Origin of the sequence: Streptosporangium sp. NBC_01755, from assembly GCF_035917995.1 — a bacterium.
GTDB lineage: Bacteria > Actinomycetota > Actinomycetes > Streptosporangiales > Streptosporangiaceae > Streptosporangium.
In genome coordinates this window covers 3,084,017-3,199,359 of sequence record NZ_CP109131.1, presented here as the reverse complement: position 1 = coordinate 3,199,359, position 115,343 = coordinate 3,084,017, and the positions used below count along the sequence as shown (strand labels likewise).

Genomic DNA, 115,343 nt, shown 5'->3' with positions numbered 1-115,343 from the left:
CCTTCGTCAGCATGAACCGCGGCGCCTCCCCCGAGGAGATGCTGGAGGCCGGTCGCGAGGCCGCCGAATTCGCGCTGAACGGCCTCCGCGCCGCCTTCCCGCCCGTCTCCTGACGGCCCCCACGGGCGAGGCCGGAGTGCTTTCAGTCCTGGCCGAGCCAGAGGTCGGGAACGTTTTCAGTCCTGGCCGAGCCAGAGGTCGGGAACGTTTTCAGTCCTGGCCGAGCCAGAGGTCGGGGCCGAAGACCTCGTAGTGGACGTCGCGGGCGGGCACCCCGTGGCGGAGCAGGTCCGCGCGCACGCCGCGCATGAACGGCACCGGGCCGCACAGGTAGGCGACGAGGCCCGCCGGCAGGTCGATCGCGCCGAGGTCGGCGTACCCGATGCGGGGCGCGGGGTCGCAGGAGCAGGTGCCCGCCTCCTCGTACCAGCGGTGCAGGGTCGCGCCGGGCAGCTCGGCGACCAGCCGGACGAGCTCCTCGCGGTGGGCGTGGTCGGCGGGGCTCCGGTCGGCGTGGACGACGACCACCTGGCGGGTGGAGCCGGTGGCCACGAGGTGGTCGAGCATCGACAGCATGGGGGTGACCCCGATCCCGGCGGAGGCGAGCAGCAGCGGGGCGTCACCCGGAGCCAGGGTCAGGTCGCCGTACGGTGCCGAGATGGTGAGCTCGTCCCCGGCCTGGACGTTGGCGTGCAGCCACCCGGAGACCTCGCCGTCGGGCCCCGAGCCGCGGGCCCACCTGACGGTGATCCGCCAGTCGCCGCGCTCGGGGGCGCTCGACAGGCTGTACTGCCGGATCTGCCGTGCCCCGTCGGGCAGGGTGACCCCGACGCTGACGTACTGCCCGGGGGTGAAGGCGAGCGGGGCCGACGGGGCGAGGGTGAAGGAGACGGTGTCCGGTGTCTGGCGTCGCCGCTCCAGGACCGTGGCGCGCAGCCAGGGGTCGCCGGGCTCGCGCAGCAGCCGCGCCTCCAGCGCGATCAGCGCGTTGGCCATCAGCCAGTAGACCTCGTCCCAGGCCGCCGCGACCTCGGGGGTGACGGCGTCGCCGAGCACGTCGGCGATGGCGGCGAGGAGGTATTTGTGCACGATCTGGTACTGGTCGGGGGTGACCCCGAGCGAGGCGTGCTTGTGCGCGATGCGGGAGAGCATCGCGTCGGGCCGCTCGTCCGGCCGGTCGAGCAGGAGGGTGGCGAAGGCGGCGATCGACCCGGCCAGTGCCTGGCGCTGCGTCCCGCTGGCCTGGTTGCCCCGGTTGAAGAGGTTCCCCAGCAGGTCCGGGTTGTCGGCGAACATCGTCGCGTAGAACCGTCCGGTGATCTCCTCCAGGGCTTGCTGGACGACGGGCAGGGTGGCCCGGACGGTCGCCGCCGATTCATGAGAGAGCATGCCTTCTCCAAATTGGTAAATGATCTTCATATTAAAGTGTGCGATGACGGGAGGGGTTCGGGAAAGGACGATCAGGGCCGGGTGGACGAGAGGGCGATCAGCACGGGGCCGGTCGGCGAGGTGACCAGATCGTCCACGGTGAGCGGGTCGAGCGCCGCGTAGAAAGCCCGCTGGGCGTCGCGCAGCGCACCGCGCAGACGGCAGGCCGCCCGCAAAGGACACGGTGTTTCGCCCTCGCAGGCGACCACCTCCTCCTCTCCCTCCAGCTCGCGGACCAACCATCCCAGCGAGGCCTTGCGGCCGAAGCCGGTCAGTTCCAAGCCGCCGCCGCGCCCCCGGCGGGCGTCCACCACCCCCAGATGCTGCAGGCGTGCGATGGCCTTGGCCGTGTGGGTGTAGGGGATGGCCATGGCGTCGGCCACCTCCCGGGTGGTGAGGATCGTCCCGGGTTCGGTGACCGCCAGCCGCATGGTCACCCGGAGTGCCAGATCCGTGAACTTCGTCAACCGCACGATAGGACCGTAGCAAACATGAATGTCAGGTACCAATTCAGGGGTGCCTACAGAGAAGGGGGAAATGGTGAATCGCGTTCCGGCAGGCGTACGACCCGTACTGGAGGACGGGGGGCGGCTCGGCTAGGTTCGGGGAGATGACCCCCCTCGACGAACTCGCCGCTCGGGCCCGCTCTCTCGTACGGGAGGGGCGCCGCGCGCTGCTGGGCATCACCGGCGGTCCGGGGGCCGGCAAGACCACCCTCGCCGAACACCTGGTCGCGATGCTGCGCCCGGCGCCTCCCGAGGGGCTGCCGGCGCGGGAGTGGGTGGCGTACGTGCCGATGGACGGCTTCCACCTCGCCGACGTCGAGCTCGACAGGCTCGGGCGCCGCGACCGCAAGGGGGCCCCCGACACCTTCGACGCCGCCGGCTACGCGGCGCTCCTCCGCCGCCTGCGTGAGGACGAGGACGACGTGGTCTACGCGCCCGCCTTCGAGCGCGACCTGGAGCAGCCGGTCGCCGGCAGCATTCCGGTCCCGCGCGCCGCCAGGCTCGTCGTCACCGAGGGGAACTACCTGCTGCTCGGCCAGGGGGACTGGTCGAGCGTGCGGCCGCATCTCCACGAGGTCTGGTACTGCGACCTCGGCCCCGACGAGCGGGTGCGCCGTCTCGTCTCCCGCCACGAGCACTTCGGCAAGGACCGCGACGACGCCGTCGCCTGGGTGCTGGGCATCGACCAGCGCAACGCCGACCTCGTCGCCACCACCCGCTCCCGCGCCGACCTCGTCATCCCCGACGCCATCATCCGCTCGATCGGCTCCCCCGAGGCGACGGCCGGCTGACGGCCGTGGCTCCCGGCCTTTCTCGCCGGGATGAACGGCCTCGCACCGGAGCGGGCGTGCCGAATGCGAATCGGCCAGATTCTTGATCATCGGCGTGGTTCTCTTTGCCTTATATCAGGCAATATCCCCGCTGTACCGTTTATGTCTTTTGGGGGAGCAAATGTCTATTTCCCGCTGTCTCGTCACCGCCGCTCTGGCCGCTTCGGCGGTAGCGCTCGCCACACCGGTCGCGTACGCCGACCCCGTTCCGCCCTGGTCCCCCGAGTCGCCGTACTACGATCCCGCCGGCACGCTGACCCTCACGGACGGTGGCCGTACGGAGACCTGGACCTGGGAGCCCGGCCACCAGAGCTACCGGAGCAGCGAGAGCAACTCCGGGACGATCGAGCACGGGTAGCCTCCGGCAGGCCCGCCGAATAATGAAGAGCGTCAGCCAGGGCGGCGGGTTTGTGGTCGGCGGGCCGGCAGCAGGGCGCAGTCACCGCACATGCCGCCGCCGGGCAGGCGGTAGTACAGGCAGCAGCTGCGACGGACGAAGAAGAGACGGCCGGGTGCGGGCTCGGTCAGTTCGCCCGTGTCGCGCAGGAGATCCCGGTTCAGCAGTTCGCGGCCCAGCCTCACGGCCTTCGCGGTGAGGTCAGGCCGCCGGTGGGTGAAGGCGCCGATGGTTCCGACCAGTGCGGAGGCCGCATTGCCCCACAACAGCCCTGGCGCGATCTTCACGATCCGCCGGACCGCCTCCGCGAGCGGTTCCAGCATCTCGGTCATGATGTCGCGGTAGACCGGTCCGGCGATCCGCGTGGGGTCGCGGATGTCCCAGCCGGACAGCCGGGTGGCTCGCAGCGGCAGCGGGTCGGGGGCCGGCCGCCAGTACAGGTGCCCGGGGGCCAGGTCGATGAGCAGGTCGTGCGCGACCACGGCGCCGATGGACGGTGACCACAGGCGGGCGGCCAGGCCCTGGAACAGGATCGAGGCGGCCACCCGGTGCTCGGTGGTGCCCAGCCGTCCGGCCATGTCGTGGATTCTTGCCTCCAGGACGCCCGGATCCGTCCACAGATCGGGGAACGGCCGCCATCCGGCCTCGGCCTCGCCTGTCTCGATCTCGAAGTAGCCGCCGATGGTGCGGACGTCGGCGATCGCTCCGAAGACCGCAGCCGGGGCAGCGGGCAGCAGTCCGGGCGGAGCGCCGGCACGTGAGTCGCACGGCATGACGATCGCCTTCCTCTCCTCTCCCAGACTAAGGAAGCCACCGTTTCCGGCGGCGCGCTTTTCACCGTGTACCGGCGATATCTTGCTGAAAACGCATACGCCGTCTCGCGTGCTCCCCTAGCCTCTGCTAGGTCGTACCATCCGCACCTCAAAGGAAAACGGCATGGCACAGTCGTGGGCCGAGTTGCCGACGTGCCGTGTTGTGTGGGTGCGCGGAGTGAATTCCGCAGCCGTCACGTCGCGAACCGACGCATTACCCGAAGGCTTCCCCGCGATATTCGGCTACCTCGCGGTCAGGGGACGGACTGTGGCGGAAACGGTCGCCGATGTGCTTCACGAGCTGGAAAGAACCGTCGTTGATCTTTTCCCGGCCTGGCTCCCCGGTGCGGAGGGTATCGACGGTCCGGGGGGCGGCGCCGTGGCCGCCGTACGCGAACTCGCGAGGCGGGCGGCGTCCGGTCATCGGCACCTTGCCCCTTTCATGGCGGATCTCGCCGCGCGGTCCCTGACCGGTGAGGTGTCCCGTGGCCACCTGGGCGCGACCGAGGTGCGCGCCGCCGGGCTGGCCCTGGCATTCGCCACGAGTCTCGGCCGCCCTCGTACGTCGATTCTCGTCCAGATGCCGGAGGGTCTCTCCCCCGCCGAGGAGGAGACGCTGGTGGCGGCCGGTGAGTGGCTTGTCCAGCGCGGTGGGCTCGGTGTCTGGCTCACCGGCGCCGCGCCGGTCGCCGTCGACCGGATCCAGACGGTGGCCGTACGGCCTGAGCCGCAGGTAGGGCCCGCGCCGCAGGTAGGGCCCGAGTCGCAGGTAGGGCCCGAGTCGCAGGTAGGGCCCGAGTCGCAGGTAGGGCCCGCGCCGCTACGGCGCGTCTCCGGTTCCTCGGCCACGGCGGGGCTTCCGCATCCGTTCAGCCCCGTGGAGTCCGCGCTGGAGCGGGCACTCAGCTCTCATGGGTGGGCCGCGGGGCGGGCCTGGAACCAGACCTACCAACCGCACCCGCTGGCCAACCCCATCCGGGTGGATCTGCTCTGGCCGGATGAGCGCTGTGTCGTCGAGCTCGACGGTCCGGAGCATCGTCACCCGGGCAGGCTCGCCGACGACCTGGTGCGGGACACGCGGCTGGGAAAAGACGGTTACGCGGTCCTGCGCTTCACCAATGAGCGCGTCATGGCCGACATGCCGGCCGTGCTCCGCGAGCTGAAGCGATTTCTTCAAACCCACCGCACGCGCGAAGGACAGGGATATGCCGGGAACAGAACTCACGCTCTCCGAGACAGCGGTGCTGGTGGTGTTGATGGTCGAGGTGGATGAGATCTCCAACCCCGAGCTCAAGGCGCGCCATGGCCTGACCCTTGACGGGAAATCACGCCTGAAACTGAACGAGCTCAAGCTCGTCGAGAGCCGAAAGGTAGGCCGGGCGTTCGTCCATCTCCTGACCGAAGACGGCTGGGCCAGAATGGCCGAGGAGATCCAGTCCGGCATTCCCGTGCCCAGTGGTGCGGCCGGTGCGATGAATCGTGCCCTGCTGTTCTGGCTGCGTGGGTTTCTGATGCAGACCGGTCAGAGCCTGGCCGACATCTTCTCCCTCAAGAGCGATCCGGTCGAGGCCGGTGATGTCACCGCGCGTATCCCGGTCGAGGCCGGTGATGTCACCGCGCGTATCCCGGTCGAGGCCGGTGATGTCACCGCGCGTATCCCGGTCGAGGCCGGTGATGTCACCGCGCGTATCCGCGCCGCATACGCCGAGCTGGCCGCCGAGCCCGGTGCCTTGGTCAGCCTGGCGCGGCTGCGACCGCTGCTCGGCGAGTTCGCGAGAGCAGAGGTGGACGGTGCGCTCAAGGGGATGATCCATCTGCCGGGGGTGAGCATCGTGCCCGCGAACAACCAGAAACTTCTCAGCGCTGAGGCCAGGGCGGCGGCGGTGACCATCGGCGACCAGGACAAGCACCTGATCTCGATCGAGGTGCCATGAACAACGAACTGAAAGCCCTTCAGGCGCTCAGGTTCAACTGGGCCGAGGGGCCGGAAGACGTGTGGAGCCCCTCGCCCTTCCACGTGGAGGGCCTGAACCCGCACGTGGAACGCGGCATTCTCAGCGGGCTCGCCGACGTGGTCGCCGGGGGCGCCACCAGCCCGATCGGCCTGGTCCTGCGCGGGCAGCGAGGTTCGGGCAAGACCCACCTGCTCGGCTGGACCAGGGAAAGGATCCAGTGGGAGAGCGGCTACTTCTTCCTGGTCAGCCTGCTGGACGCGCGGACCTTCTGGGAGAGCACGCTGATCTCCATACTCGACGGCCTGCTGCGGGACGGCAGCGAGGGGGAGAGCCAGCTCAAGATCCTGCTGCGGCGGCTGGCGGAACTGGCCAACGTGCCGCGCTGGGCGCAGCGCGAAGTGATCGGGAACCGTCTGGTAACGCCTGAGGGGCTCGATGCCTTCGCCGCCGGTCTGCGCGAGTTCAACCCCCAGGTCGGCAAGGACGCCAGGGACACCCTGCGCGCGCTCGTGCTCTATGCCAGCGCCGACCACGGCATGCAGGACGTCGGCGACGGGTTCCTCTCCGCGCTCCGCGAAGAGGACCCGGGCGAGCGCGCGGCCTGGGGGATCCGGCAGTTCCCGAAGACGCCGCAGGAGATCGTCAAGGACGTCTCCCGCCTCCTTGCGCTGACCGGGCCGTCCGTCATCGCCGTCGACCAGATAGACGTACTCGTGGCGCAGTCTCCGGTCCCCGATGAGGGCACAGCCGTGCACGACTGGCGTGACCTGATCGTGGTCGACCAGGTGGCCGGTGGCCTGATGGCGCTGCGTGAGATCACCCGCAGGACCCTGACGGTCGTCTCCTGTCTACAGCACACCTGGACCCTCATCGAGAAGTTCGCCACCGACACCGCGCGCGACCGGTTCCGGTCGATGCCCGACCTCCAACCGCTCCCCAACGCCGGGGCCGCTCACGCTCTGATCGAGAAGCGGTTCGCCACCCGGTTCGCCGAACTCGGCTTCGAGCCGCCCTACCCGACCTGGCCGGTACGGGAGGCCGTGTTCGGCGATGCCGACGAGTTCACCCCGCGACAGCTCCTGATGAGGATCGACGCGCACATCGAGGCATGCCTGAACGACGGAGAAGTACGGGAACTGAAGCGCCTCGGCCAGATTGCCGATCCGAGTCCTAAGCCTGCCCTCGATGACCTACGCTTCCGCGCCATCGACTCCCGCTTCGCCGAACTCCGGCAGAAGGCGCAGGTGACCGACGCCCTGGACGCCACCGTCGAGGACGCCGTGATGCCCGCCCTGCTGGCGGCGGGGTTGTCGGCCTGGATCGACGGGCTCGGTGACGCCGGACGCGAGTTCAGCGTCGACCCGCCACCCGGCAAGAAGCCTCCGCTGCACGCCCGCCTGCGGCACACCCTGGACGAGGAGACCGAGGACGAGGCGCACTGGGCGTTCCGCGCCATCGCCGCCACGAATGCGATCGCCGCGTTGAGTCGCCTGCGGACCGCCTCGGTGGCGGCCGGACTGGACTCCAGGGTCCCCAGGCGGAGGCTGTTCGTACTCCGTACGGAGCCCTGGTCGAAGGGACCCCGAACGATCGAGGCCGTCGCCGAGTTCGAGCGGGCGGGCGGCAGGGTGCTCGCGGTGAGTGAGGAGGATCTCAGCGTCCTGGCCGCGCTGCGGGAGCTGTACGCGGAGAACCCGCCGAACCTGCGGGCCTGGATCGCCGCGCGGCGACCGGTGGGCGAGGTCACGCTGCTGCGCGAGGCCCTCACTGACATCGACACCGCACAAGTCGGGCACTCGGCCACCGAGCCCGTACTCACCGACACCGGCACCGCACAAGCCGAGCCCTTGGCCACCGAGCCCGTGCTCACCGACATCGACACCGCACAAGTCGGGCACTCGGCCACCGAGCCCGTGCTCACCGACCCCGTGGCCGTCGAGGTGACGAGCGGCACGCCGTACATCCCCCTTGGCGACACCGTTCCCGGCGGGCAACCCATCGGAATCGAATTGGAGGCGCTGAGAAAGCACGCCGTGATCTTCGCTGGTACCGGGTCGGGGAAGACGGTCCTCATCCGCCGCCTGGTCGAGGAGTGCGCGCTCCAAGGAGTCTCGGCGATCGTGCTCGACCCGAACAACGACCTGGCACGGCTCGGGGACGGCTGGCCGGAGCAGCCCTCGGAGTGGGGCCCCGGTGATCAGGAGAAGGCCGCCGACTACCTGGCAGCCACCGATGTCGTCATCTGGACACCCCGCCGTGTAGCCGGACGACCGCTCAGTTTCCAGCCACTGCCCGACTTCACGGGCCTCGCCGCGGACCCCGATGAGTTCGGCGCGGCGGTGGACACCGCCGTCGCCTCGCTCGTGCCGCGTGCCAAACTCGATTCCAAGATGGTCAAGGCCCAGCGCGGGCAGGCCGTGCTCAGGGAGGCCGTCGCGTACTACGGGCGCGCGGGCGGACAGGGAGTGCCGGGTCTCATCGGGCTGCTGGCCGCCCTGCCGGACGGGGTGAGCGGGCTCGACAAGGCCGAGCAGATCGCCGCCGACCTGGCGCAGACCCTGAAGGCGGCGATGGTCAACGACCCCCTGTTCGCCGGTACCGGAACTCCCGCGGACCCCGGTGTCCTGCTCACCCCGTCACCGGGCAAACGGGCACGGGTCTCGGTGATCAGCTTCGTCGGCCTGCCCTCGGATGAGCAGCGCCAGAGCTTCGTCAACCAGTTGCAGATGGCGCTGTTCGCCTGGATCAGGAGGCATCCCGCCGGTGACCGCCCGCTGGGCGGCCTGTTCGTGATGGACGAGGCGCAGACCTTCGCGCCGTCCGGTGCGATGACCGCCTGCACGCAGAGCACGCTGATGCTGGCCGCCCAGGCGCGCAAGTACGGCCTCGGCCTGGTGTTCGCCACCCAGGCTCCCAAGGGGCTGCACAACATGATCCCGGGAAACGCGGCGACCCAGTTCTTCGGCCTGCTCAACGCTCCCGCCCAGATCGAGGCGGCCAAGGAGGTGGCCCGGGTCAAGGGCGGCCGGGTCGACGACGTCTCCCGGTTGACGGCCGGTCAGTTCTACCTGGCCGCCGAGGGGACCGCTTTCACCAAGACCCGGGTGCCGCTCTGCCTGACCCACCATCCCAGGGCTCCTCTTACGGCGGAGGAGGTCGTCAGCAGGGCGGGCATCTGAGAGGAATTACCTTCGGTCGGATCGACGTGCCCGTGGGAGGTCAGGGGAGGCAGCCGACGTAGGCGAGGGCCTGCTTCAGCAGAGTGCCCTGACCGCCGAGCATCTCCTGCTGTACCAGCGGTGACGCGGCCTCCTCTGGAGTGAACCAGACAAGGTCGAGGGCGTCCTGCCGGGGGCGGCAGTCACCCGCGACCGGGACGACGTAGGCGAGGGAGACCGCGTGCTGCCGGGGGTCGTGATAGGGCGTGACGCCCTGCGTCGGGAAGTACTCGGCGATGGTGAACGGCTGCGGAGAGGCGGGGACGTTGGGCAGCGCCGTCGGGCCGAGGTCCTTCTCCAGATGGCGGATGAGCGCGTCACGGACCCGCTCATGGTGAAGCACCCGGCCGGAGACGAGGGCGCGGCTGACCGTCCCGTCCGCTCCGATGCGCAGCAGCAGGCCGACATGCGTGACCACTCCGGCCTCGTCGACTCGCACCGGCACGGCGTCGACGTAGAGGATCGGCATTCGTGCGCGGGTAGACTCCAGCTCGTCGGGAGAGAGCCAGCCGGGCGTGGTTTCGGTCATTTCGGTCATTGATCGATCGTACTTCGCGGCGGGCTCGGAAACGTGTTTCTCCTCGGACGACCTGCCGAAAGTCGGGGCCGGTGTACGTCGATCGGCGGATGGGCCGGACGTGCCGTCGGTGCCGCGCCCGCCACTAGACTTGAGCCCGTGGACGACGAGCCCGAGGTAGAGATCGGTGCACCGCTCCCCGCCACCGCCTACATGGTTCTGGGCGTTCTGTCGGTCCTCGACGAGGAGCTGTCCGCCGCTGAGATCAAGGTCCGGTGCGACCACACGCTGCGCTGGTTCTACTGGTCCCCCGCCATCAGCCACATTCGCCGGGAGCTGCGGAGACTGGGGGACCTGGGGCTGGTGACCGAGCGCGAGGTGACAATCGGCAGGGTCAGGCGGAGCACCCTGTACCAGACCACGGAGCGCGGTGAGGAGGTGCTCCGGCAGTGGGTCTCAAGCCCGCCGGTCGACGAGCCGGTGATGCTGAAGAACCCCGCGCTGCTCCGGGTCTACCTCGGCAGGTTCACCGAGCCCTACGAGCTCGTCAAGATCCTCGACGACCGGCTGGAGGAGTTGGAGGAGCAGATCAAGGACCTCGTCTGGGGCAGGAGGCGCAGCCAGGAGCTCGGCCTCGACGAGGAGGAGCGTGTCCAGTACGGGACCGCGCTCGGTGACTACCTGCTGCGCGCCGCCCACTTCGAGTACGGCAACGTGCGCCAGCTGCGCGATCGCATCGCCGACTACGACCCCGACCATCCGGAGCTGAAGGTCACCCGCCCGAAGGGCCTGCTCCGGCGCCGCCTGCGCCAGCACGACGCGCCGCCGGAGGACCTGCCCGACCAGTGACGTGGCGGAGACGGCGGGCACGCCGGAAGCCACCGACCTCGCCGAGACGGTCGGTGGCCCGGTGCGGCGGTGCGTTCCCGCGAGGGGCGGACGGTCAGTTCTCCTCCGAGACCACCCCCAGGTACGTCCCGTAGACACCGAGCCGCTCGCCGTCACGCTCGATCTCCCCGAGCAGCCGGCTGCGCGGGGAGATCTCGCCGCCCAGCGGGAGTACGCTGAACCGGACGTGGACGGGCCGGGAGGTCTCGGGGTCGGGAATCCGTTCCCAGCGGGCTCCGGGGATGAGCGCGGCGAGTTCCGCCGCCCCTTTGAAATCGCCGGTGAAGGAGTGCATCCGCAGCGTGCGTACCGAGGGCCGACGCCCGTGCGGCACGGCTGTCACGTCGGCCGTCCCGCTCACAGGCCCGCCGGCCGGGTACCGATCACCTTCTCCTCGGCCAGGACCCGGATCTCGTCCTCGCTCATCCCGAGGATGCCGGTGAGGATCTCCTCGTTGTGCTGGCCCAGCAGGGGCGCCGGGGTGCGGAACCACGGCTCGGTGACACTGGCGAGGCGGAACGGCAGCCCGGCGGTCAGGAACTCCCCGGTCGTCGGATGTGCCGACGGCTCCCAGAACCCGCGGGCGGTGAGTTGCGCGTCGGTCAGCAGGTCGGCCGCGGGACTCACCCGCGCGGTGGCGACCCCGGCCGCCCGGAGCCGGTCCACCGCGTCACCCACCTCGACGTGTGCGATCCACGAGTCGATCGCCTCGTCCAGTTCGTCGGCCGACGCCCGCCGGCCCGGTTCGTGGGCGAGGTCGGCGCGGCCGGCCAGATCCTCCCGGCCCAGCAGCCGCGCGAGCGCGGGCCAGGCGTCGTCGTCGAGCAGGGCCAGGGCCACCCACTCGTCGTCCCCGGCGCAGCGGTAGACCCCCTGCGGGCCGGCGCCCGGGCCGCGGTTGCCGTCGCGCCGCAGCTCCCGGCCGTTGACGCTCGCCTCCAGGAGTGCCTCGGCCGCGACGTTGAGCGCGGCCTCGACCATCGTCGACTCGACCTGCATGCCTACCCCTGTGGCGTCGCGTACCTCGAAGGCGGCGATCGAGGCGAACGCGGCGTGCAGCCCGGCGAGCTGGCCGCCCGCGTTCATGTCCCGGACCCGCTCGTCGACGTTGAAGCAGCCGGGCCGCATCTCGTCGTAGCTGCTGGCGTCGATGTTGTACATCTCGCGCGGCTTGCCGGCCACCGCGTTGAGGCCCATGTTCCGGCCGCGCAGGTCACCGTAGTACCACTGCTGGACCCCGTTCTCCTCGATGATCACCCGAAGAGCCTGGTCCTTGTACCGCTCCGGGACATGGGCGTGGAACATGTCCGCGGGTTCGGCGATGTGGTCGTCGACACTGATCAGGATCAGATCGTCCTTGTTCATTTCAACCTCCGTTGGCTGGTCCTGCCTGGCAGGACGGATGAGGGGATGCGGTCCGGACCCTCTTTTCGGGGACGAGTTTTCGGGCGCGAGCCGGGATCGATCGAGAAGCGCGAGCGGGATGAGCCGTCGCGACGAGGCGGGACGGTCGAGGCGGGACGGGGTGGTCGAAGCGGGACGGGCGGGGCGGTCGAGGCGAGGCGGGGCGGGGCGGTCGAAGCGGGACGAGGCGGGGCGAGGCGGGGCGAGGCGGGGCGGTCGAAGCGGGGCGAGGCGGGGCGAGGCGGGGCGAGGCGGGGCGGTCGAGGGCTCAGGCCCGTTCCCGTACCGGCCGCCACGTGGCGAGGAGCAGGACGGCCGCGCCACCCACGCCGACGAGAAGGGCGACCGCCAGCCCGGCCCATCCGTCGGCGAGGGCGTCGATTCCCAGCACCGCGTCGAGCGAGACTCCGCCCGGACCGGCGAGGGCGATTGCGAGGCAGGGCACCGCGAGCAGCAGCACGTACTCGTAGCCGTCCTTGAACACGAAGAAGCCGTTGCGGGCGTGGGCGGTGAGCCCGGCGACGACCGCGACACCGACCAGCACGCCGGCCGCCACCGGTGTCAGCAGTCCCAGCGTGAGCGCCGCGCCCGCCACGACCTCCACCGCGACCGACATGACGGCCTGCAGCCTGGGATGGCGCATGCCCAGGCCCGCGAACCAGCGGGCCGTTCCGGAGAGCTTCCCGCCGCCGAAGGCGTGGTTGAGACCGTGCACGATGAAGATCACTCCAACCGCGACACGGACGAGGAGGACGGCGCCGTCCGTCGATCCCATGCGGATCCCCTTTCCTCGGGTCCGGCCGGCTCAGTCGCTGGCCGGGAGCGGCTTGGCAGTCCTCCCTCGAATCCCCAAGGTGCGCAACTTCCGTGGCTACGCCGAGGCCGGACGGAAGCTTGCCGACCTGCACATCCACTATGAGCAGGCCGAGCCATACAAGGGCATCGTGGAGAAGGTCTCCGGCAATGCGGCCACCTCGCCTCACGAGCTGTACCACGTCGAGAAGATGAAGATCCCCAAGACAAAGGGGAAGGCGGACCGCTCGACCATCGTCTACAACAACCGGATGACCCTTACCAACATCCCGGAAGAGGCGTACCGCTACCAGCTCGGTGCCCGCTCCGCGATTGAGTGGATCATCGACCGGTACCAGATAAAGGTCGACAAGGACTCCGGCATCATCAACGACCCCAACGACTGGTCCGACGACCCGCGCTACGTCATCGACCTTCTCAAGCGAATCGTGACGGTCAGCCTGGAAACGATGAAGATCGTGGACCACCTCCCACCCCTGGGTATTTTGGAGTGGTCACTCATCCGCGAACCAGCACAACGTAGGAGTAGCCTCGCTCCGGCCCTCCCGCAGCCTGGGTGTGCTCGGGGTCTCATGGCAATAAAAAACAGAGTGCTCCTGGCGTTCCAGGAGCACTCTGTGTCAAGCGGTCGTGCATCACTTACGGTTTCATGATGGACGATTCTTCTGCCGACGTGGGGGAGGGATAATCAACCGTTCCTCTCCCGCACTGTCATCGGTTTCAGAGGTATCTTCGGAGTTGCGGAAGGTCAGCTCGATGCCAAAGATTGGACTCTTGACTGCGACTTTCTCAACATTGCACTCGTTCCCCTTGGACATTAGTCCTCGGATACCCATAAACGAGAGCACGATGATTAGGCCTAAGAAAAGGGCTCCAAGAAAGGGACTGCTGACCAATATGTTGGCCAGTGTCCCCATGGCTTCTAGCTAACCTTGTTCAGGCTCGCGATTTTCACCGACACCTGCCCTTTCGTTGGTTGAGCCTATCTAGGGGCAAGGGTGACGTCGCTTTTAACGTCTCTGCTGTCTGTTCTTTGTGTGGGCTCACAAAACCAGAGCAGCAGGCGCAGTCCGCTTGAAAAGCTCACGCTCGGTCAACACCGAGACGTTTACTAGCCGGAGGCGGTCCGTCTGGACCGTCTGAGGATGGACCGAGAGCCCCGACTCTCAGGCCGTCTTCAGGCGGACCAGACAGATAAGAAACGCTCACCCAACGCCTTCAAGGAAGACGCCCTGCCTGGCCGTCTGAAGGTGACCCAAGGAACAGAAGGTTGGGTCACCTTCAGACGGCCAGGCAAGGACCCCAGTCTAGCAACTCAGAACGTCCGGCCAGATTCTCTTAATGGCAGCTCTAATAATGCCTTTTAATGCAAGCCTAAAATGAAGCCGGTCGTGCGGCCTTTTGCCTGGGAACGCGATGCCTCCGAAGCCTGGGAACGCTCTCCGCGAGGCCAAGAGGCACTTCGTCCATAGCTGCGAGTTGCGGGACGAAGGTCCTGGCTGCTGCGTTGTTCCCTGGCTCGCGATCACGAGGAGGGCTTGTGCGGCCGCACGGCCAGACGGCCTTCCGGGCGGTTCTGGTCGTGCGGCACTTGTGGCCGGGTCAGATCTCTTCGCTGCGGATGCCTGTCAGGAAGTTGTTCCAGGCTGTGGGGGAGAAGGCCAGCGCGGGGCCGGCTGGGTCCTTGCTGTCGCGTACGGCGATGATGCCCGGCAGGTTGGTGGCTACCTCGACGCAGTCGTTGCCAGTACCCGAGTAGCTGCTCTTGCGGAACTCGGCGTCGGACAGGTTAGGGGAGATCATGCTCACTCCTCACCGCGACGAGGAAGGCCGCGGATTCCTTGGGGGACAGGGACGCGCCAGCGAGGCGCTCGAACGTCAGAATAAGTCGCCGTACCTGATCGGCCGCTTCTACATACACATCACCCGCCGGTCCTTCCACATACCCAACATCAGGATCAGTTGGCTCAGTGAATTCCAGGATGGAGAAAGCTCCTTCCAGGCCCCGGTGGAGTCCTGTGAGGTACGGAAGGACCTGGATCACGATGTTGTCCTGGCCGGTAAGATCCAAGATCGCGTCTATCTGCTGGACCATGACACCGGGGGCGGAGGACCTTCGTAGTACGGCCTCGTCGATCACTGTATGGAGCGTCGGGGCCGAGTCGTTCATCAGCGCGAGCTTTCGGGCCATCCTCGCGGATACGCGACGGTCCAGCTCTGATTCACTCAGGTCGGGAAGCCCGTGCCGGAACAGCTCGCGTGTGTACGCCTCGGTCTGGAGCAGGCCGGGCACCAACAGCGGCTGCCACGTACGGATGCATGATGACTCTGTCTCCATGCCGACGTAGCTGCCGGTGAAAACATCGCTGTATGCGGTCCACCAGCCACGTTGGCTGGCGTCCTTGCAGAGTTGGATCAGACTCGCTTTCGTCGCGGAGTCCGCACCGTAGAGATCACAAGCATCTGCGACATCTGTCGGGCTTGTTGCGATGCGAGCATTTTCGATTCGGTTGACCTTCGGTCTGCTCCAGCCGAGTTGTGTCGCAGCCGCTTCCGGTATGAGACCTGCTGCTTCACGGAGTCGTCGCAGCTTACGGCCTAGGCGGCGGTGACGGACCGTAGGGCTTCTCATGGTCATGGCGTCCAGTGAGGTGGGAGGGACGAAAAAATATCTGAGAACTCTTGCCGCGGTGCACAGTACAAGCGCATGATGGCTCAACAGCTCCACTACTGTGAGTGAGAACATGATGACACTGGATCACCGCTCCGCCTTGCGGATTGACTCGATTGTGATCGCAGAGGCTCTATCGCAGCTTTGCGGTCTGTGTGTCTCCGGGGTCACTTTGCCGGGTGAGCTCAGGCGGCAATGCAAAGGTTCCAGGGCTGACAACGAGGTTGACGAATCCAAGATCGCACAAGACTCGCGTGGCGCTCGCGCCATTGCCACCTGGCCCACCCCGGAACCGCTGATCATCTGTGACCGGACCATCGAGGGCCTGAAGGCCCAGATGCGCGAGGCCGAGATGACCGCGCTCCTGCACCGCTGGGCGCTCACCTCCGGCTCGGCCAGTATCGGCCACTTCTGATGAGCGGGCACGGCGGCCCCATCCCTTCCCCGGTCCGGGGCCGTCGTGCCGTCGAAGACGTACCGCGTGAGGGTGAAACGCGGTGCGTGACGCGGGCGGGCCGCCCACCCGGCCCGACCGCGTCATTCCTTGGCGGCCTGGCGCAGCGATACGGGCGTGCCGACCCTGCCCTGCAGGGGAGTTGAGGCAAAAAGAAAGGGGCAGTGGCCACGAATGGCGAGTGCCCCTCCAAGTCTGCTAGCGACACTAACACGCTCAGTAGCGATCCGCTACGGTACTCCATGTGCATCAGTCGTCACTTGAGGTGTCTGGCGAGTCGTACGCACGCCATGTTCTCGCACGTATGATCGATTACTTTACGGATGAGGGCACTCCGTGGGCACGCAGGCTCTGGGACATCGGGTCCCTGCTGGCATTGGAAGAACTGTGGGAAGCAGGGATCTGGCAAGCGCAGGGAGTTCTTTCCTCTGCTGCTTGTGACTGGCAACGTGCTGAGCTGCGGATACTCATCGGTCCGGACCGAGGGTTGGGCGAGCGCGAGCTACGTAAGGAAATCACCGGCCTGCTCAGTGGTCCGCTGCCCGACCCGAGCCCGGCGCGTCGGCGGCTGCGCGAGATCATAGATCATGCCCGCTCGGGGTACCTGGAGCGTTGGGCCACTGCCGTCGCCTTGTCGGATCGACCTGGGCCAGAGCGGTTCTCCCGTAGCATCGCCGCACATTTACTGGACCTGGGATACAGTGCGAGTTATTTGCTGGCATGGGCCAAAGAGCTTTACTCGAAGCGTGTGAATACCGGCACTATCGCCGAAAGCGCCGCCGGTCTCGCGCAAGCCAAACCGATTTCGTTTGATGTGCTGGTCGCTCTGTCGGGACTGCCGCAGCGTGAACTCGCCGAGTCGTTGGAGAACTGGCTGTCCAAGGGGAAAGTGATCTCGTGGTTGCAGGAACACGGGCACGACACGGCAGCTGTGCGACCAGGTGGAGGCTTCTCGTACCGTTTCACCGCACTTGACGCTTACGGGGCGGCCGAGCAGGCCAGGCAGATGGTCGAGCGAATGGTTGCCCGCTCGTCGTTTCTCCGTCGCAATAGGGGAGGGATCGACCCACTACCGTTCATCTGGGTGGCTGGGCATCCGAAACCGATTCCCTTCACACCGCCGGCACGGGGTGCCGATGTTTTGACCCTTGTCAATGAGGGACATCTGTACCGGGTAGACGGTTCCCGCAGCCGCATTGACGATGCTCTGGAGTTGGCAGCGCCCATTAACCAAGGCCCGCTTGGCCCGGCTGTGGCCGGTGCCTGGGCTGCCGTTGAAGCGCTGCTTTCGCACCCCGACGACCCTCAGGAGGCGGAGCGGTCTGGCAAGGCCGTCGCTGCTGACCGTCTTGCGGCGATCATTGCTTGTTCCTGGCCGAGAGCCGAACTCACTGCTCTGGCCCATCACCACAAGCCGCGACAGGCTGATGGCCTCGCTCGACGAATCTCTGGCTGTGCGACGAACCAGGAAAGGGCTCGGTGCATCGCCGAGGCCCTGCACATGTCCGGTACCGCAGCACTGGATTTTACGGGTGCTCGGACCAAGCACAGTGACAGCCCAGCTGCAGAGCGGATGGTCGCCCTGCTGGCGGATCCCCGCCGAGTACTGGGCGAGGTCATGGGCACGTACCGCATTACACTGCGCCGCCTGTATCGCACCCGTAACATCGTGCTGCATGGCGGTGCGATGCAGGGAGTAGCTCTGCACGCTTCTCTACGTACCGCTGCTCCCTTGATCGGTGCTGGCTTGGACCGGATCGTGCACGCGGACCAGGCGGAGCAACTCGCCCCCCTGGATCTCGCAGCTCGTGCGGAGGTCGCTTTAAAACTTGTGGGAGGCGAGACCGGGCTGTCCATCGTCGATCTTCTTGAAACGGCGCAGGTCTATTAGAGGGCATAGGCTCGGTTTGGCATCTACCGGGTGGGCGACGATGCTTCTCGTACACCACATGGGCGGATATGACCGGGCACGAGCACGTCGGGTCCGTGCCGGACGGCGGTCGGCCCCGGTGATCCGTTCGGACGAGCGCGCGGAGCGGATTCGTGACATCTTCTTATCTCTTGCGGGAAATCCCTTGTGTGAATCGGATACAACTGTCACCGCCGGTCCGCGGCTTTCCGGAACGATGTGGTTGACAGCGAACCCGTCAACACGATAAATGGCATCGCCATTCCTCGTGAAGGGACGCGACTGGGCCGGACGCTTGGCCGGCGGGCGAAACTCTGATTACTCTGGCGCTGCCATTCATCCCGAAATCGAGGAGAGGAAGGGTGATGAAGGGAATCGTTCTCGCCGGCGGTAGCGGTACGCGTATGTACCCCCTGACATTGGCTACGTCCAAGCAGCTGCTGGCCATCTACGACAAGCCAATGGTTTATTACCCGCTTTCCGTGCTCATGCTGGCCGGCATGCGGGACATCCTGGTGATCTCAACGCCTTCGAGTCTCCCCGCGCTGCACAACCTGCTGGGCGACGGGTCGCATCTGGGGCTGGACATCTCCTACGCCGAGCAGGCGGAGCCGCGAGGAATCGCCGAGGCGTTCATCATCGGCGCGGACTACATCGGCAACGACCAGACGGCGCTCATCCTGGGGGACAACGTCTTCCACGGCGCGGGCTTCCCGCGGATCCTGCGGGCCTGTCGCACCAGGTTGAACGGTTGCACGATGTTCGGATACCCGGTGTCGGACCCGGAGCGGTACGGCATCGGCGAGGTCGACGGCAGCGGTGCGCTGGTGTCGATCGAGGAGAAACCGCTCCGCCCGCGCTCGAACGACGCGATCACCGGGCTTTACTTCTACGACAACGACGTCGTGGAGATCGCCCGGGATCTGGTGCCCTCGCCGCGCGGCGAGTTGGAGATCACGGACGTCAACCAGACGTACCTGAAGCAGGGGCGGGCACACCTGGTCCGGCTCGGGCGGGGTTTCACCTGGCTCGACGCCGGCACGCACGACTCGATTTTGGCCGCGAGCCAGTACGTGCAGGTCATCGAGAAACGCCAGGGCGTCCGGGTGGCCTGCCTGGAGGAGATCGCGGTGCGCATGGGATACATCGACGCGGACGCCTGCCATCGGCTCGGCGCCGAGATGAAGAATTCGGAATACGGCCAGTACCTCATGGAAATCGCCCAGTCGCTCGGCTGAGCAGTACTGTCCCGCCAGCGGGACAGCAAATCCGATTCTTTCGTCTCTCTTTCCGCATGCCCGGGGTAAAGGAGTGGCCATGGATTATGCCGAGCTGAGCCCGGCCGAATTGCTTTCCCTTGAATTCAGCGCGCCGGCGATGACCGACAGGGCCTGGCAGGTGCGCTGGGATCTCGCCGACCGCGATCCGGGGGAACTGGTGCTCGGCATCCTGCCGCCGACCATTGATTTTCACACCTCGGGGAGTACGGGTCCGAGCCGGTGCTGGCGGCGGTTGCGGGAGAACGTCTGGCTGGAGGCGGGCATGCTCGCCGAGCTGATCGAACCGGAGAAGCCGGAGGCGGTCATCTCCTGCGTGCCCCCGACCCACCTGTACGGGGCGCTGGCGAGTGTGCTGATACCCGCTCATCTCCGGCTGCCGGTCTGGTACAAACCGACGTTCTACGGTGTCATGCCGCCGATCGAGCAGCGGCGGGTCGTGGTGGTGGCGACACCGTGGATCTTCACGTTGCTGTTGCAGCACATGAAGTGGGTCCGCGAGATGGAGCACATCACCGTGCTGTACGGCGGCGCGATGCTCCCCGCGACGGCCGGGGAGTTCCTCGCCGCGGCGGGTCCGGACCGGGCGCTCATCGTGGAGGTGCTGGGCTCCACCGAGGCGGGCGGCATCGCGACCCGGCGCTGGCGGGAGGGCGAACCTCCCCCCTGGACCCTCTTCCGCGACGTGTCCTTCGCCGAGCCCGCCGGGCCGGAGTCCGCCGGGCCGGAGGACGACGGGGAGATAGCGCTCGTGATCCGCAGTCCCCGGCTGGCGTTCCGGCCGGACGAGCGGCCACCGCCGCTCTGGGAGGCGGACGACCACGTCCAGCCGCTGGACGAGCGGACGTTCCGGTTCGCCGGTCGCCGCACCCGGCTGGTCAAGGTGAACGGCCGCCGGATCAACCTCGACGAGGTCGAGCACGCGCTGCGCGCCGTGCTGGACTGCGAGGACCTCGCGGTCGTCCCCGTCGCCGACCGGATGATCGGCGAGCACGTCGACCTGCTGGTCGTGCTGAAGCCGGGCACGGAGCTGGCCGACCTCGACCTGTCCACCGCGTTCGACCGGATCGGGGTCCGCCCGAAACGCGTGCACGCGGTGCCCAGGATCGAGCGGTCCGCGCTGGGCAAGGTACGGCACCTTCAGACATCACCCACCACTGAGGCAACCGAAGCAGAGGTAGCAACGTGACACTGACCGCCGAGATGACGAGCAGCGAGACGACCGGTGCGGCGTACCTGGCGGAGATCGCCAGGAGCGCCTCCTGGGAGGGCCGGGTCGATCCGTGCGACGACGCCGACATCGCCAGGATGGAGGCCAGCGCGGCGACCGTCGCGAAGCATCTGGCCGCCGACCAGCCCATCTACGGCCTTACCCAGGGATTCGGCCCGCTCGTCACGTACGCCGCGGAGTCGGAGATGGAGCAGGGCAGCTCGCTGATCTCGCACCTGGGCACCGGCCAGGGCAGGCCGCTGAGCCCGGAGGTGTCCAGGCTCATCTTCTGGCTGCGCCTCAACAGCATGCGCCGGGGGTTCTCGGCGGTCTCGCCGGAGTTCTGGCAGACCCTGGCCGACCTGTGGAACGCCGGTTTCACCCCGGTGATCCCCCGGGACGGCACGGTCAGCGCGAGCGGGGACCTGCAGCCGCTGGCACACGCGGCACTGACGTTCACCGGATTCGGCGAGGCGTGGATGCGTGGCGCCGACGGCGACTGGGAGACGAGGCCCGCCAGGGAGGCGCTCGCGGCGCTGGGCGCCGAGCCGTTCGAGTGGCCGGTCAGGGAGGCGCTCGCCTTCGTCAACGGCACCGGTGCGAGCCTGGCGGTGTCCATCCTCAACCACCAGTCGGCGCTGCGGCTGGTCCGGGCGGCGGCGATGCTGACCGGCCGGCTGGCCACCCTGCTGCGGGCCAACAGCGAGCACTACGCCGACGGCCACGCGTTCGCCCGCGGCCAGCTCGGGCAGCTCACCGCGGCCAGGTGGATCAGGCGGGAACTGCCCGCGGGCCTGGTCCGGGACGAGCGGCGGCCGCTGCAGGAGCCGTACAGCCTGCGGTGCGCGCCGCAGGTGCTCGGCGCGGTGCTCGACCAGCTCACCTCGGCGGGTGACGTGCTGGCCAGGGAGGCGAGCGGTTGCCAGGACAACCCGATCGCCTACGAGGGCCAGATCCTGCACGGCGGCAACTTCCACGCCATGCCGGTCGGCCTCGCCTCCGACCAGATCGGGCTCTCCCTGCACATGGCCGCCTACCTGGCCGAGCGGCAGCTCGGCCTGCTGCTCAGCCCGGCCACCAACGGAGACCTGCCGCCCATGCTCACGCCGAGGGCCGGTCGGGGCTGCGGGCTGGCGGGCGTGCACATCAGTGCGACGTCGTTCGTCTCCCGGATCAGGCAGGTCGTCTACCCGGCCTCGCTGACCACGCTGCCGACCAACGGCTGGAACCAGGACCACGTCCCGATGGCGCTCAACGGGGCGAACTCGGTGTCGGACGGCCTGGAGCTGGGCTGGCTGACCATCGGCTCGCTGGCCCTGGGGGTGGCCCAGCTCGCGGTGATGGTCGGCGAGGAGCCCCAGGCCGACGAGATCTGGGCGGAGCTGGCCGAGATCTCCCCGCCGCTGGACGCCGACCGGCCGATGGCCCGGGAGGTGCGGGACGCCCGCGACCTGCTCGACCGGCACGCCGCCGCGGAGCTGGCCGGGAGCGGTGCATGAGTCTTGATCGGTTGCGGGCCGGCGCGCGCGACTTCACCGCCGCTCCCGAGTCGTTGACCACGCGCGACTTCCACCCGAGCGCGGGGAGCGTCAAGACGGTACAGGCGCCGTCCGCCAAGGAGGTCGGGGAGTTCTACGACCGGAACGGCCGGGTGCTCACCGACATCTTCGCGGGCAGCATGCACCTCGGGTACTGGCTGGGCCCGGACGACGACAGCGATCTGAAGGCGGCCACCGAGCGGCTGACCGAAATCATGATCATCAAGCTCCGGGTCGAAGCGGGCGACACGGTACTGGATCTCGGCTGCGGAACCGGCAAGCCCGCGGTGCGGCTCGCCAAGACGACCGGCGCGCGGGTGGTCGGCATCTCGGTCAGTACGGAGGACGTCGCGCAGGCCACCGCGCTGGCCCAGGCGGAGGGGGTGGCCGACCTGGTCGACTTCCGGGTCGCCGACGCGATGGACCTCCCGTTCGAGGCCGGTTCCTTCGACGCCGTGCTCGCCCTGGGCTCCATCCTGCACATCCTCGACCGGACGCACGTGCTGAAGCAGGTCGCCCGAGTCCTGCGGCCCGGCGGCCGGCTGGTCCTCACCGACGCCATCAAGCGGGGGAACGAGGAGGAGGACGAGATGGCGGTGGCCATCCTGACCGAGGTGCTGGACGCCTGGCGGCAGGCGTCGCCGGTGCGCGCCAGCGACTACTGGCGGTTCGGGCGCGGCGCCGGTCTGGTCATCGACGAGATCACCGACATCACCGAGCACACGAAGTACACGTACCGGAAGATCTACGCGGAGATGGACGCGTACGGTGAGCTGCCCCCCGACATGGTCCGCATCCACGACCACGGCGAGGGCGTGGACTGGGTGGAGGTGGAGAACGGGCCGCAGCCCGACGGGATGCTGATCGTGGTCGCGCACCGGCCGTGACGGCAGGGAAGGACCCCGGGGCACCACTTCCCCGGGGTCCTTTCCCTATGGGCGGTACTTGGCGACGAGCTCTTCCAGCTGCGGGACGAGCTCGTTGGGCGTGGGCAGATCGTGCATCTCGTCCCGGAGGTCCTCGGCACGCTTCCGGAACGCCGGTTCGTCCAGCAGCCGGAGCAGGGCCTCCCGGACGGCCTGCCCGGTCCCGAGGGCGGAGGGGATGGCCAGCCCGGCGCCGTGTTCGGTCAGCGTCCTGCCCAGCAGCGGCCCCTCGAAGTGGTACGGCAGGGCGAGCTGCTGCACCCCGTGCAGCGCGACCGTGCTCAGCGTGCCCGCCCCGCCGTGGTGGATGACCGCCGAGCAGGTGGGCACGAGCGCGTGCAGCGGCACGTACGACACCAGGCGGGCGTTGGCGGGGACGCGGGCGAGCTTCTTCTGCTCGGCCTCGGCGATGGTGGCGACGACCTCGATGTCCAGGTCGGCCAGCGAGTCCAGGATGTCCTGCACGTTGGCGGCGTAGCCGGAGAACACGTCGGTGGCGGTCGTGCCGAGGGTGAGGGCGACGCGCGGCTTCTCGGGCGGTGCCCACAGCCACTTCGGGACGGCGGCGGGGCCGCCGTAGGCGACGTAGCGCATGTGCACGTTGTGCAGGCCGGCGGCCGTCACGCCGATCGGCGGGGGGAGCTGGTGGATGGTGAACTGGCCGGTGACCATGTCCTCGGTGAACTCGAAGCCGTACTTGCGGCCGTAGCCGGCGAGCCACTCGCCGAGCGGGTCGATCGGCGTCTCCTGGAGCCGGAGGAAGTGCTCCCGCGTGGCGCCGAAGACGTCCGCGCTCCACAGCAGGCGGGCGTGCGCGGCGCCACAGGCCTTGGCGGCGATGCTCCCGGCGGAGGTGAAGGGCTCCCAGATGATCAGGTCGGGCCGCCACTCGCGGGCGAAGTTCACCAGGCCGGCGATCAGCGGGAAGTTGTGCGGCTTCTGCTCGTACTGAACCGTGCCGCGATAGGCCTCCGTCATGGACTCTCCGGTGGCATCCGTCGGATCCTCGGCGACCGCCCAGGGCATGGGCAGTCCGCCGCGTGCCTGTTCGAGCAGCGCCGGGTCCAGTTTCACGTCCCACCAGAAGTCGGCGTCGCGGCCGACGGGGACGGCGGTCAGCCCGGCCTGGGTGATGACATCGGCGAAGGAGGGCTGGCTGGCGACGCGGACCTCGTGCCCGGCGGTGCGCAGCGCCCAGGCCAGCGGCACCGATGGCAGGAAGATCGTTTTCTCGGGAATAGTGACAAACAGGACACGCATCGTGTCTCCTCAGCGGTGTTTCGCGGTGAGCTCTTCGAGCCGGGGGACGAGGTCGTTGGGGCTCGGCATCGCGTGGATCTCGTCGCGCAGGTCGGCGGCGCGCCCAGCGAAGGCGGGTTCGTCCAGCAGCCGGAGCACCCCGTCGCGGACGGTCACGTCGGGACCCACCTGCAGCGCGCAGCCCTGGGCCGCGAGCCCGCGCGCGATGATCGGCTCGTCGAAGTGGTAGCCCATGGTGAGCTGGGGGACCGCGTACAGGGCACTGTTGAGCACGGTGCCGACACCGCCGTGGTTGACGATCGCCGAGCAGGTCGGCATCAGCGCGTGCAGCGGCACGTACGACACCAGCCGGGCGTTGTCGGGGACGGCGCCCAGCTTCTCCCGCGCCGAGTCGGCGATGGTGGCCACCACCTCGATGTCGAGGTCGGCCAGTGAGTCGAGGATGCCGCGCACGTCGGCGGTGTATCCGGCGAACATGCCGGTGGCGGTGAGTCCGAAGCTGAGGGCGACGCGGGGCCGTTCCCGGGGAACCTGAAGCCACTTCGGCACCGTGGCGGCGCCGCCGTAGGGGACGTGGCGTATCGGCAGGTAGTCCAGGTCGGCCCGGATGCTCAGCGAGTCGGGTAGCAGGTCGACGGTGAAGTCGCCGGTGACCATGTCCTCGGTGAACTCGAAGCCGTACTTGCGGCCGTAGGCGCCCATCCAGTCCGCCACCGGGTCCTCGTCCCCCTTGAACTCCAGGAACCGCTCCCTGGCCACCCCGAAGACGTCGGCGCCGAACAGCATGCGGGCGTGCGCGGCACCGCAGGCCTTGGCGGCGATCGGCGCGGCGTAACAGAACGACGACCAGACGATGAGGTCGGGCTTCCACTGCCGGGCGAAGTCGGCCATGCCCGCGACCATCGAGAAGCTCTCCGCCCGATCCCCCTCGGCCATGTCCCGGCATGCCTGCAGCATGGTCTCCCAGGTGTAGCGATCGGGGTCCTCGGCCACGTCGTACGGCGCGGGCAGCCCGATCCGGACCTCCTCGAACTGGTCGCTCGTCATGCCGTACCACTGGAAGAGCCGCACGGTGTCGACGTCGCGGCCGACGGGGACGGCGGTCAGCCCGGCCTGGGTGATGACGTCGGCGAAGGAGGGCTGGCCGGCGACGCGGACCTCGTGCCCGGCGGTGCGCAGCGCCCAGGCCAGCGGCACCATGGGCAGGAAGATCGTCTTTTCCGGGACGGTGGCGAACAGGATGCGCATCGTGTCTCCTCAGCGGTGTTTCGCGGTGAGCTCTTCGAGCCGGGGGACGAGCTCGTTGGGGCTCGGCATCGCGTGGATCTCGTCACGGAGGTCGGCGGCGCGCTCGCGGAAGCCGGGTTCGCCGAGCAATCGCAGCACGTTCTCCCTGACGACCGCGCCGCTCGCCCGATCGGCCACGACGACCAGCGCCGCGCCCTGGTCGGCGACCTGCCGGGCGAACAGCGGTCCGTCGAAGTCCCACGGCATGGCGAGCTGGGGGACCGCGTTCCTGGCGGTGGTGAGCACGGTGCCGAAGCCGCCGTGGCTGATGACCACCGAGCAGGTCGGCGCCAGCGCGTGCAGCGGCACATAGGAGACGAGGCGGGCGTTGGCGGGGACGCGGTCGAGTTTGTCCTGCTCGGTCGCGGCGATGGTGGCGACGACCTCGATGTCCAGATCGGCCAGCGCGTCGAGGATCTCCTGCACGCTGACCGAGTAGCCCGCCTGGTGATCGGTGAGGCTCAGGCCCATCGTCAGGGCGACCCGCGGGCGTTCGGGGGCGGTCCACAGCCATTTCGGCACGACGGCAGGTCCGCCGTAGGGGACGTACCGCATGGGGACGTAGTCGAGGTCGGCTCGCATGCTCAGCGAGGCGGGCAACTGGTCGACGGTGAAGTGGCCGGTGATCATCTCCTCGTCGAACGCGAAACCGTGCTTGCGGCCGTAGCCTTCCAGCCAGTCGCGGAGCGGGTCGGCCCGCTCGTCGCCGAGCCGCAGGAAACGGTCCCGGGTGAGGCCGAAGATGTCCAGACTCCACGGCAGCCGGGCGTGGGCGGCGCCGCAGGCCTTGGCGGCGATGGGCCCGGCGAAGGTGAGCGGCTCCCAGATGACGAGGTCGGGCCGCCAGTGCCGCGCGAAGTCCACCAGCCCGGCGATGATCGGCAGACAGGCCGGCCGGTGCCACGACTGCTGCACCCCGGCGTACCCCGTGGTCAGATACTCCCGAGTGGCCTTCGCCGGAAACTCGGCGACATCGTATGGCGTGGGAAGGCCGTAGGCGGGCTCCCAGGACCAGTCCGGGATGCGGTGGTCGCGGGCGAGCAGTTGCCACAGGTCGGCGTCGCGGCCGACGGGGACGGCGGTGAGCCCGGCCTGGGTGATGATGTCGGCGAAGGAGGGCTGGCCGGCGACGCGGACCTCGTGGCCCGCGGTGCGCAGCGCCCACGCCAGCGGGACCATGGCCAGCAGGTGCGCCTTCTCCGGGTTGGCGGCGAACAGTACGCGCATGACGTCATCTCCCGCCGAGCATGGCGGGTCGCCGGTGCGACGCCACCCGCTCTTCGAGCTGGACCGCCATCTCGTTCGGGGTCGGCATCGCCAACATCTCCTCGCGCAACAGGTCCGCGCTCCGGCGGAACCGGGATTCGTTCAGCAGCCGCAGCAGTCGTTCCCGGAGGAGCACGCCGATGGCCTGGTTGCTGTGGACGGCGAGACCGGCGCCCTGGGCGGCGATCCGCCTGGCCAGGGTGGGGCCGTCGTTGTCCCACGGGATGATCAGCTGCGGGACCGCGTTCAGCGCGGTGGTGGCCAGGGTGCCGAATCCGGCGTGGTGTATCACGGCATCGCAGGTGGGGACGAGGTCTGCCAGCGGTACGAACGGAACGAGCCGGGCGTTCTCCGGGATCGAGGCGAGTTTCCGCTGCTCCGCCTCCGGGACGGTGGCGACGAGCTCGATGTCCAGATCGGCCAGCGAGTCCAGGATGTCCTGCAGGTCGAACCAGTAACCCGCTCCGCGGTCGGCGCCGCTGAGCCCCATCGTCAGCGCGACCCTGGGACGTTCGGGCCGCTTCCACAGCCACGACGGCATGACCGCCGCGCCGCTGTAGGGCACGTAACGCATCGGCAGGTAGTCCAGGTCGGCGTCCATCCGCAGGGAACGCGGCAGCAGGGTGATCGTGAACTGGCCGGTGACGAGGTCCTCGCCGAACTCGAAGCCGTGCTTGCGGGCATAGGGGGACAGCCAGTCGGCGAGCGCGTCGGCCCGCTCCCCGGGCGGCTGCTGCTCCTTGAGCCGCAGATAGTGTTCGCGGGTCACCCCGAGAGTGTCCACGCTGAACAGCAGGCGGGCGTGCGCGGCGCCGCAGGTCTCGGCGGCGATCGCGCCGGCGTAGGTGGTGGGTTCCCAGATCACCAGGTCGGGCTGCCAGCTCTGGGCGAACCTCACCAGATCAGCGATCAACGGGACGTTGCTCATCTTGTGCCAGCGGCCGACCTGGATGTCGTAGCCGTCCTTGAGATAGCTCCAGGTGATCTCCCGCGGATGCCACTCGGCCGCGTCGTACGGGATGGGCAGCCCGCTGACCCCCGACCCGATCCAGGTGAGGTTCCGGCCCATGAGCTGCCACAGGTCGGCGTCGCGGCCGACGGGGACGGCGGTGAGCCCGGCCTGGGTGATGATGTCGGTGAAGACGGGCTGGCTGGCGACGCGGACCTCGTGGCCCGCGGTGCGCAGCGCCCACGCCAGCGGCGCCATGCTCAGGAAGTGTGTCTTCTCCGGGTAGGTGACGAACAGGACGCGCATCGGCGTCACCGGGTCCCGCTGTGCTCGGCGACGAGTTCGAGGAGTCGCGGGACGAACTCGTTCGGGGTGGGCATGGCGAGGAACTCCTCGCGCAACCGGTCGGCGCCCTGGCGGAAGGCCGGCTCGTTCAGCAGCCGCAGCAGGTTCTCACGGACCACCGGGCCGGTCGCCTTGGTGGCGTGCACGGCCAGCCCGGCGCCCCGCGCGGCCAGCCGCTCGGCCAGGGCCGGCTGGTCGACGTCCCACGGCAACGCGAGCTGGGGCAGCCCCTGCAGGGCGGTGGAGGCGAGGGTGCCCACTCCGGCGTGATGGATGATGGCCGAGCAGGTGGGCAGCAACGCCTGAAGCGGTACGTAGGGCACCATCTTGATGTTGTCGGGAACCCGGTCGAGCTTGGCCTGTTCCTCCTCCACGATCGTGGCGATGACCTCGATGTCGAGGTCGCCCAGGGCGTCGAAGAGGTCCTGCACGTCGACGGGGTAACCGACGTCGCGGTCGGTGACGGTGAGCCCCATGGTGATGGCGACGCGGGTGCGCTCGGGCTGAGTCCACAGCCATTTCGGGACGACGGCGGCGCCGCCGTACTGGGTGTACCGGAGCGGGGCGTACTTCAGGTCGGCCCGCATCCGCAGCGAGGGCGGCAGCATGTCGATGGTGAACTGGCCGGTGATCATGTCCTCGTCGAACTCGAAGCCGTACTTGCGGGCGTAGCCGCCCAGCCAGTCGGCCATCGGGTCGGCGCGGTCCTCGACGGGGCGCTCGGCCCGCAGGCGCAGGAAGTGGTCCCTGGTGATGCCGTAGACGTCCGCGCCGATCAGCAGGCGGGCGTGCGCGGCGCCGCAGGCCTTGGCCGCGATCGCGCCGGCGTAGGTGGTGGGTTCCCAGATCACCAGGTCGGGCTGCCAGCTCTGGGCGAACTCCACCAGACTGTTGATCATCGGGGTGTTGCTCTGCTTGTGCCACTGGTGGATCTGCAGCTTGTACCCGTCGTGCAGGTAGTCCCAGGTGACATCCTCGGCCGGCCACTCCGCCGCGGCGTACGGCGTGGGCCAGCCCACCTCCTTGCTGCCGGTCCACTCCTTCTTCGCGTCGGCCATCTCCTTGAGGCGGCCGAGGTACTGCCACAGGTCGCGGTCGGTGCCGATGGGCACCGCCGTCAGCCCGGCCTGGGTGACCACGTGGGCGAACTTGGGCTGGACCGCGACGCGTACCTCGTGACCCGCGGTGCGCAGCGCCCAGGCCAGTGGAGCCAGCAGCAGGAAGTGTGTCCGCTCGGGATACGTCGTGAACAGGATGCGCATCGTGTCTCCTCAGCGGTGTTTCGCGGTGAGCTCTTCCAGCTGGGGGACGAGCTGGTTGGGGGAGGGCAGGGCGTGGATCTCGTCGCGCAGGTCGTGGGCGCGGTGGCGGAAGGAGGGTTCGGTCAGTAGCCGGAGCAGGTTTTCGCGGACGGCGGGGCCGGTGGCCTGGCTGGTGTGCAGTTCGAGTCCGGCGCCGTGGTCGGCGAGTTTGCGGGCCAGGATGGGCTGGTCGTAGTGGTAGTGCAGGGACAGGTGCGGGATGGGGTGGAGGGCGGCGGTGGCCAGGGTGGCGGCGCCGGCGTGGTGGATGACGGCCGAGCAGGTGGGGGTCAGGGCGTGCATGGGCACGTAGGGGACCAGGCGGGCGTTGTCGGGGACGCGGGCCAGTTTTTTCTGTTCGGATTCGGCGACGGTGGCGACGAGTTCGATGTCGAGGTCGGCGAGGTGGTCGAGGATGTCCTGGACGTTGACGGTGTAGCCGTTGTAGACCTCGGTCGCGCTCAGGCCCATGGTGAGGGCGACGCGGGGCTTCTCCGGTGGTGCCCACAGCCATTTGGGCACGATCGCCGGGCCGCCGTAGGGGACGTAGCGCATGCGCAGGTAGTCCAGGTCCGGGGCCTCGACCTGGAGGCTGGCGGGGAACTGGTCGATGGTGAAGTGGCCGGTGAGCATGTCCTCGCCGAAGTCGAAGCCGTACTTGCGGGCGTAGCCGCCCAGCCAGTCGGCGAGCGGGTCGGCCCGCTCCTCGGGGGGTTGGGCGGCGTTGAGCCGCCGGTAGATCTGGCGGACGCCGCCGTAGACGTCGACGCCGTACAGCAGGCGGGCGTGCGCGGCGCCGCAGGCCTTGGCCGCGATCGGCGCCGCCAGGGCGAGCGGTTCCCAGATGACCAGGTCGGGCTCCCAATGCCGGGCGAACCTCACCAGATCCGCGATCATCGGAAAGTTCCCGTAGCGGTGCCAGAAGCCCGTCGCCTCGGCCAGCCCGGGTTTGAGGTACTCCCAGGTGGCCTTCGCCGGATCGTCGAAGGCGTCGTACGGGGCCGGGATGCCCGGTCGTTCCGCTTCGAGCTCCTCCTGCTCCCGCGTCATCCGCAGGTCGCGATCGTGTCCGACGGGGACGGCGGTCAGGCCGGCCTGGGTGATGACGTCGGCGAAGGCGGGCTGGCTGGCGACGCGGACCTCGTGGCCCGCGGTGCGCAGCGCCCACGCCAGCGGAGCCATGTACAGGAAGACGGTTTTCTCGGGGGTCAGTACGAACAGAACACGCATGTCGGCTCCTCTCTCGTCTGTCAACGGGTGGCGGAACGATGCTTGGCTGTGAGTTCTTCGAGCCGGGGGACGAGCTGGTTGGGGGAGGGCAGCGCGAGGATCTCGTCGCGCAGGCCCATGGCGCGTTCACCGAACGCGGGCTCGTCGAGCAGGCGCAGTACGGCGGCTCGGACGCTCTCCCCGGTGGCCTGGTCGGCGAGGATCGCCAGTGATCCGCCCTGTGCGGCGGCGCGGCGGGCCAGTTCGGGCTCGTCGAAGTCCCACGGCACGGCGAGCTGGGGGACCGCGTGCAGGGCGCTGGTCAGGAAGGTGCCGGGTCCGGCGTGGCTGATGATCGCGTCGCAGGTGGGGGCCAGCGCGTGCAGCGGCACGTAGGACACCACCCGGGTGTTGCCGGGGACACGGGTCAGTTTCTTCTGCTCGGACTCGGCGATGGTGGCGACGACCTCCATGTCCAGGTCGGCCAGTGCGTCGAGGATGTCCGGCACGTTGGCGGCGTACCCGGCGAAACGGTCGGTCGCGGTGGTACCCAGGGTGAGGGCGACGCGGCGGCGTTCCCTGGGGGTCCACAGCCATTTCGGGACGACGGCGGCGCCGCCGTAGGGGACGTAGCGCATCGGCAGGTAGTCCAGGTTGGCGTGCATGCTCAACGAGGCCGGCAGGTGGTGAATGGTGAACTGGCCGGTGAAGAGGTTCTCGGTGTAGTCGAACCCGTACTTGCCGCCGTAGGAGCCCAGCCAGTCGGCCATCGGGTCGGCGCGCTCCTCGGCGGGCCGTTCGGCCTTCAGGCGCAGGTAGTGCTCGCGGGCGACGCCGAAGACGTCGACGCTCCACACCAGGCGGGCGTGCGCGGCGCCGCAGGCCTCGGCGGCGATCGCCCCGGCGTAGGTGTTCGGCTCCCAGATGACCAGGTCGGGCTGCCAGCTGCGGGCGAACTCGGTCAGACCGGCGATCAGCGGGAAGTTGTCCAGCCGATGCCACTGCTCCAGCAGGTTCTCGTAACCGGCCCGCATCGTCTCGAAGTCGAGGTCCGCCGGGTCCAGCACCGCCGCGTCGTACGGCGCGGGCAGCCCGGCCCGCTCCGCCTCGACCTGCTCGGGGTTGCGTTCCGCCATCCGCCAGGTCACCGGATTACGGCCGACCGGGACGGCGGTCAGACCGGCCTGGGTGACGGTGCCGGCGAACTCGGGCTGGACCGCGACGCGTACCTCGTGACCCGCGGTCCGCAGCGCCCAGGCCAGCGGAACCATCGCGTGGAAGATGGTCTTGTCCGGATAGGTGGTGAGCAGGATGCGCATCGTGTCTCCTCAGCGGTGTTTCGCGGTGAGCTCTTCCAGCTGGGGGACGAGCTGGTTGGGGGAGGGCAGGGCGTGGATCTCGTCGCGCAGGTCGTGGGCGCGGTGGCGGAAGGAGGGTTCGGTCAGTAGCCGGAGCAGGTTTTCGCGGACGGCGGGGCCGGTGGCCTGGCTGGTGTGCAGTTCGAGTCCGGCGCCGTGGTCGGCGAGTTTGCGGGCCAGGATGGGCTGGTCGTAGTGGTAGTGCAGGGACAGGTGCGGGATGGGGTGGAGGGCGGCGGTGGCCAGGGTGGCGGCGCCGGCGTGGTGGATGACGGCCGAGCAGGTGGGGGTCAGGGCGTGCATGGGCACGTAGGGGACCAGGCGGGCGTTGTCGGGGACGCGGGCCAGTTTCCTCTGCTCGGATTCGGCGACGGTGGCGACGAGTTCGATGTCGAGGTCGGCGAGGTGGTCGAGGATGTCCTGGACGTTGACGGTGTAGCCGTTGTAGAGCTCGGTCGCGCTCAGGCCCATGGTGAGGGCGACGCGGGGCTTCTCCGGTGGTGCCCACAGCCATTTGGGCACGATCGCCGGGCCGCCGTAGGGGACGTAGCGCATGCGCAGGTAGTCCAGGTCCGGGGCCTCGACCTGGAGGCTGGCGGGGAACTGGTCGATGGTGAAGTGGCCGGTGAGCATGTCCTCGCCGAAGTCGAAGCCGTACTTGCGGGCGTAGCCGCCCAGCCAGTCGGCGAGCGGGTCGGCCCGCTCCTCGGGGGGTTGGGCGGCGTTGAGCCGCCGGTAGATCTGGCGGACGCCGCCGTAGACGTCGATGCCGTTGAGCAGGCGGGCGTGCGCGGCGCCGCAGGCCTTGGCTGCGATCGGCGCGGCGAAGGTCAGCGGTTCCCAGATGACCAGGTCGGGCTCCCAATGCCGGGCGAACTCCACCAGATCCGTGATGATCGGGAAGTTGCTCACCCGGTGCCAGCCCTGCACGGCCTTGACCAGCCCGGGTTTGAGGTACTCCCAGGTGGCTTTCGCCGGATCGTCGAAGACGTCGTACGGCGCCATGATGCCCACGCGCAGCGCGTCGAGCGCCTCCTGCCGATTCTCCGTGATCCGCCACGAGCTGCGGTCGTTGCCCAGCGGAACCGCGGTGAGCCCGGCCTGGGTGATCACCTTGGCGAACGCGGGCTGGCTGGCGACGCGGACCTCGTGGCCCGCGGTGCGCAGCGCCCACGCCAGCGGCACGTGGTACTGGAAGATGCTCTTCTCCGGATTCACGGCGAACAGGACGCGCATGGCTCTCCTCTCAGAATTCTCTGGCGATGGCGGCGGCGACGCCGTCCAGGCCCTCGAACAACGGCACCCTCGGAGCCCAGCCGGTGGCGTCCTGGAACGCGGCCGGGTCGAGTACGAAATCCAGCACGTCCGTCGGCATGGAGTGGTCCGCGGGCGGGACCGAGACGACCGGGACCGGCGGTCGTCCCGAGCGGGTGGCGACGGTCTTGGAGATCATCGCGAACAGGTCGGCGACGCTGGTCGCCTGCCCCGTCCCGACCAGCCAGTGCCGGCCGGAGACCACTTCGGCCTGGTCCAGCGCGGTGACGAACGCGGTGGCCGCGTCGTCGACGCAGAGCAGGTCCCGCTTGACGGAGCCGTCGTGCCACATGGTGAGCGGTTGGTCGGCGAACGCCCGGCGCATCATGGCCGCGACCACGCCCCGGTCCAGGGCGGTGGGATCGGTGCCCCGGCTGTAGAGGGTCGCCAGCCGCAGCGTGCTGCCCCGGATCAGCCCTTCGGCGCAGGCGGCCTCGATCGCGCGTTCGGCGGCCAGTTTCTGCCGGTCGTACGCCGTCAGCGGCTCGTCCGGCTGGCTGCCGTCGATCCGCGCCGACAACGAGCGCCCCGCCTGCGAGACCGAGCCGGCGAACACCACCGTCGGGGGCCGGTCCGGCCGTTGCGCCCGGACCGCGTCGACGAGGTCGTGCACCAGGCCCAGGTTGACCCGCTCCGCGGCGGGGTCGACCGCGGCGGCCCGCCACGTGCTCGCGTTTCCCCTGTGCGCGACCAGGTGAATCACCGCGTCGGCGCCGTCGACCGCGGCGGCGAGGGCGTCGCCGTGGGTCAGGTCGGCGATGCGCACCTCGACGTCGGCGCGCGATCCGGACGGGACGGAAGTGGGGCGGCGCCCGACCAGCCGGAGCCGGACCGGCCTGACCGCCAGCTCGCGGGCGACGGCCGTGCCCAGCAGGCCCGAGGCACCGAGTACGGTGATCAGCGGTTTCGCGGCCGTGGTGGCCATGTGTTCTCCTTCACGTTGCCGGAGCGGATCGCGACGCGGGGACGGGGCGATGTCCAGCGGGCCGTCAGGACACCTCAAGAGGCCGGGGCGGCGCGGCCCGCCAGCTCAGCGGCGGGGGAAGCACGCCGGTGGCGTTCCGGTCGATGTACTCCTCCCACTTCGGGCGCTCGATCTCGAAGTTGTGCAGGTCCCACAGGCGCCCGCGGAAGTACATGTGATCGCGCAGGGCGCCGATCTCCTTGTCGCCCCCGGTGATCCCGAAGGAGGCGAAGCTGGCCTCGGTGGTCTGCCCGATCACCCGGTCGACGTTCAGTGTGGCGAAGGCATAGTTGATCATCAGCAGGATGGCCTCGGAGCCCACGCCCAGCCGGGCCCGCTGGGGATCCAGGTAGACGGCGCATCTGACATGCCCGGCCGGGTCGAGCGCGTGCAGGCCGGCGAAGCCCAGACGCTCGTTGGTGGCGGTCGTGGAGATGTGGAAGGCGGCGTGGGCGCGCATCGTTCCCCGGCCCGGCCGTACCGCCGGGCGGACGCTCTCCACCCCCGTACGTACGAAGATCTGGGCGAAGCCGGCCTGGTCGGTACCGCTCGCGGGGTGGAGCACGACACGGCGTGACGCCGTATGCGGAAAGATCAACTTCTTGGGTCCTGTCATCTGGGTCAGCTCCGGTGGGTCGGCGAGCCGGTGGAACGGAGCTGGTCCCAGCTCATCTCGCCCATCGCCGATGGGAGGTGGTGGATGTCGCGTAGATCCTCGGGGGTGAGGAGCAGGTCGACCGCGGCCGCGTTGTCCCTGAGCCAGTGCCGTCGCCTCGTTCCCGGGATGGGGACGACGTTGCCGCCCTGAGCCATCGTCCAGGCGATCGCCACCTGCGCCGAGGTGACGCCGTGCCGGGCGCCTATCGCGCGCAGGCCCTCGACGATCGCCTGGTTGACGCTCATCGCGTCGGGGCTGAAGCGCGGGTCCCGGTTGCGGGAGTCGTCCGCGCCCAGGGCGGTGTGGTCGACGTGGCCGGACAGGTACCCGCGGCCCAGCGGAGCAAAGGCGAGGAACCCCACGCCGTTCTTCTGACTCCACGGCAGGACGTCGTCGAGGGTGCCCGTGGACCATACCGACAGCTCGTACTGGACCGCGGTGATCGGGAACACCGAGTGGACCAGCTCCAGCTCCTCGCAGGTGGCATGGGAGATGCCGAGCGCCCGGACCTTGCCCTCGGTGACCAGCTCGCCCAGTGCTCCCCAGGTCTCGACGAGCGGGACGGCCGGGTCGACCCGGTGCAGCTGGTACAGCCCGATGGAGTCGGTCCCGAGCCGGCGGAGCGAGCCCTCACAGGCGGTCCGCAGGTACTCGGGACGGCCGTTGCGACGGAACCTGCCGTCCGGCCCGACCACCAGGCCGCACTTGGTGGCGATCGTCACGTCGTTCCGGTGTGATCCGAGCGCGCGCCCGAGCAGTTGCTCGTTGGTGTACGGCCCGTAGACGTCCGCGGTGTCGAAGATGTCGATGCCGTAGTCGATGGCCCGGTGGATGACCCGGACGGACTCCTCGTCGTCCCGGTCGGCCGGCCCGTAGCCGTGTGACATCGAGCTACAGCCGAGGCCGATCGCGCTCACGGAAAAGTCGTCCGTGAGGTTGGTCTGGCGCATTTCTACCTCCTGTCCACCAGGTAGGTGAGCGGGGTCAGCTGGACGGGTTGTCGTTGACCAGGAATTCGGACACCAGTTCCGGGGTCCCGCCGTGCGCGAACGTCACGGCCTGGTCCGCGGCGACGTCCGGTATCTCGTACGAGCGAGCCCCGGCCGCGGTAGACACCCGGATGGTCATCAGCCCCAGCGCGCGCTGCAGGAGCGACTGGCTCAACGTCCAGCCGATCACTCCCCGGCACTGCAGCACGACCGTGTTGCGCCGCACCACCCCGGACCGCATCACCAGGTACGGCCCGGCCAGCGTGTGCCCCAGTGACCGGTACGCCACGAACGCCAGAAGGCAGGTCACCGGCATCAGCGCGACGGGGACCAGCCAGATCCGGCCGGGGACGGCACCGGTCGCCCCCAGCCAGGCCAGCAGGCCGGCGACGACCCCCGGCACGTAGACGGCCCAGATCAGCCGGCGGTACAGCGCGGTGCGCGGGTGGGCGCGGAGCTTCGCCTCCAGCGGCCGGTGCTCGTCTCCGAGGACCAGGACCGCCACCCGGCGCGCCTCGCCGATGGGCGCGCGCGGCAGGATGCTGCTGGACGCGTCGCTCCCGGGGATCCACCGCAGCCCGGTCGAGATGACCTCCGTCTCGGCCAGTCCCATCCATCGGGAGAGCAGCGGTTCGCTGATGTGGACCCCGCGCAGGCGCCTGTCGTCGCGGTACACCTCGCGGGTGCCGAACAGCCCCTGCCGGGTGAGCAGCGCCGTGCCGCCGTCGTCGGTCGTGGTGCGGACCAGCTCGAAGTTCCACTTCTCCTTGAAGAAGGTGATCGTCAGGCCGATGGTGCCCACGACGAAGCAGCCGATGGCCCCGACGGCGATCGACCAGCCCAGGCCGAGGTCCTCCCAGCCGACCGCGTTACCGATGATCTCCCAAAGGTCGACGTCGAACATCTGCAGCGTCAGGCTGGTACTCAACAGGAACAGCCCCGCGGCCAGGAAGGACCAGATACTGATCACGTTGTACGGGATCCAGGACCAGCTGAGCCGCGCGATGACGGTCTCCTGGGGCGCCGGGCGGTCGTTCTCGGGAATCACGTCCTCGCGGGGATCCGCGCTCCCCCGATCGCGCAGCAGCTCGTCGCGGAGCTCCTCGGCCGCCTTCTTGGGGATGGCGTCGAGTTTGAAAGAGGTGCGCGCCTCGCCGGAGGCGATGTGCAGCACGCGGAGCCCGGCGATCCGGTGCCGGAACTTCGCGGTGGTGTCCACCGTGCGGATCCGGTCCCTGGGGACGGAGCGGTACTTGCGGACCAGCACCCCTCGGCGGATCTCGACCCGGTCGGTGGTCAGCCGGTACCTGGTGGTCAGCCAGCGCCGCAGGTTCAGGATGCTGACCGTGGTGCCGACCACGGTGATGATGAGGACCGGCCAGGCGTCGAAACCCCGGTCGAAGACGAACATGGTGAGAAAGCTGGGGATCAGGCTGAGCACGAATCTCAGCCCGTCGACCCACGCCACCCGGCCGCTCAGCCGTTGCCAGCCCACCCCGTCGTCGATCACCTCGTCGATCACCTCGTCGACCACCTCGACGGCCTCGGCCGCCGCCTTCGCGGTCGGCGGCGGGTCGGCGGGTGGTGGGTCGGCGGTCGGCGGCGGCGGGTCGGCGGGTGGTGGCGGCGGGTCCGTCCGGAGCGGTTCGTCCGCCGACCGGGTGGTGCTCACGTGGCATCTCCCGGAGTGGCCTGGGTGATCTCGGTGAGCCGGCGCGAGCACTCCTTGGCCACCCCCGCGTCCAGCCCGTCGATGGTGATCCCGCCCTCCCTGGAGGCGGTGGTCACCTTGAGCGTGGCCAGGCCCAGCACGCTCTGCAGCGGACCCCTTCTGGTCTCCACGGATTGGATGCGCGAGATGGGGGTGATCCGCCACTCACGGGTGATCCAGCCGTTGAGCGCGTAGACGGCCTGGTCGTTGATCTCCCAGCGGTGCACCAGATAACGCCAGGTCGGCATGACCGCCACGTTCACCGCGTAAATCGCCGAGAAAATCCAGATCACCGGGCCCAGCCACGGCCGGGTATCCGGAACCAGCACGTACAGCACGCTGAGAGCGCCGACGACGAATATTCCCCAGATCAGCGCGTTGAGCGTCCACATAAGGATCGACCGCTGCTCGATCCGATGCCTCGGGGGGTGCAACCTGAGTGGTTCCCGGGCCGGTTCGGGAGAGATCGCGTGCGATGTGTCAGGCATATCGTCATCCTGGGTCAATGGTACTCCGGGCGCAATGAACAGCCTGCCGATAAAAGTGGCCCCAGTGGCATTCCATGGATTATTCCGCGGCCGTTCTCCCAGGCGCATTGTTTGGCCGGCGGACACCCGGGATTCCGGTTCTGCCGCCACTGCGCTGTCTCGCTGGCGGGACAGCGCACGGGTCGGCGGCTAAACCGGCGACGCCTGCTCCCGGGGTGCTTCCGCGGCTCCCTGCTGCTTCTCCTGATCGTCCTCCACGGTCAACTTGACGATGAACTCCGCGAGGTCGCGGAACGTCTCGCCCTGGAAGCCCTCGAACCGCTCCAGCAGCTTGAGCTGCGTGGTGTTCTCCAGCTCCAGCAGGATCTGGACCATCGAGAACGAGTCGAGGTCGTGCAGCGACTCCGGCTGCGGCACATCGGGCTGCTCGGCGCAGATCATTTCGGCGGTACCCCGGACCATGCGCTCCACATCGTCGACCAGGGTGAGGTCGACATCGGTGGCCAGGTCATTGTCTGACATATCTTTCGTCCTTTCGTGCGGTCGCGGTGATGCCCACGCGAGGTCCGAATCGACAAAGCTTGGAAGTGCTTTCGCGGGCCCGCTCCTAAACGGGGCTTTGTCGGCGTACGCCTAAACGCCGACGACAGTAGTCACGGCCTCATGCCGGGGGCAATAGCGTTGGCCCCGTTCGCCGTTCTTATCCGGCTACCCGAAATAACCGGCGGGGTGCCGGTGACCGTGCCGATGTGATAGATCTGGTGAACACCCGAAGGATTTCCGGCCGACGTACTGATTCGGTGTGCGTCCACCTGTCCCGCCGGCGGGACAGGCGATGGTCCATGCGCGTTTCCCGAAAATCTGTGCCATTGGCGCGTGAATTCCATTTCATGTCGCCGGAGCTCGGCTCCGAAACGAGGATGACCAAGAAATGTTGTTTCCGTACACCGAGTCCAGGCAGATCGAGTTGCGGCCCGCGGGCGGCAAGGACGCCGCCAAGGTCTACGACATCCTGTTCCGACTGGGGCACAGCGGTCTGCCGGTGATCGACAGGTTCGTCGACACCTTCGGCCAGGGGTTGTCCGCCTGTTTCCTGGTGCACCGCAAGGACACCGGGGAGGTCGTCGGGTTCAGCACGCTGTCCGAACTCGCCCCGGCGGGCCATCTCAAGGCCGACGTCCACCTGGCCGGCCAGCCGGACGGGATCCGGACGGACGCGGCCGCGCTCACGGTCAACTTCGCCTTCGCGATGTGGCGCACTCGCAAGGTCTACTTCCACGCCACCGATCCCGGCGTCGAGAGCCTGGGGTTCGCCGAGCCGTACGCGCTGATGGTCGAGGCGGAGGCGGTCCTGCCCAGGCACACGTACTTCCACGGCCAGGTGCTGGACGTCCACGTCTTCGCGATCTACCGCGAAGCCTGGGACGTGCATGGAGTTGACCTGCTCAAGCACATCGTCTGAAACCCGTCGTCCGAGCCCGCGGCCAGCTGCTGGACGGGCCCTCGCGCATTGGAGGTGACGTGCCCCGATGACCCTTTTCGTGTGGGGTTATTTGCCGGAGTACGAGAAGGAACGCGACGACATCCTCGACGCGGTCGACACGGTGTTCCGTTCGGGCCGACTGGTGCTTGGGCCGAGCGTACAGGCGTTCGAGGAGGAGTTCGCCGCCTACCACGGCGTCCCGCACTGTGTGGGCGTCGACAACGGCACCAACGCGATCGTGCTCGGCCTGCGCGCCCTCGGCGTCGGAGCCGGTGACGAGGTGATCACCGTCTCGAACACGGCCGCCCCGACGGTCGTCGCGATCGACGCGGTCGGCGCGACGCCGGTGTTCGCCGACATCGATCCGGACACCTACCTGATGAACGTCGAGCAGGTGGCCGCCCTCGTCACCGACCGCACGCGATGCATCGTGGCGGTCCACCTGTACGGGCAGTGCGTCGACATGGCGCCGCTGGAGGCGCTCGCCGCCGAGCACGACCTGCCGATCCTGGAGGACTGCGCGCAGGCGCACGGCGCCCGCCACCACGGCCGGATCGCCGGCTCGATGGGGCAGGTCGCGGCGTTCTCCTTCTACCCCACCAAGGTGCTGGGCGCCTACGGCGACGGCGGCGCCACCATGACCCGGGACGCGGAGGTGGACGCGAACCTGCGCCGCCTGCGCTACTACGGGATGGAGAGCCAGTACTACGTCGTCTCCACGCCCGGATACAACAGCCGGCTGGACGAGGTGCAGGCCGAGATCCTGCGCCGCAAGCTGACCCGGCTCGACGACTACATCGCCAGGCGGCGGGTGATCGCGGCCCGCTACGCGGAGGCCTTCGCCGGCACCGACCTGGTGACCCCGAAGACCGCCCCGGGCAACGACCACGTGTACTACGTCCACGTGGTGCGTCACCCGAAGCGGGACAGGATCCTTGAGGCGCTCAAAGCGCACGGCATCGTGTTGAACATCAGCTACCCGTGGCCGGTGCACACCCAGTCGGGCTTCGCGCACCTCGGCTACCGGAAGGGTTCCCTGCCGGTCACCGAGACGGTGGCCGACGAGATCTTCTCCCTGCCCATGTACGCCTCGCTCTCCGACATCGACCAGGAACGGGTCATCGACACGCTCCGCGACGTCCTGGCGAAGGTCTGAAGGAAATCGCACCGAGGACGGGAAGGGACCCATCATGACGCGACTCGCGGCTTCGCGCGCGCAGACCGGGGAGGCGGCCGGTGCGCCGACGCGCCGGATCTCGGCGGCCGACGACGGGGCGCTCATGTCCACCGAGGAGTTCCACGACTGGTGGGCCGACCGGCACCGCAGCGGTCGCTTCATGGTGGAGCGGATCCCCTTCTCCCGGCTGGACGACTGGAACTTCGAGCCGGACACCGGCAACCTGGCGCACGCCAGCGGGCGCTTCTTCACCATCGAGGGCCTGCAGGTCCGCGACGGCGGCCGGGAGACGTGGTCACAGCCGATCATCAACCAGCCGGAGATCGGGATTCTCGGCATCGTGGTGAAGGAGTTCGACGGCGTCCTGCACTGCCTGATGCAGGCGAAGATGGAACCGGGCAACATCAACACGCTGCAACTGTCGCCGACCGTCCAGGCGACCCGGAGCAACTACACCCAGGTGCACCGCGGCGCGGGCACCAGGTACCTGGAGTGCTTCGTCGGACCGGCCCGAGGTCAGGTGCTGGTGGACGTCCTGCAGTCGGAGCAGGGGGCCTGGTTCTGGCGCAAGCGCAACCGCAACATGGTGGTGCTCATGACCGGCGACGTGCCGGTGCACGAGGACTACCGCTGGCTCACCCTGGCCCAGATCCGCGAGCTCACCCAGGTCGACAACCTGGTCAACATGGACGCCCGCACGGTCCTGTCCTGCCTGCCGGTCGAGCTGCCGGAGGATGAGGACGCGTCGACCGGAGACCCGTTCAGGGACGCGCTCATCCGCTCCTACCGGTACCGGCCGGACGACGTCGGCGCCGGCGAGGTGCTGAGCTGGTTCACCGAGGCGAAGACCCGGTGCGACTGGACGGCCCGCCTGGTGCCGCTGGCGAAGGTCGGCGGCTGGGAGCGGACCGACGACGAGATCACCGACGGTGAGGGCCGGCACTTCCGGATCATCGCGGCCGAGGTGGAGGCCGGGACCAGGGAGGTCAAGCGGTGGACCCAGCCGCTGCTGTTCCCCCGCGGGGAGGGGCGCGCGTTGTTCGTCGCGCGACCCATCGGCGGGGTGCTGCACCTGCTGGTCCAGGCCAGGCCGGAGTTCGGCCTGATGGACATGGTGGAGATGGCGCCGACCGTGCAGCTGCTGCCGGGGGCGGGGGTCACGGAGATCGAGGACCTTCTGCTGCGTGACGTCCTGGCCGACGCGACCATGCGCTACGACGCGGTGCTCTCCGAGGAGGGCGGGCGCTTCTACCAGGCCCTGACCCGCTACCAGATCGCCGAGGTCGGCGAGGACTTCTCCCTCGATGTGCCGGCGAACTTCCGCTGGATGACCGTCCGCCAGCTCACGGACCTGCTGCGGCACGGCCACTACCTCAACATCGAGGCCCGCAGCCTGCTCGCCTGCATGCACAGCCTGTACTGATCGCGGGCTCCCGTGCGGGCCGGGCCGCGTAGCCATCGGAAGGCCGGCGAGCCGATCGCCGGCCGTGACGTTCTCATTCAGGAGTGTGGTGCCGGATGTTCGACTCGATGATGGTGACCGAGCTGTCGGTGCCGGACGCCTACCGGTTGACGCCGACCAAGCACGACGACCGGCGCGGATACTTCTACGAGGCGTTCCGCTCCGAGGTGATCTCCGATGCGATCGGCTACCCCTTCACCGTCGGCCAGGCCAACTACTCGTCGAGCCGCCGCAACACGCTGCGCGGCATCCACGGCACCGCGCTCCCGCCGGGTCAGGCCAAACTGGTCACCTGCGTGCGCGGCGCGGTGCTGGACGTCGTGGTGGACCTGAGGGTGGGCTCGCCGACGTACGGGAAGTACGAGACGACGCTGCAGGACGAGAAGTCCGGCATCGCGGTCTATCTCGCCGACGGTCTCGGGCACGCCTTCCTGGCGCTGACCGACGACGCCTGCATGAACTACCTGTGCTCGGAGGCGTACGAACCGGGCACGATGCTCGAGATCGATCCACGGGACCCTGAGATCGGTATCCCGTGGGGTCTCACCGAGCCGCCGATCATGTCGGACAAGGACGCGGGCGCGCCCACCCTGGCTGAGGCGGCGGCCAAGGGGCTGCTCCCCACCTACGAGGATTGCCTGGCGCACTACGCGGCGCTGAAGGCCGGTCCGCAGCGCTGAACCGGGATGCCGCGGTGGGTTCGCGCGATCGCCTTCTGTCCGTCCTATGCCGAGTGGAGTCGCACCAATGATCAGTGTCAGCACCGACCGGCTCCGCATGGGAGTCATGGGATGCGCGGACATCGCCTGGCGGCGGACCCTTCCCGCGATGGTGGCCGACGCGGACGTGCAGGTCACCGCAGTCGCCAGCCGTGACCTGCGGAAGGCGACCGCGTTCACCGACCGGTTCGGCGGCGTCCCGCTCAAGGGGTACGAGTCGATGCTGGACCGTCCGGACGTCGACGCCGTCTACATCCCGCTGCCGGCGCTGTTGCACGCGGAGTGGATCGAGCGGACGCTCGAATCCGGCAAGCACGTCCTGGTCGAGAAGCCGATGACCGACAGCCAGGCGGAGACGAGCAGGCTCCTCGCGCTGGCCCGCTCGCGAGGGCTGGTGCTGCTGGAGAACTACATGTTCCTGCACCACTCCCAGCACGCCGCGGTACGCAAGCTGGTCGCCGACGGCGCGATCGGCGAGCTGCGCGGCTTCGCCGCCGCCTTCACCATCCCGCCCAAACCAGAGGGTGACATCCGCTACCAGCGTGATGTCGGCGGCGGCGCCTTCCTGGATTTCGGCGGCTACCCGGTCCGCGCGGCGGTGCACTTCCTCGGCGGGGATCTTCAGATCATCGGCGCCGTCTTTCGGCACGACCAGAAGCAGGACGTGGTGATGTCCGGGAGCGTCCTGCTCTGCACGCCGCAGGGCGTCCCCGCGCAGCTCACCTTCGGTATGGAGCACTCCTACCGGAACGACTACCAGCTCTCGGGCAGCACCGGCCGGATCCTGCTGGACCGGGTGTTCACCCCGCCGGAGACGCACCTTCCGGTGCTGCGGGTCGAGCGCCAGGACCACCGTGAGGAACTGGTCCTGCCGGCCGACCACCAGTTCGCGAACGTGATCGGCGCCTTCGTGCGCTCGGTGCTGCACGGTGGCGACGTCCGGCCGCAGCAGGAGGGAAGCCTGCAGCAGGCGGCCCTGATCGAGCGGATCCGGCAGGTGGCGCTGCACTTCGAGGCCTGACGGGTATGCGTGAGGGCGGGCCGGTGGCCCGCCCTCACGCATGTGGTCCTTCAGGAGCCCGGTCTGGCCCGCCGGGCGGCGTCCTCCCGCTTCAGCAGCGGCCAGATCCGGGACCAGGCCGCGGTACGGCCCTCGCAGAACCAGATCGGAGTGCCGATTCCGAGGCCGATCCTGCCCTCGACGGTGCCCACCTGCCGGACGCCGGAGAACATCGACCGCAGCTCATCGTCCATCCTGCCGACGTAGAGGACGGGGCCCGGCTCCTCCGGCGGGGTCGCCAGGTAGCCGTATCCGCGGTGCCCGCTGTACGGGTGCGGCAGCCCCTGCCTGGTGCCCAGCACCTCCAGGGCGCCCGCCTGCCAGAAGTATCGGGTGAGGACCGTGGTCCGGTCCCGGGTGGCCGGTGGCAGCGCCTGATAGGCCCGGGTCACCGAGTTCGCGAACTCCGGCCAGCCGAGCTGGAGGAAGGCCTCCAGCATGTCCGACCGTTCCTGCGGGGTGGTCGGCTGCCTGAGCTCCGCGACCGGGGTGATCGGCAGCTGCACCAGCGGCAGCAGCGCCGCCAGCACGAAGACCGGCCGGCTGACGGTCCAGCGCCACCAGCGGGCCGGCCGGTGCCGCTCCATCCGTACAGTCGCCGCCGCGAAGACGAGGGGGAACACCCCGCCGACGTAGGTGAAGCGGCCGCCGGCCGCGAGCAGGACGGCGATCACGCCGAGCACGGTCCAGCCGAGAAAGCGGTGGTCGCGCAGGTCGGGGGCGCGCAACAGCGCCCACAGGCCGTAACAGAACAGCACCGTCCCGACCGGGATGCCGGTGACCACCAGCAGCAGCGGCAGGAACATCGGCCGGCCGCCCCAGAGCATCTCGTTCTCTCCGGTCAGCGCGGCGGCCACCTGGAGCTGCGGCCATCCGTGAACGGTCTGCCAGACCAACCCGGGCACCGTGGCGACCACCGCGATCGCGGCCCCCGCCCACAGCGCCGGTCGCCGCAGCAGGTCGCGCGGGCCGACCGCGAGCACGCTCACCGCCAGAGCCACCCAGAAGACCGGGATGAGGAACTTGACCTGCAACGCCACGGCCGTGACGACGCCGGCCCACAGCAGCGGCAGGTCGGCGCTCCGGCCGGTGCGTCCCTCGCCGCGTAACCGGACCCAGCGGACCACCAGCAGGCCGGCCGTCATCCACAGCACGACGTCGAACGTCTCGGTGTCGAGCCTGCCCGCCTGGCCGAGGAACGCGATCGCGTAGGCGGCGGCCGCCATGACCTGCGCCCGCCCCCGGCCGCCCATCTCCCGTGCGATCTGCGCGGTGACCACGACACCGGCCGCGACCACGAGCAGGTCCAGCAGCCGGAGCGCGAGCAGCGAACCGGGGAACAGGGCGTCGGTCAGCGCGGCCAGTAGCGGCACGAGCGGCGGCTGGTCGGCGTATCCCCAGGCCGGCTGCCGGCCGGCCGCGATGAAGTAGAGCTCGTCGATGTTGTAGCCGTAGCCGTCGATGAGCAGCACCACCGGCACGACGACGGCCGCGACGAGCAGCGCCAGCGGTTTCCAGGCGAGCGGGTGGTACTCCCAGCGGGGCCGGGCCGACGGCTCAAGCGCGATGATGGCCAATGATGGTTCCTCCGTTGTGGGCGATGTCTCCGTGGGGCGGCGTCAACGCGCGTGGCCGGGCAGGCCCTCGGGGCCGATCAGGTCGGGACGGGTCCACCCGTCGAGGTCGTACTCGGCCATGCACTGCTCGGCGAAGCCCTTCAGCGCCTGGGCCTGCCCGCTCGCCGCGTAGGACTGCAGCGTCTGCACCCGGATGCCCTCGTGGTCACCGGCGTAGCTGCGCTCGTAGAGTTCGTGGCGTCCGGCGAACTCGGTGCCGACGCAGTCCCAGAGCAGCTTGAGCAGCTTGACCCGGTCGATGGCCTGGATGCCCCGCGAGCCGCGCAGGTAGCGGTCCAGGTAGGGGCGTACGTCGGGGTTCTTCCAGTCGGCGGCGTGCGAGTTCAGGTAGATCAGGCCGCTGCCGAGGGTCTGCTGGAGGATCTCCTTGATGCGGGGATAGCCGACGCCCATGAACGTGCGGTACGCCATGGCGTAGTTGAGGTTCGGCTGCACGGCGCCGCCGTTCCACGAGGTCGGCGACTTGGCCATCGCGTCGGACAGCCCCCAGAACAGGTCACGCCAGTTGAGGATCTCGCCGATCTGGGCCTGCACGCCGCGGAACGTCGAGACGCCGGTCGCCTCCACGCCCTTCATCGCGCAGCCCGCGATGAAGTCCAGCTTGACGGCCAGCCGCGCGCAGCCGTGGAAGGTGAAGCGCTCCAGGACACCGGATCCGGCGGAGAAGGAGTTGGCCGCGCCGGCGTCGTACATGAAGACGTTCTCCCAGGGCACGTGCACCCGGTCGAACACCATGATGCTGTCGTTCTCGTCCATCCGGCTGGACAGCGGGTAGTCGAAGGGGCTGCCCTGCGCCGCCGCCGCCTGCTCGTAGGAGGTGCGGCAGATGAACTTCAGGCCGGGAGAGTTCGTCGGCACCGTGAAGACCAGGCCGAACCTCTTGTCCCTGAGCGGGAGGCCGAAGTGGGCGATGAAATTCGCGTTGGTGATCGCGGACCCGGTCGCGACGACCTTCGCGCCGGACACGATCAGGCCGGAGTCGGTCTCCTCCTCGACGTGGACGCACACGTCCGCGGTCCGGTCGGCCGGCCGGTCCCGGTCGACGGGAGGATGCGCGATCGCGTGGTTGAAGTAGAGCAGCCGCTCCTGCGCCTCCTTGTACCAGCGCAGCGCGTTGTCCTGGAACGGGTGGTAGAAGTCCGCGTTGGCCTCCAGGGTGCCGAAGAAGCCGGCCTTGTAGTCCGGGGTGCGGCCCATCCAGCCGTAGACGAGCCGTTGCCAGGCGACGATCGCGTCCCGGGAGGCGACCAGATCGGCCGCGGAACGGGCCGTTTTGAAGTACGGATGGGTGAATCCACCGTTTCCCGTGTCGGTCGGCACCCGCAATACATCCGCGGCCTCCGGTTCGTGTAGCGCGTCGTACAGCCGGGCGATGGAACGCGCGCTGTTACGGAAGGCCGGGTGAGTGGTAACGTCCGGCACGCGCTCGCCCCCGATATATACCTCGCGGCCGTCGCGCAACGACTCCAGATATTCCGCACCGGTCATCGGCCGAACATTATTCAGCGGGCCCGCCGGAGCGGGCAAAATGGTGGTCATCTCGGCATTCTCCTTCGCGTGCGGGGGGCGGAGCGGCCATGGCACGCTCCCCGGCAGCCCGCGTCGCCCGGCTGTCCCGCCGGCGGGACAGCTCCCATCCATCGTCTAATAGCGACATTAATGCGCCGGGTGGCCCGTTCATTCGGTGAATACGGTGCGATAATTCGGCGGTGTCGAGACTTATCATGCACGGCTGGAGTTTTTGCGGCAACGACCATTTCCGCGGCCTGCGCTATTGACCCTGTCGAGGCGCCCTGGTTATGGTCGGGCCACGTTTTGGGGCCCGCTGCTGTGGACAGCCATTCGAGGTGGCCCGGTAAATATGTTCGGCGGGTTCCGGCGGGTTCCGGCGGGTGCCGCCGGAAACCCAGAAGAATGAAGCCATCAGGAAAGGTGTCAATGTCTCGCGGAGCATATCTTCTGAATTTCCTGACGGAGCGGAACGGTGAGCGCAGGATATGAGGCCGTCGACTGTGCGCCCCCCGGCCGGACGACTCCGGCGGTGAACGCGCGGGTCGGTGACGGCGTCCTCTCAGCGGTCGGTGCGACCCCCCTGGTGCGGCTGACCCGCCTCTTCGGGGACTCCCCGGTCCGGTTCCACGCCAAGCTGGAGTCGTTGAACCCGGGCGGCAGCATGAAGGACCGGTCCGCCATGGGCATGGTGCTGGGCGCGATCGAACGCGGCGAGCTCATCCCGAACCGGTCGACGATCGTCGAGTCGAGCTCGGGCAACCTCGGCATCGGGCTCGCGCAGGTGTGTCGCTGGTTCGGCCTCCGGTTCATCTGCGTGGCGGATCCGAAGATGACCGCCCAGAACCTGGCGATCCTGGCCGCGTACGGGGCGGAGCTGGACATCGTGCGCGAGCCCGACAACGAGATGGGCGACTTCCTGTCCGCCAGGATCCGGCGCGTCCGCGAACTCGTCCACGACATTCCCCACGCGTTCTGGCCCAACCAGTACGCCAACCCGCTCAACGCCCGCGCCCAGGAAACGATCATGCAGGAGGTCGTCCGGCAGCTCGACGGGGACGTCGACTACCTCTTCGTGGCCACCGGGACCTGCGGCACCATTCACGGGTGCGCCAGGTTCGTCGCGGACCACGGGCTGGGCACGCACATCGTCGCCGTCGACGCGGAGGGCAGCGCCATCTTCGGCGAGCCGTCCTGCCGACGGCTCATCCCGGGACACGGCGCGGCGATTCGTTCGGAGCTGTACTACGACGGCATCGCCCACTCCGTGGCCCGGATGACCGACCAGGACTGCGTGGTCGGCTGCCGGCGGCTGGTCGGCGTCGAGGCGATCCTGGGCGGTGGTTCCTCCGGCGCGGTGGTGAGCGCGGTCGCGCAGCGGCTCGCGGAGATCCCGGCCGGCGCCAACTGCGTCCTGCTGCTGCCCGACCGGGGCGAGCGGTACCTGGACACCATCTACTCCGACGTCTGGGTGGAGGAGAGGTTCGGCGACATCGCCCACCTCTGGAAGGAGCAAACGTCATGCTGATCCTCCGCAGGAGCGACGTGCTGGCGGTGCTGGACGACGCCGAGGACGCCGTCTGCCGGACCGTCAGGGACGCCTACCTGGCCCATTCGCGGCGGGAGACCTCGGTGCCGCACTCGGTCTTCCTGCGTTTCCCCGGCAACACGCGTGACCGGATCATCGCGCTGCCCGCCTACGTCGGAGGCGAGCGCCCGGTCGCGGCAGTCAAGTGGGTGGCGTCGTTCCCCGGAAACCTGGCCCTCGGGCTGGAGCGGGCGTCGGCCGCGATCCTGCTCAACTCCGTCACGGACGGACGGCCGGTGGCGCTGCTGGAGGGAGCGGTCGTCTCGGCCAGGCGCACCGCGGCCGGCGCGGCCGTGGCCGCGGCCACGCTCACCGCCGACGCTCCCGCCGACGTCCGGAGCGGGGTCGCGCTGATCGGCTGCGGGGTCATCAACTTCGAGATCCTCCGCTTCCTGCGGTCACAGCTCCCCGAGCTGGCGACGGTCACCGTGTTCGACCTCGACACCGAGCGCGCCCGGGCGTTCGCGTCCCGGGTGCCCGACCTGAAGGTCGAGATCGCCGGCGACGTCGAGGAGGCGCTGGCCGCGCACCGGATCGTCTCCCTCGCCACCACCGCCGGCGAGCCGCACCTGAGCACGGACTCCTGCCTGCCGGGCACCGTCGTGCTGCACGTGTCGCTGCGCGACCTGACCCCGGAGTCGATCCTGGCGGCCAGGAACGTGGTCGACGACACCGACCACGTCTGCCGCGAGGCGACCTCGCTCGACCTGGCCGCGCGGCTGGCCGGGAACCGGGGATTCGTCACCGCCGAGATCGGCGATCTGCTGGCCCCGGGCACCGCGCTGCCCTATGACGCCGGATCCGTGACGGTGTTCTCGCCTTTCGGGCTCGGCGCCCTCGACGCCGCCCTCGCCGCCCATGTCATGGACGAGGCCGCGGCGCGGGGGCTCGGGATCCACCTTCCCGACTTCTCCACGGACCCGGAGGCGGATCCGGGAGAAGTGGAACAACGCGACCGTTGAGGAGAGAGATGTCCGCGGACGAGAAGTACCTGGTCGTGGTCAACCACGAGGAGCAGTACTCGGTCTGGTTCGCCGACCGTGCGCTGCCCGCCGGTTGGCGGGCCGAGGGCGCCTCCGGGACCCGGCAGGAGTGCCTGGACCACATCGAGCGGGTCTGGACCGACATGCGCCCGCTCAGCCTGCGGCTGCGCATGGCCGACGAGGCTCGCTGACGATCCGCCGAGCCATCCCGAGGGGACGATGAGCATGCCTGACCAGACCGGTGTGGATCCCACCCCTTCGCGACGGCACGCGCCGCCAGCGGACCACCCTCCGGAGAGGGGCCGGGAGGCCGCGGCGGTGATGCCACCGGAGCCGTACCCCGCGCTTCCGGTGCATGAGCTGATCGCGGCACAGGCGGCCAGGACGCCGGACGCGGTGGCGGTCGAGTGCCGCGACCGGCGGCTCGGCTACGCGGAGCTCATGGCATTGGCCGGTGCCCTCGCCGGCCGCCTGCGGCGGCTCGGCGTGCGTTCCGGTGAACCGGTCGGCGTGGCCGTGCCGCGCGGCGTCGAACTCGTCGCGGCGCTGGTCGGTGTGCACCTGGCCGGGGCGGCCTACCTGCCGCTCGATCCCACCCATCCGGCGGACCGGCTCCGCTACGTGCTCGACGACGCCGGGGCGAGGGTGCTGGTCACCTCAGGCGCCGGCGGGGTGGACGCGGCCACCGTGGTGCGGATCGACGACCTCGCGGAGCCTGCTGTGTCGCCGGGGTCCCTGGGGTCTCTGGGGTCTCTGGGGTCTCTGGGGTCCGCGCGGTCCCCGGAACCCGCGCCGCGGGCGGTGGCGCCGGACGACCCGGCCTATCTCATCTACACCTCGGGGTCGACCGGACGGCCCAAAGGCGTGCTGGTCTCGCACCGGGCGCTCACCAACTTCCTGTGGTCCATGCGCGAGCGTCCTGGGCTGGCCCCCGGCACCGTCTTCCCGGCCGTGACCACCGTGTCGTTCGACATCGCGGCGCTGGAGTTGTTCCTGCCGCTCGTCGTCGGAGGGCGCGTGGTGGTCGCCGAGCCCGAGGACGCCCGCGACCCGGAGCGGCTCGCCGCCCTGCTGGTGAGGATCGGCGCGACCGTGATGCAGGCGACCCCGACGACCTGGCGGCTGCTGCTCGACGGCGGCTGGAGCCCGCCCGCCGGGTTCACCGCGCTCTGCGGCGGCGAGCGGCTGCCCGCCGAGCTCGCGCGCCGCCTGTGCGCGGCCGGCGCGCGGCTGTGGGACCTGTACGGGCCGACCGAGACGACCGTGTGGTCGTCGGTCGCGTTCCTGAAGGACGGCGAGGTGCGCGACTTCGCCCCGGTGGCCAACACGACGCTGCACGTCCTGGACGACGGACTGAACCCGGTGCCCACCGGGGCGAGCGGAGAGCTGTGCATCGGCGGCGACGGCGTCGCGGTCGGCTACCACCGCAGGCCGGCGCTGACCGCCGACAGGTTCGTCCCCGACCCCTACGGCACGGTGCCGGGTGGACGGCTGTACCGCACCGGCGATGTCGCCCGGCGGCACCCGGACGGCAGGATCGAGATCCTCGGCCGCACCGACGACCAGATCAAGATTCGCGGACACCGGGTCGAGCCGGGCGAGGTCGAGGGCGTGCTGGCGGCGCACGAGGGGGTGCGGTTCGCGGTGGTCCAGGCGATCGAGGCCGGTACCGGACCGCGCCTCGTCGCCCACGTTCAGCCGGTCGACCCGGCCGCGCCGCCCTCCGCGCGGGAACTGCACCTGCACTGCGCGCGGCTGCTCCCGCCGTACCTGATCCCGGCGGACTTCCTCGCGGTGGCGGAGTTCCCCACGACGCCCAACGGAAAGATCGACCGAGTGGCCCTGCGGGCGATGCCCGCCCCCGCGGTCACCGCGGGACGCGAGCCGGGGACGCCCGCGGGACGCGAGCCGGGGACGCCCGCGGAACGCGAGCCGGGGACGCCCGCGGAACGCGCGGTGGCGGCGGCGTTCGCGGAGGTGCTGGAGCGTCCGGTGGCCGACGCCGAGGCGGACTTCTTCGCCCTGGGCGGGCACTCGCTCTCGGCCAATCTCGTGCTCGGCCGCCTGCGCGCCGAACGGGGGGTCGAGCTGCCGGTCTCCGCGCTGTTCGAGGCCCGTACCGTCGAGCGTCTCGCCGCGCGGCTGGAGACCGCCGGCCGCGCCCTCCCACCGGTGCCGGTCGCGTCGCGGACCGGTCCCTCACCGCTCTCGTTCGCGCAGCGGCGGATGTGGTTCCTGCACCAGCTCGACCCGGAGGGCACCTCCTACCTGGAGCCCCTCGCGGTAAGGGTGCCGGGCCCGCTGAACCCCGACCGGCTGCGCGCCGCGCTGACCGGGCTCTTCGAACGTCACGAGATCCTGCGCACCCGCTACCCGGCCGAGGGCGACGGCGAGCCGGCGCAGGTCGTCGAGCCGGCCGGGCCGGTCCTGGCGCGGATCGAGGACGGCGACCCCCGGCAGGTGCTCGCCGAGGAGATGACCCGCCCCTTCGACCTGTCCGCGGCCCCGCCGGTCCGGGTCCGCGTGGTCCGCGGGCCCGGCGGCGAGCACACCGTGCTGTTCACGCTGCACCACATCGCGACCGACGACCGGTCGCACGAGGTGCTCGCCGGCGAGCTGGTCGCGGCACTGGAGGGCAGGCCGCTGCCGCCGCTCCCGGTCCAGTACGCCGACTACGCGATCTGGCAGCGCGACCGCATGGCGGGGTCCGCCGAGCTCGTCGAGCGGGAGCTGGGGTTCTGGCGGGAGCGGCTGGCCGGGATGGAGCCGACCGAGCTGCCGGCCGACCGGCCGCGCGCCGCGGTCCGCGACCCGAGGGCCGGTACGGTCAGGTTCGCCGTACCGCCGGAGACGGCGGCCCGCCTCGACGAGCTCGGCGGCGGCCACGGGGCGACGCCGTCCATCACGCTGCTGGCCGGCTTCCTCGCGATCCTGGCCCGCTACACCGGCCAGACCGACCTGGCCGTCGGCGTGCCGGTCTCCGCGCGGAACCGGCCCGAGCTGGACGATCTCGTCGGCCTCTTCGTCAACACCGTCGTGGTACGGGCGACTCTCGCCGACCGGGCCACCTTCACCGACCTGCTGGCGGAGGTCCGGGAGAGCGCCACGGCCGGATACGCGCACGCAGAGGTGCCGTTCGAGCTGGTCGTCGAGGAGCTCGCGCCGCAGCGCGACCTGTCCCGCAACCCGCTGTTCTCGATCATGTTCGCGACGCACGAGGCGGCGGCCCGCCCGCCCGGCGTGGAACCCCCCGACCTGCCGGGCGCCAAGTTCGATCTGGGCTGCCATCTGACGCGGCGGCCGGACGGCGGCCTGGACGGCCGGATCGAGTACGCGTCCGCGCTCTTCGACGCCTCGTCGGTGGCGGGCTTCGCCGGCCACTACGTGCGGCTGCTGCGGGCGGCCGTCGCGGCGCCGGACACACCCGTGCGGCGGCTGCCGCTGCTCACCGGCGCGGAGGCCGCGGCGCCCGTCCTGGTGGGCGAGCCGGTGCCGGACGACTCCGGCACCGTGCCGGAGCTGATCGCGGCCCGCGCGGCCGTCACCGAGGGGGTCGCCGTCACCGGCGGCGGAACCACCCTCACCTACCCCGAACTGAACCGCGAGGCCAACCGGCTGGCCGGCCACCTCCGCGCGCTCGGCGCCCGCCGCGGCACGCTCGTCGCGGTCCGGTTGCCGAGAACCGCCGACCTCGTCGTCGCGCTGCTGGCCGTGCTCAAATCCGGGGCGGCCTACATCCCGCTCGACCCCGCCCATCCGGCCGAGCGCCTGGCACAGGCGCTGGCGGACTCCGCCGCGCCGCTGTTGATCGCGACCGCCGACGCCGCTCCGCCGCTCCCCGCGGGAGTCCGGCTGGTGGCGCTGGACGACCCGGCCGAGCGGGCCGGGATACGGGCCTGCCCGCCGACCGCGCCGGACGTCCGGCCGCACCCGGACGACCTGGCGTACGTGGTCTACACCTCGGGATCCACCGGTCGCCCCAAGGGGGCCATGGTCACCCACGGCGGCCTGGCCGGCTACACCCGCTGGGCCTGTGCGGAACTGCGGCCGGGTGACGGTGTGGGATCGCCGCTGCACACCTCCATCGCCTACGACCTGGCCCTCACCTCGCTCTACCCGACGCTGGCCGCCGGAGCCCCGGTGCGGCTGGTGGACGAGGACCCGGCCGGCGTCGAGCAGCTGGCGCGGGCGCCGGCCGACGGCCCCTACGGCGTCGTCAAGCTGACCCCGACCCACCTGGACCTGCTGGCCGGGACGCTCCCCGCCGACGTGCTGGCCGGCACGGCCAGGTGCCTGGTGGTCGGCGGCGAGGAACTGCGCGGCGAGCAGCTCGCCGTGTGGTCCGCGCATGCCCCGGCGACCCGGATCGTCAACAGCTACGGTCCGAGCGAGACCGCCGTCGCCTGCTGCGTGCACGTCGTGCCCGCGGGTGAGACGGTGCCGGGTCCGGTCCCGATCGGCCGGCCGATCCCCGGCGCCACCGTCTGTCTGCTCGACGACGTCATGCGCGCGGTGCCGCCCGGCGTGGCCGGCGAGATCTACGTCGGCGGGCGCGGTGTCGGCCAGGGCTACCTCGGCAGCCCGCGCCTCACCGCGGACCGCTTCGTACCGGATCCGCACGCGACCGAGCCCGGAGCGCGCCTCTACCGGACCGGCGACCTCGCCCGGCAGCGACCCGACGGCACCCTGGTCTTCCTGGGCCGCGCGGACCAGCAGATCAAGATTCGCGGTTTCCGGGTCGAGCCCGGTGAGATCGAGGGCGTCCTGGCCGAGCATCCGGCCGTCCGCGCCGCCGCGGTGGTCGCCGACCGGTCCGACCCGGGCAACCCGAGGCTGGCCGCCCACATCCTCCCGGCGGGCCCCGGCGTGCCGCTCTCCGAGCTGCGGACCTACCTGGCCGAGCGGCTCCCCGGTCACCTGGTGCCCACCCTGTGGGGGACCCTCGCCGAGCTGCCGCTGCTCGGCAACGGCAAGCTCGACCGCCGGGCGCTGCCCGGCCTGGCCCCGCTGGGCGGCGCGGAGACCTACACCGCGCCCGCCACTCCGGCGGAGCGGGCGATCGCCGAGGTGTGGGCCGAGGTGCTCGGAGCCGGCCGGGTCGGCCGGCACGACCGCTTCTTCGACCTCGGCGGGCAGTCGCTGCTCGCCACCCGGGTGGCGGCCCGGCTGCGCGAGCGGTTCCCGGTGCCGGTCTCGGTGCGGGACGTGTTCGCCGCGCCGACCGTGGCCACCCTCGCGGACCTCGTCGCCGCCCGGGTGCGCGCCCAGACGGAGGAGATGTTCGGGGCGTCCGCCGGGGCGCGGCAGCCGGAGACGCCGCAGGCGACCACCCCCTCCTCACCTGTCACCCCCGCGGACAGGTCCGGCCCGCTGCCGCTCTCCTTCGCGCAGCGCGGCCTGTGGGTCCTGGACCAGTTGCGTCCGGGCGGGACGGAGTACCTCGTGGTGACCGCGCTGCGGCTGCGCGGAGAGCTCGACGTGGACGGGCTCGGGCGGGCACTGACCAGGGTGGCCGAGCGGCACGAGATCCTCCGCACCCGCTACGTCGCGGGCTCCGACGGCGAGCCCGTGCAGGTCGTCGACCCGCCGCCGCGGCTCCGCCCGGTCGCCGAGAACGCGGACCCGGCCACGGTCCTCGAAGCGGAACTGGCCACGCCGATCGACCTGGCGCGCGGTCCCGTCCTGCGCGTCCGGCTGGTGCGAGCCGGTACGGACGAGCACGTCCTGGTCCTGGTGACCCACCACATCGCCACCGACGGCTGGTCGAGCGGCATCCTCGCGACCGAGCTGGCGGACGCCTACCTGGGCCGGGACCTGCCGGAGCCGGCTCTGCAGTACGCCGACTTCGCCGCCTGGCAGCGCGAGCGGTTCGCCGGGCAGGCGCTGGACGGCGCACTGGCGCACTGGCGCGGCAGGCTCGCCGGTCTGGAGCCGACCGAACTGCCCACCGACCGGCCCCGTCCCCCGGTCGGCGACCATCGCGGGGCGGTCCTCCGCTTCGACGTGCCGCCCACGCTGGCCGGGGCGCTGGAGGAGCTCGGCAGGCGGGCCGGAGCCACCCCGTTCACGACCTACCTGGCGGGGTTCTACGCGCTGCTCGCCCGCCACACCGGGCGGAGGGACCTGGCGGTCGGCGTGCCGTTGTCCGGCCGCGACTCCGCCGAGGTCGAGGGGCTGATCGGCTTCTTCGTCAACACTGTCGTGATGCGCGCCGACCTCACCGGAGACCCGTCGTTCGGCACGCTGCTCGGCCGCGTCCAGGACGTCGTCGCCGAGGCGTACCAGCATGACGAGCTGCCGTTCGAGCGGCTGGTGGAGGAGCTGGCACCGAGCCGCGACCTGTCCCGGCACCCGCTGTTCCAGCTGCTCTTCGCGTTCCGGGAGGAGGGAGAGGAGCGGTTCCGGCTGCCGGGGCTGGACGTCTCGCCCGAGCCGGTGCCGTGGCGTACCGCGAAGTTCGACCTCACCGTGGAGCTGACCCGGCGTGCCGACGGCGGCCTGACCGGCGAGATCGAGTACGCGACCGCGCTCTTCGACCGGGCCACCGCCGACCGGCTCGCCCGCCACTACCTGACCCTGCTGGAGTCGGCGGCGGCCCGGCCGGACGGCGCGCTCGGGGAGCTGGAGCCGCTCGACGACGCGGAGCGGCACGCGCTCACCGCCGGCGCCGGTGGCCCCGTCCGGAGCAGGCCCGACCTCGGCCTGCCCGAACTGGTCGCCCGCCAGGCGGCCCTGGCCCCCGGCCGGGTCGCGGTGGAGTGCGACGGAGCCGCGCTCACCTACGGTGACCTGGACTCCGCCGCCAACCGGCTCGCCCACCACCTGCGGGCCGCCGGCATCCGCCGTGACGACGTCGTGGGCGTCTGCCTGCCCCGGCGACCGGAGCTGGTCGTGGCGCTGCTCGGGGTGCTGCGCGCCGGAGCGGCCTACCTCCCGCTCGACCCCGCCCACCCGGCCGACCGGCTGTCCTGGATGCTCCAGGACAGCCGGGTGCGGCTGGTCGTCGTCGACGCCGAGCCGTCTCCGGCGAGCGGCCACGGCACGCCGGTGCTGAGCCTGGCCGCCGAGCGGGCCGGCATCGACGGCAGCCCCGGCGAATCCGCACCGGTCGGCACCGACCTGGACGGGTTGGCGTACGTCATGTACACCTCCGGCTCCACCGGCCGGCCCAAGGGGGTGGCCGTACCGCACCGCGGCATCCGCAACCGGGTGCTGTGGACGGTCCACGAGCACGGGCTCGGCGCCTCGGACCGGCTCCTGCAGAAGACGTCGGTCACGTTCGACGCCTCCGTCTGGGAGTTCCTCGGGCCGCTGGTGTCCGGTGGCACCGTGGTGCTCCCGCCGGACGGGACCGAGCGCGACCCGGCGAGCATGGTCGAGGCGCTGGTCCGGGACCGGATCACCGTGCTTCAGGGCGTCCCCTCCTTCCTGCGGACGCTCGCCGACGAGCCGGGCCTGGAACGCTGCGGCACGCTCCGCCTGCTCTTCTCGGCCGGCGAGCCGCTGCCCGGCGAGCTCGCCGCCCGCCTGTCCACCCGGCTGGGGACGGCGCTGGTCAACACCTACGGCCCGACCGAATGCTCGATCGACGTGACCGCGTGGCAGTACGAGCCGGATGACGGATCCGGTGACGGGCCCGGCATCGTGCCGATCGGCAGGCCGCTGGACAACACCCGCACGGTCGTCTACACGCCGGACGGCAGGCTCGCCCCGGTCGGCACGCCGGGCGAGCTGCACGCCGCGGGGGACGGGCTGGCCCGCGGCTACCTCGGCAGGCCGGGACTGACCGCCGACCGGTTCGTACCCGACCCGTACGGGCCGCCGGGTGCCCGCGCCTACCGCACCGGCGACGTGGTGCGCCGCAGGACGGACGGCGCGCTGGAGTTCCTCGGCCGGGCCGACCGCCAGGTCAAGATCCGCGGTGTCCGGATCGAGCTGGACGAGGTCGAGGTCGTGCTGTCCCGGCATCCCGCGCTCGCCGCGGCCGTGGTCGAGGCCAGGCGGGGACCCGACGGCCTGCCCCGGCTGGTCGGCTACCTGGTGGCGCGGGGAGACGCGCCGGAGCAGCGGGAGATTCGCGAGTTCCTGCTCGCGCGGCTGCCCGAGCCGTACGTGCCCTCGGTGCTCCGCACCGTGGACCGCCTGCCGCGGACCTCCAGCGGCAAGATCGACCGAGCCGCGCTGCCCGACCCGGACGGCGTCCGGCAGGCCGGCCGGGCCGTCCCCGCAGCGCCGCGCACCCCGGCCGAGAAGATCGTGACGGATGTGATGGCCGAGGTGCTCGGGCTCGACGTGGTCGGGACGGGCGACGACTTCTTCGACCTGGGCGGCCACTCCCTGCTGGCGATCCGGATCGCGGCCCGGCTGCGGGCCGCGTTCGGCGTCGCCCTGCCGGTCCGCGCCGTGTTCGAGGACCGCACCGCCGCCGCGCTGGCGGCCAGGGTCGACGGCCTCGGCGTCCAGGCCGCCGGGGAGATCGTCCCGCTGGACGCGGAACGGCGGGCCGGACCGGTCCCGCTCTCCTTCGCCCAGCAGCGACTGTGGTTCCTCGATCTCCTCGACCAGGGCGGCCAGTATCACGTGACCTGGGCGTTCCGGCTGTCCGGGCAGCTGGACGACGACGCCCTGGCCGGCGCGCTGACCGGACTGTTCGCCCGGCACGGCGCCCTGCGCACCCGTTACGTGACCGGGCAGGACGGCGGCGCGGCCCAGATCGTGGATCCGGCCGCGCCCGTTCCGCTGCCGGTCATCGACCTGTCCGGAGCGGACTCAGAACGGGTGACCGCGCTCGTCCGCTCGCTCGCCGAGCGGCCCTTCGACCTGGCCGGGCAGGTGCCCGCGCTGCCCTACCTGATCAGGCTCGGCGCCCGGGAGCATGTGTTCCTGCTGGTCATGCACCACATCGTCGCCGACGCCTGGTCCGAGCAGATCATGGCGCGCGAGCTCTCCGAGCTCTACGAGGCCCGGGTGCAGGGCCGGCCGACGGTGCTCGGGCCACCCCCGCTGCAGTACGCCGACTACGCGTCCTGGCAGCGCTCCCAGCTGACCGGCGACGTGCTGGACCGTGAGCTGGCTCACTGGCGCGATCGGCTGGCCGGACTGCAGCCGCTGGAACTGCCCGCCGACCGGCCCCGGCCGCCGGTACGCCGGGGCCGCGGCGCGACCGTCACCTGCGACATCCCCGCCGAGGTCGCGCAGCCGCTGCTGGCGCTCGGCCGGCGGCATGGCGCGACCGCGTTCATGACCTTCCTGAGCGTGTTCGCCGCGATGCTCGGCCGCTACACCGGTGCCACCGACGTGGCGATCGGCACGGTCGTCGCCGGTCGTGGCCAGGCGGAACTGGACGATGTCGTCGGGTTCTTCGTCAACACCGTCGTGGTGCGGGTGGACCTGGCCGGCGATCCGACGGTGACGACCCTGATCGGCCGGGTCAGGGAGAGCGCGCTGGACGCCTTCAGCCACGACGAGTTGCCCTTCGACCGGTTGGTGGAGGGGCTGGCCCCGCAGCGGGACCTGTCCCGTTCCCCGCTGTGCGACGTCACGTTCGGGCTGCGCGAGCAGGCGCCTGAGCCGCCGCGCCTGACGGGGCTCGACGTGCGGCCGGTCGCCGTCGAGCGGGCCACGGCCAAGTTCGATCTCACCTTCGGCCTCGTCGCCGGCACCGATGGCGGCTATCTGGCCGAGCTGGAGTACGCGACGGACCTGTTCGCCGAGGCGACGATCCGCCGTCTCGCCGGACATTTCCGGACCCTGGTGGAGTCGGCGGCGCTGGCACCGGACCGGCCCGTCAGCCGCCTCGACATGCTGGACCCCGCCGAGCGCGGGCGGCTGCTGCGGGACTGGAACCCGCGGGCCACGCCGATCACGCACGAATCCCTGCACGAGGCGTTCGCCGCCCAGGCCGCCCGCACCCCGGACGCGCCCGCGGTCGAGTACGCCGGCGAGCGCCTGAGCTACGCCGAGCTGGACGGCCGGGCCGCCGCGCTGGCCAGGCGGCTGCACGCCGCGGGGGTGCGCCCCGAGGACCCGGTGGCCGTCTACCTGGACCGGTCACCGGCGGCGGTGACCGCGCTGCTGGCCGTGCTGCGGGCGGGCGGGGTGTACGTGCCGCTGGACACCGCGCAACCCGCCGAACGCCTGGCGGCGATGCTCGGCGACCTGCGGCCCGCGGTGGTGCTCACCGACCATCGGCCGAGTTCCCTCCCCGGCCCCCTCTCCGGCCCTCTCTCCGGCCCTCTCTCCGGCTCGGTCCCGATCCTCGTGGTCGGTGAGGCGGAAGACGCGCCACCCGGTGACCTCCCACTCGTCGACCTCCCACCCGGGGACCCCGGGCACGCCGCGTACATGATCTACACCTCGGGCTCGACCGGCCGGCCGAAGGCGGTCGTCGTCCCGCACGGCGCGTACACCCACCACTGCCGCGTCCACGCGGACGCGCACGACATCCGCCCCGGGGACAGGGTGCTGCTGCACGCGCCGCTCATCTTCGACCCGGCCATGGCGCAGATGGGCGCCACCCTGCTGGCGGGCGCCACCGTGGTGATCGGCGACACCGGCGTCGTCGCCCCCGCCGACCTGCCGGACCTGCTGGCCGAGACCGGGGTGACCCACGTCGCGCTCGCGGCCACCTACTACCGCGACGTGATGACCGGCATCCGGCCCGGCGACCCGAGGCCGGCCGCGCTGCGCGTGCTGGCCGTCGGCGGCGAGGCGGTCGGCTACCAGGACGCCCGGCTCTGGCTGGCCACAGGTCTGCCCGCCAGGTTCCTCTGCGTGTACGGCCCGACCGAGGCCACCATCGGCAGCCTGTGCCATTCCGTGACCCCGGCCGAGGTGGCCGCCGCCGCCCCGGACGCGGGCCTGCCGATCGGCCGCCCGCTGCCGGGCACCCGGGCCTACGTGGTGGACGCGGCGTTCAACCCGGTGCCCGTCGGCGTGGTCGGCGAGCTCTGCCTGGGCGGCCCGCGGGTCAGCCGGGGGTACCTGCGGCAGCCGGGGCCGACCGCTGATCGTTTCGTCCCCGACCCGTTCGGCGCGGAGCCCGGGGAACGGTTGTACCGGACAGGGGACCAGGTCAGGTACCGTCCCGACGGGGTGATCGAGTTCATCGGCCGGATCGACGCCCAGGTGAAACTGCGCGGGTTCCGGATCGAGCTCGGCGAGATCGAGACCGCGCTGGCCGCGCACCCCGGCGTCCAGGCCGCCGCCGCGGCGGTCTGGGAACTCGCGCCGGGCGACCGCCGGCTGGTGGGGTACATCGTGCCGACGTCCAGCTCCAGTTCCGGGTCCAGTTCCGGGTCCAGTTCCAGGTCCGGGTCCAGCTCCGGCTCCGGCGCCACGCCGTCGTCGCCGGAGCTCCGTGCCCACCTGCGCGACCGGGTGCCGGAGTACATGGTGCCCGCGCTGTTCGTGACGCTGGACGGGCTACCCGCGACCGCGGGCCAGAAGGTGGACCGCCGCGCGCTGCCGGTGCCCGACCCGGGCACCGCCCTCGCGCCGGAGGAGACGGTCCCGCCTGCCAACGAGGTGGAGGAGGCCATCGCCGCCGCCTGGGCCGAGGTGCTCGGCCTGCCCGCTGTCGGCGTGGCACACGACTTCTTCGAACTCGGTGGCCACTCGCTGCTCGCCACCCGCCTGATGGCCCTGCTGCGGGACCTGTTCGGACTGGAGATCCCGCTACGCGTCCTGTTCGAGGCCACCACCGTCCGCGCGCAGGCCACCGCGCTGGAAAGACTGGCCGAGGCCGCCGCCCCCACATCGTACGAGGGAAGAGACGATGAGCACTGACGTGACCAAGCCGGAGACGAGCGCGGGCGCCGGGCTGCTGAGGGATCGCCTGCGTTCCCGGCGTGCGGCGGGGCGGGAGGGCGCCATCCCGGTCATGCCCTCCGACGTTCCGCCGCCGCTCTCCTTCGCGCAGCGGCAGCTCTGGGTGCTGGACCGGCTCCGCCCGGGCGGCACCGACTACCTGGTGCCGCTGGTGATCCGGCTGCGCGGTGACCTCTCCGGCGTCGATCTGGGCGCGGCCCTCGACGAACTGGTACGTCGCCACGAGATCCTGCGCACCCGCTACACCACCGAAGGGCCCGACGCCGAACCGATCCAGACGATCGACCCGCCGGGCAAGGTGGATCTGGCCTTCGACGACCTCACCCCGGCCGAGTTCGACGCCCTCCTGGAAGCCGAGACCGGCACGCCGTTCGACCTCGCCGCGGGTCCGATGCTGCGCGCCAGGCTGGTACGGCTGGCACCCGAGGAACACGTACTGGTCCTCATGCTGCACCACATCGCCGTCGACGGCTGGTCGGGCGGCCTGCTGGTACGCGAGCTGGCCGCGCTGGCCACCGGCGAGGAACCGCCCGCGCCCGGGTTGCGGTACGCCGACTTCGCGGCCTGGCAGCGCGACCAGCTCTCCGGTGAACGGCTGGAACGCGACCTCGGCCACTGGGCGGAGACCCTCCGTGACCTGCCGGCGCTGGAACTGCCGACGGACCGGCCGCGCCCGGTGGTGTGGGACCCGGCGGGGGAGACCGTCCGGTTCGACCTCCCCGCCGAGATCGGGCATCAGGTCCGGGTGCTGGCCAGGGAGCACCAGGCCACGCCCTTCATGGTCTACCTGGCGGCGTTCTGGTCGCTGCTGCACCGGTACACCGGCCAGGCCGACTTCGCCGTCGGCAGCCCGGTGGCCGGCCGGACCCGCGCGCAGACGCACGACCTGATCGGCCTGTTCGCCAACCTGCTCGTGCTGCGAGCCGACCTGTCCGGCGACCCGACGTTCGCCGAGCTGCTCGATCGTGCCCGCGGTACGGCCCTTGACGCCTTCGCCCGCCAGGACGTCCCGTTCGAGCGCGTCGTCAACGCGCTGGCGGCCGGCCGGGACCTGTCCACCCACCCGCTGGTCAGCGTCAACCTGACCCTGCAGAACAACGAACCGCTGAGCTTCGAGGCCGGAGCGGTCTCCGGCGAGCTGGTCCCGGTCCTGGCGCGACAGGCCAAGTTCGACCTGAGCTGGACGCTGGAGGAGCGGCCGGACGGTTCGGTCGCGGGCGAGGCCACCGTCGCGCGCGCGCTGCTCGACCCGGACACGGCGCGGCGGATGGCCGGGCACTACGTCCGCCTGCTCGGCGCGGCCGTCGCCGACCCCGGGACGCGGGTGAGCGAGCTGCCGCTGATGGGTGCCGCGGAGCTCGATCGGCTGGTCCGCGGGCCGGTCGTCCCGCCGAGCTCAGAGACGACCGGCGAGCCCTGCCTGCATGAGCGCTTCGCCGCCCGGGTACGGGAGCGGCCCGGCGCGATCGCGGTGACCTTCGACGGCCGGCACCTGAGCTACGCCGACCTGGAGGCCAGGGCCAACCGGCTGGCGCACCGGCTGGCGGAACTCGGCGTGGGCCGCGAGGACCTCGTGGGGATCTGCCTGCCGCGCGGCGTCGACATGCTGGTCACCGTCCTCGCGGTGGTCAAGGCCGGGGCGGCCTACCTGCCGCTCGATCCGGATCACCCGGCCGAGCGGATCGACTTCCTGGTCCGTGACGCCGCCGCCTCCGTGGTGGTCACCGAGACCGCGCTGGCGGAACGGGTGTCCGGGCGCAGCCTGTATCTGGACGACGCCGATGAGATCGACCGCATCGCGGCGCTGCCCGCCGAGGCGCCCGCGCTCCGGACGCACCCCGACGATCTCGCCTACGTCATCTACACCTCCGGGTCCGCGGGCCGCCCCAAGGGTGTCCAGGTGACCCATGCCAACGCGGTCCGCCTGTTCACCGTGACCGAGGACGACTACGGCTTCGGCCCGGACGACGTCTGGGCGCTGTTCCACTCCTACGCCTTCGACTTCTCGGTCTGGGAGATGTGGGGCGCGTTCCTGTACGGCGGACGCCTCGTCGTCGTCCCCTACGAGGTGTCGCGCTCGCCCTGGGACCTGGCCGTGCTCCTCGCCGACGAGGGCGTGACCGTGCTCAACCAGACGCCGTCGGCGTTCCGCTCGCTGGTCGATCTGGCCAGGCGCGGTGAGGCCGCCCTCGACCGGCTCCGGCTCCGCCTGGTGATCTTCGGCGGGGAGGCGCTCGACGTCGGCATGCTGGAACCCTGGTGGGACAGGTACGGCGCCGACCGGCCGAGGCTCGTCAACATGTACGGCATCACCGAGACGACCGTGCACGTCACCTACCGGCCCCTCGGCCCGCCCGATCTGGCGGGGGAGCGCAGCCCGATCGGGCGGCCCCTCGGCGACCTCACCCTGCACGTGCTCGACGGGCGGATGCGTCCGGTGCCGGTCGGCGTGCCGGGCGAGCTCCACGTGGGCGGCGCCGGCGTCGCCCGCGGCTACCTCGGCCGTCCCGCGCTCACCGCGGACCGCTTCGTGCCCGATCCCTTCGGGCCGCCGGGCTCCCGGCTCTACCGCTCGGGAGACCGGGCGAGGTGGCGGCCGGACGGCGACATCGGCTTCCTCGGCCGCCTCGACGACCAGGTGAAGATCCGCGGGTTCCGGATCGAACTCGGTGAGGTCGAGGCGTGCCTGTCCGGCCATCCGGACCTGGACGACGCCGTCGTCACCGTGGACGAGAGCGTGCCCGGCGAGCGGAGGCTGATCGGCTACGCCGTACCCAGGGACAGTGCGCGGATCGGCGCGGCGGAGCTGCGCGCGTACGCGGTGGAGCGGCTGCCCGGCCACATGGTCCCGGCCGCCTTCGTGATCGTCCCGAAGCTGCCGCTGACCGCCAACGGCAAGGTCGACCTGCGGGCGCTGCCCGCCCCCGACGGCTCGCGGCAGGAGCAGGGCAACGGCTACGTCCCGCCGCGGACCGAGGCGGAGACGGCGATGGCCGGGATCTGGGCCGAGGTGCTCGGCATCGAGCGGGTCGGCGTGGACGACAACTTCTTCGAGCTCGGTGGCGACTCGATCCGCGCGGTCCGCCTCGTCGGGGCGCTGCGCGCCGGCGGCCTCGACTACTCCGTGCAGAGCCTGTTCCGGCATCAGAGCATCGCCGACCTGATCCTGGGGGGCGACGGCGACGTGACCCGCGTCGAGCGGGCCGGCACGCCGCCGTTCGCGCTGATCGGCGCGGCGGACCGGGCGAAGGTGCCGGCCGGAGTGGTGGACGCCTATCCGATGGCGCGGGTCCAGGCCGGCATGGTCTACGAGCTGCTGGCCGATCCGGACGGCAACCCGTATCACAACATCACCAGTTACCTGATCCGTGATCACGGCGTCTTCGACGCCGCGGCGTTCGCCGCCGCGACCGAAGAGGTCGTGGCCCGGCACGACATCCTGCGTACCTCGTTCGACCTGGCGGCCTTCTCCGAGCCGTTGCAGCTCGTGCACGACCGGGTGGAGGTCGAGGTCGGGTACGCGGACCTGCGCGGGGAGTCGCCGGACGAGCGGGAGGCGAGCATGACGGCGTTCCGGGCGGCGGAGCGCGCACGGCTCTTCGACCTCGGCGCGGCACCGCTGCTGCGCGTCCACGCGCACCAGGCCGGTGACGACCGGTGGTACCTCTCGCTCACCGAGTGCCACGCGATCCTGGACGGCTGGAGCCACAACTCGATCATCACGGAGGTGCTCGACCTCTACCGGGCGATCCGCGACGGCCGGCCCACGCCTGCCGAGGAGTCGAGCGCCGTCAGGTACGCCGACTTCATCGCGCAGGAGCGGCGCAGCCTGACCGGCCAGGCCGACCGGGTGTTCTGGCGGGACCGGCTGGGCGGCGCGAACCGGCTGACCATCCCCGCCGCCTGGGCCGACCCGGACGGCCCGGGGGCGTACTCGACGGTCGTGCCGTTCCACGACATCGAGGCCGCGCTGCGGCGGGTGGCCACGTCGGCGGGGACGTCGCTGAAGAGCGTGCTGCTCGCCGCGCACGTCGCCGTGTGGCGGGCGGTCGCCGGTCCGGGACCGTTCTACTGCGGCCTGGTGTGCAACGGCCGTACCGAGGTCGAGGGCGGGGACCGGGTCCGCGGCATGTTCCTCAACCCGGTGCCCTTCGTCGCCCCGACCGGGGCGGCCACCTGGCGTGAGCTGGTCGAGGCGGTGTTCGCCGAGGAGGTCGAGCTGTGGCCGCACCGCCGCTTCCCGCTGCCCGAGATGCAGCGCGAGTTCGGCGACGGGCAGCGCGTGCTCGACGTGGCTTTCAACTACCTCGACTTCCACGTACTGGACCGGGAGACGGTCGACACCTCCGGCAGCACGGACGTCAGCCCGAACGAGTTCCCGCTGGCGGTCATGAGGGGCGCCCAGGGGCTGGTGATCGCCACCAAGTCGTCGTGGGTCGGGCGCCCGTACGCCGAGCTGCTCGCCCGGATGTACCGGCGGGCGCTGACCCTGATGATCGCCGACCTCGACGGCGACGCCGGTGTGTCACTGCTCCCGGCGCGCGAGCGGGAACGGCTGCTGACCGGCGGGGTGGACCGGACCCGGGCGCCCCGGCCGCGCCGGGGTGTCCACGAGCTCTTCGCCGAGCAGGCCGCGCGGATCCCCGACGCGGTGGCGGTCGAGGCGGCGGGTGCCACGCTGACCTACCGGGAACTGCGCGACCGTGCCTGGCGCTGGGCGGCCGGCCTGCGGGAGGCGGGCGTGCGCGCCGGGGACCTGGTCGGGGTGTGCCTGCCCAGGGAACCCGACCTGGTGGCGGCCGTGCTCGGTGTCCTCGCCGTGGGCGCGGCGTACGTCCCCGTCGACCCCGGGCACCCGGCCGACCGGATCGCCGCGCTGGTGCGCGACGCCGGGCCGCGGGTCGTGGTGAGCGGCACCGAGATCGCCGGGGCCGTCGTGGTCACTCCCGGCCGGATCGATCACGCCGAGCCGGTCGCCGAGCCGCACCGGCCTGATCCGGAGGAGCTGGTCTACGTCGTGTACACCTCCGGGTCGACCGGCCGCCCCAAGGGGGTGATGGTCCGGCACGGCGCGCTCGCCGACCGGGTCTGGTCGATGTGGCGGAACCTCGGCCTGGCCGTCCACGACGTGGCGGCCGCGGTCGTGCCGATGGTGACCGACGTGTGCCAGCTCGCCGTCTTCACCACCCTCGCCAACGGCGGCCACCTGGTTCTGGCCGGTGAGGACCTCGGCCGGGACCCGGTCTCGCTCGCCGGGCTGCTGCGCGGCAGCGGCGCCAGGTTCCTGCAGGCCTCGCCCACCACCTGGCGGATGCTGACCGAGTCGGGCTGGTCCCCGCACGCCGGATTCCGGCTGCTGTCCGGGGGCGAGGCGATGAGCGCCGACCTGATGACCCGGCTGCGCGCCACCGATGCCCAGGTCTGGGACATGTACGGCCCGAGCGAGGCGACCGTCTTCGCCTTCGGTACCCGGATGACCGATGACGAGCCCGTCTGGGTGCCGGCCGCCGACACCACCGTGTACCTGCTCGACCGGGACCTGGAACCGGTGCTCGACGGGGTGGCCGGAGAGATCTTCGTCGGTGGCGACGGGCTGGCCCGAGGTTATCTCGGCAGGCCCGCCACCACCGCGGACGTGTTCCTGCCCGACCCGTTCGCCGCCGAGCCGGGCGGCAGGATGTACGCCACCGGCGACATCGGCAGGCGCGACCGCGGCGGCCGGATCGAGATCCTCGGCCGGCGCGACCACCAGCTCAAGATCCGCGGGTTCCGGGTCGAGCCCGGCGAGGTGGAGAACATCCTCGCCGGCCACCCGGACGTCCGGGCCGTGGTGGTGCACCCGGTCCCCGGGCCGCAGGGCGATCGGCGGCTCGCCGCCTACCTGATCCTCCGCGACGGCGCCGCCGTCGAGGAGGTGCGCCGCCACGCCGACCGGGTGCTGCCCGGGTACATGGTGCCGACCCACTTCGTGGTCCTGGGGTCCTTCCCCCGCCTGGCCAACGGCAAGGTCGACCGGGCCGCGCTGCCCGTGCCCGGTTCCGACCGGCCGAAGGTGACCACGCGGTACGAGCCGCCGGACGGCCCGGTCGAGACGGCGATCGCCGAGGTGTGGGCCGACGCGCTGGGCGTCGAGCGGGTGGGCCGCGACGACGACTACTTCAAGCTGGGCGGCCACTCGCTCCTCATGCTCCGGATCGTCGCCCGGCTGGCCAGGGAGCACCGCGTCGAGGTGACCTTCCGCGACTTCCTGGAACACCGCACGGTACGCGGTCTGGCGGCCGCCGCCGCGACGGAGCGGGAGAGGCCGTCGGTGCTGCTCTGGCTCAACGACCGGGGCGAGGGCACGCCGCTGTTCTGCGTCCACCCCGGTGGCGGGAGCGCCCACTGGTACCGGCATCTCGCCGACGTGTACGCGCCGGAACGACCCCTGGCGGCCTTCGAGTGGCCCGGATTGCACGGCGACCACGGTCACGCCACGAGCGTGCCGGAGATCGCGGCCACCTACCTGGCGGAACTGCGGGCGGCACGGCCACAGGGCCCGTACCACATCCTCGGCTGGTGCGCCTCCAGCGGTATCGCCTGGGAGATGGCCCGCCGGCTCCACGAGATCGGTGAACGGCCCCGGCTGATCCTGATCGACCCGTTCGAATACGCCTCGGCCGGGGTCAACCCGCTCCTGGCCAACCTGGAGGTGCTGCGCCGGGCCGAGGGGCTTCTCGCGGACCTTCGGGACGGTGCGGGCGGCGAGGAGGCGCGCGCCGAGATCATGGGCGTGCTGCGCGAGGTGATCGACGACGGCGACCTGCTGGTCGACGGTGCGGACCTCGACCTCGGCGAGGGCTGGACGCACTGGCTGCGCTCCTGGCGGGAGATGCTGGAGGCCCGCTCCCGCTACCGTTTCGCCGCCTATCCGGGCACGGTCGACCTGATCGTTTGCGAGGAGCTCGCCGCGGGCGGCTACCAGACCATTCTCGGCCGGTCGTTCGACGACTACCTGGACCAGTGGCGGCGGCAGGCCGCGGGGGTGCGTGTCCACCGCGTCCCCGGCGACCACCGGACGGCACTCTTCCCACCGCAGGTGTCCATCCTGGCGGCCGCTCTGACCGCGGTCATCGACAACCCCGAGGAGTGAGTCATGGTCGGTTCCCGTGATGTGATCTCGCTGCGCGACCTCAAGGACGACGACATCGAGTCGATCGTCCGGCGCGGTGTCGACCTCGCCGCGGCCCCGGAGGCGCACGACGCCCCGCTGCGCGGCCGGATCGTCGGCGTCTACTTCAGCAAGACCTCCACCCGTACCCGGACCTCCTTCACCACCGGCGCGCTGCGACTCGGCGCGCAGGTGATCACCTACGGGCCCGGCGACCTGCAGCTCAACACCGGTGAGACGCTGGAGGACACCGCGAGGGTGCTCGGCGGCATGCTGGACGGCCTGGTCATCCGTACCGCCGGGCCGCAGCGGGAGATGCGGACGTTCGCCGAGCACTGCCCCGCCGTCGTCAACGCGATGAGCGCCGAGGAGCACCCCACGCAGGCCCTGGCCGACCTCACCACGATGTCGGCCAGGTTCGGCCGTCTCAAGGGTCTGCGCGTGCTCTACGTCGGTGAGGGCAACAACACCGCGGTCGCGCTCGCCTTCGCGCTCTCCAGGTTCCCCAGCGTCGAGCTGGAGTTCCGCACTCCCCGCGGGTACGGCCTCACGCCGGACGTGCTCGCGGAGGCGGCCGCGCTGGCCGCGCGATCCGGCGGCAGTGTCCGCGAGAGCCACGACATGCTGTCGCTGCCCGCCCAGGTCGACGTCGTCTACACCACCCGCTGGCAGACCACCGGGACCAGCAAACCCGACCTGCGATGGCGGCAGATATTCGCACCGTTTCAGGTGGACGTATCCCTCATGTCCCGTTACCCGGACGCCTGCTTCATGCACGACCTGCCGGCGCATCGCGGCGAGGAGGTGACCGCCGAGGTGCTGGACGGCCCGTCGAGCATCGCCTTCGAACAGGCGCGTAACAAGCTCCACAGCGCCATGGCAGTGCTGGAATGGTGCCTGGCCCGGTAGCGCGTGTCGCCTGCGCTCTACCCAGACAGAAAGGTGTGTCTCACTCATGAGAATCCTCGTCACCGGCGGTGCCGGGTTCATCGGGTCCCATTTCGTGCGCACCACCCGGGATGCCCGGATCACCGTGCTCGACCGGCTCACGTACGCCGCGGACCCCACCAACCTGGAAGGGGTGCCGCACGACTTCGTCCAGGGCGACATCTGCGACGCCGAGCTGCTCGGCCGGGTGGTCCCCGGCCATGACGTCGTGATCAACTTCGCGGCCGAGTCGCACGTCGACCGGTCGATCGAGGGGGCCGGCGAGTTCGTCCGCACCAACGTGCTCGGCACCCAGACGCTGATGCAGGCCTGCCTGGACGCCGGTACGCCGAGGGTCGTCCAGGTCTCGACGGACGAGGTGTACGGGTCGATCGAGACGGGCTCCTGGGACGAGGACGCCCCGCTCCGCCCACGCTCGCCGTACGCGGCGGCCAAGGCGGGCGGCGACATGATCGCCCGCGCCTACGCGATCACGCACGGGCTGCCGGTGTCGATCACCCGGTGCGGCAACAACTACGGGCCGTACCAGTTCCCGGAGAAGGTCATCCCGCTCTTCGTCACCAACCTGCTGGAGGGCGGGAAGGTTCCGCTGTACGGCGACGGCGGCAACATCCGAGACTGGATCCACGTCGACGACCACTGCCGGGGCATCCGCCTGGTCGCCGAACAGGGCGAGCCCGGCGAGGTCTACCACATCGCGGGCACCGCCGAGCTGACCAACCTGGAACTCACCCAGCGGCTGCTGGACGCGCTGGAGGCCGACTGGACCATGGTCGAGCGGGTGACCGACCGCAAGGGTCACGACCGCCGCTACTCGCTCGACGACGCGAAGCTGCGCGCTCTCGGCTACCGGCCGCTGACCGCGTTCGAGGACGGCCTGGCGGAGACCGTCCGCTGGTACGCCGACAACCCCTCCTGGTGGAAGTCCAAGCGCGCCGCAGGCTGAGTCACCGCGGGTCGTCGAGCAGGCCCGCGTCGTGGACGAGCAGCGCGATCTGGACCCGGTTGTTGAGGTCGAACTTGGTGAGGACGCTGGACACGTGCGTCTTCACCGTGGCCAGGCTGAGGTGGAGCATGGCGCCGATCTCGGCGTTGGACCTGCCCTGTCCGACCGCGATCGCCACCTCGCGTTCCCGGCCGGCCAGCCGGGCCAGCCGCTCCCGCGCCCGGGTGCGGCGCTCGTTCTCGCCGTCGTCGGCGACCCGGGCGATGAGGCGCCGCGTCACGGCGGGGGAGAGCACCGGGTTGCCCAGGGTGACCTGGCGCACCGCGGCCACGATCTCCGCGGGCGGGGTGTCCTTGAGCAGGTAGCCGGCCGCTCCCGCGCGCAGCGCGCGCAGGACATGGTCGTCGGCGTCGAAGGTGGTCATCACGATGACCTCCGGGGCGCCGGGGCGGGCGCGGAGCTCCCTGGTCGCGGTCAGCCCGTCCATGACGGGCATCCGGATGTCCATCAGGACGACGTCGGGGCGATGCCGGGCGGCCAGCGAGAGCGCCTCACTCCCGTCGCCCGCCTCCGCGACGATGTTGAGGTCGGGCGCGCCGCCCAGCATCATCACCAGCCCGGCGCGTACCAGGGGGTCGTCGTCGACGATGAGCACGCCGACCTGCCGTGGCTGCTGGGAGGTCATACCGGCCAGGGTAGCCAGGACGACAGGCGCCAGCCACCTTCGGCGGTGGGCCCGTGCTCCAGCCGCCCGCCGATCAGGGCGACACGTTCGGCCAGCCCGACCAGCCCCTGCCCTGAGCCCTCGCCGGGCGCGGGGGAGGGAGCGGGGGCGGCCGAGGGAGGGGTGACGGGCGCGGAGTTGCGCACCTCGATCGAGAGCCACTGGCCGGGTGTCCCCGTGGTGTGCACCCACACCTCCGCTCCGGGAGCGTGCTTGCGGGCGTTGGTGAGGGCCTCCTGCACGATCCGGTAGGCGGTGCCGGCGCTCCGGCCGGGAACGGTCCCGGGAACCTCCTGGGTGAGGTTCACCCGCATCCCGGCCCGCCGGGACTCGGCGGCGAGCTCCTCGACGTCGGCCAGGGACGGCTGCGACAGCTCGCCGACCGGGGCCCGCAGCACGCCGATGGCCTCCCGCAGGTCCTGCAGCGCCTGATGGGCGCTCTGCCTGATCACCTTGGCCGCGCGGGCGATGTCCTCCGAGGGGGCGTCCGGCCGGAACTCCAGCGCGCCCGCGTGCACGCTCAGCAGGGACAGCCGGTGCCCGAGGACGTCGTGGATCTCCCTGGCGATCGCCTCGCGGGCACGCTGCTGGGCCTCGGCCTCGGCCCTGGCGGCGCTCTCCCGCAGCGACAGCAGGAGCCGGCGCCGGTGGTGCACGAAAAGGCCCCAGCCGGTGGCGGAGCCCTGGGTCGCGACCCCCAGCAGGAACAGCAGCTCGCGCGACGTGCCGACCTCCTGCCTGATCACGGCGTAGACCAGCGCGGCGAGCAGGCTCAACGCGAAGACGGCGATCGTGGTCCGCGCCGCCCGGTGCACCGCCACCGTGAACAGTGCCACCAGCATCGCGCCCGCGACCAGCTCGGAGAAGGCCGACAGGACGACGAGGGTCAGGGCCAGCTCGACCGGATGGCGCCGCCGCAGCCACAGCGCGGCACAGCCCAGCACGCCGATCACCTGGTCGAGCTGGAACACCCAGGGCAACACGTCCGGGGTGGGCATCTGAAGACGCTCGGCGGCCGCCACGATTCCGAAGGCCGCCGCGAAGAGGAACAGGCCGATGTCCACGAGCCAGTCGCGTACGCTGCGCCGGGACGCGGGCGGCACGGCGAATTCATCCATCCCGGGTAAGTCTAGGACGCGGCACGGGGGCCTGGCGGCGGTGCGGCTTCCGGCACCGCCGCTGGCCGGGGCATTTCGCCTCATTCGTAGCCGTACTGCTCCAGCAGGTCACCGAACTGCTCGTTGAACCTGGCCAGGTTGCGCGCGGTGAACCGCTCCTGCCAGCCGCCGCTGCGGCCCTTGTAGAAGCTCCACGAGTCGGGGTTGTAGACCCGGCCCGCGACCTCCTCCGCGTCCCGGTCGGAGCCGAGATGGCGCAGCACCCGGTTCACCGCGTCGAGCTGCCGCTCGCGGGAGCCGCCCCCCTGCGGCCCGACCAGGTCCTCGTACCGCACCTTGCAGACCTTCGGGTGATTGAGCAGCCAGAGCGCCTTCTCGAACTGGTCCCGGCCGAGGAACGACCGGTCCCGCAACGCGTAGTCGATCTTCTCTTCCCAGGTGGGCTTGCCGGCCAGGATCGCGCTGAAGATGTCGGCCTCGAAGAAGTTGCCGTACCCCTCCCTGGTCCGCCCCTCCAGAAAGTTGATCATGGAGACGACGGCGTCACGCGGGTCACGGTAGTTGAAGATGAGCGGCGGGCTCGCGGTCTCCACCCACTCGCTCAGGAAGGTGCCGTCCACCCGCTCGATGTCCAGCTCGTGGAAGATCCAGCACAGGCCGGGCGGGGTGTCGGCGAACCGGCTGTAGGACAGGTGCGGGTTGGTGGCGAGCCCTTCGGCGTACTCGTACCTGGTGCGCCCGTACCGGTTGACCACCCGCTGGCCGAGCTGGCGCTGCCAGTGCCAGACCATCGTCCCCCAGAGCTCCTGGGCGCGCTCGGCGAACGCCTCGGTGCCCCGCAGCTCGACGAACTCGTCGTAGTCGAGCTTGGAGAGAACCTGCGCCGCGATGGCCATGCTCTGCTCCTCGTCGAACACGGGCACGGTGTGCGGCGCGGGCCGGGGCACACCGACCATCTTGAAACCCAGCTCCAGCATGAGTTCCTGCATCAGGTGGGTCCCGCTCTTCTGGAGCGAGATCACCATCGCGCGCGGTTCTCGGGTCATGTGTGCGGCTCCTTCACTCGCTGCCGTTGCGGACGCGGCGGTACAGGACGCCGTCGCTCCAGATGATGTCGATCCGGCCCCAGCGCATCGCGGAGACGACGTCGGGGAAGAACCCGCTCCCGCTCAGACCGGCACTCGTGCCGCACAGCACCGGAATCCCGCTCCACTTGCGGTACTCGCGCAGGATGGTGGTCAGCGTCGGATCGTCGTCCGCGCCGACCGTCTGCAACCGGGTCGTGCCGTCCAGGTGCTGGACGGCGGGGATCCGATCCACCCACTCAGGGCGGAGGCGGTGCTCGAACAGCATGTACGGGTCCGGCGTCCCCGGATCGAACACGTCCCGCGCGTGGTCGGCCAGGCATATCGGGGTGACCGGCCGGTGCCCGTCGCGCTGCTTCACCTCGTTCAGCAGCCGGCGCATGCCCGCGTCGACGGCGGGGGCCAGGATGCTGCGCGACCCCAGCGCCTGTGGGCCGAGCTTGGCCCGCCCGCTGAGCACAATCGCCGGCTTGCCGGTGAGGTGCAGCAGGCGGGCCAGTTCCTCCGGCCGGCACGGCGACACCGACCAGCCCGCGGGCAGATGCGGGTGGCGGACCGGCACGGGGCCGGCCCGCAGGTCCCACTCGAGTGGGCGCAGGCCGTCCACACGGCCCAGATGGGCCGCCGCGGCGCCGATCGCCGATCCCGAGTCGTCGGGGAAGGGCGGCACCCACATCTCGCGGATCGCCGGCTCCGCACGGAGCGCGGAGTTCCACTTGACGTTGAGCGCGCAGCCGCCCGCGAAGCACAGGTTGAACGGCCCGTCTCCCCGCCACGCCCGCATCCGCGGCACCAGTCGCTCGATGAGGAGCCTCTCCACGAAGTCGTGCAGGCCGGCCAGTACGTCGGCGTCGCCGCCGCCCAGCCGGTCCATCCGCTCGCGGAGCTCGCCCAGGTAGGCGTGTACGTATCGGTGGGACGGCTCGGCGGTGCCGCCGCAGCCGACGACCGCCTGCCGGTACTCCCGCGCCCGAGGTGTGTCCGCCTCGAAGTGCTCGTGGAACAGCGTGCGGAGCACCACCTGGATCTCGTCCTTGACGGTGCCCATCGCGATGTACGCCATGAGGTTCCCCGCCGCGCGGGGGTCGGGTTCGCCCTCCCCGCTCTCCCGGGGAAACGGTCCGAAATGCCGGGTGGCCATGGCGTACACGTCGCCGATGAGCGGGAACAGCGCGCCGTCGGCCTCGATCCGCCCGCTCTCGTCGACATGGTAGAGCCGTGGGAAGCCGTCGCCGTCCCACACCAGGACCATGGCGGGCTCGCCGCGCCGGGCGAACGGGCTCGTGCAGTAGGCCGCCGCGATATGGCTCGTCACATGCGGATAGCTGGTATATGGTCTGGACTTCCCGCCCAGTAGGACGGTGCCCCGGTGGCCGGGCAGGGCGGGGTCGGGCGCCGACCCCGTCTCCAGGTACGACGCCACCTCGACATCCAGCACCCGACCGCTTTTCGTGCCCGTCCAGCCGTCGACCACCCATTCGTCGACGTCGTCCACGTCGTATCCCCGGTCGGCCAGCAATTTCGGCAGGGTTTCCAGGTCCTGGACGCCGCTATAACGTGGGTTGTTGTCCAGCTGCTGGATCTCGATATTGAACTCGAGCCTGCCATCCCGGATCAGGGCGAGGCCGCCGCTCTTGGTCAGCTTGAGCCCGGCAGTAATCATCGGTCTCCTCCGCATTCGTCGCGCGGTTGCGCCGTGCCCGCCATTGATAGCGAATTAACAACGCAAAATGCTAGGCGGCCGTCGGCCGGGTGGCGCCGCAGGGTGCTCCCGCCGTACCAGATAAACCCCGAGGCGAACCGCCTCTTCGTCCCGCTGGCGGGACAGCGAACCGGCCCGGCTCCCGGAAATTAAATCAGTTCCCGGCCAGCTCAAGAAAGGCGAAACACCATCGCCGTAGGGTGCTCTGGGAACGAAGTGTTTGCCGAAAGAGCATTGCTTGCGGAAACTTGTACGGAGCGATTCCCGTTCCTTGGTCGAGGACACCGCGGATGAGTCCGCCCATTGACGCTCGGCCCACTCAACTCGCCGTCGGTTTTGGTCAGTCAGGAGCTCATATGCCGAACACATCCCAATGCCGCGTGTGCGGTGGCACTGTTCATGAGTTTTTCGACTTCGGGCGCCAGCCGCTGTCCGACGCCTTCCTCGCCCCCGGCTCCGACCTCGGCCAGGAGTTCTTCTTCCGCCTCGCCACCGGCCTCTGCGAGGCGTGCACGATGGTGCAGCTCATGGAGGAGGTGCCGCGGGACCGCATGTTCCACGAGGAGTACCCGTACTACTCCTCCGGGTCGGCGTACATGCGCGACCACTTCGAGGGGCTGGCCAAGCGTCTGCTCACGACCGAGCTCACCGGCGAGAACCCGTTCATCGTCGAGGTGGGATGCAACGACGGCGTGATGCTCAGGGCGCTCGCGGAGGCCGGCGTCCGGCACCTCGGCGTGGAGCCTTCCGGAGGCGTGGCCGACCTCGCCGCCGAGAAGGGGATCAGGGTCAGAAAGTCGTTCTTCGAGGAGTCGACCGCGAAGGAGATCCTCGCCGCGGAGGGGCACGCCGACGTCGTCTACGCGGCCAACACGCTCTGCCACATCCCCTACATCGGGTCGGTCCTGTCCGGCGTCGCCGCGCTGCTGGCGCCGACCGGAGTGTTCGTCTTCGAGGACCCCTACCTCTCCGACATCGTCGAACGGACCTCGTTCGACCAGATCTACGACGAGCACTTCTTCTTCTTCACCGTGCGGTCGGTTCGTGCGATGGCCGCCGCGCACGGGCTGGAGCTGGTGGACGTGGAGCGGCTCCCGGTGCACGGCGGGGAGGTCCGCTACACGCTGGCTCCCGCCGGGGCGCGGCAGCCGTCCGCCGCGGTGGCCGGGCTGCTGGCGGAGGAGGACGCGCGCGGGCTCGGCGAGATGGCCACGCTGCGCCGGTTCGGCGAGAACGTGCTGAAGATCCGCGAGGGCCTCACGTCACTGCTGCGCCGCCTTCGCGACGAGGGGAGGTCGGTGGTCGGGTACGGTGCCACGGCGAAGAGCGCGACCGTGACGAACCTCTGCGGCATCGGGCCCGACCTGGTCTCCTTCGTCTGCGACAGCACCCCCACCAAGCAGGGGCGGCTCACCCCGGGTACGCACATCCCGGTGCGGACGCCTGCGGACTTCTCGCGGCCCTACCCCGACTACGCCCTGCTGTTCGCCTGGAACCACGCCGAGGAGATCATGGCGAAGGAGCAGGAGTTCCGGGACGCGGGCGGCAAGTGGATCCTGTACGTCCCGGACGTGCGGATCGTGTGACCCCTCCCCGGCCCGCGAGCCGGGACCTTTCCCGCCTGTACCGGCTCGCTGAACGCGACGGTCGTGTCGCCTTCGCCGATGCCCGCTTGAAGGAGAGCTTGATGACCGCACACGCGACCGGATTCGGCCCGTCCTCCGACGGCACGGGGCTGTCCGCCAACATCTTCAACTCCACCGTGGCCGGGTTCGCGATCGCCGCCGCGTGGGAGGTGGGCGCGTTCGACGTCCTGAACGACCGCGGCGTGATCGACGTCCCCGCGTTCTGTGCGAAGCACAACCTGCATCTGCCGTCCATGCGGAGCATGTTCGCCGCGCTCGGCTCGGCCGGTGTGGTGGTCCGCGACAGTGCGGACGACGGTGCGGACACGGTGCGTGCCGGGTCGGCGTTCGCCGAGGTCTACCGGGACAAGGCGTTCTTCCACTGGCTGACCATCGGCTGCGCCGAGCTGTTCGCGAACATGCCGGGCATCGTCCGCAACGAGAACAGGGTCGGTGGTTTCTATCGGCGCAACGCCGTGGCCATCGGTTACGCCTGCAAGGACATCAACCGGCATTCGTTCGATCCGGTCTTCTGGGAGGCGATGGAGGCGCTCGACTTCGACTTCGGCACCGTCGCGGACCTCGGGTGCGGCAGCGGCGGGCGCCTGGCGCAGATCGCGAGCCGCTACCCCAACGTCCAGGGCATCGGGATCGACATCGCGCCCGACGCCCTCCGCGACGCCGCGGAGAACGTGGCCGCCGAGGGCTTCGGCGGGCGCTTCGACTTCATCGAGGCGGACGTGCGCGACCTGGGCCAGGACCCCCGCCTGGAGAAGGTGGAGGTGCTCACCTGCTTCATGATGGGCCACGACTTCTGGCCGCGAGAGCGGTGCGTGGCCTCGCTGCGCCGGCTGCGCGAGGCGTTCCCCAACGTCCGGAGGTTCCTGCTCGGCGACACGGCGCGGACCACCGGCATCCCCGACCGGGACAAGCCCGTGTTCACGCTGGCGTTCGAGACGGCCCACGACCTGATGGGCGTCTACCTGCCCACGCTCGCCGAGTGGGAGGGCGTGTTCGAGGAGAGCGGCTGGAAGTTCCTGAACGCTCGCGTCGTGCGGGTCCCCGCCGACTCCGTCGTCTACGAGCTGGCCTGACCGGGCCGAGATCCGGCCTTTCCAACGAATGTTGAGGAGCTTTAATGATCCGATCCGTGGTTATCGTGGGCGGTGGTACGGCCGGATGGATGACGGCCGGCTATCTGATGGCGGCGTTCGGCGACCGGATCGACGTGACCCTGGTGGAATCGCCCCAGGTGAAGCGGATCGGCGTCGGCGAGGCCACCTTCAGCACCGTGCGGCACTTCTTCGACTACCTCGGTCTTGACGAGGCCGACTGGCTGCCGAAATGCGCCGGGGGCTACAAGCTCGGCATCCGCTTCGAGAACTGGAGCGGAACGGGCGAGTACTTCTACCACCCGTTCGAGCGGCTGCGCGTGGTGGACGGATTCTCCATCGCCGACTGGTGGCTCGAACTGGGCGACCGCAGCAGGCCGTTCGACCGCTCCTGCTTCATCACCACGGCGCTCTGCGAGGCCAAGCGCTCGCCGCGGATGCGGGACGGGTCGCTCTTCGCCTCCGAGCTGGACGGCCCGCTGGGCCGGTCCACCCTGGCCGAGCAGCGGGCCCAGTTCCCGTACGCCTATCACTTCGACGCCGACGAGGTCGCCAGATATCTGGCCGACTTCTCCGTCAAGCGCGGTGTCCGGCACATCCTGGACAACGTGCAGCACGTCGCGCAGGACGAGCGCGGCTGGATCAGCCACGTGCACACCGCGGCCCACGGTGAGATCGCCGGTGACCTCTTCATCGACTGCACGGGTTTCCGCGGCATGCTGATCAATCAGACGCTCGGCACCGAGTTCCAGTCGTTCGAGGACGTGCTGCCCAACAACCGCGCGGTCGCGCTCCGGGTGCCGCGTGAAGAGGCCACGGACATGAGCCCGTACACCACGGCGACCGCGATGAGCGCGGGCTGGATGTGGACCATCCCGCTGTTCCGCCGTAACGGCACCGGCTACGTCTACTCCGACCAGTTCATCGGCCCGGAGGAGGCCGAGCGGGAGCTGCGTCAGGCCGCCGCGCCCGGCCAGGAGGACCTCCAGGCCAACCACATCCGGATGCGCATCGGCCGCAACCGGGAGTCGTGGGTCAAGAACTGCGTGGCGATCGGCCTCTCCAGCGCGTTCGTCGAGCCGCTGGAGTCCACCGGCATCTTCTTCATCCAGCACGGCATCGAGCAGCTCGTCAAGCACTTCCCCGACGAGCGGTGGGACAGCGACCAGATCGCGGCGTACAACACCCGGGTCGCGCACGCCGTGGACGGGGTGAAGGAGTTCCTCGTCCTGCACTACAAGTCCGCGCAGCGCGACGACACGCCGTACTGGAAGGAGGCGAAGACCCGCGCGATGCCCGCCGGGCTGCGGGAGAAACTCGACCTCGCCCAGTCACGCCTGCTGGACGAGGAGACCATCTACCCCTACTTCCACGGCTTCGAGAGCTACTCGTGGAACGCGATGAACCTCGGTCTCGGCAACCCTCCCCGTACGGCGCCGCCGGCGTTGAAACACCTCGACCCCGGCAACGCCCTGGCCGAGTTCGCCCGGATCAGGTCGGAGGCCGAGGAGATGGTCGCCGCGCTGCCCAGCTGTTACGAGTACCTGGCCGGTATCAATGGCTGACCGGCATCACCTCGTGACGCCGGACGCCTTCCGCGGCTTCATGAGCTCCTACTTCACCGGTGTCACGATCATCACGTCCATCGACGGCGACGAGCGGCCGCACGGGCTGACCTGCAACTCGCTCACCAGTGTGACGCTCGACCCGCCGACGCTACTGGTCTGCCTGGACATCCGGAGCGGGACGCTGGCCGCGGTCGGCAGCCGGGGAGAGTTCACGGTGAACCTGCTCGACGACGGCGCCCAGAGCACGGCGGAACTCTTCGCCTCGCCGGAATCCGATCGCTTCGATCAGGTCGCCTGGCGGAGGACGGCGCTCACCGGGCTGCCCTGGCTGGTCGAGGACGCCTTCGCGGTGGCCGAGTGCCAGGTGGCCGAGACGTTGGTCGTGGGCGACCACGCGGTGCTCTTCGGCCGGGTCGTGAACGTGGAGGCCGGTCCTGGAAACCCGCTGCTGTACGGCATGGGGGCGTTCTCGGGTGGGAGGTCGCGGCCGGTGCCGGCCTCCTGACCCGCCCTCCTGACCCGCCCGATGGCACGACCTCGAAGAAAGGAGCCTGCTCCGCCCGGCCACCGTCGTCACCACCGCGCTCACCGGATGGCTCAACCGCCGCACGACAGGTCGTGAGCCGTCACGCCGAGCCCCGCTGAGGGCCACAGCCGCTGGGGCCTCCGCTTCTCCTGGAGTTCGCCGGCCCCACCGGTCCCGCCGGCGAGGTAGCGGGTCGTGATCCCCGGGACGGTGGCCGGGCAGGTGGGGGGTCGCCCGCGCAGGGCACGCCTGATCTCCTCGGCGCCGCCGGCGGCGTCGTCGACGGTCACCACGAATTCGCCGCCCCCGCGTAGCGCCACCAGGAGCCCCTCGCCCTTACGGATCACGATGGCGTGCCGTCTGATGCCGCGCAGCCGCCAACCCCAGCCCCACTCCCGCGGATCGATCTCGATCTTCTCCGCGGTCTCGATCCGGCTGAGCGGGATGCGCCGGATGAGACCGAACGGGATGCGGCCCCGGACCGAGAGCGCCGTTCCGTCGAAGGAGGCGACGATTCCGCCCCACAGATGCAGCGTGGTCAGCGACAGGAGAGCCGGTACGGCCATCCAGTACGTACCGGCGATCGTGAGCACGACCATGATGCAGGTGACCGTGAACGTCTTCCACACCAGGTCGGGATTGCGGGACTGACCGATCCACACCATACGCCCCCGCCGGGAGCGTGCCTGGCCGATGATCGGCTCGGTCGGCAGGTCGGTGGTCTCACGCGGGCCCCGCCGCAGCGGATGCACGGCGATCGCGCCGAACACGAGGGCCAGCGCTCCACCGGCAATCGTGATGACCTCCGAGGCCGGTGACGTGGTGGCCTCTCGCCAGGTCGGGGCGTCCAGGTTGGCGCCCACCGTGCCCAGTAGCACGGCGAGCCCCAGCGTGGTGGGCAGGGCCACGGCGCCGCCCGCGGCGGCCCTGCGCCCGAGCGAGCCCGGGGGCCGCAGGTAGGCGAGCAGGGCCAGGATCGACCACGCGCTCGCGCCGACTATCAGGATGTCCCGGATCAGTGGTTGCAGTGGGGCTGACTCATCGGGGCGTCCGTCGGTAAAGTGGGCGGCCACCGGGTCGGGCAGACGCTCGCTGAGGAGGAAGGGCACCGCCAGGGCCAAGACGAACACGCTGAGAGGAGCGAGCACCACAATGAGTAAGAAACGTATTGCCGCTCGCCTATCCTCCTCCTGGAATCGCATATTCCTCCACTATTATAACATTTATCTAAAAGCGGATAGATGACGCTGTATTGATCAGTCCGAGATGGTGTCATAACCTGTGTTGCTTCGGAAAGCGTGTGACACAAGATTCATCAGAGCACTCTCCGTGATGCCGGCCCGTCGCGCTTCGACGACGAGGCTCACGAGCGCTCTGTCCAGGCGCCGGTCTCCACTTCGTGTCCCGGGGGCGATGACCACGGTTCCCCTGCCGCGGCGTACCTCGACCATGCCCTCGTCGCGGAGCAGCGCGTAGGCGCGCAGCACCGTGTGCAGGTTCACCTGAAGGCTCGCCGCCAGTGTCTTGGCGGGAGGCAGGTGGTCACCGGGTCGCAACGTTCCCGTGATCAGCTCGCGCCGCAGGCCCCGGGCGATCTGGTCAAAAAGCGGGACTGTGGAGTTAGGGTCGATGTTCAGCTTCATAAGGTCTCAAGATTGGGCGCCTCCGCCGTAGGCAAAAAGGTGGTATGGCGTCTGGCCAGGCCATTGGCCCCTTTACTGATTGTTATAGAAATTATAGGATAACTTCCGTCTTGCCCGATACGGGTTGTTACGGGGTGCCAATGCAGCATAGACAGGTATCTATAGGACTATTGTGCGCTATAAGCCTCTTAGGTGCCTCCAGTGCGCTGGGGGCCACAGAGGTCAGACGTTATGACGGGGAAGCCCTGTTCCGAGGGCTTTTCCTGGGACAGGGCCAGGTGGCGGAAACGTATCCGGACCTGCGCGCCCCATCCTCGACCGGAGCCTGGCCCGCAGCCAAGGCGGAGCAGCTGGTCGCCGGGATAAAGCGCGCCGAGCCGGACTTCTTCCCCGCCTTCGAGACCGCGATCACCAGCGGCGACCGGATCCGCATCGAGCAGGCCGCGTCCACCGCTGGCGAGCTGGCCGCGAAGACGCCGGTCGGCGACAGCGGTCTCGCGTCCGCTCCCGACGTCGCCTACTCCTTCATCGTGGTCGATTCCACGCTGCTCAAGCAGACCAACACCATCTGGAACACCAACCGGTTCTGGAGCGTCATCCCCGAGGGTGGCACCGTTCTGGCCCAGGAACGCTGGGTCGACGACGTGGCGAAGACTCTTGCCCGGTGAACGCCGACGCCAGGCTGGGCATGTCCGCCGCCGCACTCGGCCTCGGGTGGACCGCCCTGATCCTCTATGTCGTCATCGGCCAGCTGCCCAGCGCCGCCCTCCGGCTGCCCGCGCAGCGAACGGTGAGCGAGGCGGCGCGGCTGGTCGCTCCCCAGGGGTGGGCGTTCTTCACCAAGTCCGCCCGCGAACCGAGGGAGACCGTGTGGCGCGCGTCCGCCACCGGAGCGTGGCAGTCCGTCGCGCTCGGGCCACACGCCGAGCCGCGCAACCTGTGGGGGTTTGACCGACGCTCCCGCGCCGAGGGAGTCGAACGCGGCATCCTGCTCGCGGCCGTACCCGCCGACCGGTGGCGCGACTGCCGACGCGAGGTGACCGGATGCCTCGGACTACCCGGCGCGGCGGTGCCGGTGCGCAACCCCTCTCCCGATCCGATTCTCTGCGGAACGCTTGAGGTGACACGGCAGAAGCCACTGCCGTGGGCCTGGGCGGACGCCGCGGCGCACACCCAGATGCCGGTCTCGGTGGTGCGATTGGAGGTCGCATGCTGAGTGGACTCGGCGCGAAGGCACGGGGAATCGCCGAGACGAGTCCGTGGACGAACGTGTACGGGCTGGCCAGGACCCTGCTCGCCCTCTGCACCCTGACCACGCTGCTCGCCAGCGAGACCTCCTCGCTCTTCAGGCCCGCGCAGGGCGTTCCCGACTACCCGTACTGTGACGGCGCCGCCGCCTACGGCCTGTTCTGCGTCCTCGACGCCGACCAGGCGCATCCGGTGGCCATCGCGGTCCTCGCTGTCGCCGCCTCCGGGTGGCGGCCGCGGTTCACCGCGCTGCCGCACTGGTGGGTGGCCGTGAGCTTCCAGGCGTCCGCGACGATCCCCGACGGCGGGGACCAGGTCGCCGCGGTGCTCACCCTCCTGCTCCTGCCGATCGCGCTGACCGACGGACGCGCCTGGCACTGGGGACACCCCCAGGCCGTCGGTGATCCGGTCACCTCGCTGGTCGCATGGTCGGCCCTGCTTGTCATCCGTGTCCAGGTCGCGGGCATCTACCTGCAGTCCTCGGTGGCGAAGCTGGGCCGGGAGGAATGGGCCGACGGCACCGCCCTGTACTACTGGCTCAGCGATCCGCTGTTCGGTGGTCCCGGCTGGGCGGCGGGGGTTCTCGAACCTCTGCGCGTCTCATCGGTCGGCGTCACGCTGCTCACCTGGGGGCCGGTGGCGATCGAGTTCGCCCTGGTCATGGGGCTGGTGTCCCGGCGGGCCGTCCGGCCGTACCTGCTGGTGGCCGGTCTCACCCTGCACACCCTCATCGGGCTGCTCATGGGGCTGGGAAGCTTCGCTCTGGCGATGTTCGCCTGCCTCGTCATATACCTGAGACCTCTGGACCGGCCGTTCGCGTTCGGGGACGTGACTCTTCCGATGCTTCTTCCACACCGACTGCGCGTCCTTACCGGCTCTGCCCGGCAGGCGATGGCACGCATCGCCCGTCAGCCCAGGGACGCGAGTGTTGCCGAGGCCGGCCTCGGCCTGACCGATACCGACGCACGCCGCTGACCATCTGGCGGCCGGCCAGAAGAGGGCCGGCGCCGCGGCACCTATTCGAGCTGCGCACCTTCGTGGTCTGGCTCCGCGCACTCGGAGCGATCACGATTCGGCCGTTCACGCCGTACTGATGCGAGGAGCAGCGATATGGCGAAGGAAGGAAAACGATGAGCAAGCCTCTCGTTCGGGGAAAGAAAGGCGGCGAGAGCCGCGTGACACCGGTCCTGTCTCAGGAGAACGGGATCAACCACCGTCTCGGGCTCGACCGGACGGTGATACCGAGAAGAACCGGTCTGCAGTTTCCGGCCCAGATCCCGTTCGCCAACTGGGAGAGCATCGGTCGCCAGCTCTCCCTCATCGCCGACTCCTCCGCGTGGTGGCTGGGCGACTGGCTGGTCTACGGGGAGAAGCAGTACGCCGACCGCTACCGGACGGCCATCGAGCGGACGTCGCTGGACTACCAGACGTTGCGCAACTACGCCTGGGTGGCCCGCCGCTTCGGCCTGCCCCGGCGCCGGGACAAGCTGAGCTTCGCCCACCACGCGGAGGTGGCGGCGCTGAGCGTGCCCGAACAGGATCTGTGGCTACAGCGCGCCGAGCAGCACGCCTGGTCCAGGAACCGCCTGCGCAAGGAGCTCAGGCAGGCGGCCGCCCTGAGAAACGGGGAGGGCGAGCCGGCCGAGGCGCCGAGCCCGCCGGTGGGCGGTGACGGGGTTGACACCGAGACCTCAGGCGGCTCCGGGCTCGCCGTGAAGCTGCAGCTGAGCCCGAGCCAGGAACAGCTCGAACGCTGGGAGTTCGCCGCGCGCAAGCACAACTGCGACCTGGTCAACTGGATGGTTCTGGCGCTGGAGAAGTTCGCGCGGGAGGTCACGCAGGAGGGTGCCGGGTCCGTGGCTAGAGCTCCATCCGGCGCAGCAGCGACCGCTTGGCCGAGCTGAACTCCTCGTCGGTGAGCACACCGGAGCGGTGTAGATCGCCGAGCTCGGTCAGGCGGCGCACCAGGGCGTCGTGCTCCTCCAACTCGGCCAGGCGCTGCCGCCGATCGTCCGGCCGGCTCGGCGGCAGCGCGGGCGGCAGCGCGGCCGGCTCCTCGGCACGGCGCGACAGCCGGGCCAGCACGGCGGCGGCGACCAGGACGGTCGAGCCGCCGTACCGCTGCACGCCCCAGGACAGGCAGTGCAGGTCCTTCTCCGGCGACACGGCGGGGGCGGCGCCCCTGAGGCGGAAGCGGAGGCGGCCATAGCCGATGCCGGTCTGCGGGGCCCACTCCACGCCCTCCACATCTCGCAGCGGGAACGTCTGCGGACCTGCCTCCTCCTTGACCGACTTGGCGAACACGCTCCACTCCAGGCGAATCCGCTCACCGTCGAAGTTCACCGTGCCGTCGCCCGCCGAGGCCGACACCGGTACGGCGGGGCCGGGCAGCAGGAAGGACTCACAGGGACCGCTCGGCACCTGCTCCAGCATCAGGTGGGTGCGCACCTCGTCGGCGAAGTACTCGGCGGCCCCGGTGCGCCCCTTGGGGACGGTCAGCCGGTACGGATCGGCGGATCCCGACAACCGCCCGGTGACCACGTCGGTCAGCGGATCGGCTCCCGGCCGCAGGCGAAGCTGCAGGTTGCCCCCCTTGCGCGAGGGCTCGAACGACACTCCGGAGATCGCTGTGAGGGGGATCTCCAGTTCGCCGAGCGTCTTGCGTAGTTCGTGGACGTCGCTGTCCCCGCCTGGCACGATCCTGAGGATTTCACTGTCGAACGTCCATGATCCGTCCGGAATGGAGATCTCGGCCATGTCGTCACCCTAGGACATCCGGGAGCGTCGCAGTACGCCCCCGGCAGACGTCGGTCGTGTCACCTGTCGACGGCTCACTGGTGCTGGATGGCCCGCAGGACGTTCATCCGCGAGGCCCGCCGGGCCGGCCAGATCGCCGCCACGACACCGATCAGGACGGCACTGAGCAGGTAGAGCCCGAGCCGGCCGTACGGGATGTCGAGTACCTCGACGCCGTCGGCCGCCATCACCCGCTGCAACGCCCAGCCGAGCGCGGTCCCGAGAGCCAGACCGGCCACGGCACCGAACAGCGAGACCATCACCGACTCGTAGCTGATCATGGATCGGGTCTGGCTGCGGCTCATCCCGACGGCTCGGAGCAGCCCGATCTCGCGGGTCCGCTCCATCACCGACAGGCTCAACGTGTTCACGATGCCCAGCGCGGCGATGGCGATCGAGAGCACCAGCAGGACCACGATCAGGTTCAGCACCTGATCGATCTCCTGGCGGGCGTCGGCCCGTACCGCCTCGCGATCCTTCGGCTCGACGTTCGGGTAGGCCTGAAGCGCCGACCGCACGTCCTGCAGGGCCCGCTCCCCGCCGCCGTCGTCGAGGTCGACGAACGCCTTCTGGATCAGACCGGCCGGAGCGTGCGCCTGGTAACCGGCCGGGCTCACGATGAAGGACATGCCCAGCACCTCGTTGGCGGCGAAGAGTCCGCTCACCCGCAGGGTCGCGGTGGACCGGTCCGGGTACCGGCCGGTGATGGTGCTGCCCACCTTCCAGCCACGCTCCGCGGCGAGTGCGCTCTGCACGAGCAGCCCGTCGGCGGCCAGGGTGCCGGTGCCGTCCTCGATCCTCAGGTTGGCCGGACCCGCCAGCGCGACCGGGTCGGCGACCAGGACGGGCACCTGTCCGTCGGCGATCCTCATCGTCCCGTGCCGGACCGCGGTGACGCCGCGCACGCCCGGGACGGCGGCCACCCGGTCCACCGTCTCCTGGCTGAAACCGGTGAGACCGCGCGGGTCCAGGGAGAGGTCGGCGCCGAACTGACGCGCGATCCTCTGGTCGGCGGACGTGCTCATCGAGCCGGCCACCACCGTCGCCACCGAGACGAGCGCGAGCCCGACCATCAGCGCCGACGCCGTGGCCGCGGTACGGCGGGGATCCCGCCGGGCGTTCTCCCGGCTCAGCCGCCCGACCGTGCCGCCGAGCCGGGAGATCGGCCAGCCGAGCAGCGCGATGACCGGCCGGCTCAGGAACGGGCTGAGCATCGTCAGGGCGAGCAACGCCAGCAGACCGCCGCCGATCACCAGGGCCGTGCCCCCCGCCTTCCCGGTCGCCAGGCCCGCGGCCGGCGCTCCCGCGCCCAGCAGCGCCATGACGACGCCGGCGACGAGGCGGAGGGTCATCGAACGGCGGGTGAGCGCCACGTCGTCGCGCATCGCCGCGACCGGCGGGATCTTCGCCGCGCGGCGCGTCGGCAGGTAGGCGGCCAGCAGCGTGACGAGCATGCCGACCGCGTACGCCCAGATCACGGTCGAGAGCTCGACCACCGGCGTGCGCAGCGGAACCTGGGTGCCGCCGGTGAACCGCTCGAACAGCAGCCTCAGCCCGTAGGACAGTCCCACGCCGGTGAGCAGGCCCAGGGTCGAGCCGAGGAAACCGATCCCGAGCGCCTCGCCGAGAACCGCCCGGGTCACCTGGGCGCGGCTCGCGCCCATGGCCCGGAGCAGCGCGAGCTCCCGGATCCGCTGCACGACCAGCATCGTGAACGTGTTGAGGATGATGAACGATCCGATGAAGACCGCCACACCGGCGAACACCAGCAGGAACCGGCTGATCAGCTCGAAGAGCGAGCTCAGCTGGGACTTGACCTCCTCCACCTCGTCCGCGCCGGTCTTGGCCTCGTACTGCGCCGGGAGTGCCGCGCCGACCTGCTGGAGAAGCTGCTGCTGCGAGACGCCCTCGCGTGGCCGTACGAAGATCGCCGAGTACTGCCCGGGGCCGGTCAGCAGGGCCTGCGCGGTCTCGGGGGCGAACATCACGTAGGTGGCGGCACGGCCGACCTGGTCGTTGACCGCCCTGAAGACGCCGGCGACGCGCATGGACCTCGTCGCCCGCGCGGTCACCACGCTGACCGAGTCGCCGACCTTGAGCTGCCCCTCGGCCGCGGTGCGCTCCTCGACGACGACATCGTCGGCCGCCGAAGGCTCCCGGCCGGAGAGTATCTGAAGGCCCGCGCCCGGGCGCTCCAGGTACGCCGCGCCCAGGTGCGCCGCGCGGTCCTCACCGACGATCCTCCCGTCCTGGCGGACGATCGCCGCGTACCCGTCGTGCTGCCCCTTGAGCTCTCCGGCGCCGGGCACGCTCTGCTGCAGCGTGCTGACCAGAGAGGCCGGTATCGTGGCCGGCGTCGCGTTCTCCCCCTCGGCCGGTTTGGGCCGGACGACCACGGTCGTGGTCTCGGTCCGCCCCGCGAAGATCGGGTCGAAGCTCTGGGTGGCGGTGTCCCGGAAGATCATCGTGCCCGCGACGAAGGAGACCCCGAGCGTCACCGCGAGCACGGAGAGCAGCAGCCGGACCCGATTCGCCATGAGATTGCGCAGTGTGAGCTTTGCGAGCATCAGATCCGCCCCCGCTTGCCAGGGGTCGTGCTGCTCGCCCCCGCGGGTTCGAACCTCTTCAGCCGCTCCAGGACCTTCTCCGCGGTGGGTTCCGGCATCCGGTCGACGACGCGGCCGTCGGACAGGAAGATCACGTGATCGGTGTACGCGGCGGCCGTCGGGTCGTGGGTGACCATGACGATGGTCTGGCCGGTCTGCCGTACCGACTTCTGCAGGAAGCCCAGCACCTCGGCACCGGACCGGGAGTCGAGGTTACCGGTGGGCTCGTCCGCGAAGATGACGTCCGGCTTGCCGGCGAGCGCCCGCGCGCACGCCACCCGCTGCTGCTGGCCGCCGGAGAGCTGGTTCGGACGGTGGTCCAGCCGCTCGCGCAGGCCGGTGGTCTCGATCACGGAGTCCAGCCATTCCTGATCGGGCGTGCGGCCGGCCAGCCGGATCGGCAGGACGATGTTCTCCAGCGCGGTCAGGGTGGGCAGCAGGTTGAAGGACTGGAAGATGAAGCCGATCCGGTCCCGGCGCAGCCGGGTGAGCTGCTTCTCGTTCAGGTCCGTCACGTCCTGGTCGCCGACGAACACCCGCCCGGAGTCCACACTGTCCAGCCCCGCCATGCAGTGCATGAGGGTGGACTTGCCGGAACCGGACGGTCCCATGATGCCGGCGAACCGGCCACGCGGGATGTTCAGCGACACGCCGTCGAGGGCCGCCACCGCCGTGTCTCCGGTGCTGTACCGCTTGGAGATGTTCTCCGCGCGGGCGGCAACGGGCTCACCCGTCTCCTCCGCCAGCACCGCCGTCGAGTTCTTCATTTCCGGCTCCTCGGACAGGTGGGTAATGGTCGTGACAATTCGTTCATGGCCTCTGCTGACATCCCGACATTGGATAGGTGGGGTGGAGAGCGCGGGACGCTAAGACGCCGGAGCTCTTTCCGCGGCGATGATCACAACAATCCCGAGGATCGCCAGGATCAGGTTCGCGTAGATCTCGTAACCTTCGAGGAAGGCCACGTTGTTGACGATGACGCGGTTAAAGAAGTTGAGCACTGCGCCGAGGACGGGCTGAACGGCGATCTGGTCGATGGCCCCGCTTACGCCTTCGAGGATCATGATGAACCCGATGAGCTGTAAGGATTTACGCACGATTCAACATTAAGGCCGGTCGTGGCGGCGGGAATCGGTCGTCGGCATCTCCCGTCTCAACCGAAGTCGCCGATACGGAACCTGCTTTCCGACTAAAGTATGGGCCGCATCGACTTTGGTATCACGACCGTCGGCGGGATCCCCAAAGCTGACCGTCTGCGGTCAGCATTGGATCGTGGCGGGAAAGGCCACAGCACGTTCTACACGGTCCGGTAAACGGCCGGGATCAGGAGCAGCCGAGATGCAGCCACTGAAAATCAAAGGCGCATGGATTGACGACCCGAAAATCCACATCGACGATCGGGGAGCTCTCCACGAATGGTTCCGCGAGGAGGAGTTCCACGCGGTCACCGGACGGCGGCTGCGGCTCTCCCAGGCCAACTGCTCCGTTTCGCGCCGGGGCACCCTGCGCGGGATTCACGTCGCCGACGTGCCACCGGGCCAGGCGAAGTACGTCAAGTGCGTGCGAGGGGCGATGCTGGATGTGATCGTGGACATCCGGGTCGGCTCACCGATGTTCGGCCAGTGGGAGATGGTGCGCCTGGACGACGAGGACCACCGGGGAGTGTTCCTGTCCGAAGGGCTGGGGCACGGCCTGCTCGCACTGACGGACGACGCGACCGTGATCTACCTGTGTTCGGAGGGCTACAACCCGACCAGGGAGCACGGTATCCACCCGCTGGATCCCGAACTGGGCATCACCTGGCCGGCGGACGTCGAACCGCTCCTGTCACCCAAGGACGCCGCGGCGCCCACCCTCGCCGAGGCGCGCGCGGGCGGCCTCCTGCCCTCCTACGAGGAGTGCCTGGCCTTCTACGCCTCGCACGCCCGCCCTTAGGACCTCACCGGCCCGTCGCGACGGTTTTCGGCCATCGCGTCGGCGCGCCGGCCGCGAACCGTCACCGGGTCTCCGCGGCCCACCGTCGACGGGCGGGCGCGTACCTTCTCAGCGGAGCGGCTTCGCCGGCTCGGGATGGGCCTTACGCAGGGCGTCCCGCCAGGGGCGGAGCGACTCCAGGCCGAGCTCTCGCCACCGCTCGTGCCCCCTCGGCGGGCGCGTACCTTCTCAGCGGAAGGGCTTCGCCAGCTCGGGATGGGCCTTACGCAGGGCGTCCCGCCAGGGGCGGAGCGGCTCCAGGCCGAGCTCTCGCCACCGCTCGTGCCCCAGGACGCTGAAAGCCGGTCGCCTCGCCGGGCGGACGAAGCCCTCGGAGGTCGTCCGGCGCACCCGGTCGGGATCGGTGCCGGACAGCCGGAAGATCTCCTGGGCGAACTCGAACCAGCTGGCCTTTCCGGAGTTGGTGGCGTGGAACATCCCCGCCGCCGAGCCGAGCTCGCCGAGCGTGATCAGCCGGTCCGCGAGGTCCGCGGCCCAGGTGGGCTGCCCGAACTGGTCGTCGACCACCTCGACGGTCTCCCGCTCCGCCATGAGACGGAGCATGGTGCGCGCGAAGTTCGGCCCGTGGGCGCCGTACAGCCAAGCCGTCCGGACCACGGCCGCGGAAGGCAGCGCATCGAGGACCGCCTGCTCTCCGGCCAGCTTGGTCCGCCCGTACGCGCTCCGGGGCTCGGCCGGATGGTCCTCGCCGTACGGGATGGTGGCGTCACCGGAGAAGACGTAGTCGGTGGAGACGTGAACCAGCCGGGCGCCGTGCCGCGCACAGGCCTCGGCGAGCAGCCGCGGACCGTCGGCGTTGACCCGGTACGCCTCTCGCTCCCGTTCCTCGGCGTCGTCCACCGCCGTCCAGGCAGCGCAGTTGACCACGACCCGCGGGGCGAGCGCCTGAAAGGCCGACTCGATCTGGGCCCGATCACAGACGTCCAGGTCCCGGCGGCCCCGCGCGGCGACGCCGTACCCTCGTCCGCGCGCCAGCGCGACCACCTCGTGCCCGAGCATGCCTGTCGCCCCTGTGACGAGCCAAGTCATGACGTCCTCTCCCTGAGCGGTCGACCAGGCGAGTGCTTCCCGGTATCGCGACTCTGATCACTCTAGGTTTGGAAGTCGAGATTTTCGCGAAAAGCGGCCATCATCTATTTCGAGCTGAGCGCCGCGGCCACCGCATCGGTCGCTCAGTCGCCGGACTGCCACCATCACCACCGAGGACTTGCCTGGCCTTGAACAACCATCTTGGCCCCTGAGGAACAGGTCGTCTGGCCCCGGTCAGCGATCGTGTTGGCCGGCTGTGAACGACGTGATCGGCTCCACCCGGACATGGTGTCGCGGCTGTTCAGGGTCGCCAGGTTTCTCGCCGGTACGAGTGTGGCTCGTGGCCGCCGTTTCACCGAGACGACGGAGCATGTGCGCCCAGCCGTCGCCGGTCTCCTCTTCGAGTAGGGCCGGCAAACCGCTGTGGTGGAGGGTGAGCTTGGTGCCGTCACCGTCCCGGGTCAGGGTGACTTCGACCCGGGAGGCCTCGGGTGGGATGTCGGGCGCTCCCGGCGTGGCCTCCCAGCCGAAGGTGAAGACGATCCGTTCATACGGCACGAGCTCCACGAACCGCCCGAGCATCACCGGGCGTGGGCCCTCGTGCATCGCGACCTGCAGGGTGCCGCCAGGGCGGGCGTCCAGCTCGGACGTTCCCCACCATCGCGCCAGGCGTGCCGGGTCCGTGAAGAACCGCCACACCGTCTCGGGACGCGCGCGGATGTGCAACGTCTGCTCGATCGTCCTGCTCACAATGATCCCTTCGCATCCTGGTCGCCGGTGTGCGCGTGTTCTTCTCGTTCGGCCTCGCGCTGGAGGCGGCTGAGCGAGGTGGACCACATCGTCTCCAAGAACGTCACCGCCTCGGCCAGGCCCTCGGGACGTAGTCGGTAGAAGCGGCGGTTGCCTGCGCGGCGGACGTCGACGAGGCGGGCTGCTGTCAGCGTCCGCAGATGCTGGGAGACCGCCGGGCGACTGATCTCAGGAAAGCGCTCGGCGATCTCGCCTGCCGACACCTCGCGGTCCCGCACCAGGACGAGGATGGCGCGGCGGGTCGGGTCCGCCACCGCCCGCAGGGCGTCGTCCATGGCCCACCGCCTTTGTTTGCGCACTGTCTGGAGAGTATGTAAGTGTTTAAGCAACATCTTACATACTTTCGAGGTGAGAGGAATGCGCCATGTCAGGAGACGGCAACACCCAAACCCGGTCCGGTAAAGGCGTCCTCCGACCACGCCGACCGTGATCGACGTGTGACAGCACACGGCGACCGGCCGGCTACCTCACGGTCTCTTAGGTGATGCGAGCGAGCGTGATCCTGCGTTGGGCGTCCGCGGCGGCGTCGATGAGACGCCTGCCGATCTCGGCGAGGTCCGAGGTCTGCATCCGATAGGTGGGCATGCACACGGAGATACCGGCGATCGGCCTTCGGCGGGCGTCGACGATCGCGACTCCGACGCCTCCGACCTCGGGACGGTAGGAGCCGCGGTTGATCGCGTATCCACGGGTGCGCACTCGCGACAACTCCTCGCGGATCTCGGCCTGGTCCGTCATCGACCGCTCGGTATAGCGCTGCAGCGGGACGGCCAGGATCCAGTTGAGTGTTTCGGCGGGCAGGGCGGCCATGAGCGCGAGTCCCGGTGACACGCAGTGGGCGGGGGAGCGGCTGCCGAGGGTGCTGACGGAGCGGACCGGTTTCGGTGAGACCAGCTGATCCAGATAGATGATGTGCCGGCCGTGGAGCTCGGTGAGATGGACGGTCTCCTTGGTGGCATCGTGGAGTTCTTCCAGGATCGGCCGCAACGTGGCCTTGAGGTCGTGCTTCGCCTGCGTGGCGGGCGAGAGGCCGAGGATTCCGGGGCCGAGCCGGTAGTGCAGGTCCGCGTCCTTCACCAGCCAGCCGCGATCGACGAGTGTCTTGGCGAGCCGGAAGGCGGTCGCCTTTCCGGTGCCGAGTCGGTCCGCGAGCTGGGTGACGGTGAGGCCGCTGCTTTCGGCCAGGAGCTCGATCATCGTCAGCGCCCGGTTCACCGATGACAGCGCCTTGGTGTCAGCCATGTTGTTCACCATAGCGGACCGATCCCCGGAAGAAGTGTTCCGCTATGGTGAACAACATATTGCGTACTGAGAAACGTCCTGCATATGGTGCACACCACCCCCCACAACCGCTGGGGCCCCAGCCATAGGAGAACCACGTGGACGATGTCAACGGCGTGCGCAAACGCCAGGTGCGATCGGCTGGCATCGCATCCATCACCGGATGGGCGATGGACCTGTATGACCTCACCGTCATCCTGTTCGTGGCCTCGACCATCGGCCCGCTGCTGTTCCCCGCGGGGAACGCGACCCTGCAGCTGACGTTCGTGTACGCCTCGTTCGCGGTCACTCTGCTGATGAGGCCGCTCGGCTCGGCGCTCTTCGGTGCCTACGCGGACCGCAACGGACGCAAACTCGCCATGCTCGTGTCCATCAGCGGTGTCGGCATCTCGACCGCCCTGATGGGCGCCGTACCCACCTACGAGGCGGCGGGCTACCTCGCGCCGTCGCTGTTCCTCATCCTGCGAATGATCCAGGGCATCTTCGTGGGCGGGGTTGTGGCGTCGACGCACACGCTCGGAACCGAGACCGTACAGCCCGGGCATCGCGGTCTGATGTCGGGCCTGGTCGCGGGTGGCGGCGCGGGTGCCGGAGCCGTCCTGGCGTCGATCGCCTACTTCGTGATCTCCACGCTGTTCCCGGGAGAGGCGTTCGCCACGATGGGCTGGCGGGTCATGTTCTTCACGGGCATCGTCACGGCCGTTTTCAGCTTCTACGTCTACCGCCGGACCGAGGAATCCCCGCTGTGGGCCGCGCGTCAGGACCGTCCCACCCCGCGGAAGTCGCCCCTGCGACAGGTCTTCGCACGTCAGTACCGCACCGTGATGCTGGTCAACACCGCCGTCACCGCCGGTGGCGCCGCGTTCTACTACCTCACGGTGGGCTTCTTCCCGACCTTCTTCGGTGCGAACATCGGCATCGGCAAGACCACCGCGGCGATTATCTTGATCATCGCCAACCTGGGCATCATCGCGGGAGGGATCATCGGTGGCCACCTCAGCGACCGGTACGGCCGCCGTCCAGTGTTCCTCGGGTTCGGGACCGCCACCCTCGTCGCGGTTCCCTTCCTGTACCTGTGGCTGGCGGACCGGCAGCCCGGCGAAGCCGTTGTGATCACGGTGGTCGCGACCGTCATGGCCTTCGTGGTGATGGCGGCGGGGGCACCGATGCTCATTTTCCTCAACGAGCGCTTCCCCACCGAGATCCGCGCCACCGGCACGGGGCTGAGCTGGAACCTCGGCTTCGCGATCGGCGGTGTGATGCCGGCGATCGTCACCTTCTTCAGCCCGGAGGTCAGCGACATCCCCTCCCGCCTGGCGATCGGCATCGCCGCCTTCGCCGTACTGTTCCTGCTGGGGGTGTTCGTCGCCGGCGAAACCCGCCACCTGGGCCTCGGCGAGGCGACCTCCGGTGATGGCTCCGATCGCCCGACGGGCGTGGCGGACCCGGCGGCACGGAACTGACCCACCAAGCGACCGCTACCTTTCCACCGACGCACTCGGAGAAGTGTCATGCCCCTGATCCGCATCAACCACGCCGCACCGCTGAGCCCGGAGGTCATCGAGAACCTGCTCCACACGGTCACAGACGCCTACGTCACGGCGACCGGCTCCGACCCGGCGGCAGTGCACGTGCTCGTGGAGCGGGTGCAGCCGGAGAACTGGGCGGTGGGAGGCACCAGCCTCGCCGCACGGAACGCCCGCTGAACGCCCACTGAACGCACGATGCCCCAACACCGAAAGGACGCCACGACCATGTCCCACCCACTGAGCGATCGAACCGCCGTCGTCACCGGCGCAGGAGGTGGCCTCGGCCGGGCGGTGGCGCGCGCGCTGTCGCGTTCGGGCGCTCGCGTGGCGTGTGGCGACCTCGACGGGCAGGCCGCGCGGGAGACGGCGCACGGCATCGTCTCCGACGGAGGGACCGCGATGTCGTGGCAGGTCGACGTCACCGACGAGGCAGCCGTGCAGGGCTGGCGAGACGAGATCACCACGCGTCTGGGCGCGGCGTCGATCATCGTCAACGTCGCCGGCACGATCGACCGGCGGCTGCTGCTCGACCTTGATCACGACGCGTTCCTGCGCGCCGTCGACGTCAACCTCGGCGGTCCCTACGCGGTTATCCGGGCGTTCGCCAGGGACCTGCTGGATCGCGGGAGCGGCCGGATCGTCAACGTCGCCTCGGTGGCGGGCACGACCGGATACCCGTTCCCCAGCTATGCCGCGTCCAAGGCGGGACTGGTCAACCTGACCCGGTCCCTCCTCACCGACTTCTGGGGAACCGGCATCACCGTCAACGCCGTCTGCCCGGGCGCGATGGACACGCCCATGTTCAATACGGCGCTGATCCCGGAGATGGCACGGCGTAGCCCGATCGGGAGGATCGTCACCGTGGACGAGGTCGCCGCCGCCGTGGAGTTCCTGTGCCAGGACGCCGCGGCCGGAGTGAACGGCGTCGCCCTGACCGTCGACGGCGGCGCCACCGCCGTCATCAAGTACTTCGACAATGAGTGAGGCATCGGCGATGACCACGGGTCCGGACAACCGCGAGGTCGTCGTGCTCCTCCACAGCCTCGGGACGGACCGGCGCCTGTGGCACCCCCAGGCCACGGCCCTCTCCGGCCGATACCGGGTGATCACTCCCGACAGCCGGGGTCATGGAGACACGGCGTGGCGGGGGCCGCTGCGCCTGTCGGACTGGGTCACCGATCTGCACGCGGAACTCGCCCCCGTCTCCCGCAAGGTGCACCTGGTGGGTCTTTCCATGGGGGGTGTCCAGGCGGTGGCGTACGCCGAGCGGCATCCCGATCGCGTGTGCAGCCTGGTGCTCGCCAACACCTTCGCCGGGCTCGCGCCCGAGATCGCCGACCGCCGTATGGAGGCCATCTCGCGGGCCCTGCCCGAGCAGGGCATGGCCGGCTACGCCGAGACCTACCTGAAAGAGACCCTCACCCGGCCGCTCGCGTCCGCCGACCGCGCCATGCTGTACGACGCCATCGCCTCCGTCTCACCCGAGGCGTACCTCGCCTCCGCCGAGGCCACCTTCCGGGTGGACAACACCAGCCGTCTCACCGGCATCGATGTCCCCACGCTCGTGCTCGCGGGAGCGGACGACAACAAGACCCCGCTGCCGTTGTTGCGGGAACTGGAGCAGGGGATCCACGGGGCTACCCTTCGGGTAATCCCCCGCGCCGGACATTTGTCCAATATCGAAAACCCGGAGGCGTTCACCGAAGCGCTGACGACGTTCTTCGCCGCGATCGGCGGCGAGCGACACATGAGGAAGGAACCGGCTCTATGACGGTCACAGTCGTCACCGGAGGCGCGAGCGGGATCGGTGCGGCCATCACACGATCCCTGTGCGCGGACGGGCTGCCGGTCGTCGTCGTCGACCTGCGCGTTCCCGAGGAGCGAGTCGACGGCGCACAGTATGTCGTGGCCGACCTGAGCACCGCCGACGGCATAACGGCGATGTGCGACGGGCTCGCCGCGGGCGGCGTGACCCAGGTCGATCACCTCGTGCACTGCGCGGCGGCCACCCACTGGTCATCGTTCCGTGACACCGGGCGTGAGGTGTGGGAGCGCGTACTGCGCACCAACCTGGAGGGGACCATCGCGCTCACCCAGGCGATCGTCCCGATGATGGTCAGGGGCGGCCGTATCGTGCTGTTCGCCTCTGGCACGGTGTTCAAGGGGCCGCGCAACCTCTTCGCCTACGTCGCCTCGAAGGCGGGGGTCATCGGGTTCGCGCGCTGTCTGGCCGATGAACTCGGCGACGACGAGATCACGGTGAACGTGATCAGCCCGGGCATCACCGCGACGCCGATGATCGCGTCGATGGCGCATACCGAGGAGCAGAACATCAGCACTCGCTCGCTGAAGCGCCGCGCCTACCCGGAGGACATCGTCGGGCCGGTCAGATTTCTGCTCTCCCCGGGCGCCGCCTTCGTCACCGGCCAGACGCTCTGCGTCGACGGCGGCTCAGTAAAGCACTGAGCACGCCCTCACCGACAAACAACCCAGAAACATCACAGGACTAAAGAGGAAGGGCATAAGCGTGACCAAGCCCAGTCGCCCCGTGCAGACAGTCATGGCCGGAGGTTTCCGCACCGCCTATGTCGAGGCCGGTGACCCCCAGCGCGACACGGTCGTACTCATTCATGACGGCGGTTTCGGCACCACCGCGGAACTCTGCTGGGGACCGGTGATCGACGCCCTGTCCGCGGACTTCCACGTGGTCGCGCCGGAACTCCTCGGCTGGGGCGGCACCGACAAGGCCGTCTTCCTCGACCGGTCCCCCTACGCGGCGCGCATCGTGCACGTCGCCGCCTTCTGCCAGGCACTGGGCATCGACCGGGCACACTTCGTCGGTGCCTCCTTCGGCGGCTCCCTGCTGCTGCGGGCACTGGTGGAACCCGGCCGTCCCTGGCCGGTCGACCGCGCCGTCAGCATCTCCGGCACCGGTGGACCGTTCCGAGTCCCCGAGGGCATCGCCGCGCTCGCGGACTACGAGCCCAGTCTTGAGGCGGCCGAGAAGATGACCCGGTTGATCGTCCGCAGCACCGAAGGACTGGACGACCACATCCGCCGGCGGCATGAGAACAGCCTCATCCCCGGCCACTGGGAGTCGCTGATGGCACCGCGGCTGAGCAACCCCGCCGTGCAGCGGCAGCTTCCTCCGGACACCTTCCTTGATCGGATGCGCGAGCTGGAGACGCCGTTGCTGCTCGTCGAGGGACGGTACGACACGCTTCTGGAAACCGGATGGTCCAAGAAACTGACCGATCTCGCACCCGGGGCGACCAGCGTGGAAGTCGACTACAGCCACGAGCCGAACATCGAGGCGCCGGAGGAGACGAGCCGCATGATCGCCGAGTTCCTCCAGAAGAAGGCGGTGTGAAACCGATGCCGGCGCAATCGGGGCCCAGCGATTTCATCGCTTTCACCGAACCCGACTACGACGACGTTCTGCCGATCACCGAGGACGACGACTTCATCGCCCGGGCGTTGGCGGATGCGGAGCTGCCCGCCCTGCTGGCCGCGCTGGCACTGGTCGACGACGAGCCCGAACTGCTCGGCGACGATCTCAAGCCGCCACTGCCTCCCATGGACTCCGTGATCGCTCCGCAGGGGGGGATGAGCGCGGCGAGCCAGGAGCGCGCACGCGCGGTGGCGCTCCAGGCGCTCATCCGTCTTCGGGACCGGGGGTCGGTCCGCGCCGCGGAGCCGAGCGCGGAGCCGAGCGCGGCCGCCCTCAACCGCATCATGCGGTTCCTCACCAAGGACGCCGGACCCGAATACATCCCGCTGCTCCGCCACGAGCTGGGTCTTCCCCGCGACTACGGGACACCGGGCTGGTCGAAGCAGGACATCGCCCCGGAGGCGGACTTCACCGTCGCCGTCATAGGGGCCGGCATCTCCGGCATGGCCGCCGCGCACCGCCTGCGCCAGGCCGGTGTGCCGTTCGTGATGTTCGAGAAGAACCCGGAGGTGGGCGGCACCTGGTGGGAGAACGTCTATCCCGGGTGCCGGCTCGACACCCCGAACTATGCCTACAGCTACTCGTTCGCGCAGAAGCCGGACTGGCCGCAGCAGTTCTCCGAGCAGGTGGAGATCGAGGCGTATCTCCAGGACGTGGCGACCCGGTTCGGGCTGCGCCCGCACATTCGTTTCGGCACCGAGGTCGTCGAGGCCTGCTTCGACGAGACGAAGCAGGGATGGGATGTGACCGTCCGGGACTCCGACGGCAACACCCGCACCCACCACTTCCAGGCGATCATCACCGCGGTCGGGCAGCTCAACCGCCCCAACATCCCCGACATCCCCGGCCGGGACACCTTCGCGGGCCGCTCGTTCCATTCCGCGCAATGGGACCGGGAACTCGACCTCACCGGCCTGCGGGTGGCAGTGATCGGCACCGGCGCCAGCGCGTACCAGATCGTGCCCGCGATCGCCGACCAGGTCGAGCACCTCACGGTGTTCCAGCGCAACGCGCCGTGGATGCTGCCCACACCGACCTACCACGATGACATCCGTCCCGGCATGTTCTGGCTGCTGCGTCACGTGCCGTACTACGGCCGCTGGTACCGGTTCTGGCATTTCTGGCTGGCCGCCGAGGGCCGGCTGCCGTTCGTCCAGGTCGATCCGGACTGGACCGATCCGCACTCGACGTCCGCCGCGAACGCCGCACTGCGCAGCCAGCTGCTGGAGCGCCTGAAGATCCAGCTCGCCGACCGCCCGGACCTGCTGGCCAAGATGACCCCCACCTACCCGCCCGGGGCCAAACGGATGACCCGGGACAACGGCGTGTGGGCGGCCGCGCTGAAGCGGCCGCACGTCGACCTCGTCGTCGACCCCATCGAGGCCATCACCGAGAAGGGGGTGCGGACGGCGGACGGGACCGTGCACGATGTCGACCTCATCGTCTACGCCACCGGCTTCCATGCCTCGGACTACCTGGAACCGATGACGATCCGCGGACGAGACGACGCCGACCTCCACGAGTACTGGGGCGGAGACGCCCGTGCCTACCTCGGGGTCACCGTGCCCAGGTTCCCCAACCTGTTCATGCTGATGGGGCCCAACACCGGCGTGGTGGTCAACGGCAGCGCGATCTTCATGGCCGAGTGCGCGGCCGAATACACCGTCGCGTGCATCGGGGAGCTGCTGCGATCCGGGTACCGGTCCCTCGACTGCCAGGAGACCGCCCTGAAGGAGTTCTGCGACCGGGTCGACGCCGGCAACAAGCTCAAGGCCTGGGGTGCCGTTCAGGTCAGCACCTGGTACCAGAACCGGTTCGGGCGGGCCTCCCAGGTCTGGCCGTTCTCGCTGCAGGAGTACTACGACATCACCCGCGCACCCGACCTCGCGGCCTACGAGCTGCTCGGCCACCACCCCGAACAGGAGACGGCCAGGTGACCGACGACGAGTTCTCCGTCCCCGCCGGGTCCGTTCCCGCCGGGTCCGTTCCCGCCGGGACGGACCAGGCCACCGTGCGCGTCACCGCCAGAACCCAGGTCGCCGACGACGTCGTCGCGCTGACTCTGGAACACCCCCAGGGCGACCGGCTGCCGGCCTGGACCCCGGGCTCACATGTGGACCTGGTGTTGCCCAACGGCCTGACCCGCCAGTACTCCCTGTGCGGTGACCGGTGGGACCCGTTCACCTACCGGGTGGCCGTTCTCCGCGAACCCACTGGCCGCCGTGGCTCCGCCTGGGTGCACGACACCCTGCGGCCCGGCGACCTGCTCGGGCTCGGCGGGCCCCGCAACCACTTCCCGATGGTGCCCTCGGACGAATATCTGTTCATTGCCGGAGGCATCGGGATCACCCCGCTGCTGCCGATGATCCGGCAGGCCGACATGATGGGGGCCGAGTGGAAGCTGCTGTACGGCGGGCGGCGGCGCACGTCGATGGCCTTCCGCGACGAACTCGAGCGCTACGGCGACCGAGTGCGTCTCGTACCGCAGGACGAGTACGGCCTGCTGGACCTGGCCACCTGGCTCGGCGAGCCACGAGAAGGGACGAAGGTCTACTGCTGCGGCCCCGCCCCCCTTCTTGCCGCGGCCGAGTCGGCCTGCTCCCCGTGGCCGGAGTACACGCTGCGTACCGAGCGGTTCACCCCGCCGGAACTGGACGCGCCGGCACGCAAGGGGCCGTTCGACGTCGAACTGCGCCGCTCAGGCAAGACCGTCACCGTCGATCCGGACGTCTCCATCCTCGACGCGGTACGCGGCGTGGGCATCGACATGCTCTCCTCCTGCAGGCAGGGCACCTGCGGCACCTGTGAGACCACGGTGCTCGACGGTATTCCCGACCACCGTGACTGCGTCCTGGACGAGGCGGAACGCGCGGCAGGCGACTGCATGCTCATCTGCGTTTCCCGCTCCCGCACCGACCGCCTCGTCCTGGACCTGTGACCGACCGCCTCGTCCTGGACCTGTGACCGAGCGTCCATCACGCCTACCGGAGCCCAACCATGACCTCCATCCGCCAGGATGCCGCCGCCCTCCCCACCAGTGACATCGACCCGTTCGACCACGAGAACCTACGCGACCGAACCCCCATGCAGATCGCCCTGCGCGAGGCGGGCCCGGTGGTGTACCTGAACCGCTACGACGTCTACGCGCTGGGCCGCTATGACGAGGTCGGCGCAGCCATGGTCGACTGGCAGCACTTCCAGGTCGGTGCCGGTGTCGGCCTGGCCAACTTCCATACCGAGAAGCCCTGGCGTCTCCCTGCCATGCCGACGGAGTCGGACCCTCCCCTGCACGACGCCCCTCGCCGCGTACTCAGCAAGATCCTCAGCCCGCGAGTGCTGCGGCGGGTGCGCGAGCAGTGGACCGCGGACGCCGAGGAACTCGTCGAACGCCTCGTCGCCGCGGGCGGCGAATTCGACGCCATGCCCGCCTTGGCCGCCGCCTTCCCGCTCAAGGTCTTCCCCGACGCGGTCGGCCTGCCCAAGGAGGGCCGGGAGGACCTCCTGGCCTACGGTGACCTGGTCTTCAACGCCTTCGGCCCTAAAAACGACCTTTTCACCCGCAGCGCGAACCGGCTGGCCGAACTCTCCGCATGGGTCACCACCCTGTGCGCCCGGGAGGTTCTCGCCGAGGGCGGTTTCGGCGCCGAGATCTGGGCCGCCGCCGATCGAGGCGACCTCACTCAGCAACAGGCGCCGCTCGTGGTGCGCTCACTGCTGTCGGCCGGGGTCGACACCACCGTGCACGGGATCGCCGCGATCCTGCACGCTTTCGCCACGCATCCGGAGCAATGGCAACGGCTACGTGAGCAGCCGCAGCTCGCGCGCGTCGCCTTCGACGAGGCCGTACGCTGGGCCTCCCCCCTGCAGATGGTGTTCCACACCACCGCCACGGAGACGGCGTTCGCCGACGCGACCATCCCCAAGCACAAAAAGATCCTCATGCTGCTCGGTGCGGCCAACCGCGATCCTCGCCGGTGGCACAATCCCGACGCCTTCGATCTCACCCGCGATCCGTCAGGCCACCTGGGTTTCGGCATGGGCATCCACCAGTGTGTCGGCCAGCATGTCGCCCGACTTGAGGCCGAAGTCCTGCTCACCGTCCTCGCGCGCCGCATCAAGCAGATCGAGCCGGCCGCTCCGCCCCGCAGAGGCCTCAACAACACACTGCAGACCTGGGAGTCCCTCCCCATCCGGGTGAGCACGTGAGGTCCCGCCTCCGTTATGCGCGGTCTGCGCTTCTTGCTTCGTGACCGGGACAACGACGCGCGGTTCACGGTTGGCGGGCCTGCCTGGTCCATCCTGAACGGTGCTGAACGTCCCTGTAGTGCAGCCGGAGATGCAACCTGCGACGGTCCTCGGTCGCCGACGGATCTGTCGTGGGTGGATGGCAGGATCATCGCCATGACAGACATTGATGATCTTTTCCGGCGGGTGTCAGTGAAGGCGGGGACTCCCGGAGAACCGTTGCCTCCCCCTGCGACGGCGGAAGAGGTGGCACAGGCGGAGATCATCTTGGGTTTCGGACTCCCTCCCGTACTCGCACGGCTCTACTGCGAGGTGGCCAACGGAGGCTTCGGCCCTGACTACCAGCTCTTTCCGCTCGCGGGAGAAGGGCGTACCGCAGTGAACGTCTACCGCGAGGAACGCTCGATGTCGGAGTCTGGCGGTGAAGTGCATTGGCCGGCGGATGTCCTGCCGATCCTGGACTGGGGATGCGGCATGTACGCCGCCGTGGACTGCCGGAGCTCCGAGGGCACCGTGCTGGTCTTCGAACCGAACGGGATCGATGTTCGGCGTCAGGGTCTCGAAGGAGGATCTCAAGAGCCGGTCGCGGTACAACACCTATGCGCGCCTCGGCCTGCCGCCCGGTCCCATCTGTAACCCGGGCGCCGACGCCATCGAGGCTGCCCTGAAGCCGGCCGCTGGGCCCTGGCTGCACTTCGTGACGACCGATCCGGAGAAGGGCGTCACGAAGTTCGCCGACTCCGAATCCGGGTTCTTCAAGCTGGTCCAGGAATACAACAAGAACCGCAGGACCGGGTGATGGAGCGGCGCGCCGCAGTCCTCGGTTCACCGATCGGGCACGCTCCCTCTCCCCGTACCTCCATCGGGCCGTGCGGCGGCGCGCCGCGCCGCCGCCTTGATCGTCCTTCTCAAGCTCCACAAGGAGTCCCAGAGGCTCGAACGGGAGGCGGTCATTCCCAGCTCACCACGACCAAGCCACCCACATCACGGAGACGCTCGCGATCGAGGCGGCGGGTCGGATGGGACGGGCGCTGTGGGACGGCTGACCGCAACCTGACGGCGACCATTGCAACCCTGGGCAGACTTCCCGAGTTGGAAATGGGAAGTCTGCCCAGCTCATTGGGGTAGGGCGCCTGGGACTCGAACCCAGAACCTACGGATTAAAAGTCCGCAGCTCTAACCATTGAGCTAACGCCCCGCAGGTGACAGCGTACCGAGGATAGTGTCCACTAACGTCCGTCGCCAGGCCCATTCGCGGTCACCTGTTTGCGGAACGGCAGGTGGAACGCGGGACCGGCTCCTAGAGTGGCGGGCATGACGAGCTCGGGGCTTGAGCCCGCCCGCAACGCACATGTCTCCACGAGGCAAGGGTATGTCGTGGTCGACGTGGAGACCACGGGTTTCTCGCCGTCCAGGGGTGACCGGATCTGTGAGATAGCGCTCATCTCGCTGAACGCCCAGGGCGAGACCGTCGACGAGTGGCACTCACTGGTCAACCCGAGGCGCGGCACAGGGGCCGTGCACGTTCACGGCATCACCGGTGCGATGGTCGCGGGCGCGCCGATGATCGAAGAGTTGCTGGACGAGGTCTGGCAGCGGATCGCCGGCCGGGTCCTGGTGGCCCACAACGCCCCCTTCGACCTGCGCTTCCTACAGCGCCTTCCCGGCAGCGAGTGGGTGACCGAGACCCTGTGCACCCAGCGGCTGGCGCCGGGCTTCATCCCCGACGGCAGGTGGACGCTCGCCGCGTGCTGCGAGCGCGCGGGGATCCCGCTCCTCGGCGCCCACGCCGCGCTGGCCGACGCCCGCGCCACCGCCGAACTGCTCCGGTTCTACCTGCGTACGGGAGTCTCCTGGGCGGAGAAGCTCGAGCAAGCGGCCCAGGCCCCCGAGTGGCGTCCCTGCGGGATGCCCCAGCGCCACCCCCGCCGAAGGTAGCCCGAGCACGCCGGACACGGGCAGAGCGTACGCCAGGGCCCTGCGGGACCTTCAAAGGTACGCGGAGGCGTCAGCGGTAGGCGGGGATACCGGTCAGCGCCTCGCCGAGCACGAGCGTGTGGATCTCCTGGGTGCCCTCGTACGTCAGCACGCTCTCCAGGTTGTTCATGTGCCGGATCACCGGATACTCCAGCGTGATGCCGTTGCCGCCCAGGATGGAGCGTGCCTGGCGGGCGATGTCCAGGGCGGCGCGGACGTTGGCGAGCTTGCCGAAGCTGACCTGGCGGGGGGTGAGGGTCCCCGCGTCCTTGAGGCGGCCCAGGTGGAGCGCGGTGAGCTGTGACTGCCCCAGACCGACGTACATCCAGGCGAGCTTCTCCTGGGTCAGCTGGAAGCCGCCGATGGGCCTGCCGAACTGGACGCGGGAGGTGGAGTAGTCGACCGCCGACTCCAGGCAGGCGCGGGCGGCGCCCACCACGCCCCACAGGATGCCGAAGCGCGCCTCGGACAGGCAGGACAGCGGGCCCTTCAGGCCGCGCACCCCGGGCAGTACGGCGGAGGCGGGGAGGCGGACGTCGTCGAAGTAGAGCGACGAGGTCACCGAGGCCCGCAGCGACATCTTCTTGTGGATCTCCGGGGCGGTGAAGCCAGGGGTGTCGGTGGGCACCACGAAGCCGCGGATGCCGTCCTCGGTCTGCGCCCAGACCACGGCGACATCGGCGACGGAGCCGTTGGTGATCCACATCTTGGCGCCGTTGAGTATCCAGTCGCCCGAGGGGTCCCGCTTGGCGTGGGTGCGCATGCCGGCGGGGTCGGAGCCGTGGTCGGGCTCGGTCAGGCCGAAGCAGCCGATCGCCTCGCCCGCGGCCATCCGGGGGAGCCACTCGTCCTTCTGCTCGGCGGAGCCGTACTTCCAGATCGGGAACATCGCGAGCGAGCCCTGCACGGAGACGAACGACCGCAGCCCGGAGTCTCCCGCCTCCAGCTCACGGCAGGCCACGCCGTACGAGACGGCGTCGAGGCCCGCGCAGCCGTACCCCTGAAGGTGCATGCCCAGCACGCCGAGCGAGCCGAGCGCCGGGGCGAGCTCGCGGGCGGGGAAGGCGGCCTCCTCGAACCAGTCGCCGATGTGGGGGAGCACCCGGTCCGCGACGAAGGCCCGTACGGTGTCGCGGATGAGGCGCTGCTCCTCTACGAGCGTGTCGTCGATACGCAGGAGATCGTCCATGGGTTTTCCTCTCTATTCGGCCCTGTCAGGGTATTGCCGGTGCGAGGAGGGGGCGGGTCAGGGTTGGGCCAGGGGGAATCCCGATGTGATGAGGACCCGCCACCGGGCAGTCTTAACACATGAACGAAAACGACTTTTCCGGCGTCAAACAGCTCCGCAGGACCAGGGACGGGCGCATCGTCGCCGGTGTGGCCTCCGGCCTCGGACGCTACATCGGGGTGGACCCCAACATCATCCGCGCGGCCCTCGCCATCGTCACCTTCTTCGGTGGCCTTGGGGTGGCGATCTACGCGATCGGCTGGGCGCTCCTGCCCGAGGAGAACAAGGACAGGTCGGTCCTCCAGGACCTGATCGACAAGAACAAGGACAACCCGATCTGGGTGGATGCCAAGAACAAGGCCGAGCAGGGCTGGGCCAAGGCCACCAGCCGGCACCACGCGCCGCACCAGCAGGTCCCGCAGTACCCTCCCTACCAGGCTCCTCAGGCTCCTCAGGCTCCTCAGGCCCCTCAGACCCCGTACGGCACGGTGCCGCCGCGCGGTGACGACCCCCGCCCCCAGGGGTGAGTCAGGAGTTCGCCTCCGCGCGAACCCTCTCGATGATCTCCCTGCGGGATCCCCTCCAGAGCATGGCCAGCGCGGCCGCCACGGCGAGTCCGGTCGCGCCGGCCAGTGCCACCACGATCTCGGGGCCGAGGTGGTCGGCCGCGGCCCCGCCGAGGAGGATGCCGACCCCCTGGGAGGCCAGCAGCCCCGACTGGACCAGACCGAATGCCTGTCCCCGCCGTTCGGCGGGGACGCACTGCACGAACGCGGCGTTGGCCGCGAGCTGGTAGGCCCCGCCCAGCCCCGAGGCGAACCAGAGCAGCAGCACCACGGGCAGCGGCGGCCGCGCCGCGCACAGGATCAGCGGCGCGCAGGTCAGCATCGCCATCCAGCCCATCGCCCGCAGCCGGTTCGACGGGCTGACGTAGCGGCTGAACAGAAACGCGCCGACGACGGTACCGGTGGGCATGGCGCCCATCAGTAGACCGGTGACCAGGGAGAGCTGCTGGGGATTCCTGGTCAGCTCACCGGCGTACGGAGCCGCGATCCCCTCGGGGAGCACGTAGAAGCCGCAGAGCCAGGCAAAGAGCACCAGCGTCCGTAGCCGGGGGTCGCCGAAGACCAGCCTGGCACCGGCGCGGGTCATCGTCCACATCGAGGGCCGGTTCTCATCGGCGGAGACGGGGGCGGGACGCCGCCGTACGCCCGAGACGATGATGAGCGCGGAGGCCAGGAAGGTCGCCGCGTCCAGGGCCAGCGCGCGGTACGGCCCCATTCCCATGATCAGGACACCGCCGAGGGCGAAGCCGAGCATCTGCGCGCCCTGGTTGGTCATGTTCTGCAGAGCGGAGCCCGCGACGTAGCGGTCGCCCGTGAGCAGCTCCGGCAGGAGCGCCGCCCGTGCCGCGGAGAACGGCGCGCTGAGCAGCACCACGCAGAAGACCAGCACGCACAGCATGGCGAACGAGGTGCCGGGGATCGCCATGAGCGCGACCAGGAGGGCCCTGAGCACGTCACAGACGAGCATGATGCGCCGGCGGGAGTGGCGGTCGGCGAGTCCGGCGAGAAGCGGCCCGCCGATGATCGGTGGCAGGTAGGTCAGGGCATAGACCGACGCCGTGGCCAGGGGCGAGTCCGTCCGCTCGAAGACCAGGACGGACAACGCCACCCGGGAGAGCTGGTCGCCGAGCAGGGAGAGCCCCTGGCCGATCCAGAGCGCGCGGAACTCTCCGATGGCGATGACCTCGCCGTAGGTCGCTTGGCGTTCCGCCGGACGGCGGTGCCGCCCGGGTAGTCGGCCGGACTTGGTCGCCGCCATAGGACTCCGCTGAGCTCGCAGGCACACTGACTGTGGGTGTTCACTGTGTAACCTACGGTGCCCGCTATAAGGCCGACGCGCAACCGAAAGCAATCAAGCACATGCAAACTGTAATGATAAGCCGTGGTATTTCGGGAACGGTGGTTTTGATGTGTTGTACGGGGCTAGTTACCAGCCCAGCTCGTGCAACCGGTCGTCGTCGATGCCGAAATGGTGGGCGATTTCGTGGACGACGGTTATCTGCACCTCTTCGATGACCTGGTCCTCGGTCTCGCAGATCGAGCAGATCGGCCTGCGGTAGATCTCGATCCGGTCGGGTAGCACTCCTGCGTACCAGTCGCCCCGTTCGGTGAGGGGAATGCCGGTGTAAAGACCTAGAAGATCTGGTTCGGGCGGGTCGTCGACGACGACGAGCACCACGTTGTCCATCACTTTCGTCAGCTCGGGGGGGATGGTGTCCAGGGCCTCGGCAACAAGCTCCTCAAACTTCTCCCGCGAGATCTCGATCACACCCGTCATTCTGCCCCGGTGCTTCCGGGTAGAGGTGGAGGCAAATGAAATTCGCTGATTGGACCCAGGGGAGCCGTCGACTCGCAGGCGGTCTGGCCACCGGTCGGATCGCACGCGGCATGGCCGTCGTCGCCGTCGCACTGGCGGGTGCGTGGCTCGGAATCATGCTCGGCGGGGCGGTACGGTCCAATGTCGGTCCGGTGGAGCTCGGCATGTCGGCGGAGCCCTCGTGGACCGGGGAGACCGTCGTGGACGCTCACCCTTTCGGCACACTTCTGTTTGACACCCACAACGCCCCGGTCGGCCTCCGGGTGACCCTGGAGAACATCAACCCCGAGCGGGCGCGCGGATTCCTGGACGACCCGAGGCTTTCGGCGGACCGGCTCCCCGCACTCCTGGAGGAGGAGCTGGGCAACGGCGTCAGGACGCTGATCGTGCGCGCCGCCTTCTGTGGCCTGGCGGGTGCCCTGGTCACGTCCCTGATCGTCTTCCGCCGCCCCGGACCCGCCCTCGCGGGCATGCTGGGCGTCGCCGTCGCGATCGCCGGCACGGGCGCCGCCATCGCCCTGACCTTCCGGCCGGACTCCGTGGTGGAACCCAAGTACACCGGCCTGCTGGCAGGCGCCCCGACGCTGGTCGGCGACGCCGAGTCGATCGTGACCAGGTTCGAGTCCTACCGGGTCCAGCTCGCCAAGCTCGTCAACAACGTCTCCCAGCTCTACGACGTCGTCTCCGCGCTGCCGGTCTACGACGCCGACCCCACCTCGATCCGGATACTGCACGTCTCCGACATCCACCTCAGCCCCATCGCCTGGAACCTCATCCGCTCGATCACCACCCAGTTCAAGATCGATGCGATCATCGACACCGGCGACCTGACCGACCACGGCACCGGTCCCGAGGACAAGTTCGTCGAGGAGATCGGCACCTTCGGCGTCCCGTACGTCTTCGTCAGGGGCAACCACGACTCCATGACCACCCAGCGGGCCGTGGCGAAGCAGAAGGGCGCGGTCGTCCTCGACGACTCGGCAAAGACCGTGGCCGGGCTGCGCGTCTACGGCCTGGGCGACCCCCGGTTCACCCCCGACAAGTCCGTCTCCGTCGACTCCAACCTCGAGTCCCTGGACGCGCTGGGCCGCTCCCACGCCGCCGAACTGGCCCGGCTCCCCAAGCAGGTCGACCTGATCGCCGTCCACGACCCGACGATCGCCAAGGGATTCTCCGGTGCGGCCCCGATGATCCTTACCGGCCACTCGCACGAGCGGTCCACCGAACTGCTGCCCTCGGGCAGCCGCCTCCTGGTCCAGGGATCCACCGGCGGCGCCGGTCTGCGAGCCCTCGAACACGACGAGCCCACCCCCGTCGCGGCCTCGGTCCTGTACTTCGACGCCGACACGCACCGCCTGCGGGCCTGGGACGACATCACCCTGGGAGGGCTCGGTGAGCAGTCGGTCCAGATCCAGCGTCACGTTGAGACCGAGCCTGGCCGTACAATTTCTCCTGTGCCGACGATCGCCCCGTCTCCAACGGGGTCCATCGCCGTCACACCGACGCCGTAGGCCGGAAAGCCGCTTTGGCAACGGGGCAAAAGTCCCCTATGCTTCAGAGGTCTCCAGCGGAGCACGGCGACGGAACGGGACGCAAGTCCTGAGCCCCCATCGTCTAGTGGCCTAGGACACCGCCCTTTCAAGGCGGCGACACGGGTTCGAATCCCGTTGGGGGCACCGGCAGAGCCCAGGCTCGCCAGGGAAACGGAAGGTCGAAGACCTCCGAAGAACTGGTAGGCTGGCAAAGCCAGAAAGGCGGGGGACAAAAGCCCCAGCCAAGCAAGGTCCTGTAGAGCAGTTTGGAGTGCTCGCCACCCTGTCAAGGTGGAGGTCGCGGGTTCAAGTCCCGTCAGGACCGCTTAGGTAGGTGTTCGATCCACCACCAAGGTCAGGTAGCTCAGTCGGTACGAGCGTCCGCCTGAAAAGCGGAAGGTCGGCGGTTCGACCCCGCCCCTGACCACAGCAGCTGAGCAGCACAAACGCCCCGAGCGAACATCGTTCGGGGCTTTTTTTGATCTCCGGTGAGAGTAACGAACTCGCATACTCAGGAAGCAGTCCTTCCCTGCCGAGGTGAGTGGTCCTCCTGATCCACGCTGGGATCCGACCTGTAAATCTTGTGGAGTCGTAGAGCACTTGTATCGCAACACTCCGGACCGAAAACCAGGTGCACATCATGAGCGATGGTACGTACTCCGCGCGCTTCGTCGCCGAATACCAGTTCCGGGGCCTCTTTCCAGGCGCATCCTGTCGCGTCAAGGGCGTTGAGCACCTCTGAGACGGTGAGGCGGGAAGGCGCGGGTATGTCCCCTCCGCAGAGGGCATCAGGTAGCATGACCGACTCGCGCCAAAGGGGGAGGCCCACCTCCACCACGAGTCCGTGGCAGATCAGGACTTCCATGTCGTGCCAGAAGTGCAGCCGAGGTCGCCAACGACGAGGTTTTGAATCGTGCATTCGGTCGTGGAAAGGCCCGATCAGTTCTTCGACATTCTGCAGTGTCATCCCGCAGCGCAACGGGCCGAGCCGACCGCTGTCAGCGAACCGCACAACCAAATCAAGCACTTGAGTCACCAGGTCAGAGAAGCAGATGCCCTGGGTGTACAGCCACAGAAATACGTCAGGCCATCGTCCGCCAAGTCGGGACGATGGCCTACGAAGATATGAGCTGTTGGCTTAGCCGAGAGCGTCACCGAGTTTGCCGAGGGCGTTGCGCTTGTCGTTGTGGGAGACGTGGGCGTAGATGGTCATGGTCACTTTGATGTCGCTATGGCCGACGATGTCGCGGACGACCTGGGGCGGTACGCCGAGGTTGAGCAGCAGGGTCACGCAGGTGTGGCGGAGACCGTGAAAGCGCATGTCGCCGAGGCCCGCGGCCTTGCGGATCGCTCCCCAGCCTCGCCGGAGGTTGTCCGGCTCCATCGGCATTCCGCGCCGGGATGTGAAGACAAGGCCGTGTTCCTCCCAGTCGTCCCAGTCGTCCCAGCGGTCGGAGCGTTCGGTGAACTGCTGCTTGCGGTGTGCCCGAAGCGCTTCCGCACAGATAGAGGGGAGAACCACGCACGCCTGGTCCCGTAGACGAGGCTGGGCGATCACCACTAGTCCCAGCCCGACCACGCGTACCAGGGGCCGGAGATCGGATCGAGCCGCTCCAGGCCGTCCTCGGACATCTGGCCCGTCGGGTTCCATGCGAAACCTGCCGACGTGCTTATCTGCCAGTCGTCGATGCTGAACTGGGCTCCGCCATCGGGTGTGGCCACTGACCAGCAGATCGGATAGAGACCCACCAGTCGGCACTCGTGGGAGGAGGTACCGCTCCGGGCCACGGCCTGGGCATGGTCGGCCAGGGCGGACTTTGACAACGCGAACCGTACCTGGAAGGGGATGTCGGCGGTGATCGCCAAAGCGGTGCAGCTGGCAATGATCCATGGCATCAACCAACGGAGCATGTTCGCCTCCATCGCGTTGATGTCGGTCAAAAGCGCCGGGATGGCCCGGATGATCCACAGTAGGAAGAGCGCGCCCCCCGCGAAGAACACCCAAAGGGATAGTTCGACGTACGGGTACGGCGCGCTGGCCCACCATAGGCACACGAAAGCCGTGAACGAGAACGCCGTGAGCAACGGCCATCCGGGCGGCTTGGTGATCACGGCGCCACCTTAGCGATCAGCCGAGCAATACCAACAGTCGGCGTAGACGGGCTGGTTACGCCCCCACCCGATCGGCAAGTCCTCGTAGCTCGGGTGAGGGTGGATCCTGCATGGCCAGCAGGTCGGACACCAGTTGGTGAGTGGTGCGGTGGTTCTGTATCTGCTCCGGGGTGATGGCTTCGGCCGCCAGCAGCGCGGATACGGCTTGGTCGATCTGGCGGCGTTGGGCATGCGCGCGGGCAAGGTCCACCTGGAGCCGGGCACACCGTTCGTTCGAGAGCGTCGAGGTGTCCACCGCTGTCCCGACCCGGAGTGCGTGACCGGCGTCTCCCAACTCGACCGCCACGGCCACCTCGTGAAGCGCGACATTGGCCGGCCCGAACTCGGTGTTGTAGTCGTTGCGTCCTTCTTCCAGCTGCCTCGCGACCTCGCGAGCCCGCGCCAGGTGCTGGTACGCGGCATCTGCCTCGTTCAGCCGGGAAGAAGCCACGGCTCGCTGCAAGGTAAGACCACCCCACAGCGACATGGCCTCGGGATTGCCCTCGTCGACCAGGAACCACAACGCCTCGGCGGCCGTCCGAGCTGTCTCCTCCACCTGGTCGAAGTGGCGTGCGCCCAGGAAGACGAAGCCGAGCCGGAAAGCACCGGCCGCCATCATCAACGGGTTACCCGCCCGCTCTGCGGCGACGATCGCCCGGTCGGCGGCGATCCACGCGGCCTCGGGCTCACCGAGCTTGGCGAGCGCCGCCGAGCACGCCTGGTAGGTCACCGCGAGCAGTTCGAACAGCTCCGCCCGCCGCTCCTCGGGGGCCGATCGGGCGGCGGTCTCCAGTGCGGGCACCAGGCCCCGCAGCAGGTCGGCCAGTTCCACATACCGGCTCTCGTGCGTCAGCGCCCAGGCCCGGTCGACCTGCGGCTTGATCTCCGACGTGGCCAGAACGGGTGCCGAGTGCAGCATGGCCCGCAGGGAATGAGCCCCCGACAGCACTAGGCGCAGACCGGCCGTTCCCGGTATCTCCTCAGCGGAGGCGGCGACCACCGGTGCCTCCGCGGCCAGCTCCGACAGCGGTATGTCGAGAGCCTCGGCGACCTTCTCCAGGACCGACATGCGATCGACCTTGCGAACCCCGCGCTCCACCTGGGAGATCCAGGCCACCGACCGATCGACCAGCCGCGCCAGCTCCGGCTGTGACAGGCCGCGCCGCTTGCGTTCCTGGGCGATGCGCCGCCCCAGGGCTCTTTGGTACTCGGTGCTCACCCCGCCGTTCCCTTACCGGTCTGGAGGGTCAGCCAGTCGACCTCGACCGAGGCCAGCAGTTCTTCCCGAGCAGTCAGGAACCGCCGGGTGTGCTCCTGCTTCTCGTGGGTGTCGAAGGCCGGCCGATCCTGGTAGAGCTCGTAGAAGATCCGCTGGAGCGGCTGACCGTCGACTCGGTGTGATGCGTACACCAGCGTTCCCGGCTCACCTTCGCAGATCTTCTCGATGCTCTCACCGACCAGCTGATCGAACGCTGTGGCGCTTGCCTCGTCCTTACAGGTGAAGCGGACCATCAGACCGAACATGGGTGTCCTCCTTCGTCGCAGCCTCTAGAAGATCAGTACTTATTGTACGGCACAAGTACTTCAAGTAGCTTGCATGAGAAGTGCTACACACGTACTTTAAGTATCAGTCATAGGTGTGAGTGGTCCTGACCTGCTTGATCGTGAGGTGAGCCGACGATGATCCCACCCTCAGGCAGCTGTGAGGGCACCAGAAGATGGCACCGAACCTTCCCTGAGCTTCCCCCCGTAGCACGGCCACCTCACCTGAGTTGACCCTGTGTCGGCTGGGAAGGAAGTGCTTCGTGCCTGCACCTCACCCGATCGAGTTCCGTCAGCGTGCCGTCGAGCTTGCCCGTAAGGGTGATAAACCGGTCTCTGTCCTTGCTAAAGACCTGGGTATCAGCGATTCCTGTCTGCGGAGTTGGATGCGCCAGGCCGACACCGATGACAACGGCGGCGCGAAGCTGACCAGCGCGGAGAAGAAGGAACTCTCCGATCTGCGGCGTCGAACCCGGCAGCTTGAGCTGGAGAATGAGATCCTCAAGCGGGCTGCTGCGTATTTCGCCCGGGAGAACGTGCTCCCAAAATAGGGTACGCGCTGGTCCGTGAACTCGCCGATGATGACTTTCCTGTCGCGGTGGCCTGCCGGGTGTTGAACATTTCCAGATCGGGTTACAAAGACTGGGTTGGCCGGCCGCAGTCTCCACGCGACCAAAGAAACACCGAACTATTGAAGCTGATCCGTGACATCCATAAGACGTCACGTTACAGCTACGGCTCACCGCGGGTCCACGCGGAGCTGACGCTCGGCCTGGACCTGGAGATCAACCGCAAGCACGTCGAACGGCTCATGCGCGAGGCCGGCATCCAGGGCATCTACCGGCGCAAGGGCCGCCGCAACCTCGTCAACGCCGCCACCGAGGAGGATCTGGTCCGCCGGGCCTTCACCGTGGAAGCGCCGGACCGGCTGTGGGTCAGCGACATCACCGAGCACCCCACTGACGAAGGGAAACTGTATTGCGCCGCTGTCATGGACGCCTATTCTCGTCGCATCATCGGCCATTCTATCGACATAAGCCAGACTAGCGCTCTGGTCGTCGACGCGATGGTCATGGCCGTCGCCCGCCGTAACCCGCCCAGCAAGAAGACGGTCCTGCATTCTGACCACGGAACACAGTACACATCGTTCTCGTATGGGAAACGGCTCCGCGATGCTGAACTCCTCGGCTCGATGGGAACCGTCGGAGATTGCTACGACAATGCCATGATGGAATCGTTCTGGGGAACGATGCAGCTCGAACTGCTCGACGTTAATAAATGGTCAACAAGAGCCGAGTTGGCCAGCGCGATGTTTGAATGGATCGAGTGCTGGTATAACCCGTATAGGCGTCATTCCAGCATCGACATGAACAGTCCAATCGCGTTCGAAGAGCTCTACAAGCCCTCAGACGCAACCTCGTGATCCCACACCATCGGTGGCTGTCGTACGGGGGGAACCTCACCCTGGAAAAAAGGAGCAGGTACGCGCGGCCCGCAGTTTCGTGAAGGCCCACCTTTCCGAGCATCTGGACGCCGAGCTCATCGTCAGCGAACTCGCAACCAACGCCGTCGAGCACACGCGCACGGGACAACCGGGCGGAGTCTTCACCACCACCGTCAAGCGCAACCCCGACGGCACTGCCTACATAGAGATCGCAGACCAGGGCGGCCCTGTCGTATTCGGCCTTCCCACTCCCAACCGCGAAGGCGGCCGAGGGCTCTACCTCGTGACGGCTCTCGCCACCGCATGGGGATTCAAAGGTGACGCCGCCGGCCGAACGGTCTGGGTCGAGCTACCCCCGCCTGCTCCATGAGCACCGCGCCCCCAGGGCTACGCGCTCTCCGTGAGCGGTTTCCCGCCTGGGCGTTCCTCTACAACCCGTTCGCGTATCGGTGGTTCGCCCTCCAGGGCCGTACGACCATGCTCACCGCCGACACCGCCGAGGAACTCGCGGCCCGCGTCGAGCGCTTCCAGTCACGCCGCCCCATGACCAGACCTCAACCGCGGCGATGACCAGCACCACTCACGCGATTACACCGGCATGCCCGATCGAGTGCCTCAAACCCGTGCTGTCCGCCAGGGCTTACAACCCAC

At 69.6% G+C, this 115,343-nt stretch carries 100 protein-coding genes and 4 tRNA genes (2 of these 104 running past the window's edge); 57 read left to right on the top strand and 47 right to left on the bottom strand.

What is annotated here, in order from left to right:
- Positions 1 to 113, top strand: the 3' end of a protein-coding gene (locus tag OG884_RS14655; protein ID WP_326645899.1) for a TetR/AcrR family transcriptional regulator. It extends 511 nt beyond the left edge of the window; the window shows 113 of its 624 coding nt (coding positions 512-624); its start codon lies beyond the left edge, outside the window; its stop codon occupies positions 111 to 113.
- A 97-nt stretch (positions 114 to 210) separates the two neighbouring features.
- Here the strand turns inward: OG884_RS14655 and OG884_RS14650 are convergent, their stop codons facing one another.
- Together OG884_RS14650 and OG884_RS14645 are read right to left on the bottom strand one after the other, a co-directional pair.
- The gene (locus OG884_RS14650; RefSeq protein WP_326645898.1) at positions 211 to 1,389 is read right to left on the bottom strand and encodes a globin domain-containing protein; all 1,179 of its coding nucleotides are present in this window, start codon (positions 1,387 to 1,389) and stop codon (positions 211 to 213) included.
- 71 nt (positions 1,390 to 1,460) lie between these two features.
- Positions 1,461 to 1,901 (bottom strand): RrF2 family transcriptional regulator, encoded by a 441-nt coding sequence (locus OG884_RS14645; protein WP_326645897.1) that lies wholly within the window; start codon positions 1,899 to 1,901, stop codon positions 1,461 to 1,463.
- 137 nt (positions 1,902 to 2,038) lie between these two features.
- On the opposite strand from OG884_RS14645, the gene OG884_RS14640 reads away from it, so the two are divergent.
- Entirely contained in the window at positions 2,039 to 2,725 is a 687-nt protein-coding gene (locus tag OG884_RS14640) for a nucleoside/nucleotide kinase family protein (protein WP_326645896.1), read from the top strand.
- 160 nt (positions 2,726 to 2,885) lie between these two features.
- Entirely contained in the window at positions 2,886 to 3,122 is a 237-nt protein-coding gene (locus tag OG884_RS14635) for a hypothetical protein (RefSeq protein ID WP_326645895.1), read from the top strand.
- Positions 3,123 to 3,154: 32 nt separating this feature from the next.
- On the opposite strand, the gene OG884_RS14630 is transcribed toward OG884_RS14635, so the two are convergent.
- Positions 3,155 to 3,934 (bottom strand): (2Fe-2S)-binding protein, encoded by a 780-nt coding sequence (locus OG884_RS14630; protein WP_326645894.1) that lies wholly within the window; start codon positions 3,932 to 3,934, stop codon positions 3,155 to 3,157.
- Between the two features lie 307 nt (positions 3,935 to 4,241).
- Here OG884_RS14630 and OG884_RS14625 point away from each other — a divergent pair, with 307 nt between their 5' ends.
- Genes OG884_RS14625 through OG884_RS14615 form a run of 3 tightly spaced genes read left to right on the top strand, consistent with a single transcriptional unit; the run spans position 4,242 to position 9,107 of the window.
- A complete protein-coding gene (locus OG884_RS14625; protein ID WP_326645893.1) occupies positions 4,242 to 5,246 on the top strand; it encodes an endonuclease domain-containing protein in 1,005 nt (334 codons plus the stop codon).
- A complete protein-coding gene (locus tag OG884_RS14620) occupies positions 5,179 to 5,907 on the top strand; it encodes a hypothetical protein (protein ID WP_326645892.1) in 729 nt (242 codons plus the stop codon). Before OG884_RS14625 ends, OG884_RS14620 begins: the two co-directional genes overlap by 68 nt.
- The gene (locus tag OG884_RS14615) at positions 5,904 to 9,107 is read left to right on the top strand and encodes an ATP-binding protein (protein WP_326645891.1); all 3,204 of its coding nucleotides are present in this window, start codon (positions 5,904 to 5,906) and stop codon (positions 9,105 to 9,107) included. The genes OG884_RS14620 and OG884_RS14615 overlap by 4 nt, the downstream gene beginning before the upstream one ends.
- Positions 9,108 to 9,147: 40 nt before the next feature.
- Here OG884_RS14615 and OG884_RS14610 read toward each other — a convergent pair whose 3' ends face one another.
- Entirely contained in the window at positions 9,148 to 9,684 is a 537-nt protein-coding gene (locus OG884_RS14610) for an NUDIX hydrolase family protein (protein WP_326645890.1), read from the bottom strand.
- A 138-nt stretch (positions 9,685 to 9,822) separates the two neighbouring features.
- Between OG884_RS14610 and OG884_RS14605 the strand changes: the two genes are divergently transcribed.
- Positions 9,823 to 10,512 carry a PadR family transcriptional regulator gene (locus OG884_RS14605; RefSeq protein ID WP_326645889.1) on the top strand — a complete coding sequence of 230 codons (690 nt, stop codon included), beginning with the start codon at positions 9,823 to 9,825 and terminating at the stop codon, positions 10,510 to 10,512.
- 94 nt (positions 10,513 to 10,606) lie between these two features.
- Here the strand turns inward: OG884_RS14605 and OG884_RS14600 are convergent, their stop codons facing one another.
- From OG884_RS14600 to OG884_RS14590, 3 genes are all read right to left on the bottom strand, one after another.
- Positions 10,607 to 10,894, bottom strand: coding sequence for a hypothetical protein (locus tag OG884_RS14600; protein ID WP_326645888.1), 288 nt, complete (start codon positions 10,892 to 10,894; stop codon positions 10,607 to 10,609).
- A gap of 14 nt (positions 10,895 to 10,908) precedes the next feature.
- Positions 10,909 to 11,916, bottom strand: a complete 1,008-nt coding sequence (locus OG884_RS14595) for a CoA transferase (RefSeq protein ID WP_326645887.1) — start codon at positions 11,914 to 11,916, stop codon at positions 10,909 to 10,911.
- 307 nt (positions 11,917 to 12,223) lie between these two features.
- Entirely contained in the window at positions 12,224 to 12,730 is a 507-nt protein-coding gene (locus OG884_RS14590; protein WP_326645886.1) for a DoxX family protein, read from the bottom strand.
- On the opposite strand from OG884_RS14590, the gene OG884_RS14585 reads away from it, so the two are divergent.
- Positions 12,672 to 13,421, top strand: coding sequence for a type ISP restriction/modification enzyme (locus OG884_RS14585; protein ID WP_326645885.1), 750 nt, complete (start codon positions 12,672 to 12,674; stop codon positions 13,419 to 13,421). The genes OG884_RS14590 and OG884_RS14585 overlap by 59 nt on opposite strands.
- Before the next feature lie 949 nt (positions 13,422 to 14,370).
- Here OG884_RS14585 and OG884_RS14580 read toward each other — a convergent pair.
- Positions 14,371 to 14,571 carry a DUF397 domain-containing protein gene (locus tag OG884_RS14580; protein ID WP_326645884.1) on the bottom strand — a complete coding sequence of 67 codons (201 nt, stop codon included), beginning with the start codon at positions 14,569 to 14,571 and terminating at the stop codon, positions 14,371 to 14,373.
- A complete protein-coding gene (locus OG884_RS14575; RefSeq protein WP_326645883.1) occupies positions 14,558 to 15,514 on the bottom strand; it encodes a helix-turn-helix domain-containing protein in 957 nt (318 codons plus the stop codon). The genes OG884_RS14580 and OG884_RS14575 overlap by 14 nt, the downstream gene beginning before the upstream one ends.
- Here OG884_RS14575 and OG884_RS14570 point away from each other — a divergent pair.
- From OG884_RS14570 to OG884_RS14545, 6 genes are all read left to right on the top strand, one after another.
- Positions 15,501 to 15,854 carry a hypothetical protein gene (locus OG884_RS14570; RefSeq protein ID WP_326645882.1) on the top strand — a complete coding sequence of 118 codons (354 nt, stop codon included), beginning with the start codon at positions 15,501 to 15,503 and terminating at the stop codon, positions 15,852 to 15,854. The two genes, OG884_RS14575 and OG884_RS14570, sit on opposite strands and share 14 nt — an antisense overlap.
- 343 nt (positions 15,855 to 16,197) lie before the next feature.
- A complete protein-coding gene (locus OG884_RS14565) occupies positions 16,198 to 17,784 on the top strand; it encodes a hypothetical protein (RefSeq protein ID WP_326645881.1) in 1,587 nt (528 codons plus the stop codon).
- Between the two features lie 383 nt (positions 17,785 to 18,167).
- Complete coding sequence (rfbA, locus tag OG884_RS14560; protein ID WP_326645880.1) at positions 18,168 to 19,040, top strand: glucose-1-phosphate thymidylyltransferase RfbA; 873 nt, start codon at positions 18,168 to 18,170, stop codon at positions 19,038 to 19,040.
- Positions 19,041 to 19,119: 79 nt separating this feature from the next.
- A complete protein-coding gene (locus tag OG884_RS14555) occupies positions 19,120 to 20,268 on the top strand; it encodes a class I adenylate-forming enzyme family protein (protein ID WP_326645879.1) in 1,149 nt (382 codons plus the stop codon).
- A complete protein-coding gene (locus OG884_RS14550; protein ID WP_326645878.1) occupies positions 20,265 to 21,788 on the top strand; it encodes an aromatic amino acid ammonia-lyase in 1,524 nt (507 codons plus the stop codon). Before OG884_RS14555 ends, OG884_RS14550 begins: the two co-directional genes overlap by 4 nt.
- The gene (locus OG884_RS14545; RefSeq protein WP_326645877.1) at positions 21,785 to 22,714 is read left to right on the top strand and encodes an SAM-dependent methyltransferase; all 930 of its coding nucleotides are present in this window, start codon (positions 21,785 to 21,787) and stop codon (positions 22,712 to 22,714) included. Before OG884_RS14550 ends, OG884_RS14545 begins: the two co-directional genes overlap by 4 nt.
- 45 nt (positions 22,715 to 22,759) lie before the next feature.
- Here OG884_RS14545 and OG884_RS14540 read toward each other — a convergent pair whose 3' ends face one another.
- The 14 genes from OG884_RS14540 to OG884_RS14475 all read right to left on the bottom strand — a co-directional run bounded on the left by OG884_RS14540 (position 22,760) and on the right by OG884_RS14475 (position 38,374).
- Positions 22,760 to 24,013, bottom strand: coding sequence for an activator-dependent family glycosyltransferase (locus OG884_RS14540; protein ID WP_326645876.1), 1,254 nt, complete (start codon positions 24,011 to 24,013; stop codon positions 22,760 to 22,762).
- A gap of 9 nt (positions 24,014 to 24,022) precedes the next feature.
- The gene (locus tag OG884_RS14535) at positions 24,023 to 25,261 is read right to left on the bottom strand and encodes an activator-dependent family glycosyltransferase (RefSeq protein WP_326645875.1); all 1,239 of its coding nucleotides are present in this window, start codon (positions 25,259 to 25,261) and stop codon (positions 24,023 to 24,025) included.
- 9 nt (positions 25,262 to 25,270) lie between these two features.
- Positions 25,271 to 26,527, bottom strand: a complete 1,257-nt coding sequence (locus tag OG884_RS14530) for an activator-dependent family glycosyltransferase (protein WP_326645874.1) — start codon at positions 26,525 to 26,527, stop codon at positions 25,271 to 25,273.
- 4 nt (positions 26,528 to 26,531) lie between these two features.
- A complete protein-coding gene (locus OG884_RS14525) occupies positions 26,532 to 27,821 on the bottom strand; it encodes an activator-dependent family glycosyltransferase (protein WP_326645873.1) in 1,290 nt (429 codons plus the stop codon).
- Between the two features lie 5 nt (positions 27,822 to 27,826).
- A complete protein-coding gene (locus OG884_RS14520) occupies positions 27,827 to 29,122 on the bottom strand; it encodes an activator-dependent family glycosyltransferase (protein ID WP_326645872.1) in 1,296 nt (431 codons plus the stop codon).
- Positions 29,123 to 29,131: 9 nt separating this feature from the next.
- The gene (locus OG884_RS14515; RefSeq protein WP_326645871.1) at positions 29,132 to 30,391 is read right to left on the bottom strand and encodes an activator-dependent family glycosyltransferase; all 1,260 of its coding nucleotides are present in this window, start codon (positions 30,389 to 30,391) and stop codon (positions 29,132 to 29,134) included.
- Positions 30,392 to 30,411: 20 nt separating this feature from the next.
- On the bottom strand, positions 30,412 to 31,689 hold the full coding sequence (locus tag OG884_RS14510; protein WP_326645870.1) for an activator-dependent family glycosyltransferase: 1,278 nt from the start codon (positions 31,687 to 31,689) through the stop codon (positions 30,412 to 30,414).
- A gap of 9 nt (positions 31,690 to 31,698) precedes the next feature.
- A complete protein-coding gene (locus tag OG884_RS14505) occupies positions 31,699 to 32,964 on the bottom strand; it encodes an activator-dependent family glycosyltransferase (protein WP_326645869.1) in 1,266 nt (421 codons plus the stop codon).
- Positions 32,965 to 32,974: 10 nt separating this feature from the next.
- Positions 32,975 to 33,967 carry an NAD-dependent epimerase/dehydratase gene (locus OG884_RS14500; RefSeq protein ID WP_326645868.1) on the bottom strand — a complete coding sequence of 331 codons (993 nt, stop codon included), beginning with the start codon at positions 33,965 to 33,967 and terminating at the stop codon, positions 32,975 to 32,977.
- Between the two features lie 64 nt (positions 33,968 to 34,031).
- Complete coding sequence (locus OG884_RS14495; RefSeq protein ID WP_326645867.1) at positions 34,032 to 34,622, bottom strand: GNAT family N-acetyltransferase; 591 nt, start codon at positions 34,620 to 34,622, stop codon at positions 34,032 to 34,034.
- Between the two features lie 5 nt (positions 34,623 to 34,627).
- Positions 34,628 to 35,614, bottom strand: coding sequence for an aldo/keto reductase (locus OG884_RS14490; protein WP_326645866.1), 987 nt, complete (start codon positions 35,612 to 35,614; stop codon positions 34,628 to 34,630).
- A gap of 34 nt (positions 35,615 to 35,648) precedes the next feature.
- Positions 35,649 to 37,325, bottom strand: a complete 1,677-nt coding sequence (locus tag OG884_RS14485) for a PH domain-containing protein (protein WP_326645865.1) — start codon at positions 37,323 to 37,325, stop codon at positions 35,649 to 35,651.
- Complete coding sequence (locus OG884_RS14480; RefSeq protein ID WP_326645864.1) at positions 37,322 to 37,852, bottom strand: PH domain-containing protein; 531 nt, start codon at positions 37,850 to 37,852, stop codon at positions 37,322 to 37,324. The genes OG884_RS14485 and OG884_RS14480 overlap by 4 nt, the downstream gene beginning before the upstream one ends.
- 189 nt (positions 37,853 to 38,041) lie before the next feature.
- Complete coding sequence (locus OG884_RS14475; RefSeq protein ID WP_326645863.1) at positions 38,042 to 38,374, bottom strand: hypothetical protein; 333 nt, start codon at positions 38,372 to 38,374, stop codon at positions 38,042 to 38,044.
- A 409-nt stretch (positions 38,375 to 38,783) separates the two neighbouring features.
- Between OG884_RS14475 and OG884_RS14470 the strand changes: the two genes are divergently transcribed.
- From OG884_RS14470 to OG884_RS14450, 5 genes are all read left to right on the top strand, one after another.
- Entirely contained in the window at positions 38,784 to 39,314 is a 531-nt protein-coding gene (locus OG884_RS14470) for a GNAT family N-acetyltransferase (protein ID WP_326645862.1), read from the top strand.
- Between the two features lie 67 nt (positions 39,315 to 39,381).
- Positions 39,382 to 40,491 carry a DegT/DnrJ/EryC1/StrS family aminotransferase gene (locus OG884_RS14465; RefSeq protein ID WP_326645861.1) on the top strand — a complete coding sequence of 370 codons (1,110 nt, stop codon included), beginning with the start codon at positions 39,382 to 39,384 and terminating at the stop codon, positions 40,489 to 40,491.
- Between the two features lie 34 nt (positions 40,492 to 40,525).
- Positions 40,526 to 41,935 (top strand): NDP-hexose 2,3-dehydratase family protein, encoded by a 1,410-nt coding sequence (locus tag OG884_RS14460; protein ID WP_326645860.1) that lies wholly within the window; start codon positions 40,526 to 40,528, stop codon positions 41,933 to 41,935.
- A gap of 95 nt (positions 41,936 to 42,030) precedes the next feature.
- Positions 42,031 to 42,654: a dTDP-4-dehydrorhamnose 3,5-epimerase family protein gene (locus tag OG884_RS14455; RefSeq protein WP_326645859.1), complete on the top strand. Its 624-nt coding sequence runs from the start codon at positions 42,031 to 42,033 to the stop codon at positions 42,652 to 42,654.
- 67 nt (positions 42,655 to 42,721) lie between these two features.
- Entirely contained in the window at positions 42,722 to 43,714 is a 993-nt protein-coding gene (locus OG884_RS14450; RefSeq protein WP_326645858.1) for a Gfo/Idh/MocA family protein, read from the top strand.
- Between the two features lie 50 nt (positions 43,715 to 43,764).
- Here the strand turns inward: OG884_RS14450 and OG884_RS14445 are convergent, their stop codons facing one another.
- Together OG884_RS14445 and OG884_RS14440 are read right to left on the bottom strand one after the other, a co-directional pair.
- Positions 43,765 to 45,330: a glycosyltransferase family 39 protein gene (locus tag OG884_RS14445; RefSeq protein WP_326645857.1), complete on the bottom strand. Its 1,566-nt coding sequence runs from the start codon at positions 45,328 to 45,330 to the stop codon at positions 43,765 to 43,767.
- Between the two features lie 42 nt (positions 45,331 to 45,372).
- Positions 45,373 to 46,929 carry a 4-hydroxyphenylacetate 3-hydroxylase family protein gene (locus OG884_RS14440; protein ID WP_326645856.1) on the bottom strand — a complete coding sequence of 519 codons (1,557 nt, stop codon included), beginning with the start codon at positions 46,927 to 46,929 and terminating at the stop codon, positions 45,373 to 45,375.
- A gap of 445 nt (positions 46,930 to 47,374) precedes the next feature.
- On the opposite strand from OG884_RS14440, the gene sbnA reads away from it, so the two are divergent.
- From sbnA to rfbB, 7 genes are read left to right on the top strand one after another with little or no spacing between them, the layout of a single operon-like run.
- Complete coding sequence (sbnA, locus tag OG884_RS14435; protein ID WP_326645855.1) at positions 47,375 to 48,427, top strand: 2,3-diaminopropionate biosynthesis protein SbnA; 1,053 nt, start codon at positions 47,375 to 47,377, stop codon at positions 48,425 to 48,427.
- Positions 48,421 to 49,449 carry a 2,3-diaminopropionate biosynthesis protein SbnB gene (gene sbnB / locus OG884_RS14430; RefSeq protein WP_326645854.1) on the top strand — a complete coding sequence of 343 codons (1,029 nt, stop codon included), beginning with the start codon at positions 48,421 to 48,423 and terminating at the stop codon, positions 49,447 to 49,449. The genes sbnA and sbnB overlap by 7 nt, the downstream gene beginning before the upstream one ends.
- A gap of 8 nt (positions 49,450 to 49,457) precedes the next feature.
- Positions 49,458 to 49,661, top strand: coding sequence for an MbtH family protein (locus OG884_RS14425; protein ID WP_326645853.1), 204 nt, complete (start codon positions 49,458 to 49,460; stop codon positions 49,659 to 49,661).
- Positions 49,662 to 49,695: 34 nt separating this feature from the next.
- Positions 49,696 to 61,257 (top strand): non-ribosomal peptide synthetase, encoded by an 11,562-nt coding sequence (locus OG884_RS14420; RefSeq protein WP_326645852.1) that lies wholly within the window; start codon positions 49,696 to 49,698, stop codon positions 61,255 to 61,257.
- Positions 61,247 to 68,431 (top strand): non-ribosomal peptide synthetase, encoded by a 7,185-nt coding sequence (locus OG884_RS14415; RefSeq protein ID WP_326645851.1) that lies wholly within the window; start codon positions 61,247 to 61,249, stop codon positions 68,429 to 68,431. Before OG884_RS14420 ends, OG884_RS14415 begins: the two co-directional genes overlap by 11 nt.
- 3 nt (positions 68,432 to 68,434) lie before the next feature.
- The gene (locus tag OG884_RS14410; RefSeq protein WP_326645850.1) at positions 68,435 to 69,358 is read left to right on the top strand and encodes an ornithine carbamoyltransferase; all 924 of its coding nucleotides are present in this window, start codon (positions 68,435 to 68,437) and stop codon (positions 69,356 to 69,358) included.
- 46 nt (positions 69,359 to 69,404) lie between these two features.
- Positions 69,405 to 70,343, top strand: coding sequence for a dTDP-glucose 4,6-dehydratase (gene rfbB / locus OG884_RS14405; protein ID WP_326645848.1), 939 nt, complete (start codon positions 69,405 to 69,407; stop codon positions 70,341 to 70,343).
- 1 nt (position 70,344) lies between these two features.
- Here rfbB and OG884_RS14400 read toward each other — a convergent pair whose 3' ends face one another.
- The 4 genes from OG884_RS14400 to OG884_RS14385 form a co-directional block, all read right to left on the bottom strand.
- Complete coding sequence (locus tag OG884_RS14400) at positions 70,345 to 71,028, bottom strand: response regulator transcription factor (RefSeq protein WP_326645846.1); 684 nt, start codon at positions 71,026 to 71,028, stop codon at positions 70,345 to 70,347.
- Positions 71,025 to 72,185, bottom strand: coding sequence for a sensor histidine kinase (locus tag OG884_RS14395; protein ID WP_326645844.1), 1,161 nt, complete (start codon positions 72,183 to 72,185; stop codon positions 71,025 to 71,027). The genes OG884_RS14400 and OG884_RS14395 overlap by 4 nt, the downstream gene beginning before the upstream one ends.
- 80 nt (positions 72,186 to 72,265) lie before the next feature.
- Complete coding sequence (locus tag OG884_RS14390) at positions 72,266 to 73,231, bottom strand: hypothetical protein (protein WP_326645843.1); 966 nt, start codon at positions 73,229 to 73,231, stop codon at positions 72,266 to 72,268.
- 13 nt (positions 73,232 to 73,244) lie between these two features.
- A complete protein-coding gene (locus OG884_RS14385) occupies positions 73,245 to 74,933 on the bottom strand; it encodes a carbamoyltransferase N-terminal domain-containing protein (RefSeq protein ID WP_326645841.1) in 1,689 nt (562 codons plus the stop codon).
- Between the two features lie 395 nt (positions 74,934 to 75,328).
- Between OG884_RS14385 and OG884_RS14380 the strand changes: the two genes are divergently transcribed.
- From OG884_RS14380 to OG884_RS14365, 4 genes are all read left to right on the top strand, one after another.
- Positions 75,329 to 76,558, top strand: a complete 1,230-nt coding sequence (locus OG884_RS14380) for a class I SAM-dependent methyltransferase (RefSeq protein WP_326645839.1) — start codon at positions 75,329 to 75,331, stop codon at positions 76,556 to 76,558.
- Positions 76,559 to 76,659: 101 nt separating this feature from the next.
- A complete protein-coding gene (locus OG884_RS14375; protein WP_326645837.1) occupies positions 76,660 to 77,691 on the top strand; it encodes a class I SAM-dependent methyltransferase in 1,032 nt (343 codons plus the stop codon).
- Positions 77,692 to 77,735: 44 nt separating this feature from the next.
- Positions 77,736 to 79,274: a tryptophan halogenase family protein gene (locus OG884_RS14370; protein ID WP_326645835.1), complete on the top strand. Its 1,539-nt coding sequence runs from the start codon at positions 77,736 to 77,738 to the stop codon at positions 79,272 to 79,274.
- Positions 79,267 to 79,782, top strand: coding sequence for a flavin reductase family protein (locus OG884_RS14365; RefSeq protein WP_326645833.1), 516 nt, complete (start codon positions 79,267 to 79,269; stop codon positions 79,780 to 79,782). The genes OG884_RS14370 and OG884_RS14365 overlap by 8 nt, the downstream gene beginning before the upstream one ends.
- A gap of 92 nt (positions 79,783 to 79,874) precedes the next feature.
- Here the strand turns inward: OG884_RS14365 and OG884_RS14360 are convergent, their stop codons facing one another.
- Positions 79,875 to 80,951 (bottom strand): hypothetical protein, encoded by a 1,077-nt coding sequence (locus OG884_RS14360; RefSeq protein ID WP_326645831.1) that lies wholly within the window; start codon positions 80,949 to 80,951, stop codon positions 79,875 to 79,877.
- 108 nt (positions 80,952 to 81,059) lie between these two features.
- Positions 81,060 to 81,446 carry a GntR family transcriptional regulator gene (locus OG884_RS14355; protein WP_326645828.1) on the bottom strand — a complete coding sequence of 129 codons (387 nt, stop codon included), beginning with the start codon at positions 81,444 to 81,446 and terminating at the stop codon, positions 81,060 to 81,062.
- Between the two features lie 278 nt (positions 81,447 to 81,724).
- On the opposite strand from OG884_RS14355, the gene OG884_RS14350 reads away from it, so the two are divergent.
- From OG884_RS14350 to OG884_RS14335, 4 genes are all read left to right on the top strand, one after another.
- The gene (locus tag OG884_RS14350; protein ID WP_326645826.1) at positions 81,725 to 82,114 is read left to right on the top strand and encodes a hypothetical protein; all 390 of its coding nucleotides are present in this window, start codon (positions 81,725 to 81,727) and stop codon (positions 82,112 to 82,114) included.
- Positions 82,111 to 82,662 carry an SdpA family antimicrobial peptide system protein gene (locus OG884_RS14345; RefSeq protein ID WP_326645824.1) on the top strand — a complete coding sequence of 184 codons (552 nt, stop codon included), beginning with the start codon at positions 82,111 to 82,113 and terminating at the stop codon, positions 82,660 to 82,662. Before OG884_RS14350 ends, OG884_RS14345 begins: the two co-directional genes overlap by 4 nt.
- Positions 82,656 to 83,669: a sporulation-delaying protein SdpB family protein gene (locus tag OG884_RS14340; RefSeq protein ID WP_326645822.1), complete on the top strand. Its 1,014-nt coding sequence runs from the start codon at positions 82,656 to 82,658 to the stop codon at positions 83,667 to 83,669. The genes OG884_RS14345 and OG884_RS14340 overlap by 7 nt, the downstream gene beginning before the upstream one ends.
- Before the next feature lie 155 nt (positions 83,670 to 83,824).
- Positions 83,825 to 84,598 (top strand): LmbU family transcriptional regulator, encoded by a 774-nt coding sequence (locus tag OG884_RS14335; RefSeq protein ID WP_326645820.1) that lies wholly within the window; start codon positions 83,825 to 83,827, stop codon positions 84,596 to 84,598.
- On the opposite strand, the gene OG884_RS14330 is transcribed toward OG884_RS14335, so the two are convergent.
- From OG884_RS14330 to OG884_RS14315, 4 genes are all read right to left on the bottom strand, one after another.
- Entirely contained in the window at positions 84,555 to 85,451 is an 897-nt protein-coding gene (locus tag OG884_RS14330; RefSeq protein ID WP_326645818.1) for a DUF4429 domain-containing protein, read from the bottom strand. The genes OG884_RS14335 and OG884_RS14330 overlap by 44 nt on opposite strands.
- 74 nt (positions 85,452 to 85,525) lie before the next feature.
- Positions 85,526 to 88,057 carry an ABC transporter permease gene (locus OG884_RS14325; protein WP_326645817.1) on the bottom strand — a complete coding sequence of 844 codons (2,532 nt, stop codon included), beginning with the start codon at positions 88,055 to 88,057 and terminating at the stop codon, positions 85,526 to 85,528.
- Entirely contained in the window at positions 88,057 to 88,863 is an 807-nt protein-coding gene (locus tag OG884_RS14320) for an ABC transporter ATP-binding protein (protein WP_326645815.1), read from the bottom strand. The genes OG884_RS14325 and OG884_RS14320 overlap by 1 nt, the downstream gene beginning before the upstream one ends.
- A gap of 99 nt (positions 88,864 to 88,962) precedes the next feature.
- Positions 88,963 to 89,193: a hypothetical protein gene (locus OG884_RS14315; RefSeq protein ID WP_326645813.1), complete on the bottom strand. Its 231-nt coding sequence runs from the start codon at positions 89,191 to 89,193 to the stop codon at positions 88,963 to 88,965.
- A 241-nt stretch (positions 89,194 to 89,434) separates the two neighbouring features.
- Here OG884_RS14315 and OG884_RS14310 point away from each other — a divergent pair, with 241 nt between their 5' ends.
- Entirely contained in the window at positions 89,435 to 90,031 is a 597-nt protein-coding gene (locus OG884_RS14310; protein WP_326645811.1) for a dTDP-4-dehydrorhamnose 3,5-epimerase family protein, read from the top strand.
- A gap of 228 nt (positions 90,032 to 90,259) precedes the next feature.
- On the opposite strand, the gene rfbD is transcribed toward OG884_RS14310, so the two are convergent.
- From rfbD to OG884_RS14290, 4 genes are all read right to left on the bottom strand, one after another.
- Complete coding sequence (gene rfbD / locus OG884_RS14305; protein WP_326645808.1) at positions 90,260 to 91,120, bottom strand: dTDP-4-dehydrorhamnose reductase; 861 nt, start codon at positions 91,118 to 91,120, stop codon at positions 90,260 to 90,262.
- A 234-nt stretch (positions 91,121 to 91,354) separates the two neighbouring features.
- Positions 91,355 to 91,870: an SRPBCC family protein gene (locus OG884_RS14300; protein ID WP_326645806.1), complete on the bottom strand. Its 516-nt coding sequence runs from the start codon at positions 91,868 to 91,870 to the stop codon at positions 91,355 to 91,357.
- Positions 91,867 to 92,229, bottom strand: coding sequence for an ArsR/SmtB family transcription factor (locus tag OG884_RS14295; RefSeq protein WP_326645805.1), 363 nt, complete (start codon positions 92,227 to 92,229; stop codon positions 91,867 to 91,869). Before OG884_RS14295 ends, OG884_RS14300 begins: the two co-directional genes overlap by 4 nt.
- Positions 92,230 to 92,407: 178 nt before the next feature.
- Positions 92,408 to 93,172: an IclR family transcriptional regulator gene (locus OG884_RS14290; protein ID WP_326645804.1), complete on the bottom strand. Its 765-nt coding sequence runs from the start codon at positions 93,170 to 93,172 to the stop codon at positions 92,408 to 92,410.
- A gap of 137 nt (positions 93,173 to 93,309) precedes the next feature.
- Here OG884_RS14290 and OG884_RS14285 point away from each other — a divergent pair, with 137 nt between their 5' ends.
- From OG884_RS14285 to OG884_RS14235, 11 genes are all read left to right on the top strand, one after another.
- The gene (locus OG884_RS14285; protein ID WP_326645802.1) at positions 93,310 to 94,674 is read left to right on the top strand and encodes an MFS transporter; all 1,365 of its coding nucleotides are present in this window, start codon (positions 93,310 to 93,312) and stop codon (positions 94,672 to 94,674) included.
- 48 nt (positions 94,675 to 94,722) lie between these two features.
- Positions 94,723 to 94,917: a tautomerase family protein gene (locus tag OG884_RS14280; RefSeq protein ID WP_326645801.1), complete on the top strand. Its 195-nt coding sequence runs from the start codon at positions 94,723 to 94,725 to the stop codon at positions 94,915 to 94,917.
- A 48-nt stretch (positions 94,918 to 94,965) separates the two neighbouring features.
- On the top strand, positions 94,966 to 95,724 hold the full coding sequence (locus OG884_RS14275; protein WP_326645799.1) for an SDR family NAD(P)-dependent oxidoreductase: 759 nt from the start codon (positions 94,966 to 94,968) through the stop codon (positions 95,722 to 95,724).
- A complete protein-coding gene (locus OG884_RS14270; protein WP_326645797.1) occupies positions 95,717 to 96,511 on the top strand; it encodes an alpha/beta fold hydrolase in 795 nt (264 codons plus the stop codon). Before OG884_RS14275 ends, OG884_RS14270 begins: the two co-directional genes overlap by 8 nt.
- On the top strand, positions 96,508 to 97,206 hold the full coding sequence (locus OG884_RS14265) for an SDR family NAD(P)-dependent oxidoreductase (protein ID WP_326645795.1): 699 nt from the start codon (positions 96,508 to 96,510) through the stop codon (positions 97,204 to 97,206). Before OG884_RS14270 ends, OG884_RS14265 begins: the two co-directional genes overlap by 4 nt.
- A 61-nt stretch (positions 97,207 to 97,267) precedes the next feature.
- Positions 97,268 to 98,110 carry an alpha/beta fold hydrolase gene (locus OG884_RS14260; protein WP_326645794.1) on the top strand — a complete coding sequence of 281 codons (843 nt, stop codon included), beginning with the start codon at positions 97,268 to 97,270 and terminating at the stop codon, positions 98,108 to 98,110.
- Positions 98,111 to 98,115: 5 nt separating this feature from the next.
- Positions 98,116 to 100,128 carry a flavin-containing monooxygenase gene (locus OG884_RS14255; RefSeq protein ID WP_326645793.1) on the top strand — a complete coding sequence of 671 codons (2,013 nt, stop codon included), beginning with the start codon at positions 98,116 to 98,118 and terminating at the stop codon, positions 100,126 to 100,128.
- Positions 100,125 to 101,129 carry a PDR/VanB family oxidoreductase gene (locus OG884_RS14250; protein ID WP_326645791.1) on the top strand — a complete coding sequence of 335 codons (1,005 nt, stop codon included), beginning with the start codon at positions 100,125 to 100,127 and terminating at the stop codon, positions 101,127 to 101,129. Before OG884_RS14255 ends, OG884_RS14250 begins: the two co-directional genes overlap by 4 nt.
- Before the next feature lie 59 nt (positions 101,130 to 101,188).
- On the top strand, positions 101,189 to 102,397 hold the full coding sequence (locus OG884_RS14245; RefSeq protein ID WP_326645788.1) for a cytochrome P450: 1,209 nt from the start codon (positions 101,189 to 101,191) through the stop codon (positions 102,395 to 102,397).
- A 15-nt stretch (positions 102,398 to 102,412) separates the two neighbouring features.
- On the top strand, positions 102,413 to 103,072 hold the full coding sequence (locus tag OG884_RS14240) for an SMI1/KNR4 family protein (RefSeq protein WP_326645786.1): 660 nt from the start codon (positions 102,413 to 102,415) through the stop codon (positions 103,070 to 103,072).
- Entirely contained in the window at positions 102,978 to 103,235 is a 258-nt protein-coding gene (locus OG884_RS14235) for an endolytic transglycosylase MltG (RefSeq protein WP_326645784.1), read from the top strand. The genes OG884_RS14240 and OG884_RS14235 overlap by 95 nt, the downstream gene beginning before the upstream one ends.
- A 326-nt stretch (positions 103,236 to 103,561) precedes the next feature.
- Here OG884_RS14235 and OG884_RS14230 read toward each other — a convergent pair.
- Positions 103,562 to 103,634: transfer RNA gene (locus OG884_RS14230), tRNA-Lys, on the bottom strand.
- A gap of 116 nt (positions 103,635 to 103,750) precedes the next feature.
- On the opposite strand from OG884_RS14230, the gene OG884_RS14225 reads away from it, so the two are divergent.
- On the top strand, positions 103,751 to 104,374 hold the full coding sequence (locus tag OG884_RS14225; protein WP_326645782.1) for a 3'-5' exonuclease: 624 nt from the start codon (positions 103,751 to 103,753) through the stop codon (positions 104,372 to 104,374).
- A gap of 70 nt (positions 104,375 to 104,444) precedes the next feature.
- Here the strand turns inward: OG884_RS14225 and OG884_RS14220 are convergent, their stop codons facing one another.
- Complete coding sequence (locus OG884_RS14220) at positions 104,445 to 105,602, bottom strand: acyl-CoA dehydrogenase family protein (RefSeq protein ID WP_326645780.1); 1,158 nt, start codon at positions 105,600 to 105,602, stop codon at positions 104,445 to 104,447.
- Positions 105,603 to 105,721: 119 nt separating this feature from the next.
- On the opposite strand from OG884_RS14220, the gene OG884_RS14215 reads away from it, so the two are divergent.
- Positions 105,722 to 106,168: a PspC domain-containing protein gene (locus tag OG884_RS14215; RefSeq protein ID WP_326645778.1), complete on the top strand. Its 447-nt coding sequence runs from the start codon at positions 105,722 to 105,724 to the stop codon at positions 106,166 to 106,168.
- A 1-nt stretch (position 106,169) separates the two neighbouring features.
- Here OG884_RS14215 and OG884_RS14210 read toward each other — a convergent pair whose 3' ends face one another.
- Positions 106,170 to 107,465, bottom strand: a complete 1,296-nt coding sequence (locus tag OG884_RS14210; RefSeq protein ID WP_326645776.1) for an MFS transporter — start codon at positions 107,463 to 107,465, stop codon at positions 106,170 to 106,172.
- Positions 107,466 to 107,633: 168 nt separating this feature from the next.
- A complete protein-coding gene (locus OG884_RS14205; protein ID WP_326645775.1) occupies positions 107,634 to 107,984 on the bottom strand; it encodes a metallopeptidase family protein in 351 nt (116 codons plus the stop codon).
- A 35-nt stretch (positions 107,985 to 108,019) separates the two neighbouring features.
- Here OG884_RS14205 and OG884_RS14200 point away from each other — a divergent pair, with 35 nt between their 5' ends.
- The 4 genes from OG884_RS14200 to OG884_RS14185 all read left to right on the top strand — a co-directional run bounded on the left by OG884_RS14200 (position 108,020) and on the right by OG884_RS14185 (position 109,982).
- Positions 108,020 to 109,534: a metallophosphoesterase family protein gene (locus OG884_RS14200; RefSeq protein ID WP_326645773.1), complete on the top strand. Its 1,515-nt coding sequence runs from the start codon at positions 108,020 to 108,022 to the stop codon at positions 109,532 to 109,534.
- A gap of 92 nt (positions 109,535 to 109,626) precedes the next feature.
- Positions 109,627 to 109,699: transfer RNA gene (locus tag OG884_RS14195), tRNA-Glu, on the top strand.
- A 106-nt stretch (positions 109,700 to 109,805) separates the two neighbouring features.
- A tRNA-Asp gene (locus OG884_RS14190) sits at positions 109,806 to 109,880 on the top strand.
- 28 nt (positions 109,881 to 109,908) lie between these two features.
- Positions 109,909 to 109,982 (top strand) — tRNA-Phe (locus tag OG884_RS14185).
- Between the two features lie 711 nt (positions 109,983 to 110,693).
- Here OG884_RS14185 and OG884_RS14180 read toward each other — a convergent pair.
- From OG884_RS14180 to OG884_RS14165, 4 genes are read right to left on the bottom strand one after another with little or no spacing between them, the layout of a single operon-like run.
- Complete coding sequence (locus tag OG884_RS14180; protein WP_326645771.1) at positions 110,694 to 111,077, bottom strand: tyrosine-type recombinase/integrase; 384 nt, start codon at positions 111,075 to 111,077, stop codon at positions 110,694 to 110,696.
- Between the two features lie 38 nt (positions 111,078 to 111,115).
- A complete protein-coding gene (locus OG884_RS14175) occupies positions 111,116 to 111,667 on the bottom strand; it encodes a hypothetical protein (RefSeq protein ID WP_326645769.1) in 552 nt (183 codons plus the stop codon).
- Between the two features lie 55 nt (positions 111,668 to 111,722).
- Complete coding sequence (locus tag OG884_RS14170; protein WP_326645767.1) at positions 111,723 to 112,925, bottom strand: helix-turn-helix domain-containing protein; 1,203 nt, start codon at positions 112,923 to 112,925, stop codon at positions 111,723 to 111,725.
- Entirely contained in the window at positions 112,922 to 113,230 is a 309-nt protein-coding gene (locus tag OG884_RS14165; RefSeq protein WP_326645765.1) for a putative quinol monooxygenase, read from the bottom strand. The genes OG884_RS14170 and OG884_RS14165 overlap by 4 nt, the downstream gene beginning before the upstream one ends.
- Positions 113,231 to 113,511: 281 nt before the next feature.
- On the opposite strand from OG884_RS14165, the gene OG884_RS14160 reads away from it, so the two are divergent.
- The 5 genes in view from OG884_RS14160 to OG884_RS14140 are tightly spaced (at most 47 nt apart) and all read left to right on the top strand, a layout consistent with a single transcriptional unit that may run on beyond the window.
- Positions 113,512 to 113,799 carry a transposase gene (locus OG884_RS14160; protein WP_326637890.1) on the top strand — a complete coding sequence of 96 codons (288 nt, stop codon included), beginning with the start codon at positions 113,512 to 113,514 and terminating at the stop codon, positions 113,797 to 113,799.
- Between the two features lie 47 nt (positions 113,800 to 113,846).
- Positions 113,847 to 114,671, top strand: coding sequence for an IS3 family transposase (locus OG884_RS14155; RefSeq protein ID WP_326641797.1), 825 nt, complete (start codon positions 113,847 to 113,849; stop codon positions 114,669 to 114,671).
- Between the two features lie 13 nt (positions 114,672 to 114,684).
- The gene (locus OG884_RS14150; RefSeq protein ID WP_326645763.1) at positions 114,685 to 115,062 is read left to right on the top strand and encodes an ATP-binding protein; all 378 of its coding nucleotides are present in this window, start codon (positions 114,685 to 114,687) and stop codon (positions 115,060 to 115,062) included.
- Positions 115,059 to 115,262: a hypothetical protein gene (locus OG884_RS14145; protein WP_326645761.1), complete on the top strand. Its 204-nt coding sequence runs from the start codon at positions 115,059 to 115,061 to the stop codon at positions 115,260 to 115,262. Before OG884_RS14150 ends, OG884_RS14145 begins: the two co-directional genes overlap by 4 nt.
- On the top strand, positions 115,259 to 115,343 hold the 5' end (the start) of the coding sequence (locus OG884_RS14140; protein ID WP_326645760.1) for a hypothetical protein. 188 nt of this gene lie beyond the right edge of the window; 85 of the gene's 273 nt are visible here — the first part of the coding sequence; it begins with the start codon at positions 115,259 to 115,261; its stop codon lies beyond the right edge, outside the window. The genes OG884_RS14145 and OG884_RS14140 overlap by 4 nt, the downstream gene beginning before the upstream one ends.

Coding starts and splice junctions, on each gene's coding strand:
- OG884_RS14650 (WP_326645898.1), bottom strand. CDS start 1,389: ATGCTCTCTCATGAATCGGCGGCGACCGTCCGGGCCACCCTGCCCGTC.
- OG884_RS14640 (WP_326645896.1), top strand. CDS start 2,039: ATGACCCCCCTCGACGAACTCGCCGCTCGGGCCCGCTCTCTCGTACGG.
- OG884_RS14635 (WP_326645895.1), top strand. CDS start 2,886: ATGTCTATTTCCCGCTGTCTCGTCACCGCCGCTCTGGCCGCTTCGGCG.
- OG884_RS14630 (WP_326645894.1), bottom strand. CDS start 3,934: ATGCCGTGCGACTCACGTGCCGGCGCTCCGCCCGGACTGCTGCCCGCT.
- OG884_RS14620 (WP_326645892.1), top strand. CDS start 5,179: ATGCCGGGAACAGAACTCACGCTCTCCGAGACAGCGGTGCTGGTGGTG.
- OG884_RS14615 (WP_326645891.1), top strand. CDS start 5,904: ATGAACAACGAACTGAAAGCCCTTCAGGCGCTCAGGTTCAACTGGGCC.
- OG884_RS14610 (WP_326645890.1), bottom strand. CDS start 9,684: ATGACCGAAATGACCGAAACCACGCCCGGCTGGCTCTCTCCCGACGAG.
- OG884_RS14595 (WP_326645887.1), bottom strand. CDS start 11,916: ATGAACAAGGACGATCTGATCCTGATCAGTGTCGACGACCACATCGCC.
- OG884_RS14585 (WP_326645885.1), top strand. CDS start 12,672: ATGAAGATCACTCCAACCGCGACACGGACGAGGAGGACGGCGCCGTCC.
- OG884_RS14590 (WP_326645886.1), bottom strand. CDS start 12,730: ATGGGATCGACGGACGGCGCCGTCCTCCTCGTCCGTGTCGCGGTTGGA.
- OG884_RS14580 (WP_326645884.1), bottom strand. CDS start 14,571: ATGATCTCCCCTAACCTGTCCGACGCCGAGTTCCGCAAGAGCAGCTAC.
- OG884_RS14575 (WP_326645883.1), bottom strand. CDS start 15,514: ATGTTCTCACTCACAGTAGTGGAGCTGTTGAGCCATCATGCGCTTGTA.
- OG884_RS14565 (WP_326645881.1), top strand. CDS start 16,198: ATGATCGATTACTTTACGGATGAGGGCACTCCGTGGGCACGCAGGCTC.
- rfbA (WP_326645880.1), top strand. CDS start 18,168: ATGAAGGGAATCGTTCTCGCCGGCGGTAGCGGTACGCGTATGTACCCC.
- OG884_RS14555 (WP_326645879.1), top strand. CDS start 19,120: ATGGATTATGCCGAGCTGAGCCCGGCCGAATTGCTTTCCCTTGAATTC.
- OG884_RS14545 (WP_326645877.1), top strand. CDS start 21,785: ATGAGTCTTGATCGGTTGCGGGCCGGCGCGCGCGACTTCACCGCCGCT.
- OG884_RS14540 (WP_326645876.1), bottom strand. CDS start 24,013: ATGCGTGTCCTGTTTGTCACTATTCCCGAGAAAACGATCTTCCTGCCA.
- OG884_RS14535 (WP_326645875.1), bottom strand. CDS start 25,261: ATGCGCATCCTGTTCGCCACCGTCCCGGAAAAGACGATCTTCCTGCCC.
- OG884_RS14530 (WP_326645874.1), bottom strand. CDS start 26,527: ATGCGCGTACTGTTCGCCGCCAACCCGGAGAAGGCGCACCTGCTGGCC.
- OG884_RS14525 (WP_326645873.1), bottom strand. CDS start 27,821: ATGCGCGTCCTGTTCGTCACCTACCCGGAGAAGACACACTTCCTGAGC.
- OG884_RS14520 (WP_326645872.1), bottom strand. CDS start 29,122: ATGCGCATCCTGTTCACGACGTATCCCGAGCGGACACACTTCCTGCTG.
- OG884_RS14515 (WP_326645871.1), bottom strand. CDS start 30,391: ATGCGTGTTCTGTTCGTACTGACCCCCGAGAAAACCGTCTTCCTGTAC.
- OG884_RS14510 (WP_326645870.1), bottom strand. CDS start 31,689: ATGCGCATCCTGCTCACCACCTATCCGGACAAGACCATCTTCCACGCG.
- OG884_RS14505 (WP_326645869.1), bottom strand. CDS start 32,964: ATGCGCGTCCTGTTCGCCGTGAATCCGGAGAAGAGCATCTTCCAGTAC.
- OG884_RS14500 (WP_326645868.1), bottom strand. CDS start 33,967: ATGGCCACCACGGCCGCGAAACCGCTGATCACCGTACTCGGTGCCTCG.
- OG884_RS14495 (WP_326645867.1), bottom strand. CDS start 34,622: ATGACAGGACCCAAGAAGTTGATCTTTCCGCATACGGCGTCACGCCGT.
- OG884_RS14490 (WP_326645866.1), bottom strand. CDS start 35,614: ATGCGCCAGACCAACCTCACGGACGACTTTTCCGTGAGCGCGATCGGC.
- OG884_RS14480 (WP_326645864.1), bottom strand. CDS start 37,852: ATGCCTGACACATCGCACGCGATCTCTCCCGAACCGGCCCGGGAACCA.
- OG884_RS14475 (WP_326645863.1), bottom strand. CDS start 38,374: ATGTCAGACAATGACCTGGCCACCGATGTCGACCTCACCCTGGTCGAC.
- OG884_RS14470 (WP_326645862.1), top strand. CDS start 38,784: ATGTTGTTTCCGTACACCGAGTCCAGGCAGATCGAGTTGCGGCCCGCG.
- OG884_RS14465 (WP_326645861.1), top strand. CDS start 39,382: ATGACCCTTTTCGTGTGGGGTTATTTGCCGGAGTACGAGAAGGAACGC.
- OG884_RS14460 (WP_326645860.1), top strand. CDS start 40,526: ATGACGCGACTCGCGGCTTCGCGCGCGCAGACCGGGGAGGCGGCCGGT.
- OG884_RS14455 (WP_326645859.1), top strand. CDS start 42,031: ATGTTCGACTCGATGATGGTGACCGAGCTGTCGGTGCCGGACGCCTAC.
- OG884_RS14450 (WP_326645858.1), top strand. CDS start 42,722: ATGATCAGTGTCAGCACCGACCGGCTCCGCATGGGAGTCATGGGATGC.
- OG884_RS14440 (WP_326645856.1), bottom strand. CDS start 46,929: ATGACCACCATTTTGCCCGCTCCGGCGGGCCCGCTGAATAATGTTCGG.
- sbnB (WP_326645854.1), top strand. CDS start 48,421: ATGCTGATCCTCCGCAGGAGCGACGTGCTGGCGGTGCTGGACGACGCC.
- OG884_RS14425 (WP_326645853.1), top strand. CDS start 49,458: ATGTCCGCGGACGAGAAGTACCTGGTCGTGGTCAACCACGAGGAGCAG.
- OG884_RS14420 (WP_326645852.1), top strand. CDS start 49,696: ATGCCTGACCAGACCGGTGTGGATCCCACCCCTTCGCGACGGCACGCG.
- OG884_RS14415 (WP_326645851.1), top strand. CDS start 61,247: ATGAGCACTGACGTGACCAAGCCGGAGACGAGCGCGGGCGCCGGGCTG.
- OG884_RS14410 (WP_326645850.1), top strand. CDS start 68,435: ATGGTCGGTTCCCGTGATGTGATCTCGCTGCGCGACCTCAAGGACGAC.
- rfbB (WP_326645848.1), top strand. CDS start 69,405: ATGAGAATCCTCGTCACCGGCGGTGCCGGGTTCATCGGGTCCCATTTC.
- OG884_RS14400 (WP_326645846.1), bottom strand. CDS start 71,028: ATGACCTCCCAGCAGCCACGGCAGGTCGGCGTGCTCATCGTCGACGAC.
- OG884_RS14395 (WP_326645844.1), bottom strand. CDS start 72,185: ATGGATGAATTCGCCGTGCCGCCCGCGTCCCGGCGCAGCGTACGCGAC.
- OG884_RS14390 (WP_326645843.1), bottom strand. CDS start 73,231: ATGACCCGAGAACCGCGCGCGATGGTGATCTCGCTCCAGAAGAGCGGG.
- OG884_RS14385 (WP_326645841.1), bottom strand. CDS start 74,933: ATGATTACTGCCGGGCTCAAGCTGACCAAGAGCGGCGGCCTCGCCCTG.
- OG884_RS14380 (WP_326645839.1), top strand. CDS start 75,329: ATGCCGAACACATCCCAATGCCGCGTGTGCGGTGGCACTGTTCATGAG.
- OG884_RS14375 (WP_326645837.1), top strand. CDS start 76,660: ATGACCGCACACGCGACCGGATTCGGCCCGTCCTCCGACGGCACGGGG.
- OG884_RS14370 (WP_326645835.1), top strand. CDS start 77,736: ATGATCCGATCCGTGGTTATCGTGGGCGGTGGTACGGCCGGATGGATG.
- OG884_RS14365 (WP_326645833.1), top strand. CDS start 79,267: ATGGCTGACCGGCATCACCTCGTGACGCCGGACGCCTTCCGCGGCTTC.
- OG884_RS14355 (WP_326645828.1), bottom strand. CDS start 81,446: ATGAAGCTGAACATCGACCCTAACTCCACAGTCCCGCTTTTTGACCAG.
- OG884_RS14340 (WP_326645822.1), top strand. CDS start 82,656: ATGCTGAGTGGACTCGGCGCGAAGGCACGGGGAATCGCCGAGACGAGT.
- OG884_RS14335 (WP_326645820.1), top strand. CDS start 83,825: ATGAGCAAGCCTCTCGTTCGGGGAAAGAAAGGCGGCGAGAGCCGCGTG.
- OG884_RS14330 (WP_326645818.1), bottom strand. CDS start 85,451: ATGGCCGAGATCTCCATTCCGGACGGATCATGGACGTTCGACAGTGAA.
- OG884_RS14325 (WP_326645817.1), bottom strand. CDS start 88,057: ATGCTCGCAAAGCTCACACTGCGCAATCTCATGGCGAATCGGGTCCGG.
- OG884_RS14320 (WP_326645815.1), bottom strand. CDS start 88,863: ATGAAGAACTCGACGGCGGTGCTGGCGGAGGAGACGGGTGAGCCCGTT.
- OG884_RS14310 (WP_326645811.1), top strand. CDS start 89,435: ATGCAGCCACTGAAAATCAAAGGCGCATGGATTGACGACCCGAAAATC.
- rfbD (WP_326645808.1), bottom strand. CDS start 91,120: ATGACTTGGCTCGTCACAGGGGCGACAGGCATGCTCGGGCACGAGGTG.
- OG884_RS14290 (WP_326645804.1), bottom strand. CDS start 93,172: ATGGCTGACACCAAGGCGCTGTCATCGGTGAACCGGGCGCTGACGATG.
- OG884_RS14280 (WP_326645801.1), top strand. CDS start 94,723: ATGCCCCTGATCCGCATCAACCACGCCGCACCGCTGAGCCCGGAGGTC.
- OG884_RS14275 (WP_326645799.1), top strand. CDS start 94,966: ATGTCCCACCCACTGAGCGATCGAACCGCCGTCGTCACCGGCGCAGGA.
- OG884_RS14270 (WP_326645797.1), top strand. CDS start 95,717: ATGAGTGAGGCATCGGCGATGACCACGGGTCCGGACAACCGCGAGGTC.
- OG884_RS14265 (WP_326645795.1), top strand. CDS start 96,508: ATGACGGTCACAGTCGTCACCGGAGGCGCGAGCGGGATCGGTGCGGCC.
- OG884_RS14255 (WP_326645793.1), top strand. CDS start 98,116: ATGCCGGCGCAATCGGGGCCCAGCGATTTCATCGCTTTCACCGAACCC.
- OG884_RS14245 (WP_326645788.1), top strand. CDS start 101,189: ATGACCTCCATCCGCCAGGATGCCGCCGCCCTCCCCACCAGTGACATC.
- OG884_RS14240 (WP_326645786.1), top strand. CDS start 102,413: ATGCGCGGTCTGCGCTTCTTGCTTCGTGACCGGGACAACGACGCGCGG.
- OG884_RS14235 (WP_326645784.1), top strand. CDS start 102,978: ATGTTCGGCGTCAGGGTCTCGAAGGAGGATCTCAAGAGCCGGTCGCGG.
- OG884_RS14225 (WP_326645782.1), top strand. CDS start 103,751: ATGACGAGCTCGGGGCTTGAGCCCGCCCGCAACGCACATGTCTCCACG.
- OG884_RS14220 (WP_326645780.1), bottom strand. CDS start 105,602: ATGGACGATCTCCTGCGTATCGACGACACGCTCGTAGAGGAGCAGCGC.
- OG884_RS14215 (WP_326645778.1), top strand. CDS start 105,722: ATGAACGAAAACGACTTTTCCGGCGTCAAACAGCTCCGCAGGACCAGG.
- OG884_RS14210 (WP_326645776.1), bottom strand. CDS start 107,465: ATGGCGGCGACCAAGTCCGGCCGACTACCCGGGCGGCACCGCCGTCCG.
- OG884_RS14205 (WP_326645775.1), bottom strand. CDS start 107,984: ATGACGGGTGTGATCGAGATCTCGCGGGAGAAGTTTGAGGAGCTTGTT.
- OG884_RS14200 (WP_326645773.1), top strand. CDS start 108,020: ATGAAATTCGCTGATTGGACCCAGGGGAGCCGTCGACTCGCAGGCGGT.
- OG884_RS14165 (WP_326645765.1), bottom strand. CDS start 113,230: ATGTTCGGTCTGATGGTCCGCTTCACCTGTAAGGACGAGGCAAGCGCC.
- OG884_RS14145 (WP_326645761.1), top strand. CDS start 115,059: ATGAGCACCGCGCCCCCAGGGCTACGCGCTCTCCGTGAGCGGTTTCCC.